Annotated in this window: 110 protein-coding genes and 4 tRNA genes (1 of these 114 running past the window's edge); 58 read left to right on the top strand and 56 right to left on the bottom strand. The window is 69.6% G+C overall.

Annotation, left to right across the window (positions count from 1 at the left end):
- Both Q0C12_RS00810 and dxs read left to right on the top strand, forming a co-directional pair.
- On the top strand, positions 1-670 hold a 670-nt coding region (locus Q0C12_RS00810; protein ID WP_290884837.1), incomplete at its 5' end, for a hypothetical protein.
- A gap of 138 nt (positions 671-808) precedes the next feature.
- Positions 809-2,713 carry a 1-deoxy-D-xylulose-5-phosphate synthase gene (gene dxs / locus Q0C12_RS00815; RefSeq protein WP_290885121.1) on the top strand — a complete coding sequence of 635 codons (1,905 nt, stop codon included), beginning with the start codon at positions 809-811 and terminating at the stop codon, positions 2,711-2,713.
- On the opposite strand, the gene prmC is transcribed toward dxs, so the two are convergent.
- From prmC to ahpC, 4 genes are all read right to left on the bottom strand, one after another.
- Positions 2,714-3,556, bottom strand: a complete 843-nt coding sequence (gene prmC, locus Q0C12_RS00820) for a peptide chain release factor N(5)-glutamine methyltransferase (RefSeq protein ID WP_290884840.1) — start codon at positions 3,554-3,556, stop codon at positions 2,714-2,716. It abuts the gene before it with no gap.
- Between the two features lies 1 nt (position 3,557).
- Positions 3,558-4,124 (bottom strand): Pycsar system effector family protein, encoded by a 567-nt coding sequence (locus tag Q0C12_RS00825; protein ID WP_290884843.1) that lies wholly within the window; start codon positions 4,122-4,124, stop codon positions 3,558-3,560.
- 65 nt (positions 4,125-4,189) lie between these two features.
- Complete coding sequence (gene ahpF, locus Q0C12_RS00830) at positions 4,190-5,779, bottom strand: alkyl hydroperoxide reductase subunit F (protein WP_290884846.1); 1,590 nt, start codon at positions 5,777-5,779, stop codon at positions 4,190-4,192.
- Between the two features lie 127 nt (positions 5,780-5,906).
- Positions 5,907-6,470, bottom strand: coding sequence for an alkyl hydroperoxide reductase subunit C (gene ahpC / locus Q0C12_RS00835; protein ID WP_290884849.1), 564 nt, complete (start codon positions 6,468-6,470; stop codon positions 5,907-5,909).
- Between the two features lie 176 nt (positions 6,471-6,646).
- On the opposite strand from ahpC, the gene oxyR reads away from it, so the two are divergent.
- The 5 genes from oxyR to Q0C12_RS00860 all read left to right on the top strand — a co-directional run bounded on the left by oxyR (position 6,647) and on the right by Q0C12_RS00860 (position 9,836).
- Entirely contained in the window at positions 6,647-7,597 is a 951-nt protein-coding gene (gene oxyR / locus Q0C12_RS00840) for a DNA-binding transcriptional regulator OxyR (protein ID WP_290884852.1), read from the top strand.
- Positions 7,598-7,692: 95 nt separating this feature from the next.
- Positions 7,693-8,115, top strand: a complete 423-nt coding sequence (rnk, locus tag Q0C12_RS00845) for a nucleoside diphosphate kinase regulator (RefSeq protein WP_290884855.1) — start codon at positions 7,693-7,695, stop codon at positions 8,113-8,115.
- Positions 8,116-8,176: 61 nt separating this feature from the next.
- Positions 8,177-8,608 carry a rubrerythrin family protein gene (locus Q0C12_RS00850; RefSeq protein WP_290884857.1) on the top strand — a complete coding sequence of 144 codons (432 nt, stop codon included), beginning with the start codon at positions 8,177-8,179 and terminating at the stop codon, positions 8,606-8,608.
- Between the two features lie 8 nt (positions 8,609-8,616).
- The gene (locus Q0C12_RS00855; RefSeq protein ID WP_290884860.1) at positions 8,617-9,198 is read left to right on the top strand and encodes a DUF3501 family protein; all 582 of its coding nucleotides are present in this window, start codon (positions 8,617-8,619) and stop codon (positions 9,196-9,198) included.
- Complete coding sequence (locus tag Q0C12_RS00860; protein ID WP_290884863.1) at positions 9,198-9,836, top strand: hypothetical protein; 639 nt, start codon at positions 9,198-9,200, stop codon at positions 9,834-9,836. Before Q0C12_RS00855 ends, Q0C12_RS00860 begins: the two co-directional genes overlap by 1 nt.
- Before the next feature lie 110 nt (positions 9,837-9,946).
- Here the strand turns inward: Q0C12_RS00860 and Q0C12_RS00865 are convergent, their stop codons facing one another.
- Both Q0C12_RS00865 and Q0C12_RS00870 read right to left on the bottom strand, forming a co-directional pair.
- Positions 9,947-10,597, bottom strand: coding sequence for a glutathione S-transferase family protein (locus Q0C12_RS00865; RefSeq protein ID WP_290884866.1), 651 nt, complete (start codon positions 10,595-10,597; stop codon positions 9,947-9,949).
- 8 nt (positions 10,598-10,605) lie between these two features.
- The gene (locus Q0C12_RS00870) at positions 10,606-12,786 is read right to left on the bottom strand and encodes a diguanylate cyclase (RefSeq protein WP_290884869.1); all 2,181 of its coding nucleotides are present in this window, start codon (positions 12,784-12,786) and stop codon (positions 10,606-10,608) included.
- A 138-nt stretch (positions 12,787-12,924) separates the two neighbouring features.
- Between Q0C12_RS00870 and Q0C12_RS00875 the strand changes: the two genes are divergently transcribed.
- From Q0C12_RS00875 to Q0C12_RS00890, 4 genes are read left to right on the top strand one after another with little or no spacing between them, the layout of a single operon-like run.
- On the top strand, positions 12,925-14,673 hold the full coding sequence (locus Q0C12_RS00875) for a glutamine--tRNA ligase/YqeY domain fusion protein (protein WP_290884873.1): 1,749 nt from the start codon (positions 12,925-12,927) through the stop codon (positions 14,671-14,673).
- 1 nt (position 14,674) lies between these two features.
- The gene (locus tag Q0C12_RS00880) at positions 14,675-15,232 is read left to right on the top strand and encodes a nucleoside deaminase (protein WP_290884876.1); all 558 of its coding nucleotides are present in this window, start codon (positions 14,675-14,677) and stop codon (positions 15,230-15,232) included.
- Positions 15,222-16,268: a 23S rRNA (cytidine(2498)-2'-O)-methyltransferase RlmM gene (gene rlmM, locus Q0C12_RS00885; protein WP_290884879.1), complete on the top strand. Its 1,047-nt coding sequence runs from the start codon at positions 15,222-15,224 to the stop codon at positions 16,266-16,268. The genes Q0C12_RS00880 and rlmM overlap by 11 nt, the downstream gene beginning before the upstream one ends.
- The gene (locus Q0C12_RS00890; protein ID WP_290884882.1) at positions 16,258-16,578 is read left to right on the top strand and encodes a calcium-dependent protein kinase 21; all 321 of its coding nucleotides are present in this window, start codon (positions 16,258-16,260) and stop codon (positions 16,576-16,578) included. The genes rlmM and Q0C12_RS00890 overlap by 11 nt, the downstream gene beginning before the upstream one ends.
- Positions 16,579-16,608: 30 nt before the next feature.
- Here the strand turns inward: Q0C12_RS00890 and Q0C12_RS00895 are convergent, their stop codons facing one another.
- The 9 genes from Q0C12_RS00895 to rsmD all read right to left on the bottom strand — a co-directional run bounded on the left by Q0C12_RS00895 (position 16,609) and on the right by rsmD (position 23,510).
- Positions 16,609-16,998 carry an MAPEG family protein gene (locus Q0C12_RS00895; protein ID WP_290884885.1) on the bottom strand — a complete coding sequence of 130 codons (390 nt, stop codon included), beginning with the start codon at positions 16,996-16,998 and terminating at the stop codon, positions 16,609-16,611.
- A 67-nt stretch (positions 16,999-17,065) separates the two neighbouring features.
- The gene (locus Q0C12_RS00900) at positions 17,066-18,466 is read right to left on the bottom strand and encodes an alkaline phosphatase PhoX (protein WP_290884888.1); all 1,401 of its coding nucleotides are present in this window, start codon (positions 18,464-18,466) and stop codon (positions 17,066-17,068) included.
- A gap of 71 nt (positions 18,467-18,537) precedes the next feature.
- Positions 18,538-18,951, bottom strand: coding sequence for a DUF4920 domain-containing protein (locus Q0C12_RS00905; protein ID WP_290884891.1), 414 nt, complete (start codon positions 18,949-18,951; stop codon positions 18,538-18,540).
- Between the two features lie 10 nt (positions 18,952-18,961).
- Positions 18,962-19,852, bottom strand: a complete 891-nt coding sequence (locus tag Q0C12_RS00910; protein ID WP_290884893.1) for an MBL fold metallo-hydrolase — start codon at positions 19,850-19,852, stop codon at positions 18,962-18,964.
- A gap of 10 nt (positions 19,853-19,862) precedes the next feature.
- Positions 19,863-21,560, bottom strand: a complete 1,698-nt coding sequence (ggt, locus tag Q0C12_RS00915; protein ID WP_290884896.1) for a gamma-glutamyltransferase — start codon at positions 21,558-21,560, stop codon at positions 19,863-19,865.
- Positions 21,557-21,814: a YfhL family 4Fe-4S dicluster ferredoxin gene (locus tag Q0C12_RS00920; protein WP_290884898.1), complete on the bottom strand. Its 258-nt coding sequence runs from the start codon at positions 21,812-21,814 to the stop codon at positions 21,557-21,559. The genes ggt and Q0C12_RS00920 overlap by 4 nt, the downstream gene beginning before the upstream one ends.
- Before the next feature lie 46 nt (positions 21,815-21,860).
- Positions 21,861-22,364 carry a hypothetical protein gene (locus Q0C12_RS00925; protein WP_290884901.1) on the bottom strand — a complete coding sequence of 168 codons (504 nt, stop codon included), beginning with the start codon at positions 22,362-22,364 and terminating at the stop codon, positions 21,861-21,863.
- Between the two features lie 25 nt (positions 22,365-22,389).
- On the bottom strand, positions 22,390-22,887 hold the full coding sequence (gene coaD, locus Q0C12_RS00930) for a pantetheine-phosphate adenylyltransferase (RefSeq protein WP_290884904.1): 498 nt from the start codon (positions 22,885-22,887) through the stop codon (positions 22,390-22,392).
- Positions 22,884-23,510, bottom strand: coding sequence for a 16S rRNA (guanine(966)-N(2))-methyltransferase RsmD (rsmD, locus tag Q0C12_RS00935; protein ID WP_290884907.1), 627 nt, complete (start codon positions 23,508-23,510; stop codon positions 22,884-22,886). The genes coaD and rsmD overlap by 4 nt, the downstream gene beginning before the upstream one ends.
- Positions 23,511-23,566: 56 nt before the next feature.
- Here rsmD and ftsY point away from each other — a divergent pair, with 56 nt between their 5' ends.
- Genes ftsY through Q0C12_RS00955 form a run of 4 tightly spaced genes read left to right on the top strand, consistent with a single transcriptional unit; the run spans position 23,567 to position 27,168 of the window.
- On the top strand, positions 23,567-24,640 hold the full coding sequence (gene ftsY, locus Q0C12_RS00940; protein ID WP_290884910.1) for a signal recognition particle-docking protein FtsY: 1,074 nt from the start codon (positions 23,567-23,569) through the stop codon (positions 24,638-24,640).
- On the top strand, positions 24,640-25,866 hold the full coding sequence (locus Q0C12_RS00945; protein ID WP_290884912.1) for a hypothetical protein: 1,227 nt from the start codon (positions 24,640-24,642) through the stop codon (positions 25,864-25,866). The genes ftsY and Q0C12_RS00945 overlap by 1 nt, the downstream gene beginning before the upstream one ends.
- On the top strand, positions 25,859-26,899 hold the full coding sequence (mutY, locus tag Q0C12_RS00950; RefSeq protein WP_290884915.1) for an A/G-specific adenine glycosylase: 1,041 nt from the start codon (positions 25,859-25,861) through the stop codon (positions 26,897-26,899). The genes Q0C12_RS00945 and mutY overlap by 8 nt, the downstream gene beginning before the upstream one ends.
- Positions 26,896-27,168 carry an oxidative damage protection protein gene (locus Q0C12_RS00955; RefSeq protein ID WP_290884918.1) on the top strand — a complete coding sequence of 91 codons (273 nt, stop codon included), beginning with the start codon at positions 26,896-26,898 and terminating at the stop codon, positions 27,166-27,168. The genes mutY and Q0C12_RS00955 overlap by 4 nt, the downstream gene beginning before the upstream one ends.
- A 58-nt stretch (positions 27,169-27,226) precedes the next feature.
- Here Q0C12_RS00955 and Q0C12_RS00960 read toward each other — a convergent pair whose 3' ends face one another.
- On the bottom strand, positions 27,227-27,682 hold the full coding sequence (locus tag Q0C12_RS00960; RefSeq protein ID WP_290884921.1) for a DUF6491 family protein: 456 nt from the start codon (positions 27,680-27,682) through the stop codon (positions 27,227-27,229).
- 194 nt (positions 27,683-27,876) lie between these two features.
- On the opposite strand from Q0C12_RS00960, the gene Q0C12_RS00965 reads away from it, so the two are divergent.
- Positions 27,877-27,952: transfer RNA gene (locus Q0C12_RS00965), tRNA-Phe, on the top strand.
- A gap of 14 nt (positions 27,953-27,966) precedes the next feature.
- Here the strand turns inward: Q0C12_RS00965 and Q0C12_RS00970 are convergent.
- A complete protein-coding gene (locus tag Q0C12_RS00970) occupies positions 27,967-28,995 on the bottom strand; it encodes a site-specific integrase (protein ID WP_290884924.1) in 1,029 nt (342 codons plus the stop codon).
- 140 nt (positions 28,996-29,135) lie between these two features.
- On the opposite strand from Q0C12_RS00970, the gene Q0C12_RS00975 reads away from it, so the two are divergent.
- Positions 29,136-30,280, top strand: a protein-coding gene (locus Q0C12_RS00975; RefSeq protein ID WP_290884927.1) for an IS3 family transposase whose coding sequence is annotated in 2 segments (ribosomal slippage) — positions 29,136-29,382 and positions 29,382-30,280 — 1,146 coding nt in all. Because the reading frame shifts where the segments join, the coding sequence is not laid out codon by codon here.
- 280 nt (positions 30,281-30,560) lie between these two features.
- Here the strand turns inward: Q0C12_RS00975 and Q0C12_RS00980 are convergent.
- The gene (locus tag Q0C12_RS00980; RefSeq protein WP_290884930.1) at positions 30,561-30,944 is read right to left on the bottom strand and encodes a hypothetical protein; all 384 of its coding nucleotides are present in this window, start codon (positions 30,942-30,944) and stop codon (positions 30,561-30,563) included.
- A 645-nt stretch (positions 30,945-31,589) separates the two neighbouring features.
- On the opposite strand from Q0C12_RS00980, the gene Q0C12_RS00985 reads away from it, so the two are divergent.
- Positions 31,590-32,689, top strand: a protein-coding gene (locus Q0C12_RS00985; protein ID WP_290884933.1) for an IS3 family transposase whose coding sequence is annotated in 2 segments (ribosomal slippage) — positions 31,590-31,839 and positions 31,839-32,689 — 1,101 coding nt in all. Because the reading frame shifts where the segments join, the coding sequence is not laid out codon by codon here.
- Positions 32,690-32,776: 87 nt separating this feature from the next.
- Here the strand turns inward: Q0C12_RS00985 and Q0C12_RS00990 are convergent.
- Positions 32,777-35,284, bottom strand: coding sequence for a S8 family serine peptidase (locus Q0C12_RS00990; protein ID WP_290884936.1), 2,508 nt, complete (start codon positions 35,282-35,284; stop codon positions 32,777-32,779).
- Positions 35,285-35,504: 220 nt separating this feature from the next.
- Here Q0C12_RS00990 and Q0C12_RS00995 point away from each other — a divergent pair, with 220 nt between their 5' ends.
- The 9 genes from Q0C12_RS00995 (at position 35,505) to Q0C12_RS01035 (ending at position 45,204) form a co-directional block, all read left to right on the top strand.
- Positions 35,505-36,335 carry a DUF6689 family protein gene (locus Q0C12_RS00995; RefSeq protein WP_290884938.1) on the top strand — a complete coding sequence of 277 codons (831 nt, stop codon included), beginning with the start codon at positions 35,505-35,507 and terminating at the stop codon, positions 36,333-36,335.
- Between the two features lie 62 nt (positions 36,336-36,397).
- Positions 36,398-37,258 (top strand): GAF domain-containing protein, encoded by an 861-nt coding sequence (locus tag Q0C12_RS01000; RefSeq protein WP_290884940.1) that lies wholly within the window; start codon positions 36,398-36,400, stop codon positions 37,256-37,258.
- On the top strand, positions 37,255-40,401 hold the full coding sequence (locus Q0C12_RS01005; protein WP_290884943.1) for a serine/threonine-protein kinase: 3,147 nt from the start codon (positions 37,255-37,257) through the stop codon (positions 40,399-40,401). The genes Q0C12_RS01000 and Q0C12_RS01005 overlap by 4 nt, the downstream gene beginning before the upstream one ends.
- A complete protein-coding gene (locus tag Q0C12_RS01010) occupies positions 40,398-41,159 on the top strand; it encodes a sensor histidine kinase (protein WP_290884946.1) in 762 nt (253 codons plus the stop codon). Before Q0C12_RS01005 ends, Q0C12_RS01010 begins: the two co-directional genes overlap by 4 nt.
- Positions 41,156-41,815, top strand: a complete 660-nt coding sequence (locus Q0C12_RS01015; protein ID WP_290884949.1) for a response regulator transcription factor — start codon at positions 41,156-41,158, stop codon at positions 41,813-41,815. The genes Q0C12_RS01010 and Q0C12_RS01015 overlap by 4 nt, the downstream gene beginning before the upstream one ends.
- An 86-nt stretch (positions 41,816-41,901) precedes the next feature.
- Positions 41,902-42,258: a hypothetical protein gene (locus Q0C12_RS01020; RefSeq protein ID WP_343212417.1), complete on the top strand. Its 357-nt coding sequence runs from the start codon at positions 41,902-41,904 to the stop codon at positions 42,256-42,258.
- Positions 42,259-42,326: 68 nt separating this feature from the next.
- Positions 42,327-42,872, top strand: a complete 546-nt coding sequence (locus Q0C12_RS01025) for a lipocalin family protein (RefSeq protein WP_290884952.1) — start codon at positions 42,327-42,329, stop codon at positions 42,870-42,872.
- A 57-nt stretch (positions 42,873-42,929) separates the two neighbouring features.
- Positions 42,930-43,394 carry a hypothetical protein gene (locus Q0C12_RS01030; RefSeq protein WP_290884955.1) on the top strand — a complete coding sequence of 155 codons (465 nt, stop codon included), beginning with the start codon at positions 42,930-42,932 and terminating at the stop codon, positions 43,392-43,394.
- A gap of 19 nt (positions 43,395-43,413) precedes the next feature.
- The gene (locus Q0C12_RS01035) at positions 43,414-45,204 is read left to right on the top strand and encodes an acyl-CoA dehydrogenase C-terminal domain-containing protein (RefSeq protein ID WP_290884958.1); all 1,791 of its coding nucleotides are present in this window, start codon (positions 43,414-43,416) and stop codon (positions 45,202-45,204) included.
- Positions 45,205-45,296: 92 nt separating this feature from the next.
- Here Q0C12_RS01035 and Q0C12_RS01040 read toward each other — a convergent pair.
- The 13 genes from Q0C12_RS01040 to Q0C12_RS01100 form a co-directional block, all read right to left on the bottom strand.
- Positions 45,297-45,373, bottom strand: a tRNA-Pro gene (locus Q0C12_RS01040).
- 55 nt (positions 45,374-45,428) lie between these two features.
- Positions 45,429-45,785, bottom strand: coding sequence for a MerR family transcriptional regulator (locus Q0C12_RS01045; protein WP_290884961.1), 357 nt, complete (start codon positions 45,783-45,785; stop codon positions 45,429-45,431).
- Positions 45,766-46,065, bottom strand: a complete 300-nt coding sequence (locus Q0C12_RS01050; protein WP_034210352.1) for an integration host factor subunit alpha — start codon at positions 46,063-46,065, stop codon at positions 45,766-45,768. The genes Q0C12_RS01045 and Q0C12_RS01050 overlap by 20 nt, the downstream gene beginning before the upstream one ends.
- A gap of 34 nt (positions 46,066-46,099) precedes the next feature.
- Entirely contained in the window at positions 46,100-48,469 is a 2,370-nt protein-coding gene (gene pheT / locus Q0C12_RS01055) for a phenylalanine--tRNA ligase subunit beta (RefSeq protein ID WP_290884966.1), read from the bottom strand.
- On the bottom strand, positions 48,466-49,461 hold the full coding sequence (gene pheS, locus Q0C12_RS01060; RefSeq protein ID WP_290884969.1) for a phenylalanine--tRNA ligase subunit alpha: 996 nt from the start codon (positions 49,459-49,461) through the stop codon (positions 48,466-48,468). Before pheS ends, pheT begins: the two co-directional genes overlap by 4 nt.
- A 103-nt stretch (positions 49,462-49,564) precedes the next feature.
- Positions 49,565-49,924: a 50S ribosomal protein L20 gene (rplT, locus tag Q0C12_RS01065; protein WP_034210348.1), complete on the bottom strand. Its 360-nt coding sequence runs from the start codon at positions 49,922-49,924 to the stop codon at positions 49,565-49,567.
- 13 nt (positions 49,925-49,937) lie between these two features.
- Entirely contained in the window at positions 49,938-50,141 is a 204-nt protein-coding gene (gene rpmI / locus Q0C12_RS01070) for a 50S ribosomal protein L35 (protein WP_034210347.1), read from the bottom strand.
- Positions 50,142-50,425: 284 nt separating this feature from the next.
- Positions 50,426-50,953 (bottom strand): translation initiation factor IF-3, encoded by a 528-nt coding sequence (gene infC / locus Q0C12_RS01075; protein ID WP_084590568.1) that lies wholly within the window; start codon positions 50,951-50,953, stop codon positions 50,426-50,428.
- Positions 50,954-50,995: 42 nt separating this feature from the next.
- Positions 50,996-52,903 carry a threonine--tRNA ligase gene (gene thrS, locus Q0C12_RS01080; RefSeq protein WP_290884974.1) on the bottom strand — a complete coding sequence of 636 codons (1,908 nt, stop codon included), beginning with the start codon at positions 52,901-52,903 and terminating at the stop codon, positions 50,996-50,998.
- A gap of 280 nt (positions 52,904-53,183) precedes the next feature.
- A tRNA-Val gene (locus Q0C12_RS01085) sits at positions 53,184-53,258 on the bottom strand.
- Positions 53,259-53,315: 57 nt separating this feature from the next.
- Positions 53,316-53,555: a hypothetical protein gene (locus Q0C12_RS01090; protein ID WP_290884977.1), complete on the bottom strand. Its 240-nt coding sequence runs from the start codon at positions 53,553-53,555 to the stop codon at positions 53,316-53,318.
- 125 nt (positions 53,556-53,680) lie between these two features.
- Entirely contained in the window at positions 53,681-55,699 is a 2,019-nt protein-coding gene (gene uvrB / locus Q0C12_RS01095) for an excinuclease ABC subunit UvrB (RefSeq protein ID WP_290884980.1), read from the bottom strand.
- 50 nt (positions 55,700-55,749) lie between these two features.
- Positions 55,750-56,784 carry a histidine kinase gene (locus Q0C12_RS01100; protein ID WP_290884983.1) on the bottom strand — a complete coding sequence of 345 codons (1,035 nt, stop codon included), beginning with the start codon at positions 56,782-56,784 and terminating at the stop codon, positions 55,750-55,752.
- 163 nt (positions 56,785-56,947) lie between these two features.
- On the opposite strand from Q0C12_RS01100, the gene Q0C12_RS01105 reads away from it, so the two are divergent.
- Positions 56,948-57,478 carry a GspH/FimT family pseudopilin gene (locus Q0C12_RS01105; RefSeq protein ID WP_290884986.1) on the top strand — a complete coding sequence of 177 codons (531 nt, stop codon included), beginning with the start codon at positions 56,948-56,950 and terminating at the stop codon, positions 57,476-57,478.
- Between the two features lie 58 nt (positions 57,479-57,536).
- Positions 57,537-57,613 (top strand) — tRNA-Asn (locus tag Q0C12_RS01110).
- 57 nt (positions 57,614-57,670) lie between these two features.
- Here the strand turns inward: Q0C12_RS01110 and Q0C12_RS01115 are convergent.
- From Q0C12_RS01115 to grxD, 10 genes are all read right to left on the bottom strand, one after another.
- Positions 57,671-58,075, bottom strand: coding sequence for a type IV pilin protein (locus Q0C12_RS01115; protein WP_290884989.1), 405 nt, complete (start codon positions 58,073-58,075; stop codon positions 57,671-57,673).
- Between the two features lie 26 nt (positions 58,076-58,101).
- Positions 58,102-62,049, bottom strand: coding sequence for a PilC/PilY family type IV pilus protein (locus Q0C12_RS01120; RefSeq protein WP_290884992.1), 3,948 nt, complete (start codon positions 62,047-62,049; stop codon positions 58,102-58,104).
- Between the two features lie 11 nt (positions 62,050-62,060).
- Positions 62,061-62,564 carry a PilX N-terminal domain-containing pilus assembly protein gene (locus Q0C12_RS01125; RefSeq protein WP_290884995.1) on the bottom strand — a complete coding sequence of 168 codons (504 nt, stop codon included), beginning with the start codon at positions 62,562-62,564 and terminating at the stop codon, positions 62,061-62,063.
- A 3-nt stretch (positions 62,565-62,567) separates the two neighbouring features.
- Complete coding sequence (locus Q0C12_RS01130; RefSeq protein ID WP_290884997.1) at positions 62,568-63,752, bottom strand: PilW family protein; 1,185 nt, start codon at positions 63,750-63,752, stop codon at positions 62,568-62,570.
- On the bottom strand, positions 63,749-64,219 hold the full coding sequence (gene pilV / locus Q0C12_RS01135; RefSeq protein ID WP_290885000.1) for a type IV pilus modification protein PilV: 471 nt from the start codon (positions 64,217-64,219) through the stop codon (positions 63,749-63,751). Before pilV ends, Q0C12_RS01130 begins: the two co-directional genes overlap by 4 nt.
- 20 nt (positions 64,220-64,239) lie before the next feature.
- Positions 64,240-64,767: a GspH/FimT family pseudopilin gene (locus Q0C12_RS01140; RefSeq protein WP_290885003.1), complete on the bottom strand. Its 528-nt coding sequence runs from the start codon at positions 64,765-64,767 to the stop codon at positions 64,240-64,242.
- Positions 64,768-64,904: 137 nt separating this feature from the next.
- A complete protein-coding gene (gene ppnN, locus Q0C12_RS01145) occupies positions 64,905-66,290 on the bottom strand; it encodes a nucleotide 5'-monophosphate nucleosidase PpnN (protein ID WP_290885006.1) in 1,386 nt (461 codons plus the stop codon).
- Between the two features lie 118 nt (positions 66,291-66,408).
- A complete protein-coding gene (locus Q0C12_RS01150; RefSeq protein WP_290885009.1) occupies positions 66,409-69,885 on the bottom strand; it encodes a TonB-dependent receptor in 3,477 nt (1,158 codons plus the stop codon).
- Between the two features lie 238 nt (positions 69,886-70,123).
- On the bottom strand, positions 70,124-70,882 hold the full coding sequence (locus Q0C12_RS01155; RefSeq protein WP_290885012.1) for an SDR family NAD(P)-dependent oxidoreductase: 759 nt from the start codon (positions 70,880-70,882) through the stop codon (positions 70,124-70,126).
- Positions 70,879-71,202: a Grx4 family monothiol glutaredoxin gene (gene grxD / locus Q0C12_RS01160; protein ID WP_290885015.1), complete on the bottom strand. Its 324-nt coding sequence runs from the start codon at positions 71,200-71,202 to the stop codon at positions 70,879-70,881. The genes Q0C12_RS01155 and grxD overlap by 4 nt, the downstream gene beginning before the upstream one ends.
- 110 nt (positions 71,203-71,312) lie before the next feature.
- Here grxD and sodB point away from each other — a divergent pair, with 110 nt between their 5' ends.
- Together sodB and Q0C12_RS01170 are read left to right on the top strand one after the other, a co-directional pair.
- Positions 71,313-71,891 carry a superoxide dismutase [Fe] gene (sodB, locus tag Q0C12_RS01165; protein WP_290885017.1) on the top strand — a complete coding sequence of 193 codons (579 nt, stop codon included), beginning with the start codon at positions 71,313-71,315 and terminating at the stop codon, positions 71,889-71,891.
- Positions 71,891-72,934 carry an ABC transporter ATP-binding protein gene (locus Q0C12_RS01170; RefSeq protein ID WP_290885020.1) on the top strand — a complete coding sequence of 348 codons (1,044 nt, stop codon included), beginning with the start codon at positions 71,891-71,893 and terminating at the stop codon, positions 72,932-72,934. The genes sodB and Q0C12_RS01170 overlap by 1 nt, the downstream gene beginning before the upstream one ends.
- A 78-nt stretch (positions 72,935-73,012) precedes the next feature.
- On the opposite strand, the gene Q0C12_RS01175 is transcribed toward Q0C12_RS01170, so the two are convergent.
- On the bottom strand, positions 73,013-74,152 hold the full coding sequence (locus Q0C12_RS01175; protein ID WP_290885023.1) for a 5-(carboxyamino)imidazole ribonucleotide synthase: 1,140 nt from the start codon (positions 74,150-74,152) through the stop codon (positions 73,013-73,015).
- Entirely contained in the window at positions 74,149-74,655 is a 507-nt protein-coding gene (gene purE / locus Q0C12_RS01180; protein ID WP_290885026.1) for a 5-(carboxyamino)imidazole ribonucleotide mutase, read from the bottom strand. The genes Q0C12_RS01175 and purE overlap by 4 nt, the downstream gene beginning before the upstream one ends.
- 61 nt (positions 74,656-74,716) lie before the next feature.
- On the opposite strand from purE, the gene Q0C12_RS01185 reads away from it, so the two are divergent.
- Positions 74,717-74,983: a Trm112 family protein gene (locus Q0C12_RS01185; protein WP_290885029.1), complete on the top strand. Its 267-nt coding sequence runs from the start codon at positions 74,717-74,719 to the stop codon at positions 74,981-74,983.
- On the top strand, positions 74,983-75,837 hold the full coding sequence (gene nadC, locus Q0C12_RS01190; protein ID WP_290885032.1) for a carboxylating nicotinate-nucleotide diphosphorylase: 855 nt from the start codon (positions 74,983-74,985) through the stop codon (positions 75,835-75,837). The genes Q0C12_RS01185 and nadC overlap by 1 nt, the downstream gene beginning before the upstream one ends.
- A 15-nt stretch (positions 75,838-75,852) precedes the next feature.
- On the opposite strand, the gene Q0C12_RS01195 is transcribed toward nadC, so the two are convergent.
- Positions 75,853-76,650, bottom strand: a complete 798-nt coding sequence (locus Q0C12_RS01195) for an FHA domain-containing protein (RefSeq protein WP_290885034.1) — start codon at positions 76,648-76,650, stop codon at positions 75,853-75,855.
- A 125-nt stretch (positions 76,651-76,775) separates the two neighbouring features.
- Here Q0C12_RS01195 and Q0C12_RS01200 point away from each other — a divergent pair, with 125 nt between their 5' ends.
- On the top strand, positions 76,776-77,096 hold the full coding sequence (locus tag Q0C12_RS01200; RefSeq protein ID WP_290885037.1) for a DUF3301 domain-containing protein: 321 nt from the start codon (positions 76,776-76,778) through the stop codon (positions 77,094-77,096).
- A gap of 7 nt (positions 77,097-77,103) precedes the next feature.
- On the opposite strand, the gene Q0C12_RS01205 is transcribed toward Q0C12_RS01200, so the two are convergent.
- From Q0C12_RS01205 to Q0C12_RS01230, 6 genes are all read right to left on the bottom strand, one after another.
- Complete coding sequence (locus Q0C12_RS01205) at positions 77,104-77,526, bottom strand: ClpXP protease specificity-enhancing factor (protein WP_290885040.1); 423 nt, start codon at positions 77,524-77,526, stop codon at positions 77,104-77,106.
- Positions 77,523-78,158, bottom strand: coding sequence for a glutathione S-transferase N-terminal domain-containing protein (locus tag Q0C12_RS01210; RefSeq protein ID WP_290885042.1), 636 nt, complete (start codon positions 78,156-78,158; stop codon positions 77,523-77,525). Before Q0C12_RS01210 ends, Q0C12_RS01205 begins: the two co-directional genes overlap by 4 nt.
- Before the next feature lie 156 nt (positions 78,159-78,314).
- Positions 78,315-79,049, bottom strand: coding sequence for a cytochrome c1 (locus Q0C12_RS01215; protein WP_290885044.1), 735 nt, complete (start codon positions 79,047-79,049; stop codon positions 78,315-78,317).
- Positions 79,042-80,289: a cytochrome bc complex cytochrome b subunit gene (locus tag Q0C12_RS01220; protein WP_290885046.1), complete on the bottom strand. Its 1,248-nt coding sequence runs from the start codon at positions 80,287-80,289 to the stop codon at positions 79,042-79,044. Before Q0C12_RS01220 ends, Q0C12_RS01215 begins: the two co-directional genes overlap by 8 nt.
- Positions 80,289-80,894: a ubiquinol-cytochrome c reductase iron-sulfur subunit gene (petA, locus tag Q0C12_RS01225; protein ID WP_290885048.1), complete on the bottom strand. Its 606-nt coding sequence runs from the start codon at positions 80,892-80,894 to the stop codon at positions 80,289-80,291. The genes Q0C12_RS01220 and petA overlap by 1 nt, the downstream gene beginning before the upstream one ends.
- A gap of 121 nt (positions 80,895-81,015) precedes the next feature.
- On the bottom strand, positions 81,016-81,942 hold the full coding sequence (locus tag Q0C12_RS01230; protein WP_290885050.1) for a lytic transglycosylase domain-containing protein: 927 nt from the start codon (positions 81,940-81,942) through the stop codon (positions 81,016-81,018).
- 96 nt (positions 81,943-82,038) lie between these two features.
- Between Q0C12_RS01230 and miaB the strand changes: the two genes are divergently transcribed.
- From miaB to ybeY, 3 genes are read left to right on the top strand one after another with little or no spacing between them, the layout of a single operon-like run.
- The gene (gene miaB, locus Q0C12_RS01235; protein WP_290885052.1) at positions 82,039-83,385 is read left to right on the top strand and encodes a tRNA (N6-isopentenyl adenosine(37)-C2)-methylthiotransferase MiaB; all 1,347 of its coding nucleotides are present in this window, start codon (positions 82,039-82,041) and stop codon (positions 83,383-83,385) included.
- Positions 83,382-84,362, top strand: a complete 981-nt coding sequence (locus Q0C12_RS01240) for a PhoH family protein (protein ID WP_290885055.1) — start codon at positions 83,382-83,384, stop codon at positions 84,360-84,362. The genes miaB and Q0C12_RS01240 overlap by 4 nt, the downstream gene beginning before the upstream one ends.
- Positions 84,359-84,820 carry an rRNA maturation RNase YbeY gene (ybeY, locus tag Q0C12_RS01245; protein WP_034210288.1) on the top strand — a complete coding sequence of 154 codons (462 nt, stop codon included), beginning with the start codon at positions 84,359-84,361 and terminating at the stop codon, positions 84,818-84,820. The genes Q0C12_RS01240 and ybeY overlap by 4 nt, the downstream gene beginning before the upstream one ends.
- 41 nt (positions 84,821-84,861) lie before the next feature.
- Here the strand turns inward: ybeY and Q0C12_RS01250 are convergent, their stop codons facing one another.
- Complete coding sequence (locus Q0C12_RS01250) at positions 84,862-85,839, bottom strand: NAD(P)H-binding protein (RefSeq protein ID WP_290885057.1); 978 nt, start codon at positions 85,837-85,839, stop codon at positions 84,862-84,864.
- A 100-nt stretch (positions 85,840-85,939) separates the two neighbouring features.
- On the opposite strand from Q0C12_RS01250, the gene Q0C12_RS01255 reads away from it, so the two are divergent.
- The 5 genes from Q0C12_RS01255 (at position 85,940) to Q0C12_RS01275 (ending at position 90,164) form a co-directional block, all read left to right on the top strand.
- Complete coding sequence (locus Q0C12_RS01255) at positions 85,940-86,503, top strand: hypothetical protein (RefSeq protein ID WP_290885059.1); 564 nt, start codon at positions 85,940-85,942, stop codon at positions 86,501-86,503.
- Positions 86,500-86,961, top strand: a complete 462-nt coding sequence (locus Q0C12_RS01260) for a DUF393 domain-containing protein (RefSeq protein WP_290885060.1) — start codon at positions 86,500-86,502, stop codon at positions 86,959-86,961. The genes Q0C12_RS01255 and Q0C12_RS01260 overlap by 4 nt, the downstream gene beginning before the upstream one ends.
- 70 nt (positions 86,962-87,031) lie before the next feature.
- Positions 87,032-87,880, top strand: coding sequence for a transporter associated domain-containing protein (locus tag Q0C12_RS01265; protein ID WP_290885062.1), 849 nt, complete (start codon positions 87,032-87,034; stop codon positions 87,878-87,880).
- Entirely contained in the window at positions 87,867-89,126 is a 1,260-nt protein-coding gene (locus Q0C12_RS01270; protein ID WP_290885064.1) for a DUF4105 domain-containing protein, read from the top strand. The genes Q0C12_RS01265 and Q0C12_RS01270 overlap by 14 nt, the downstream gene beginning before the upstream one ends.
- A gap of 39 nt (positions 89,127-89,165) precedes the next feature.
- Positions 89,166-90,164, top strand: coding sequence for a magnesium and cobalt transport protein CorA (locus Q0C12_RS01275; RefSeq protein ID WP_290885066.1), 999 nt, complete (start codon positions 89,166-89,168; stop codon positions 90,162-90,164).
- Positions 90,165-90,186: 22 nt separating this feature from the next.
- Here the strand turns inward: Q0C12_RS01275 and Q0C12_RS01280 are convergent, their stop codons facing one another.
- Positions 90,187-90,381 (bottom strand): hypothetical protein, encoded by a 195-nt coding sequence (locus Q0C12_RS01280; RefSeq protein ID WP_290885068.1) that lies wholly within the window; start codon positions 90,379-90,381, stop codon positions 90,187-90,189.
- Between the two features lie 121 nt (positions 90,382-90,502).
- Between Q0C12_RS01280 and hemN the strand changes: the two genes are divergently transcribed.
- The 5 genes from hemN (at position 90,503) to Q0C12_RS01305 (ending at position 96,820) form a co-directional block, all read left to right on the top strand.
- Positions 90,503-91,897 carry an oxygen-independent coproporphyrinogen III oxidase gene (hemN, locus tag Q0C12_RS01285; protein ID WP_290885070.1) on the top strand — a complete coding sequence of 465 codons (1,395 nt, stop codon included), beginning with the start codon at positions 90,503-90,505 and terminating at the stop codon, positions 91,895-91,897.
- 34 nt (positions 91,898-91,931) lie between these two features.
- Positions 91,932-92,678, top strand: coding sequence for a helix-turn-helix domain-containing protein (locus Q0C12_RS01290; RefSeq protein ID WP_290885125.1), 747 nt, complete (start codon positions 91,932-91,934; stop codon positions 92,676-92,678).
- 96 nt (positions 92,679-92,774) lie between these two features.
- Positions 92,775-95,054 carry a nitric-oxide reductase large subunit gene (locus Q0C12_RS01295; protein WP_290885072.1) on the top strand — a complete coding sequence of 760 codons (2,280 nt, stop codon included), beginning with the start codon at positions 92,775-92,777 and terminating at the stop codon, positions 95,052-95,054.
- A 142-nt stretch (positions 95,055-95,196) separates the two neighbouring features.
- Positions 95,197-96,408: an NnrS family protein gene (locus Q0C12_RS01300; protein WP_290885075.1), complete on the top strand. Its 1,212-nt coding sequence runs from the start codon at positions 95,197-95,199 to the stop codon at positions 96,406-96,408.
- A gap of 10 nt (positions 96,409-96,418) precedes the next feature.
- Positions 96,419-96,820 carry a SirB2 family protein gene (locus tag Q0C12_RS01305; RefSeq protein WP_290885077.1) on the top strand — a complete coding sequence of 134 codons (402 nt, stop codon included), beginning with the start codon at positions 96,419-96,421 and terminating at the stop codon, positions 96,818-96,820.
- A gap of 12 nt (positions 96,821-96,832) precedes the next feature.
- Here the strand turns inward: Q0C12_RS01305 and fabB are convergent, their stop codons facing one another.
- The 3 genes from fabB to Q0C12_RS01320 all read right to left on the bottom strand — a co-directional run bounded on the left by fabB (position 96,833) and on the right by Q0C12_RS01320 (position 99,879).
- Positions 96,833-98,041, bottom strand: coding sequence for a beta-ketoacyl-ACP synthase I (gene fabB, locus Q0C12_RS01310; RefSeq protein WP_290885080.1), 1,209 nt, complete (start codon positions 98,039-98,041; stop codon positions 96,833-96,835).
- Positions 98,042-98,043: 2 nt separating this feature from the next.
- Positions 98,044-98,559: a 3-hydroxyacyl-[acyl-carrier-protein] dehydratase FabA gene (gene fabA, locus Q0C12_RS01315; protein ID WP_290885083.1), complete on the bottom strand. Its 516-nt coding sequence runs from the start codon at positions 98,557-98,559 to the stop codon at positions 98,044-98,046.
- Positions 98,560-98,682: 123 nt separating this feature from the next.
- A complete protein-coding gene (locus Q0C12_RS01320) occupies positions 98,683-99,879 on the bottom strand; it encodes an alginate export family protein (RefSeq protein WP_290885086.1) in 1,197 nt (398 codons plus the stop codon).
- 241 nt (positions 99,880-100,120) lie between these two features.
- Between Q0C12_RS01320 and nirK the strand changes: the two genes are divergently transcribed.
- The 11 genes from nirK to Q0C12_RS01375 form a co-directional block, all read left to right on the top strand.
- Positions 100,121-101,644 carry a copper-containing nitrite reductase gene (nirK, locus tag Q0C12_RS01325; protein WP_290885090.1) on the top strand — a complete coding sequence of 508 codons (1,524 nt, stop codon included), beginning with the start codon at positions 100,121-100,123 and terminating at the stop codon, positions 101,642-101,644.
- A gap of 1 nt (position 101,645) precedes the next feature.
- Positions 101,646-102,443: a formylglycine-generating enzyme family protein gene (locus Q0C12_RS01330; RefSeq protein ID WP_290885093.1), complete on the top strand. Its 798-nt coding sequence runs from the start codon at positions 101,646-101,648 to the stop codon at positions 102,441-102,443.
- Positions 102,440-103,027 carry an SCO family protein gene (locus Q0C12_RS01335; RefSeq protein WP_290885095.1) on the top strand — a complete coding sequence of 196 codons (588 nt, stop codon included), beginning with the start codon at positions 102,440-102,442 and terminating at the stop codon, positions 103,025-103,027. Before Q0C12_RS01330 ends, Q0C12_RS01335 begins: the two co-directional genes overlap by 4 nt.
- A 103-nt stretch (positions 103,028-103,130) precedes the next feature.
- Positions 103,131-104,576, top strand: coding sequence for a cytochrome-c oxidase, cbb3-type subunit I (gene ccoN, locus Q0C12_RS01340; protein WP_290885098.1), 1,446 nt, complete (start codon positions 103,131-103,133; stop codon positions 104,574-104,576).
- A gap of 10 nt (positions 104,577-104,586) precedes the next feature.
- Positions 104,587-105,192 carry a cytochrome-c oxidase, cbb3-type subunit II gene (gene ccoO / locus Q0C12_RS01345; RefSeq protein ID WP_290885101.1) on the top strand — a complete coding sequence of 202 codons (606 nt, stop codon included), beginning with the start codon at positions 104,587-104,589 and terminating at the stop codon, positions 105,190-105,192.
- A 5-nt stretch (positions 105,193-105,197) separates the two neighbouring features.
- Positions 105,198-105,341, top strand: a complete 144-nt coding sequence (locus Q0C12_RS01350; RefSeq protein WP_290885104.1) for a CcoQ/FixQ family Cbb3-type cytochrome c oxidase assembly chaperone — start codon at positions 105,198-105,200, stop codon at positions 105,339-105,341.
- Positions 105,338-106,270, top strand: a complete 933-nt coding sequence (gene ccoP, locus Q0C12_RS01355) for a cytochrome-c oxidase, cbb3-type subunit III (protein ID WP_290885107.1) — start codon at positions 105,338-105,340, stop codon at positions 106,268-106,270. The genes Q0C12_RS01350 and ccoP overlap by 4 nt, the downstream gene beginning before the upstream one ends.
- Positions 106,267-106,563: a hypothetical protein gene (locus Q0C12_RS01360; protein WP_290885110.1), complete on the top strand. Its 297-nt coding sequence runs from the start codon at positions 106,267-106,269 to the stop codon at positions 106,561-106,563. Before ccoP ends, Q0C12_RS01360 begins: the two co-directional genes overlap by 4 nt.
- 3 nt (positions 106,564-106,566) lie before the next feature.
- A complete protein-coding gene (locus Q0C12_RS01365) occupies positions 106,567-108,123 on the top strand; it encodes a 4Fe-4S dicluster domain-containing protein (RefSeq protein WP_290885113.1) in 1,557 nt (518 codons plus the stop codon).
- Complete coding sequence (locus Q0C12_RS01370) at positions 108,120-108,617, top strand: FixH family protein (RefSeq protein ID WP_290885116.1); 498 nt, start codon at positions 108,120-108,122, stop codon at positions 108,615-108,617. Before Q0C12_RS01365 ends, Q0C12_RS01370 begins: the two co-directional genes overlap by 4 nt.
- Positions 108,614-108,935: part of a heavy metal translocating P-type ATPase metal-binding domain-containing protein coding region (locus Q0C12_RS01375; RefSeq protein WP_290885119.1), annotated on the top strand (this coding region is incomplete at its 3' end). 622 nt of the annotated region lie beyond the right edge of the window; the window shows 322 of its 944 annotated nt. The genes Q0C12_RS01370 and Q0C12_RS01375, both read left to right, overlap by 4 nt.

Here is a 108,935-nt window from a genome sequence, read left to right on the forward strand (position 1 = left end):
ACCGGCCGCGACGCCGGCCCCCGCGTCGCCCGCGCCGAAGCCCGCCGCCAGTGAAGCCACCCCGCCCGCCGCACGGGTGACGTCCGAGCAGCCCGCCTTCGTCCCGCCGCCGGCCGATCCGCGCCTCGTGGACTACCTTCGGCCGGGCGCCCTGTCCGGGCCGGTGCGGCTCCAGCTCACGGGTGCGCCGGACCTGGTGCTCGATCCCGGCACCCAGACCTACCTGTCGGGTTCGGCGCTCAAGCCGCTGCTGCCCTACTGCAGCGCCGTGATCCGCGAAGCCGACCTGGTGCCGGTGCCCGCCGCCGACCTGCCGGCGCTGGCCACCGCCCTCGGCGGCAGCCAGCCCTGGTCGCGCCTGGCCTGGCTGTGCGCGCTCAGCGGCGGCAACGGCGCGCTCGCCCCGGGCTTCGGCCCGAACGAGAAGTACAAGCTGCTGCGCTGGCCGCAGACCGAACGCGAGTTCCCCAAGCACTTCCGCATCGCCACGGTGATGATGAAGGGCCCCGCCCTGCTCACCGACATCGCCGAGCAAAGCGGCGTGACGCTGGCCGAGGTCATCGACTACGTCAACGCCTGCCTCGCCACCGGCGTGGCGGAGCCGGAAAGCGGCCCGCCGCCGGCCACCGATGCCGCGAAGGGCGGCCTGCTGGGCCGTTTCCGCCGCTGATGCCCCGGGGCCGGTCGCGAGACCGGCCCTCGCTCTCCATACCCTCGAAAGCCGCCAGCCTGAACGCGGGCCGCGCCTTCGCCTTGCTCCCCCGGGGCGGGTGCCGGACAATTTGCGCCTGACTCCCACGCCCGAGCCCTGATGGACTCCCAGCGCTACCCGCGCCTTTCGAAGATCACGCACCCGGCCGACCTGCGCCAGTTCCCCGAAGCCGAACTGCCCGCGATCGCCGACGAGCTGCGCGCCTACCTGATCGAGACCGTGTCCCAGTCGGGCGGCCATTTCGGCGCCGGCCTCGGCGTGATCGAGCTGACCGTCGCCCTGCACTACCTGTTCGACACGCCGGTGGACCGCCTGGTCTGGGACGTCGGCCACCAGTGCTACCCGCACAAGATCCTCACCGGCCGCCGCGACAGCATCCACACCGTGAAGCAGAAGGACGGCGTGGCACCGTTCCCGCGCCGCGAGGAAAGCGAATACGACACCTTCGGCGTCGGCCACAGCTCCACCTCCGTTTCCGCCGCGCTCGGCATGGCGATCGCGCTGCAGGCCCGCGGCGACGAGCGCAAGGTGGTCGCCGTGATCGGCGACGGTGCGATGACCGCCGGCATGGCCTTCGAGGCGCTCAACCACGGCGGCGGCATGGACCCGGAGCCGAACCTGCTGGTGGTGCTCAACGACAACCGCATGTCGATCTCCGAGAACGTGGGTGGCCTGACCCGCATGCTTGGACGCCTCTCGGGCAGCCGCACGCTGAATGCGATCCGCGAGAGCGGCAAGAAGCTGCTCGGCGACAAGCGCCGCCCGGCCGCGCGCTTCATGCGCCGCTGGGAAGAGCACTGGAAGGGCATGTTCGTGCCCTCGACGCTGTTCGAGGAAATGGGCTTCCACTACACCGGCCCGATCGATGGCCACGACATCCCGGCGATGGTGTCCGCGCTCAAGACGCTCAAGGGCCTCAAGGGGCCGCAGCTGATCCACGTCATCACCACGAAGGGCAAGGGCTACGAACTCGCCGAAGGCGACCAGATCGAATACCACGCGGTCGGCCCCTTCGACCCGACCGTTGGCATCGTCAAGAAGGCGGCGCCGGCCAAGCCCACCTACACCCAGGTGTTCGGCGACTGGCTTTGCGACATGGCCGCGGCGGATGAGTCGCTGATGGGCATCACCCCGGCGATGCGCGAAGGCTCGGGCCTGGTGCGCTTCAGCAAGGAATACCCGGCGCGCTACTTTGACGTCGCCATCGCCGAGCAGCACGCGGTGACGCTGGCCGCGGGCATGGCCTGCGAAGGCGCCAAGCCCGTGGTGGCGATCTATTCCACCTTCCTGCAGCGCGGATACGACCAGCTGGTGCACGACGTGGCGCTGCAGGGCCTGGACGTGCTGTTCGCGATCGATCGCGGCGGCGTGGTCGGACCGGACGGCGCCACCCATGCCGGCAGCTTCGACCTCAGCTTCCTGCGCTGCATCCCCAACATGGTCTTGATGGCACCGGCGGACGAGAACGAGTGCCGGCAGATGCTCAGCACCGGCTACCGCCACCCCGGCCCGGCCGCGGTGCGCTACCCGCGCGGCACCGGCCCGGGCGTGGCCGTTCAGCCCACGCTCGATGGGCTGCCGATCGGCAAGGCCGAACTGCGCCAGCGCGGCGGCCGCATCGCGCTGCTCGCCTTCGGCGCGCTGGTCGCCCCGGCCGAGAAAGTCGGCAAGGAACTGGGCCTCACCGTCGCCAACATGCGCTTCGTCAAGCCGCTCGACCGCACCCTGGTGCTCGAACTCGCGCGCAGCCACGAAGCCATCGTGACGCTCGAGGACAACGCCATCATGGGCGGCGCCGGCAGCGGCGTGGCCGAGCTGCTGGCCAACGAGGGCATCACTTTGCCCGTTCTGCACCTGGGCCTGCCGGACCGCTACCAGGAGCACGCCAGCCGCGAACAGCTGCTGGCCGAGGCCGGCCTGGACGCCGAGGGCATCCGCGCCACGCTGCTCGCGCGCTGGCCCGCCCTCGCCGCGGCGGCGCCGCGGGTACAGGCCGGCTGATCAACCGGCGTCGCGCGGCCTGCGGCCGAGCGTGACGCGGTCGCGGTGCTCGAGGTCGCGCTCGGTCGCCACCTGCTCCAGCCCCGCCGCACGGAACAAGGCGCGCACGGCCGCGCCCTGTTCGAACCCGTGTTCGACCAGCAGCCACCCGCCCGGCGCCAGGTGCGCGGGCGTGCCGGCGCAGATCGCGCGGATGGCGTCCAGGCCGTCGGCACCCGAGGCCAGCGCGGCGCGCGGCTCGAAGCGCAGGTCGCCCTGCTGCAGGTGCGGGTCGTCGTCGGCGATGTAGGGCGGGTTGCTCAGCACCAGGTCGAACTGCTCGCGCGGCACGGCGGCGAACCAGTCGCCCGGCAGCAGGCGCACCGGCAGCCCGGCATCGCGCGCATTGCCCGCGGCCACGGCCAGCGCGTCGGCGCTGGCATCGGTGGCGGTGACGTCGGCCAGCGGGCGCTCGCTGGCGATGGCCAGCGCGATCGCGCCGGTGCCGGTGCCCAGGTCGAGCACGCGCATCGGCTCCGAGCGCGGCATCCGGTCCAGGGCCAGCTCGACCAGCAGCTCGGTTTCCGGGCGCGGGATCAGGGTGTCGGCGGTGACGGTGAGTTCGAGCGACCAGAAGCCGCGCTGGCCGGTGATCTGCGCCACCGGTTCGCCGTGCAGGCGGCGTTTCACCAGCGCCTCGAACGCCTCCGCATCGGCCGCATCCAGCACGTCGCTGGCGTGCGCGTAGAACCAACTGCGCGGGCGCTGCATCGCGTGCGCCAGCAGCAGCTCGGCTTCGAGCCGCGCGGCGTCGCCGGGCAGTCGCGACGCGGCGTCGCGGATGGCGTTGGCGAGCGTCGTCACCTCAGCCCGCCAGCAGGCTGGCGACCTGGACCACGCAGGCCAGCAGGAACCCGGCGAGGAAGAAAATGTAGGAAAGCCGCAAGTACCGATACTTGTGGTGCGCCAGGTACCAACCCAGCGCGTAGGTATCGCGCGCCATGGTCTCGTACACCGAGCCGTCCGACTTCAGCGCGCCGGCGATCTCGGCCAGGAAGCGCTCGCGCGGCAGCTCGGCGAAGTGGCCGAAGAACAGCAGGTTGAACTGCGGCGGGATCTTGTCGTCCACCAGCCTCAGCGGCCGGTACTTGGGCAGCACCGCCAGCACGGCCAGCAGCAGCGCCAGCAGGGTGAAGGCGGCCAGCGTCAACGAGGCGGTGCGCAGCACCGGATCGCTCAGGCGACCCAGCACCAGCGTGAGCACGATCGAGGACATGGTGATGATGATGTTGGCCTTGGTGTCGGCCATGGCCGACAGCTGCACGTGGTGCATCTGCATCGTGCGCAGCAGGGTGTCGCCGGTGTTGCGCTCGGGCACGGCCGCGAACAGCTTCTCGACCTCGGCTGGCGTGGGTGTTTGGGCGGGGGGCATGGGCGCGATCCTCTCGGGACCGCGCCATCATAGCGCCGGCCACGGGGCCGGCACGAATGCGGGGCTCAGGCCGCGGCGGACAGCGTGCCGCCGACGGCCTTCAGCGGCGCGCGGATCAGGTGGTCGAAGGCGCCGAGCGCGGCGGTGGAGCCGGCGCCCATCGCGACCACGATCTGCTTGTACGGCACCGTGGTGGCATCGCCGGCCGCGAACACGCCGGGCATCGAGGTCTGGCCGCGCTCGTCGATGACGATCTCGCCGCGGGCGCTGAGTTCGACCGTGCCCTTGAGCCACTCGGTGTTCGGCAGCAGGCCGATCTGCACGAAGATGCCCTCGAGCTCGAGGCGGTGCTCGCTGCCCAGCAGGCGGTCGCGCCAGGCCAGGCCGTTGACCTTGCCGCCGTCGCCCAGCACCTCGGTGGTCTGCGCGTTCACCAGCACGGTGACGTTGGCCAGGCTGCGCAGCTTGCGCTGCAGCACCTCGTCGGCGCGCAGCTTCGAGTCGAACTCGACCAGGGTGACGTGGGCCACGATGCCGGCCAGGTCGATCGCCGCCTCGACGCCGGAGTTGCCGCCGCCGATCACCGCAACGCGCTTGCCCTTGAACAGCGGGCCGTCGCAGTGCGGGCAGTAGGCCACGCCCTTGTTCCGGTACTGGTCCTCGCCGGGCACGCCCATCTGGCGCCAGCGGGCGCCGGTACCCAGCACCACGGTGCGCGACCTGAGCACGGCGCCGCTAGCGAGCTCGACGCGGATCAAGCCGTCGTCGCCCGCAGGCAGCAGCTTCGCCGCGCGCTGCCCGTTCATCACGTCGACGTCGTTGGCGCGCACGTTCTGCTCCAGCGCGGCGGCGAGCTTCGGGCCCTCGGTCTCGGCGACCGAGATCAGGTTCTCGATGCCCATCGTGTCCAGCACCTGGCCGCCGAAGCGCTCGGCCGCGACGCCAGTGCGGATGCCCTTGCGCGCGGCGTAGATGGCCGCGGCGGCGCCGGCAGGGCCGCCACCGACCACCAGGACGTCGAACGGCGCCTTCTCGTCGAGAATGCGCGCCTCGCGGGCGGCGGCGCCGGTGTCGAGCTTGCCGACGATCTCGGCCAGGCCCATGCGGCCGGCGCCGAACACCTCGCCGTTGAGGTAGACCGAGGGCACGGCCATCACCTGGCGCGCCTCGACCTCGTCCTGGAACAGCGAGCCGTCGATCGCGACGTGGGTGATGCCCGGGTTCAGCACCGCCATCAGGTTGAGCGCCTGCACCACGTCGGGGCAGTTCTGGCAGGACTGCGAGAAATAGCTCTCGAAACGGTACTCGCCCTCGAGCGCGGCGATCTGCGCCAGCAGGTCCTGCGATTCGCGCGAGGGATGGCCGCCGACCTGCAGCAGGGCCAGCACCAGCGACGTGAACTCATGGCCCATCGGGATGCCGGCGAAGCGCACCGCGGTGTTGGTGCCGGTGCGCGCGATCTCGAACGACGGACGGCGGGCGTCGTCGTCGGTGCGCGCAAAGCGGATCTTGTCGGAAAGCGAAGCAATTTCCTCGAGCAGCGCCTGCAGCTCGCGCGAAGCGTCGCCGTCGTCGAGCGAGGCGCGCAGTTCGATCGGCAGCTGCAGCTTCTCGAGGTAGGCGGAAAGCTGCGTCTTCAGGGTGGCGTCGAGCATGGCATGACTCCGGGAAGTGGGGGCTTTCGCGCGCCGCCAGGCCGCGCCGGGCAGTGCGCGAAAGCAACCTCGGGGGAAACGGCCCCCGGGATCTCCCGGGGGCCGCGGAACAACGCGTCGGCTTCGCTCAGATCTTGCCGACCAGGTCCAGCGACGGGGCGAGCGTCTTCTGGCCTTCCTTCCACTTCGCCGGGCAGACCTGGCCGGGGTTGGCGGCGATGAACTGCGCGGCCTTGAGCTTGCGCAGGGTCTCGGTGACGTCGCGGGCGATGGCGTTGTCGTGGACCTCGGCGGTCTTGATCACGCCCTCCGGGTTGATGATGAAGGTGCCGCGCAGGGCCAGGCCCTCCTCCTCGATGTGCACGTCGAAGGCGCGGGTGAGCTGGTGGGTCGGGTCGCCGACCAGCGGGAACTTCGCCTTGCCCACGGCCGGCGAGGTCTCGTGCCAGACCTTGTGCGAGAAATGGGTGTCGGTGGTGACGATGTAGACCTCGGCGCCCGAGGCCTGGAACTCGCCGTAGTTCTCGGCCGCGTCCTCGACCTCGGTCGGGCAGTTGAAGGTGAAGGCGGCCGGCATGAAGATCAGCACGGACCACTTGCCCTTCAGGCTGGCCTGGGTCACTTCGACGAACTTGCCGTTGTGGAAGGCCTGGGCCTTGAACGGCTTCACTTCGGTATTGATCAGGGACATGGGGGTTCCTTGGTTTGGGAGACTGAATCGAAACTTGCGTGAATGGTAGACAAAACCTATCAATGTGCAAACTAGATTGATTCTATCGCTTTGATAGCCATAGTCTATTTGCGGCTCGACAAACCGATTTCCAAGGCGCATTACTGGCCCAGCATCCATAGGCAGCGGCAATCCCGATGAACCTTCGCGACCTGCGGTACCTGGTAGCCCTGGCGGAACTGCGGCATTTCGGGCGCGCGGCCGATGCCTGCCACGTCAGCCAGCCCACCCTGTCCACCCAGATCAAGAAGCTCGAGGACGAGCTGGGCGTGTCCCTGGTCGAACGCGCCCCCCGCCACGTGATGCTGACGCCGGCCGGGCACGACATCGCCGCCCGCGCCCGCCGCGTGCTGGCGGAAGTCGAGCAGATGCGCGAAACCGCGCGCCGCACCAGCGACCCGGAAGCCGGCAGCGTGCGCATCGGCTTCTTCCCCACGCTCGGGCCCTACCTGCTGCCGCACGTGGTGCCGCGCATCCGCGCTCGCTTCCCGCGCCTGGAGCTGCTGCTGGTCGAGGAAAAGACCGAAGTCGTGCTGCACCTGCTGCGCGACGGCAAGCTTGACGCCGCCGTGCTGGCGCTGCCGCTGCACGACGACTGGCTGGAGACCGAGTTCCTGTTCGAAGAGCCCTTCATGCTGGCGGTACCGGAGGGCCACCCGCTCGCCGGCCAGCGCAACCTGCGCCTGGCCGAACTCAGCGACCAGCACCTGTTGCTGCTCGAGGAGGGCCACTGCCTGCGCGACCAGGCGCTGGCCGTATGCAGCCTGGCAGGCGCCGGCGAGAAGGAAGGCTTCCGCGCCACCAGCCTCGAGACCCTGCGCCAGATGGTCGCCGCCGGCGTCGGCGTGACGCTGCTGCCGATGCTCGCGGTGAAGCCGCCGGTGTCCCCGTCGGAAAACATCCGCCTGCTCGAATTCGGCAATCCGCCGCCGACCCGCCGGCTCGCGCTGGCATGGCGCAAGAGTTCGGCGATGGGCGGCTTCCTGCACCAGCTGGCCGACGTGTTGCGCGACCTGCCGCCAGGCCTGCTCGACCCACCGAAGCAAACCAGCGCCGCCGCGCGCGGCAAGCGCCGCGCCGGGGCTTGAACCCCACCGCCGCGCGGGCTACGGTAGCTCCACAATTCGTGAATCCCCGGGCGGTGCGCCAAGCGCGCCGCCCGTTTCCTTTTTTGGAGGACACCATGCAACCGCAGCCCATCCTGCCCCCGATCACGCTCGGAAGCCGTGACCTTGCCCGCCTCGAGCAGCTGTTGGATTCGCCGGCCCTGCGCCGCCTGCCCGCGGCGCAGTCGCTGGGCGCCGAACTCGAGCGCGCCAAGGTGCTGCCGGCCGAGCAGGTGCCGGGCGACGTGGTGACCATGAACGCCAGCGTCACCTGCGTGGACGAAGTCAGCGGCGAACGCCACCACTTCACCCTGGTCTACCCGCAGGACGCCGACGTGACCACCGGCCGCGTTTCGGTGCTGGCACCGGTGGGCAGCGCCCTGCTCGGGCTGTCGGTGGGCCAGGTGATCGACTGGCAGGCGCCGGGTGGCCGGGCGCTGCGGTTGCGGGTGACCGAAGTGGCTGCCGCGCCGGAATCGGCCAGCGTCTTGCATCGCTGACCCGGCACGGCAATAGTCGGGGCCTCCGGGCCCCGCCGCGGCCCCGCGAACAGGTGACACGATGACGCCCAAGGGTTCCCGCACCGAGGAAAACCTCAAGCTGGCCTTCACCCGCGAGGCCGAGGCCAACCGCCGATACCTCTACTTCGCGCAGAAGGCCGACGTCGAAGGGTTCACCGACGTGGCGTCGGTGTTCCGCTCCACCGCCGAGGGCGAGACCGGCCACGCCCACGGCCACCTCGAATACCTCGAGTCCTGCAGCGACCCCGCCACCGGCCTGCCCTTCGGCGGCACGCTCGACAACCTGCGCTCTGCGATCGCGGGCGAAACCCACGAATACGCCGACATGTACCCGGGCATGGCCCGTACCGCGCGCGAGGAGGGCTTCGACGAGATCGCCGACTGGTTCGAGACCCTGGCCAAGGCCGAACGCTCGCACGCCAACCGCTTCCAGAAAGCGCTCGACGAGCTGGCGGCGCAGGCCACGCCCTGAGCCTCCCGATGCAGAAGCTCACGCGCGCCGGCCTGCTGTCGCCCGAGGCGTATGCGGCGGTGCGCCCGGGGCTGCGCGCACGCCTGGCCGCGCACAAGCAGCGGCGCCGCGTCGCACTGGGCGAGCACGCCACGCTGCTGTTCGAAGACCGGCTGACGGTGCTCTACCAGGTGCAGGAGATGCTGCGGGTCGAACGGCTGTCCGACGCCGGCGACATCGACGCGGAGCTCGCCGCCTACAACCCGCTGGTGCCCGACGGCGGCAACCTCAAGGCGACGCTGATGTTCGCCTTCGCCGATACCGTTGCGCGCCGGGAGGCGCTGGGCGCGCTGGGCGGCGTCGAGCACCGCGTCTACGCCCGGGTCGGCGCGCGGGCGCCGGTGTTCGCGGTCGCCGACGAGGACCTGCCGCGCAGCGACGGCGGCAAGACCTCGGCCGTGCACTTCTTGCGCTTCGAGTTCACGCCGGCCGCGATCGCCGCGATCCGGGCCGGCGATGCCCTCGCCTTCGGCATCGCCGACGACCGCCTGCCGGTCGAAACCACGCTGGACGCGATCACGCGCGAAGCCCTGGCCGAGGATTTCGACTGATGCCGCGCTGGCTCTGGATCCTGCTCGCCTCGTCGCTGGCGGCGCTGCTGTGGGCCACCACGCGCGACGATTACGCGCCACCGGCCATGCGCGAAGGCGCCGCGGTGCGCTGCGTGCCGCCGGAGGGCAACGTGGACATCCGCGTGCCGCTGCAGACGCCCGCCTCGCCGGCGATGCCGCCGTTCAGGCTGGCCGACCACGAGGTCACCCCGCTCGCCGGCTTCGCGATCGAAGCCAGGGTGCTGGCCCGCGAGGATTATCGCTTCGACCGCAACGCCGCCATCTCGCCCACCGACCTGGCGCTCGGCTGGGGCCGGATGGCGCGCGAGGAGTTCTACGAGCCGCTGCGGATCTCGCAGTCGGGACGCTGGTACTTCTACCGCTGGGGCAGCGAAGGCCCGCCGCTGCCGCTGGACGAGATCATCGCCAGCAGCGCCAACATGCACATGATCCCCGCGGATGCCGGCGTCGCCGAAGCGCTGTCGCGGGTGCGGCCGGGCCAGACCGTGCGGCTGCGCGGCTGGCTGGTGGAAGTGCGCGGCGCCGATGGCTGGACCTGGCGCAGCTCGCTCAGCCGCGAGGACAGCGGCAATGGCGGCTGCGAAGTGGTTTACGTGTGCGCTCTGGCGTCGTACTGACTCAGTAGCGCAGCGTGGCCACCCGCAGCGGGCTGATGTCCTTGAAGCGGATGCCCGGCTTGGGGAAATCGGCGATCTCCCGGACCAGCGACGCGAACGGCGCCACCGGCTCAGGCCTCGTCCGCGCCCACGCGTTCGGTCTCGGCCAGGCCCGCGGCTTCCCACTCGCGCATCGCCGGCAGCGCGAAGACGGCGTCCATGAACGCGCGCGCGGTGTCGTCCACCTCGACGCCGTAGCCGCGGAAGCGGACGCAGACCGGCGCGAACATCGCATCGACGATGCCGAACCGACCGCACAGGAACGGCCCGCCCGCGCCGAACCGGCTGCGCAGCTCGCGCCACAGCCCCTGCACGCGGGCGATGTCGCGATCGGCGTCGGCGTCCCAGTGCTTGCCGCGCGGCTGGCGGCGCAGGTTCATCGGCAGCTGGGCGCGCAGCGCGCCGAAGCCCGAATGCATTTCCGCCGCGGCGCTGCGCGCGACGGCCCGCGCCGCGACCCCGGCCGGCCAGCCTTCGCCGGCCAGCCAGCGCTCGTTGGCGTATTCGCAGATCGCCAGCGAATCCCAGACCGCCAGGTCGCCGTCGTGCAGCACCGGCACCCGCCGGGTGGGCGACCAGCGCCCGACCTGGTCGCGGAACTCGGGCGTATCCAGCGGCAGCCGCACCTCGTCGAAGGACACGCCGGCGTGGCGCAGCAGCAGCCAGGGCCGCAGCGACCAGGACGAGTAGTTCTTGTTGCCGATCACGAGCGTGGTGGACATCGATGGCCTCAGCTGAAGATCTGGTTGCCGCCGTTCTTGTTGGCGATCTGGGCGGCGCGGGCCGCGCGCTCGACGATGCCGGCGGGGTCGCGCTCGTCGGGACCGGCCTGGGCGACGCCGACGCTGACGCTGAGGCTGGGTGCGATGCGTGGGTCGATGCGCACCCGGCTGATGGCGGCCCGCAGGCGCTCGGCGTACTCGCGCGCCTGCAGCAGGCGGCGGCCGGGCGCCAGCACCAGGAAACCCTCGGGGCCGGAGCGACCGATCACGTCGCCGTATTCGATCTCTTCCAGCAGCAGCTCGGCCACCGGGCGCAGGCCGGCGGTAGCGCCCGCTTCGCCGCTGCCTTCGCGCAGCGCCGCGGCCTGGTCGAGCTGGATGCAGAGCAGGCTCAGCGGCACCTGCGTCAGGCGCGCGGTTTCCATGTGCTTGTCCAGGCGCTGGCGCAGGGCCTCGACCCGGAGCACGCCGGTGGCGGGGTCGGTATCGGCCGACTTTTGCGCCTTCACGGCGCCGGCGGCCTCTTCGCCGGCCATGATCGCCATCGCCGCGAACTCCGCGCACAGCGCCAGTTCGGCGTCGCTGTAGGTGACGTCGGCCTGGCGCTCGATCAGCAGCGCGCCCCAGCCGGGTTTCGGAATCGGGAGCGGGATCACCGCCAGCTGCACCTGTTCGAGCGGACCGGCCGGCCCGTCGAAATCGATGCCCAGCTGCTGCGGCGCGCGCAGGCGGCTGAGGTTCTTGAGCAGGGTCGTGCGCTGGGCCAGCAGCTCGCGGTAGCGGCCCTCGGCCTCGGGCGGCTCGACCTGGATCATGTCCTCGCCGTGGAAGTGCATCGCCACCACCGCCGCCGACGTCTGGGTCAGCACCGGCTTGAGGCCATCGAGCAGGCGCCGGAACGCGATCCACTTCAGGTCGCCGTCGGCCGCCGACTTCAGGCCGGCCTGCAGGCTTTCCACCAGGCGTTCGCGGGCCTGCTGGATTTTCTCGGCGGCCGTCGGCTCCGGCACCTCGGCCCGCTTTCGCATCGACCAGCGCTTCAGCCCGGCGCGTATCCAGGGCAAGGCCAGGTAGAGCGCGACGGTGACGGCCAGCATGGGCTGCCAGCCGTAGAGGTTGAACAAGGTGGGCGGCAGCACCTGGGCATCCGCCAGCACGCGCAGCACCACCGCGACCGCCGCGGCCAGCAGCGTCAGCAGCGGTGCCCAACGGTAGCTGCGCGAATCGAGCAGCAGCATCAGCAGGCAGGCCGCCAGCGCCACGCCGCTGCCGATCCAGGCCAGCCACTGCGTCATCAGCGGCGTCAGCACCCCGCCCAGCATGGCCCAGAGCGCCAGCAGCACCAGGCTCCAACCGAGTCCGCGCGCCCAGGGCACCAGGCCGGGCGCGGCCTTGGCCAGGCCACTGTAGTAGCGCGTCGCCAGCACCATCGGACCCGCGCAAAGCAGCAGCAGGCCCTGCGGCACCGTCGCGCCGCGATCCGCCAGCAGCGACAGCTCCGGCAGCGAGTACAGGTGGCCGTTGATGCCCAGGCAGGCCAGCCAGATGCCCAGCGCCGCGCCGCCGACCGCCGGCGCGCCGGACCGGCTGTCTTCCACGTGGCGCACCAGCGAAAGCACCGCCACCAGCAGCAGCAGGCCGTAGGTGAGGCGGAAGAAGCGGCGCGCCTCGTCTTCGGCGGCGCGGGCGGTGGCGGGGTCCTGCAGGCGCAGGTGCAGGCCGCCATTCACCTTGCCCTGCAGGTGCAGGTAGAACTCGCTCTTGCCGGCCAGCTCGGCGGGAAGCGGCAGCAGGAAGTTGGCCGGCCAGGGATTGTCCTCCCCGGCGGGCCGGAAGAAGCTGTCCTCGGCCACCACCCGGGCGTCCGGCAGCAGCTTGAGCTGCAGGCGGTCCAGTGGCGCGCGGACGATGGCGAGCTGCCAGTTGGGGCCGCCGTCCCCGGGAAGTTCGGTGCGGATGCGGACCCAGATGTCGCGGCCTGGCCGGGCCTGGAACGAGAACCCGGGCGTGAGCACCGGCGTGAAGCCCGGCTGGGCCCGACCGGTGAGGATGTCGTCGAGGGTGGTGCCGACCGGCGTTTCCATCACGGCCAGGTCAAGCGCAGGCGCCGGGCCGGCGGCACGCACGGGCGCCGCCGACAGCGACAGGGCCATCAGGCTCGCGATCAGGAACGCCGGCAGATAACGCAAGCTGGAACTCCCCATGTGGTCATGCCGCCCCCCGGCCCGCCCGATTCTATACTCGGCCCGGCCCCCGCGTTCAGCCCGGGAACGCCGGGGCGCCCGAGCCGGTAAACTGGGCGACCCCAGCCAGCCCTCCCCGGACGCATGACCGCCACGCCTGCCCCCACCGACGCCAACGCGCCGGAAAAGAACGACTTCATCCGCCAGATCATCCGCGAGGACCTGGCCTCGGGTAAGCATGCCGCCGTCCGCACCCGCTTCCCGCCCGAGCCCAACGGCTACCTCCACATCGGCCACGCCAAGTCGATCTGCCTGAACTTCGGCATCGGCCGCGAGTTCGGCGGACCGGTGAACCTGCGCTTCGACGACACCAACCCGGCCAAGGAAGACCCCGAGTACGTCGAGGCCATCAAGGAAGACGTGCGCTGGCTGGGCTTCGAGTGGGCCGAGCTGCGCCACGCCTCCGACTACTTCGAGGTGTTCTACCGCAGCGCGCTCAAGCTGATCGAGGACGGCAAGGCCTACGTCTGCGACCTCGATGCCGAGCAGGTGCGCGCCTACCGCGGCACGCTGACCGAGCCGGGCCGCAATTCGCCCTTCCGCGAGCGCAGCGTCGCCGACAACCTCGACCTGTTCACGCGCATGCGCGCCGGCGAGTTCCCCGACGGCGCGCGCACCCTGCGCGCCAAGATCGACATGGCCAGCGGAAACATCAACCTGCGCGACCCGGCGATCTACCGCATCAAGCACGTCGAGCACCAGAACACCGGCAACGCCTGGCCGATCTACCCGATGTACGACTACGCGCACTGCCTGAGCGACGCGCTGGAAGGCATCACGCACTCGCTGTGCACGCTCGAGTTCGAAGACCACCGCCCGCTGTACGACTGGTGCGTGGACCACGTCGACCTGGTGCGCAACCCGCACCTGTACCAGCCGCTGGTGGACGCCGGCTTCGACGTGCCGGCCGCCAAGCCGCGCCAGATCGAGTTCTCTCGCCTGAACATCAACTTCACCGTGATGAGCAAGCGCAAGCTGCTGGCGCTGGTGAACGAAGGCCTGGTCTCGGGCTGGGACGATCCGCGCATGCCGACCCTGCAGGGCCTGCGCCGCCGCGGCTGCCCGCCGGCCGCGCTGCGCCTGCTGGCCGACCGCGTGGGCATCAGCAAGCAGAACTCGCTGATCGACTTCTCGGTGCTCGAGGGCTGCATCCGCGAGGTGATGGACGCCGCGGCGCCGCGCCGCATGGCCGTGATCGACCCGGTGAAGCTGGTGATCACCAACCTGCCGGCAGCGCACGCCGAATCGCTGCGCTTCTCCAACCATCCCAAGGACCCGGCCTTCGGCGAGCGCGACGTGCCGTTCTCGCGCGAAGTGTGGATCGAGCGCGAGGACTTCATGGAGGTCCCGCCCAAGGGCTTCCACCGCCTGGTGCCCGGCGGCGAAGTGCGCCTGCGCGGCGTCGGCATCGTCCGCTGCGACGAAGTGGTGAAGGACGGCGACGCCGTGGTCGAACTGCGCTGCACACTGGACCCGGAATCGCGCGCCGGCATGGAAGGCGCCAACCGCAAGGTCAAGGGCACCATCCACTGGGTCGCCGCCGCCACCGCCGTCGCCGCCGAGGTGCGCCTGTACGACCGCCTGTTCAGCGTGCCCGACCCGGACAAGGACGAGGCCGGCAAGACCTACCGCGATTACCTGAATCCCGAGTCGGTGCGCGTCGTGCGCGGCTGGCTCGAGCCGTCCGCCGCGGCGCTGGCGCCCGAGGCGCCGGTGCAGTTCGAGCGCCTGGGCTTCTTCACCGCCGACCGCCGCGACCACGCGCCGGGCGCCCCCGTGTTCAACCGCACCGTCACCCTGCGCGACACCTGGGCCACGAAGGGCGGCGGCTGACATGCTGTACGCCCAGCTGCACCTCACCCTGCCGGCCTGGATCCACGAGGAAGTGGACACCCAGCGCCGCTACCCCGACGCCGACAGCCGCATCGCGCTCGCGATCCAGCTCTCGCGCCGCAACGTCGACCACCGCAGCGGCGGCCCCTTCGGCGCCGCGGTGTTCAACGAGGAGGGCCGGCTGGTCGGCGTCGGCGTGAACCGGGTGGTGCCGCACAACTGCTCGGCCGCGCACGCCGAAGTGATGGCGCTTGCCACCAGCCAGCAGCGCATGCAGAGCTTCCGCCTGAACCAGGCCGGCGGCCGCATCACCCTGGCCACCTCGGCCCAGCCCTGCAGCATGTGCTATGGCGCGCTGGTATGGGCCGGCATCGACGAACTGCTCATCGGGGCGCGGGCCGACGACGTGCAAACGCTCGCCGGCTTCGACGAAGGCCCGCTGCCGGCCGACTGGAAGGGCGAGCTGGAGAAGCGCGGCATCGCCGTGCACACCGACCTGATGCGCGACCACGCGCGCGACGTGCTGCGCGACTACGGGGAATCCGGACTTGTCTACTGACGGCCTGCTGGCCTACTGCCGCCCGGGCTTCGAGCCCGAGCTCGCCGCCGAACTCAGCGAACGCGCCGCGATCGCCGGCTTCCCGGGCTATGCCCGCACCGAGCGCAACGCCGGCTACGTGGAGTTCCTGGGCGTCGAGGACGGCGCTGGATTGGCCAAGGCACTGCCCTGGTCGACGCTGATCTTCGCCCGCCAGAAGCTGCGGCTCCTGGCCGACCTGCCCGGCATGGACCCGAAGGACCGCATCGCGCCGATCATGGAGGCGCTCGGTGGCCGCGGCCGGCACGGCGACGTCTGGGTAGAGCATCCCGACTCCGACGAGGGCAAGCAGCTCGCCGGCCTCGCCCGCGCGCTCGGCAATGCGCTGCGCCCTGCGCTTCGCCAGCGCGGCCTGATCACCGAGAAGGAAGACCGGCGCCTGCCGCGCCTGCACGTGCTGATGCTCGCCGGCGACCACGCGATGCTCGGCAGCGCCGACCCGAAGGACGCCTCGCCCTGGCCGCTGGGCGTGCCGCGCCTGCGCGCGCACGCCGATGCGCCCAGCCGCTCGGCGCTCAAGCTCGAGGAAGCGCTGATGATGCTGCTGACCGACAAGGAGCGCGCCGAGTTCATCAAGCCCGGCATGTTCGCCGCCGACCTTGGCGCGGCCCCCGGCGGCTGGAGCTGGGTGCTGGCGCGCCAGCACGTGCGGGTGTTCTCGGTCGACAACGGTCCGATGGCGCAGAGTGCGCTGGACATGCCGGTGATCGAGCACATCCGCGCCGACGGCTTCCGCTGGCAGCCGCCCAAGCCGCTGGACTGGATGGTCTGCGACATGGTCGAGTCGCCGCGCAAGGTGGCCGACCGCATGGCCACCTGGTTCCGCGAAGGCTGGTGCAAGCACGCCATCTTCAACCTCAAGCTGCCGATGAAGAAGCGATGGGACGAAACCCGCGACTGCCTGCAGCACTTCGTCGACCACGCCGGCCGCCCGCTGACGCTGCGCGCGAAGCAGCTCTACCACGACCGCGAGGAGATCACGGTGTATGCGGGCTAGCCTCGCCCTGCTTGCGCTGCTGCTGGCCGCGCCTGTCGCAGCCGCCGACGACTATTTTTCGCAGGTCGACACCGACGGCGATGGCCGGGTTTCGCTGCCCGAGTTCCTGGAACGAATGAGTTTCGCGTTCCGGCAGATGGACACGAACCTCAACGACATCCTCGAACCCGGCGAGCAGCACATCCCGGACGCGCCCACGATCACGCTCGCCGAGCACCACGAGCGCTTCACGGCACAGTTCCACCGCCAGGACGCCGACGGCGACGGCCACCTCTCCCCCGCCGAACTCCTCGCCCCACCCCGCCGCTGAACGCCACGTGCGCCTTGCGCACGCCGGGGGTCAGGGAAGTTGGGTGATGAAGCCGGCGATGGCGAAGAGGGCCATCGCGATCATCAGCAGCAGCGTGAGCAGCGTGCCGAGGAAGCGGCCGGGACTGACGCCCCCGCTGCGGCTCAGGCCCCACGCGTGCAGGATGCGCGAGACCAGCAGCGTCGCGCCGAAGCCATGGATGACCGCGTCCGAGTAGCCGTTCAGCTCCATGCCGCCGAGCAGGATCAAGGCCAGCGGCAGGTACTCGACGGCATTGGCGTGCACGCGCACCCGCCGGTTGAGTTCGCCGTGGCCACCGTCGCCCAGCCCGACCCGATGCTTGACCCGATAGGCCATCACCCGGCCGGCGAGGAAGAGGACAAGCAGGGTGCAAAGCGCGGCATACAGCAGGGTGATCATCGGCGGTCCATCCCGTGGGCGTGGCCGCCATGATCCGCCGGGTCGCTGGCGGATCGCAATGCCGCGGTCAGATCAGGCCGTTTCGCCAAGGGCCGGTGATCGCCACGGTGAAGCCGGGCGCGTAGACGTTCGCAAACAGCCAGCGGCCATCGGGAGAGAAACAGGCACCGGCCCACTCGGCGTCGCGGAAGTCGCCGGCGAATCCCATCTGGCCCTCCAGGCGGACGTGGTTGCGGCAGAATTCGAACAGGCCGCCGTCGCGGGTCAGCCCGTAGAGGCGCTGCACCGGCTGGTCGGAGTCCTCGCAGATCACCAGGCCGCCGCGCGGGCTCAGCACCACGTTGTCGGGGTAGTCGAGTTCGAGTGGATCCGGTGACTCGTAGGCCAGCTCCAGCACCTCGGCACCGGGGTGGTAGGCCCAGACCTGGCCGCAGGCAGCGTCGCCGCCATTGGTGGCGGTGAAGTAAACGCGGCCATCGCCGACGATCACGCCCTCGAGCCGCGTGAAGCGCGAGCCGCCGGCCGCAAGGCCCTGGCGCAGCACGCCCAGGCCCTCGCCGTAGGTATCGGCGCCCGCCAGCGGATCCGGGATGTCCACCCACTGCACGCGCAGCCGCTCGCCCACGCGGCGGCCGCTGCGCAGGTCGGGCGCGCCGACCGCGCGCAGCATCTGCAGGCGCCCGCCGCGCACCGGCTGGCCGGGCACCTTCGGGATCATCCGGTAGAAGCCGGCCTCGGGATCGGTGTCCTCGGTGAGGTAGAAGATGCCGGTCGCGGGATCCACCGACACCGCCTCGTGCTTGAACTGGCCCATCGCCAGCAGCGGCTCGGCGCGCGAGACGCCGTCGGCCGGCACTTCGAACACGAAGCCGTGGTCGCGCGCGAGCACGTGGTCGGCATTGGACAGCGTGACCGGCCCGGCCGCGCTGACGAACTCCTCGCAGCTCAGCCAGGTGCCCCAGGGCGTGGTGCCGCCGCCGCAGTTGTTGACGGTGCCGCCCAGCGAGGGCCGCGACTCGAGCAGCTTGCCGCTGGCGGTGTCGAAGCGAAGGGTCGCGGTGCCGCCACTGCAGCGCGCGTCGTAGGTCGCGCCGGCCGGCGCGAAGCTGCCCCACGCGGCCTTCACCTCGTGGTTGCGCACCAGCGTCACCACGCCGCCCTCGGCGCGCACCACGCCCATGCCGTCGTGCGAATCGGGCGTGCGCTCGCCATCGGACATCGGCTCGTTGGCCCAGCCGAAGGTGGTGTAGCTGAAGCCCGCCGGCAGCTGCAGCAGCGGCAGCCCGGTATTGAGGTCGCGCACCGGCCGCAGCGGGCCGTAGCCGGCATGGGCGGCGCCCGGCGCACCGGCCTGCGCCAGCAGTTGCCCGATCGGGCTCAGCCCCAGCGCGACCGCGCCAAGGCCCAGGCCGCCGGCCTTGAGCAGGCGGCGGCGCGACAGCAGCGAATCATCCTTGAGGGAATCCATGCGAAAGAGGCCCTTGCAACCAGGCCGTCATTGCACCAGCGCCAGGTATCAGCGATGTGACAGCACTGGCTTCAGTCGAGGATCTCGATCGCGGTGGCGACGATGCGCAGCTCGCGCTCGGCCGGCGGCGCGGCGCCGTCCTCCTCGACCAGGTGGCGGGCGTGCTCTTCGCTGATCGGCTCGATCTGCAGCTGGCCATAGGCGACCGCGCGGCCGCTGGCGCCCTTGGGCACCTCGAAGCCGTGGTCCTTGGCCATCACGCGGGCGCTGCTGCCGGCGTCCTCGAGCACGACCCAGCAGCCCTTCTTCTGGCAGACCTGGGTGATGCGGCCGCTGAACTTGGCGGGCGCATCGGCATGAACGGCCGGATCGGCGGCGGCGGCCGAGATCGCCACCGGCTCGCCGGCGGGCATGGGCTCGCCGTAGTTGGCGGCCATCGCGGCCGGGGCGGCGCACAGCATCAACAGGCCAAGCAGCTTCTTCATCGTGGTGTCCTCAGGCGGCAAGTGGACGCGCCGACAACTCGGCGACTTCGTGGGTGGTGCCGAAACGGCCCTTCTCGTCCTTCGTGACCTGCGCCAGCGCGCACTCGTGGTCGTGGGTGAAGTAGAGATGCACGTTGCGGGCGAGCTTGTCCTCGAGGAAGGCGCGCTTCTCGTCGATGACCATCTCGGGGAAGCGGTCGTAGCCCATCGTGATCGGCACGTGCACCCAGTGCCGGCCCGGGATCAGGTCGGCGCAGAACACCAGGCCGCCGTGCGGGCGGCCGCTGGCATCGGGCGCGCCGACGATCTCGGCCAGCAGCAGGCCCGGCGTGTGGCCCTGGCTGGCATGGAAGCGCACGCTGTCGCCCAGCGCGCGGCAGTGCGGCCCGTCGACAAGCTCCAGCCGGCCGCTGGCCTCGAGCAGCGGCGCGAGCTCGGGGATGAAGCTGGCGCGATCGCGCGAATGCGGGTCCACCGCGCGCTGCCAGTGTTCGGCACCGACCACGAAGGTGGCGTTGGGGAACAGCAGCGACGGCGCCTCGCCTTCCTTCCATGGCGCCAGCAGGCCGCCGGCGTGGTCGAAGTGAAGGTGGCTGAGCACCACCACGTCGATGTCCTGGTGCGAAAAGCCGGCCTTGGCCAGCGACTCGAGCAGCACGTGCTGCGGCTCGACCACGCCGTAGCGCTCGCGCATCTTCGGCTCGAAGAAGGCGCCGATGCCGGTCTCGAACAGCACGGTCTTGCCGTTGAGCGGGCTGGCCAGCAGCGCGCGGCAGGCCAGCGGGATCCGGTTCTGTTCGTCCGGCTGCACCCACTTGGCCCACATCGCCCGCGGCGCATTGCCGAACATCGCGCCGCCGTCGAGGCGCTGCGAATTGCCCATGATCGACCAAAGCTTCATGGCCTTGCTCCTAGCGGTAAATGGCGGACTCGTCGGACGACGTGCCCTTGCCCACGCCCTTCCAGCGCGGGTCGGTGCCGGCTTCGACTTCGCCGGTGTCGCGCCGCCACAGCACCACCTGCATGTTGCCCCAGCTGCGGTCGCCGACCTGCACCGCGTGGCCACGCGCCTTCAGCGCCTCGATCTCGGCCGCGGTGAACGCTTCCGGCTCGGCCGAGAGCTGGTCGGGCAGGTACTGGTGGTGGAAGCGGGGCGCATCGGCCGTGGCCTGCGCGCCCTCGCCGTCCAGCAGTTCGAACAGGCCCAGCAGCACCATGGTGACGATGCGGCTGCCGCCCGGCGTGCCCAGCACCGCGACGCGGTCCTGGCCAATCAGGAAGGTCGGCGTCATCGACGACAGCGGGCGCTTGCCGGGCGCGATCGCGTTGGCGTCCTCGCCGACCAGGCCAAAGGCATTGGGCACGCCCGGCTTCACCGAGAAGTCGTCCATCTCGTTGTTGAGCAGGAAGCCGGTGCCGGGCACCACCACCGCGTTGCCGTAAGGCAGGTTCACGGTCTGGGTGACGGCGGCAAGGTTGCCTTCCGCGTCAATGACCGAGAAATGCGTGGTGTCGGGACGCGCGGGCGAGAGCGTGACGCCCGGCAGCATGTCGCTGGGCGTGGCGCGGTCGGGGTTGATGCCGGCGCGCAGGCCCGCGGCGTAGTCCTTGCCCGTCAGCAGCGGCACCGGCACCGGCACGAAGTCCGGGTCGCCGAGGTAGATGGCGCGGTCGCGGTAGGCGCGTCGCATCGCCTCCACCACCAGGTGGGTGCGCGGCACCTTGCCCATCGCGGGGTAGTCGTAGCCGTCGAGGATGTTGAAGATGGTCGCCAGCGCCACGCCGCCCGAGGACGGCGGCGGCGCGGTGACGATCTCGACGCCGCGGTGGCGGATGCGGATCGGCTCGCGCTCGACCACGCGGTATTCCTCGAGGTCGCGCGCGGTCCAGATGCCGCCGGCCTTGCGCACGCCCGCCACCAGGCGGCGGCCGTTGGCGCCGCGGTAGAAGCCGTCGGCGCCTTCGCGCGCGATCGCCTCCAGCGTGCGCGCGTAGTCCTCGTTGCGCATCAGCGTGCCCTGCGCGGGCACCTGGCCATCGCGCAGGAACAGCCTGGCCGCACCGGCGTTCGCGGCCAGCGCGTCGCGGCGGTAGCCCATCATCGCGGCGTTCTTGGGACCGAACTTCCAGCCCTCGCGCGCGAGGCGGATGGCCGGCGCCAGGGACTCGGACAGCGGCAGCTTGCCGTAGCGCTTCGCCAGGTGCTCGAGACCGGCAGGCAGGCCGGGGATGCCCGCGGCCAGTGCGCCGTCCACCGACAGCCGGCGGTTGGCGTTGCCTTCGGCGTCCAGGAACATGTCGCGGGTGGCGGCGAACGGTGCACGCTCGCGCGCATCCACGAACACGTCGCGCTGGTCCCGGGCCACGTGCAGCAGCATGAAGCCGCCGCCGCCCAGGCCCGAGCTTTCCGGCTCGACCAGTCCCAGCGTGGCGCTGACCGCCACCGCGGCGTCGAAGGCATTGCCGCCTTTCGCCAGCACTTCCATGCCGGCGTCGGTGGCGTAGGCGTTGGCGCTGGCGATGGCGGCCTGGCGCGGCTTGGCGGCGGGCGCATCCGCCAGCGCCAGCAGCGGCAGGAACAGCAGGCCAAGGACGAGGGCTCGGTTCACGCGGCGGACTCCTGCTGCAGGTTCAGCAATTTGGCGAGCAGTTGCTCGTGGGTTTCGGGATGGGCCGGGTCGGGGTCGATGCACTCGACCGGGCAAACGACGACGCACTGGGGCTCGTCGTGGTGGCCGACGCACTCGGTGCAGCGGCGCGGGTCGATCACGTAGATCGTTTCACCTTGGCTGATCGCATCGTTCGGGCAGGCCGGCGCGCAGACGTCGCAATTGATGCAAAGCTGGTTGATCAGCAGGGACATTGGCAGTCACGCGCGCCCCGGCCGGAGCCGGGACGCGCGTCGTTTCTCACTTGGCTTCGACGAAGACGTAGGTCGCGCCCGAGGCCTCGACCACCGGCTTCACGCGCTCGCTGTCGGCCGGGGTACCGATGAACAGCACGATCGAGCCCTTCAGCGCAGTCGGCTCGGCGCCGGTGAACGCGGTGACGATCAGGTCGGCCATCTTGGCGCTGTCGGGCGAACCGAAGGCCAGCATGTTGCCCGGCAGCACGGTGCGCAGCACGACGGCGCTGACGTTCTCGAGCTGGCGCGCGTACTGGGTGCGGCCGTCGGCATCGCCCTCGGTCAGCGTGTCGCTGTTGGCCGGCAGGTAGTACGGGAAGATGCGGTCGGTGACGCCGGCCTGGTTCTGGGCCACGACCTTGCCCAGGTATTCCTTCCAGGCCATGTCGTCGCCGTCGGCCGGGGCGACCAGCGCGGCCGGGGCCGGCGCGGCCTCTTCTTCCTTCTGGCAGCCGGCGAGCAGGGTGAGCGAGAGCAGCAGGGCAAGCGGAGCAAGGATGCGGTTCATGGTGTTGCCTCTCTTGTAATGGGTATCAGGGACGCTTCCAACGGGCCGACAGGGCCTTGGCCACGGCCGGGTGCACGAACCCGGACACGTCGCCGCCCAGGCGCGCGACTTCACGCACCAGGCTGGAGGAGATGAAGCTGTGTTGCTCGGCCGGCGTCAGGAACAGGGTCTCGACGTCGGGGATGAGGTGGCGGTTCATGCTGGCGAGCTGGAACTCGTACTCAAAGTCCGAGACCGCGCGCAGCCCGCGCAGCAGCACCCCGGCGCCGATCTCGTGCACGAAGTGGGCCAGCAGCGAGTTGAAGCCGGCGACCTCGACGTTGCCGAACTCGGCCAGGGCCAGGCGCGCCAGCTCCACGCGCTCGGCCAGCGGCAGGGCCGGACCCTTGCCGGGGCTTTCGGCCACGCCGACGATGACCCGGTCGAACAGCGACGAGGCCCGGGCGACCAGGTCGATGTGGCCGTTGGTGATCGGGTCGAAGGTGCCGGGGTAGAGCGCGACACGGTTTCGGGCCAGGGTCATTCCGGGGTTTCGCCCTGCTCAGTGGAGTCGCCGGCAAGTGTAGCAGCGGATGATTCGCCCCGGCCGTCCCCGGCCTGGAACAGCGCGAAGCGTACCTCGCGGGTCTGGCCCTCCCGGTGCAGGCGCCAGCCTTCGGGCACCGAAGGCGACGTTTTCGCCGGGCTTTCGACGTAGATCCAGGCACCGGGCGCCAGCCAGGGGCCGAGCCGGGCCAGGGCCGCGTCCCAGAGGCCGGCATCGAAGGGCGGGTCCAGGAAGACGAGGTCGAAGGCCTCGCCGGGCGCGCGCTGCAGCCAGGCCAGGGCATCGGCGACCTCGACCCGGGCGGAAGCGACCTTCAGGCGGGAGGCGTTCGCGCGCAGGGCCTCAGCCAGGGCCGGGTCGCGCTCGATCATCAGCACGCCCGCGGCCCCGCGCGAGGCGGCCTCGAAGCCCAGGGCCCCGGTGCCCGCGAACAGATCCAGCACCCGGGCGCCGGGCGTGCCAGCCTGCAGCCAGTTGAAAAGGGTCTCGCGCACGCGGTCGCTGGTCGGGCGCAGGCCCGGGCGGTCGGGCACCGCGAGCTTCGAGCCGCGCAGGTGGCCGGCGATGATGCGGACGGATCCGGGCGGGCGCGGGTTCATCGGGGAGCGAGGGGGCCGGGTGGTAACATCCGCGCATTGTCCGCGAAAGCAGCGCGATGTTCGATTTCCTGAAGAAGAAACCCGAGAAACCCGAGCCGGCCAAGCCCGCCGAGGCGCCCACGCGCGCGGGTTTCAGCCCCGAGGACCTGGCGCGCGCGTTCACCGTGCACCAGGAGGAGAAGCAGGCCCGGCTGGAGGCCGAGCGCGCCGAGGGCCGCGAGGCCATGCGCGGCACCTTGGGCGGCACGCTGTTCGCGCGCAGCCTGGGCGGTCTGTTCGCGCGCAACCCGAAGCTGGACGAGGACCTGCTCGACGAGATCGAGACCGCGCTGATCACGGCCGACGTCGGCGTCACCGCCACCCGCGAGATCGTCGAGCGCATGCGCAAGCGCATGAAGGCGCGCGACTTCGCCGACGCCCAGGCCCTGCTGACCGCCCTTCGCAACGACCTGCTGGCGATGCTCAAGCCGGTGGCCAAGCCGCTCGGGATCGACGCCGAAGCCAAGCCCTTCGTCATCCTCACCGTCGGCGTGAACGGCGTCGGCAAGACCACCACCATCGGCAAGCTGGCGCGCCGCTTCCAGCTCGACGGCCATACGCTGATGCTCGCCGCGGGCGACACCTTCCGCGCCGCCGCGGTCGAGCAGCTCAAGATCTGGGGCGAGCGCAACAACGTCGCCGTGATCGCCCAGGGCCAGGACGCCGATCCGGCGTCGGTCGCCTTCGACGGCCTGCAGGCGGCGAAGGCGCGCGGCGTGGACGTGCTGATCGCCGACACCGCCGGCCGGCTGCACACCCAGCAGGGCCTGATGGCCGAGCTGGGCAAGATCCGCCGCGTGCTGGGCAAGGTGGATGCGCGCGCGCCGCACGAGGTGCTGCTGGTGATCGACGGCACCACCGGCCAGAACGCACTCAACCAGTTGCGCCAGTTCCACGCCGCGGTGAACGTGACCGGCCTGGTCGTCACCAAGCTCGACGGCACCGCCAAGGGCGGCGTGCTGTTCGCGCTGGCGCGTGAGTTCGGCATCCCGATCCGCTTCATCGGCCTGGGCGAAAAGCCCGAGGACCTGCGCGTGTTCGATCCCGAGGGCTTCGTGGACGCGCTGCTGCCCGGCACGCTCGGGGCCTGATGGCGGACGCGCCGCGCAAACGCCGCTGGCCCTGGATCCTGGCGGCCCTCGTCGCCCTGGCCGGGCTGGCTGCTGTCTGGGTCAATCGGCAGCTCGAACCCAACCGGCTCACGGCCACGGTGCTCGCGCGCGCCGGCGAGGCGATGGGGCTCGAGTTGACGATCGAAGGCACGCCCGAGTACGCGCTGCGGCCCGAGCCGCGGTTGGTGTTGCCGGGACTGAAGGTGCGGCAGCCCGGTGCCGCCGCGCCCTGGATACTTCGCGCCGAGCGCGCCGAGGTTTCGCTGCCCTGGGACACGCTGACCGGCGGCGACTCGCGGGTGATCACGCGCCTGGAGCTGCAGCGGCCCGAGCTGGACCTGGACGCGTTCGAAACCTGGCAGGCATCGCGGCCGCCTTCCGCCGCGCCCTTCGAGTTACCTACGTTCACCGATGGGCTGTTGCTGCGCGACGGGCGAATCCTTGGCACGGACTGGGCGATCGAAGCCTTCGCGCTCGAACTGCCCGAACTGGTGCCGGACGCGCCGGCGAGCGCCGAACTCTCCGGCCGCTTCGTGCAGCCGACGACAGAGATCGTGTTCGCCGGCCGGCTGGATGCCGATCGCGCCGGTCTCGCGACCCCGCTTGCGCTGGATGCGAACGGACGCCTGCGCAGCGGCGACACCGACGTGCCCTGGACCCTGGCGATGGCCGGCCAGCTCGACGCGACCGGCGAGCCGCTGTCGATCTCTTTCGACAAGCTGCAGTGGCGCTCGGAGTCCCCGCTGCCCGACCTGGACGGCGCTGGCCGCGTGGACTACGGCGAGGCGCTGTCGCTGCAGCTCAAGGGCGAACTGCCGCGCTGGCCCGCCGGCTGGCCGGCCCTGCCCGAGCCGCTGGCTTCGTCGACGGCGGCCTTCGGATTCGCGCTGCAATACGACGGCCCGCCCGACGCCAGCGGGCCGTTTGCGCTGCTGCTGCGCCGGGACGAGACGGTGCTGGAAACCACGCTGGTCGTTCCCGGACTGATGGCCTGGCTCGACGCCGACGCCGCCAACCCGCTGCCGCCGCTGTCGGGCACGCTGCAAGCGCCGCGCCTCGACGTCGGCGGCGCAACATTAGAGGGCGTGCGCATTACCCTCGATGACGAGGCAACCGACACCGCCCCTGCAGGAGGGACTTCAGTCCCGAACGCCGCGGCGATCGGGACTGAAGTCCCTCCCACAAAAGGCGACGGCGATGAGTGATTTCGCCCAGCGCCTGCTGCAGTGGTTCGACCGCGACGGCCGCCACGACCTGCCCTGGCAGCACCCGCGCACGCCCTACCGCGTCTGGCTGTCGGAAATCATGCTGCAGCAGACCCAGGTGCAGACCGTCATTCCGTACTACCTGCGGTTCCTGGACGAGCTGCCCACCCTGCCCGACCTCGCCGCCGCCGACACCGACCGCGTGCTGGCGCTGTGGGCGGGCCTGGGCTACTACGCCCGCGCGCGCAACCTGCACAAGGCCGCGCGCGTTTGCGTGGCGGAACACGGCGGCGAGCTGCCCCGCGATTTCGAGGCGATGGCCGCCCTGCCCGGCATCGGCCGCAGCACCGCCGGCGCAATCCTGGCGCAGGCGCACGGCGACCGGTTCCCCATCCTCGACGGCAACGTGAAGCGCACGCTGGCGCGCTACCACGGCATCGGCGGCTGGCCCGGCAGCAGCGCGGTGGAAAAGCAGATGTGGGCGCTGGCCGAACAGCACTTGCCCGACAAGCGCCTGGCCGACTACACGCAGGCGATCATGGATTTCGGCGCAACCCTGTGCACGCGCCACGACCCCGCCTGCGTGCTGTGCCCGCTGCAGGACGAATGCGTCGCGCGGCGCGAGGGCCGGGTCGAGCAGCTGCCCGAGGCCAAGCCCGGCAAGCCGCTGCCCGAGCGCCGCACGCTGATGCTGCTGGTGCGCGACGCGCGCGGCCAGGTGCTGCTGGCGCGCCGCCCGGAGACCGGGGTTTGGTCGGGGATGTGGTCGCTGCCCGAGGCCGCCAGCCACGACGAAGCGCGCGATTTCCTGCGCCCGCACGCGCTCGACTTTGATGCCGCCGAGCCGCTGCCGCTGATCGAGCACACCTTCAGCCACTACCGCCTGCGCATCGAACCGATGGGCTGGCGCGTGGCCGAGCCCGCCGCCACGATCGGCGTGGATGCCGGATTGCGCTGGCAGCCCCTCGACCGCCTGCACGAGGTCGGCCTGCCCGCCCCCGTCAAGAAACTACTGGGAAGCCTGACGCCATGAGCCGCACCGTCTTCTGCGAAAAACTCCAGCGCGACAGCGAAGGCCTGGCCTTCGTGCCCTGGCCCGGCGCGCTGGGCAAGCGCGTGTTCGAACACATCGGCCGCGAGGCCTGGCAGCAGTGGCTGGCGCACCAGACCATGCTGATCAACGAAAACCGCCTCTCGCCCATGGACCCCAAGCACCGGGCCTTCCTGGAGGCCGAGATGGAGAAATTCCTGTTCGCAGGCGGCGCCGAGAAACCCGCGGGCTACGTGCCGCCCGAGGCCTGAAGACACGAAGCCCGCGCAACTGGCGCGGGCTTCGCGGTGAAGCACGGACGACCGGGGATCAGCTGGCGCTGGAGGCCACGGCGTTTTCCCGGGCGGCACGCATCGCGGCCACGTCCACCTTGCGCAAACCTTCGATCTTGCAGCGCTCGCCCTGGCTGCCGACGATGTAGCCGTTCGAGGTGTTCATGGTCTGCATCTCGTTGACCATGTCGATGCGGATCGACAGCGAGTTGGACATGCGGCGGCAGCCGGCGTCCTGCTTGAGGTCGACCAGCCAGGCGGTGCGCTGGTTCTGCCACACGAGCAGGTGGTGGTTGCCCAGCACTTCGTACTTGTAGGGCTCGTTGAGGAAGCGGACCTTCTCGACCGGCTCGCCGGCGTGGGCGCGGGCCAGTTCGAGGTTCTCGGCGTAGCGGGCCTCGCGCTCTTCCTTCGATTCCCGGGCCATGGCCGGGGAGGACAGGGAAACCACGAGGGCGGCGGTGATTGCGGCAAGCACGGGGCGGACGGACATTGCACAGCTCCTGGTTCGGACCCCAAGCGGGCCACGTCCCTACCCTAACCTCGACCACGGCCGACGCGTCCCCACCCCCGGCCAGGCGTTCATAAGGAATTTAGGGCCCTGAACCGGCTTGCCCCGGCCAGCCGGGTTCCGCTATGATTCGCCGCTCGCCCGGGCCCGCCCGGTGCGCATGCCAGCCAAATCCTGGCCGAGTAGCTCAGTTGGTAGAGCAGGGGATTGAAAATCCCCGTGTCGGCGGTTCAATTCCGTCCTCGGCCACCATATTCGTCAAGCACTTACGAAAGCCGCACTAGTTGCGGCTTTTGTTTGTGTGTCAAAAACGTGCCATCGATGCGGCTGGCCGCGCCCCGCAGGTGATCGGCCGCCAGATGCGCGTACCGAAGCACCATCTCGTAGCTCGCCCAGCCTCCCAGCTCCATCAGCTCCTGCAGCGGCGTGCCGTTCTGGACGTGCCAGGACGCCCAGGTGTGCCGCAGGTCGTGCCAACGAAAGCCGGGCTCGATGCCCGCCCTTTCCACCGCTTGCTTCCATGCCCTGGTCGAACACCGGGCGACGGGCTGGCCTTGGTAGGCGAACACGTATTCCCGATGCCCTCCCAGACGCCGACGCAACACGTCGAACGCGTCCTCGTTCAATGGAACGCCAATGGCCCTGCCGGCCTTGGCCTCGTCCGGATGGATCCACGCGACGCGACGGCTCATGTCCACCTGGTCCCATCGCAGGTAAGACACGTTGCGCTGCCGGAGCCCCGTCGTAAGCGCCAGCTGCGCCATATCCCGTAGGTGGAGCGGCAACTCGGTCAGGAGCCGCCGCGCCTCGTTCGGGGAAAGGAAGCAAATACGCTTCTTCGGTTCCCGGAAGAGCCGGACCTTGGGAATGTGATCCACCCACTCCCAATCGTCCTTTGCCCGTCGCAAGATCGACCGCACCAAGGCCAAGGTGCGATTGGCGGTGGAAGGGCTCGACTGAGCGGACTTCTTCTCGCCAATCTTCTCGACCACCTCCCGCGTCACCTGACTCAACATCAGGTGGCCCAGGAAGGGATGCAGCCAACGCAGGTTGGCCACATCCTTGTCGTGCGATCGCTTGTGGCTGGTTTCCTTCACCCACCTCACAGCGGCGTCCTGCCAGCTGCGATCAGGCTTCACGCCTAACCGCTGTTCTTCCCAGTACCTGACCTTCAATCGGTCGAGGAATTCCTGGGCTGCGGTTTGGTCGGGAGTCCCAGCAGAGCGGCGTATTCTTTCGCCGTTCGGCGTGGTGAAGGCGACCCACCAGACGTCACCCCGTTTTGATAGCCCCATGAAGATTTCTCCTCGTTGGAGCCACTTAACGGCGCTTGCCTGTGGGCAGCGTAAAGCTGACCGAGATACGTAGCAAGTGAATCGCCCCGGGTTCTCTAGACATCTCCAGGCCGTACATTACGGCAATTACGGAGGTGGGTATGGGTACCAAGCAGTACACGGACGAGTTCAAGGCCGAGGCGGCCCGGCAAGTGATCGAGCACGGCCGTTCAGTGCGTGAAGTCTCGACCCGGCTGGGAGTCAGCATCGATTCGATGTACGCCTGGGTCCGGCAGCACCGCAAGGCGCCGGTGGAACGGCAGGCCGATGCCGGGCTTGCCGCCGAGAATCGGCGGCTGCAGGCCGAGGTGAAGCGCCTGACCGAGGAGCGCGACATCCTAAAAAAGGCCGCAGCGTACTTTGCCAAGGGGTAAGGGCGAAGTACGCGTTCATGAAGGCGCATCAGCAGGAGTTCCGCGTGACCACGATGTGCCGAGTGCTGGGCGTCCAGCGCGCCGGCTTCTACGCGTGGCTGGCGGCGCCTGTCAGCGACCGGGCGAAGGAAGATCGCCGGCTCTCGGGACTGGTCAAGCAGGCCTGGCTCGAAAGCGGCACGGTCTACGGATATCGCAAGGTGGCCGGTGATCTTCGGGACTTGGGAGAAACCTGCGGCAAGCATCGGATCTATCGTCTGATGCGGGCGGAAGGGCTCAAGGCGCAGGTCGGCTATGGTCGCCGACCGAGGCCGCGAGGCGGCCTGCCGTCGACGGTGGCGCCGAACCGGCTCGACCGGCAGTTCACGGTGCCGGCTGCGAACACGCACTGGGTTACCGACATCACCTATATCCGAACCCACGAAGGTTGGATTTACCTGGCTGTCGTCTTGGATCTGTTTTCGCGCCAGATCGTCGGTTGGGCCACGCAGGGCCACATGCAGGCCGACCTGGTGCTGCAGGCGCTGACGTCGGCCGTATGGCGTCGCAAACCGGAGTCGGGGCTGATGCTTCACTCGGACCAGGGCAGCCAGTTCACCGGAGGCGACTGGCAGGCCTTCCTCAAAGCCCATGGCATCGTTTGCAGCATGAGCCGACGCGGTAATTGCCACGACAACGCGGTCGCTGAGAGCTTCTTCCAGCTGCTGAAGCGGGAGCGGATCCGTCGCAAGATCTACCTGACCCGGGCAGCGGCCCGGAGTGATCTGTTCGACTACATCGAGATGTTCTACAACCCCCGCCGCCGCCACGGCTCCAACGGAGGCTTGTCTCCGGTAGAGTTTGAAAGGCGGTCGGGACATTCAGGCCAGTAGATGTCTACGAAACCCGGGGCGATTCAAACAGACTAGCCTGCGCGATACAGCTGAATCAGGTGAGATTGGACTCCAAATAGCACCGCTATTGAAATTGGGGGACTCGGTGGAGCCCCGTCTCGGCGCCGTAGTACTACCCCGGGTAGCTCAGGGTCGTTAACCAGCCGAGCCAGGCGGCCAGGCACGAGGCTCCCAACGAATCAACGGTACCTGCTGCCCCCCTCCAGCGCTTAATCGTGAGGCATGGGAGAGCTGCGGCGTATCGATAACGTGCGCGTGTCTATTCGGACCTGTACTCAGCGCAACTCTCTATCCGCTCATTCACCGGCTGATCGACTTCGAAGTCGGGATCGGAATCTTCTCCAATGAACTGAAACGTCTTAACAAGGCAACTTTCGATTTCTCCGTCCGTAACACTGACCTCGATAACCCGTTGAATGACGTTGTGGGTGGACGCCTCCGGAAGACCGCAGCCGCTCAAAGTGGCTGTTCGTCGGGAAACTGCAACCCAAGTGAACTTCGCATTCACTCCCTGGCGCTCTGCATCAGAAGGAGGCCCTAAGGCCTCTAAACCCGCGGCGTTCGAACCCAACCGTTGGAACTCGGAAAAACCGTCCTTGAGCTCTTGCCCGACGACCACTTCCGGCATGCCTTCGATGACCACAGGTTTGCAGTCTACATTGGTGTCTTGGCAACCAAGGAGCAAGAGGACTAAAAAAGTAGTAATCCTCATCTCATCACCATCCTAAGTTATTGCAGTTGAAGCATTCAAATTCGTAGTTGTAAATCTGACTGTGAGTAAATGTCCCATGCCCCACCTCATGGGCGAGCAGAGACGCCAGTGAACAGGGGAACTTAGAAAACGCAATTGGATAGATCGCTACGCGGCCACTTCCCAGGTACTGGCCGTACATCGCAGGGATCGGCTTGCCAGCTGCGTCCCGAAGGAGCTTACCCTTTGCGTCTCCTTTGTACGTCTGTGGATGGTACTCAAACTGAGCGTTCTGGAGGTCCGTAATCAAGTCCTGCTTCTCAAACGGATCAATACAATAGTTCTTCTTTCGATCGCCTTCACCACAGTCCATGCACTTTGTGCAAGTCTTCATCGTAGCGACAGCATCGTCCAGAGCGCGCCTCATCAGCATTTCTTGGTTTTTATCAAACCCGATGAACGTAGCAAGCCCGAAGACATCGATGTTCCGCGTTGGACTTCCCTTCCCGTAAAGATAAGTAGCCGTGCTGACCTGAGACGGATCGTGTAGCCAGTTGGCTGGTGAGTTCTCTACCCTTAACAGGCAAGGAGAGCTCCATGAAGAAGCGATTCACCGACGAGCAGATCATCGGCATCCTGCGCGAGGCCGAGGTCGGCGCCATGTCGATCAAGGCCCTGTGCAAGAAGCACAACCTGACCGAGCAGACCTTTTTCCGCTGGCGCAACAAGTTCGGCGGCCTGGACGTGCCCGACGCCCGGCGGCTCAAGGACCTCGAGTCCGAGAACGCCCGGCTCAAGCGGCTGGTGGCCGAGCAGATGCTGGTCATCGACGGGATGAAGGAGATCGTCCGAAAAAAATGATGACCCCGTCGGAACGACGCGACACGGTCCAGGTGCTGGTCCGTCGGGGACTCTCGCAGCGAAAGGCCCTTCATTACCTGGGCCTGAGCCGCCGCATCGCCAGCTACGCCCCGCGCCAGGCCGCCAAGGACCAGGCGGTGGCCGAGCGACTGCTCGCCGCGTCGCCGAAGGTGCCGCGCTTCGGGTATCGCCGGATGGCGGCGTGGCTGGATCTGGGCGAGGCCCGGGTGCGGCGTCTGTGGCGCCAGCTGGGGTTGAACATTCCCCGCCGCCGGCCGCGTCGCCGCCGTTCCGGCAACGACATTCGCCTGCCGGGCGCGGTTCGCCCGAATGCGGTTTGGAGCTACGACTTCGTCCACGACCAGATGGTCGACGGGCGCGCCCTGAAGATGCTGTGCGTGATCGACGAATACACCCGCGAATGCCTGGCCATCGAGGTCGGGGCCAGCCTGCGGGCGCAGGACGTGATCCTGACCTTGTCGCGGCTGATGCGGATCTACGGCAAGCCGGCTTTTGTCCGCTCCGACAACGGCGCCGAGTTCACCGCGGCTAAGGTGATGCGCTGGCTGCGCGACGCGGCGATCGGTCCGGCCTTCATCGCGCCGGGCAGCCCTTGGCAGAACGGGTTCGTCGAGAGCTTCAACGGCAAGCTTCGGGACGAGTTGCTGAACCGGGAATGGTTCCGCAGCCGCGCCGAGGCAAAGGTGCTGATCGAACGCTGGCGGCAGTTCTACAACGAGCAGCGACCGCACAGCGCCCATGGCTACAAGCCCCCGGCGACCATTCGCCGGAACTGGTCGGAACCCGATACCATCCACCCCGGACTCACTGGCTGATTGGCTACAAGTTCCATACTCAGGTCACCCGCCCTCAAGAAAAAGGCCCGGCCAAAACGGCCGGGCCTTGGGGTCACGCAGGTACGGTCAGTCTTCGGCCGACTGGTACTGCACCTGGAACCGGCTGGCGGCCACGGCGTAGGCGGCGCGCGTCACCGCCTGGCCCGGATCGAAGTAGGCCTTGATGGTCGGCTGCAGGTCGAACGGCCCCTGCACCAGCGCGAACCGTGCGTTGATCACGCCCGTATCCAGCGCGTACTGCACGTAGCCGCGCTGGCTGGCCGGGATCGCGCCGGCGTCCTCGAGGGCGATGCGCTGGCCGTTGAACAGCACGGTGAGCGGACCATTGAACGACGTGGCGAGATCCTGCAGGCCCTGGGCCTGCACCAGCGCATAGGCCAGGTCGAGGCGGCTCACGTTGGCACCGGGCTTGAACTGCCCGTTCACCAGGCGCATCACGCCGGCGTCGTCCTGGCCCAGGTCGCGCAGCGGCGCACCCTTGGCGATGGCCGCTTCGGCGTAGGCGTACTCCCGGGTGCTGGGCGACACGTCGCCAAAGCTCGGCACGCCCGACAGCGGCAGCGACTGGCGGATGCTGGCGCCCATCAACAGGTACTGTGCCAGCTCGGCCCGCTTGAGCTGCTGGTCGGGGCGGAACTTCCTGTCCGAGTAGCCGTCCACGAGGCGATTGGCGACGGCGAACTCGATCGCAGTGCGCGCCGGATGCGAGTGCACGTCGTCAAGGCCCGTGTAGCCGCCGCTGTTGATGAAGCTGATCTCGCCCTCGATGATGCCTGGCGCGGCGACGCCATTGGTGCTGCGGGTCGGATCCACCGCCACGCCGGACACAGAACCGATGCCGCTCACCGAGATCTTCCAGGTGCCGGCCTTGCCGGGCGCGCCGGTGGTGATGGTGCTCCCGAGCACCGGCAGCGCGATCGACGAACCGTAGCGAACGCCATCCGGATCGGTCAGCACGATCGCCACCGTGTTGGTGTCGGTGGTGGCGCGGGCCGAGACGAAGGCCACTTCCGGGCCAACTTCGAACGCAACTTCCTCCGGCTCGCCGACCGGCGAGAACAGGATTGAGAACGGCAGCGGCTCGCCGCCCGGGGCCAGCAGCGCATTGCTGTTGAACTCGCGCAGGACGTTCACGGTACGGCCGTAATCGGTGCGCAGCCCCTGCGCCGCCGCGACCGCGGCATACGCGTTGACGTGGCCGGCACCGGCCTCCCAGGCCAGGCGGCCGGTCATGTTGGCGGCGGTTTCCTCGAGGATGGACTTCGCCTCCATGGGCGTGAGGTTCGGGTTGGCCTCGAACATCAGGGCGAGGATGCCCGACACGTGCGGAGTCGCCATCGAGGTGCCGCTGGAGTGGGTGTAGAACGGCAGGTGCGCCGGCGCCATCGCCGCCGCGTCCTGCTCCGCCGACAGCGCGCCCAGTGCGCTGGTGCTGGCGCGGGTGGAGATGATGTCCACGCCGGTGGCGACGACGGTGGGCTCGTTGAAGTAAGTCCACGACTTGCCGTCCGGCATCGTGAAGGTGCCGCTCTCGCCGCGGTTGCCGCGCGAGGAGAACGACGTGAGCACGCCATCCTTCTCGCCCGCGCCGACCGAGATCACCCAGGGCGCCTGCGCGTACGGGTTGTGGGTGTCTTCGCCCGGGCCGTCATTGCCGGCGGCGAAGACGCTGACGATACCGCGCTTGTAGAGCTCGTACGTCGCGATGCTCACCGGGTGCATCGGATCGAACTTTCCCGAGGTGCCCCAGGAGTTGCTGGTGACGCGGATCGGGTGGTCGAAGCTGAACTGGTGCGTCGCCGCATAGTCCAGGCCGCCGACCGCGTCCAGGATGAAGAGTGCGCCGCCCGAGCCGTAGCCCACCAGCTTCGCGCCGGGCGCCACGCCGCGGTACAGGCCGCCCGAACGCTCGCCGGTGCCGCCGACGGTGCCGGCGACATGGGTGCCGTGGCCCGAGCCACCGAGGTCGGTGTTGAGCTGGTCCTCGACATACAGCATCGGCGAGATGCCCGGGCCCGCGAGGTCGTTGGCCAGGCTGGCGAGGATGTTCTGCGCGGCCTGGACGTTCTGCACGACGTTCTCGCCGAACTTCAGGTCCTCGTGGGTCGCGTCGATGCCGGAGTCGTTCACCACCACGGTCACGCCGCGGCCGCTGTAGGGAATCGCGCGGCTGAAGTCGGCCGGGTTCTCGACCACCCGCGCGGCGCCGCTGATCTCGCGCTGCTCCTTGTTGAAGAAGCGCAGCGGGGCGTTGAAATAGATCGAAGCAACGTCGTCGCGCGCGGCCAGAGCGCGGATCTCGGCGGGGGTCGCCAGCGCGCCGGCGATCGGCAGGGTGTGCATGTGCACGCCGCGGTCGATGCCCAGGTCGCGCAGCGCGGCGATCTGGGCGGCGGTGACCGGTCCGGACTGCTCGTAGCTGATGACGATCTGCAGGTCCTCGGTGGCCGGGGTGCTGGCGAGCAGGCGGGTGAGTTCAGGGTCGATCCGGGCCTCGGCGACCGCGAGGCCGCTGGCGAGCATGCCGACCGACAGGGCCGACAGGCGGGCAATACGTGAAATGGTGACAGGCATCACACTCTCTCCGTTCTGGGTTAGCCGCTTTCGGGTTTGTGCGGCTCGCCAAGCAGCTTCTGCCCGCCCCCCGCCGCCACCAATCCGGCAGAGCCCCCAACCGGCGTGGGGGAAAACCCCTAGAGACTTGCGGCCGGCTGCTGGCCTAAGATGCAGCGGTCGCCCGGCACAGGCGCGACGAAATGACGCATCGGACGCGCACCCACCCACGGAGTTCCCGATGACTGCCGTCGCTCGAAAGCTGTTCGCCCTCTTGCTCGCGCTGTCGCCGTTGCCGGCGCTGGCGCAGCCCGTCCCCGTCACCGTCGAGGTTTCCGGGAACTCCGCCATGGTGCGGATCGGCGGAAGCGTCGCGCCGCTGGCCGACCTGCGCCTCGATTTCGACGACGCCAGCGGTCTCAGCGCCGCCTCGCTGGGCGTCAGCGCGGAGTTGGTGAACCCGGGTGCCGCCTCGGTGCTGTCGCGCTTGCCCGTGGGCGGCGGCGCGCTCGTGCCGGCGGAGCTTCCGCTGATGATCACCATCGAACCTGCCTCGCTCGGCGGCCTGTCGTTCCGCCGCCTGGTGCACGTCGAGCTGCACACCCACGCCCTGGTCTACACCGCGGGCTCGCGGTACCGCTTGCTCAAGGCACCGCTGGGCGGCGGCTTCCGGGACATCACCGGCTCCGTCAGCCCCGGCAGCGTGCGCACGCGCGGCACCACCGGCGGCTTCTCGCAGTTCCTGGTGGTGCTCGACGCGCGCCCCACGCTCGACGTCGTCTCGGCCAAGCTGGCCCGGCTGCGGGCCGAGGCGGCCAAGCTGCCGGCGCTGGAGGCGGCGCCACTGCAGGCGCAGCTGGATGCGATCGAGTCGGGCCTGGGCGACGAACGCTACGCGGACGCCATCGGCGCGGCCGAGGCGATGCGGCAGCGGGTGTCGGCGCGGGCGGGCCTGGCCATCCCCCAGGAGTGGCGTGCGCTGCGTGACCGCGACAACGTCGCGGGCGAGCTCCTGGCCGGCCTCGACACCCTCGTCTTCAGCATCGGCTACCTTCGCGACCACGGCGACTGACGCCCCATGGACCGCGCCCCAGCGCTGGCGCCGCCGGCCACCGGCGGCGCTAAGATGGGGCCATGCCCGCGCGCCTGACCGCCTACCTACCCGAGTGCGCCGCCGAACGGTTCGTGCTGTCCGGGGACGGCCCCCATCCGATCGGGCGCGCCGACGGTTGCGCGGTGCAACTGGCCCACGCGTCGGTGTCGCGCCGGCACGCCACGCTGGCGTTCGCCGGGGATAACTGGATCCTCGCGGACGCGGGCAGCAAGAACGGCAGCTTCATCGATGGCGTCGCGTCCGACGGCCTTCCGCGGCGCGGCGGCGCCTGGCTTCGATTCGGTGACGTCGCCTGCGAGCTGGAAATCATCGACGACGCGACCCTGGCGCGCACTCGCCTCGAATCGGGCCAACGCCGGGACGCCGCCACCGCACTCACCCTCGCCCTCGCGCGCGAACCCGCGCGCGTCGGACTGCTGGAGGCAACGCTGGACGCGATCATCGACCTGGCCGGCGCCGAGCGCGGCATGCTGCTGCTGCCCGGGAAGGATGGCTTCACTCCGCAGGCGTGGCGGGGATTCGCCGCGGGCACCGACGCGGCGAAATTCGCCGGCAGCACCACGGCCCTCGCCCAGGCCCTCCGCACGCGCCGGCCGGTCGTCGCCCACGACCTGTCGCTCGAGTCGGCGCTGGCGGGCCAGGCATCGGTCGTCTCGGCCGGACTTCGCGCGCTGGCCTGCCTGCCGCTGGTGCTGGGCGAGGACGTCCTGGGCCTGGCCTACGTCGACAGCCGCCGCCCGGGCGCCGCGATCACGCGGATCGACCTGGAGCTGCTGGAGGCCTTCGCGGAGCGCGCAACGCTCTGGCTGGCCGCGCGGCGCAACCAGGCAGCGCTCGCGCCCGGCGCGGCCGCGTTGCCGCCGGGCGGAGGCGCGGCGTGAGCGATGCTCTTCTTCCAGGCGACGACCCAACGCTGACCGGCTCCGGCGCGGTCGTGGACCTCGCGCCCGGCACGCGGCTCGCGGATCGCTTCACCATCGAACGGCGCATCGGCACCGGCGGCATGGGGGTGGTCTACCGCGCCCGCGACGAGGATTTGGGCATAACGGTCGCGCTGAAGCTGCTGCGCAGCGAGCTGGCCGCGCGTCCCGAGGCGTTCGAGCGCTTCCGGCAGGAACTGCTGCTCGCGCGACAGGTATCGAGTCCGCGCGTGGTCCGCATCCACGACATCGCGCGGGACGGAGATCGCTGGTTCATCAGCATGGATTTCGTGGACGGCCAGTCGCTGGACCAGTGGCTCGACCACCGCGGCCCGGTGGACGTCGAACAGGCCCTGGCCATCGCACGGCAGATCGCCGAGGGACTGCGGGCCGCGCACGCGAGCGGCATCGTCCATCGGGACCTCAAGCCCGCCAACGTCCTGATCGACGCTGAGGGCAACGCGCTCATCAGCGACTTCGGCGTGGCGCGCTCGCTCGGCGCCACCGGCATCACGCACACCGGCGCCATCGTCGGCACACCCGACTACCTGGCCCCGGAACAAGCCCGCGGCGGTACCGTGGATGCCCGGGCCGACCTCTACGCGTTGGGCCTGATCCTCTACGAAATGCTGGCGGGCGAGCCCGCGTTTGCAGGTGCGACCGCCGCCGAGTCCATGGCGCGGCGGATGGTCTCCGGCCCGCCCCCCATCGAGTCCCGGCGCGCCGCGCTGCCCCGTTGGGTAGCCCGCCTGGTGGCGCGCATGCTTCGCCCCACTCCGGCCCATCGCTTGCGCGATGCCGAAGCCGTGATCCAAGCCATCGACGCACGCCAGGTCCCGGCGGCGCTGCCGCGCGCGGCGTGGCCGCTGCTGGGCCTTGCCGCGGCAGGCGCCCTCGCCGCGCTGGCGCTGCTGGCGCCCTGGCGGGATCCGGTCCCGGCCATTCCCCCGGCGCCACCACGGATCGTACTGATGGCGGAAGCCGGTGCCGACGATCCGGTGCTGGGCGGTGCCGCCGAGGCACTGCGGCTGGGCCTGGAAGGCCAACCGGGCGTCGCCGTCGCCGATGGCGAGCGGATCCAGTTGGCCCTGGCCCAATCCGGGCTGGCCGGCAAGGGCGCCGCGGACGACGTGGCGCTGCGAAGGGCGCTGCCTGCGGATCGCATCGTGCGCCTGCGGTCAGTGCGATCCGGCGACGGCCTGGCGTTCGAAGCGGTGATCAGTGGCGACGGCCGGGCGCCACAGGTGGTGGCCGGCCCGTCGCGCAGCTCTCCGGCGGCGGCCGCGAGGGACCTGCTGCCGCTGCTTGCGGTCGAACTCTCGGTTCCGGCCGCTGGCCCGGTGCTGGCGGGCGACGAGGACCTCGAGGCCTACGGGCAGGCACTCGCCCTGCTGCGCGCCGGCCGCGCCGAGGCCGCCGCCGATGCCCTCGAAGAGATCGCCGAGGCCAATCGCGACCATGCCCCCGCACTCGCCGCGCTGGTGGAGGCGGCACGCATCTCGGGTCGCCGCGCGCTGGCGCTCGACACCGCCCGCCTCGCCGACCAGCTTCCTGGCCAGCCGCTGGGCGAGCCGCTGGCGGCCTGGCGCGCCGCGCTGGAGGGCGACACCGAGCGGGCCATCGCGTTGGCCACCGCGGCGACGCCGGGCCTTGAAGGTGATCCTGGCCACCAGCTGCGGATCGCCGAGATCGCCCTGGATGGCGGCAGCCTCGAGGTCGCCGAAGCGAGCCTCGCGATCGCCGCAGCGAACGACCAGCAGGATCCGCGCGCCTGGTTCCTGCGGGGAAAGACCGCGATTCTCAGGGGTGAGCACCGGGTTGCGGTCGAGGATCACCTCGTGCGCGCGCTGGTGCTGTTCAAACGCTCGCGCGACCTGCGCGGCGAGGCCGAGACGGTGAACGCCCTCGGCGTCGGCTACGCCCGCCTGGGCCAGACCGGTGACGCGCAGGAGAACTACGAAAAAGCCCTGGCGCTGCGCCGCGATCTGGGGGATCGGCGCGGCATCGCCAGCAGCCTGCGAAACCTCGCCCAGATCGACGTTTTCAGCGGGCGTCTCGACCAGGCCGCCACGCGACTGGCGGAAGCACGCGGCCTGTTCACGGACCTGGGCGACAACCCGGGCATCGCCGCCGTCGAAAACGAACTCGGCCTGCTGGAAGAGGAGCGCGGCAACTACCCGGCGGCGCTGGCGGCCTATCGCCGGGGCCTGCGCAGCCGCGAGCGCAGCGGCGATCCCCTCGGCATGGCCGAGAGTCTGAACAACGTCGGCTTCGCGCATTTCCAGCTCGGCGACTATGACAACGCGCGCGCGCTCTGGCGGCAGGCGCGCGATGCCTTCGCCGGCCTCGACGACGCCAATGGCGTGGTGCGGGCCGAGCAGAACCTGGGCTTGCTGGAGACCGCGCGCGGTGACTGGAAACGGTCCCGCCTGCTGCTTGAGGAGTCGCTGCAAACGGCCGAGCAGCGGCAGATGCTGGAGGAAGCCGCAGTGAGCCTGCGCAACCTGGTGGAGCTGGAAATCCTCGAAGGCAACCTGGACACCGCCGAACAACAGCTCGATCGGGCCAGCCGCCTGTTCGAGTCGCGGCAGGACCAGCGCGGGCGCACCGATGCCGCCCTGCTCGCGGCGAGGATCGCCCTGGCCCGCGGAAACCCCGCGGATGCGCTGGCCTTGATCGACACGCTGCCCGACGGCGCCGGGACCGGAACGCCGGAGCAGGCCACGCTCGCGCAACTGCTGCGCGCGCGCGCGCTGGCGGGCACGGATCGCGATGACGACGAACGGCAGGCGCTCGACGACGCCGCGGCGCTGGCAGACCGCGCCGGCATCCGCGTGCTGCAGCTCGAGGCACGCGTGCTGTCTTCACGGGCGCCGGACGCCGCGCTCGACGACGCGGTGCGCCAGTTGGGCCATCTCCCGCTGCAATTGGCCTGGCTCGAGCGCCGCGCCGGGCTGGCGCTCGCCGCCGGCGACCTGGCCGGCGCAGGCGCCGCGCTGGACGAAGCACGGGAGCTTTTGGCCGACGGCCGCGCCTACTATCGCCGGACGCACCTTGAAGCGCTGGCGCGGCAGGCCGGCGCCGACGGCTGGCAGTCGCCATGACCACGCCGGATGCCGACGCTGAACTGGCGCGGCTGGGCCGCGAGTACGCCGACCTGGTGGCGCGCCTGGAGTCGAACCAGGCTAGGTTCCAGCGCCTGGCCCGCGCCATGTACCGGGTACAGGAGGACGAGCGCCGGCGCCTGGCACGCGACCTCCACGACGGGCTTGGCCAGAACCTGACCGCGCTCAAGCACCAGCTGATGCTGCTCCAGGGCAGTCTGGGCCAGACGGAGCCTGCGGGCGCACGGCTATCCGACGCCATCACCCTGTGCGAACAGACCCTGGCCGACACCCGGCTGCTGTCGCGCCTGCTCCGCCCGCAGGTGCTCGACGACCTGGGATTGGTGCCGGCACTGCGCTGGCTGGGCCGCACGCTCGCGCAACCTGCGGGGGTTTCCGTGGAGATCGAGGCGGGCGAGGTTCCGGAACCGGACGAGGACACCCGGACGCTGGTGTTCCGGGTCGCGCAGGAGGCCCTGACAAATTCGATCCGGCACGCCGCGGCCGAGCACGCCGGTTTCCGCCTCAGCGTCGAACGCGGGCGCCTTCGATTCGAAGCCTGGGACGATGGCCGGGGCTTCGACGCCGAACAGGCGCGCCAGGCCGGGCATTCCGGCGAGGGCAGCGGCCTGGGCGCCATGCGCGAGCGCGCGGCGCTGCATGGCGGGACGCTGCAGCTGGTGACGCATCCAGGCGCCGGGACACGGCTCAGGCTCGAGGTGCCGCTGGCCGGCGATGCTGGCAGACTCGCGCCATGAGCGACGCCGCCGCGCCCAGCATTCGCGTCCTGATCGCCGATGACCACCGGATGGTCCGGGAAAGCCTGGTCGCGGTGCTCGAGTCTGCCGGCTGCTGCCGCATCATCGGCCAGGCCGCCGATGGCCAGGAGGCCATCACGCTGTGCATGGAGCTGGCCCCGGACGTCGCCGTCATCGACCTGTCGATGCCCGGCCTCAATGGCCTGGAGGTGGTGCGCCGCCTGCGCGAGAAGTGCCCCGCCACCCGAACCCTGGTCCTGACGATGCACGAGGACGAGGAATACCTGCTGCAGTCCGTTCGCGCCGGTGCATCCGGTTTCCTGCTCAAGGACAGCCCCGCGAGTGAACTGATCGAGGCCATCCGCGGCATCGCGCGGGGCCGCGGCCATTTCAGTGCGGACGCCAGCCGCCTGCTGGCCGCACACCTGCAGCAGCCCGAGCGCGGACTCGAGGATCCCTACCGCGACCTCACGCCACGCGAACGCGAGGTCTTCCACCTGATCGCCGACGGTCTGACCACGAAGGAGATTGCCCGGCGCCTGGACATCAGCACCAAGACCGCGGAGAACCACCGCGCCCGCGTTCTTCACAAGCTGGGCGCGCGCAATACGGCGGAAGTGGTGCGCTACGCGATCAGGCGCGGCCTAGCGCGCTGACGCGCCGACGGCGGCGCGCAACTGGGCTACCCTGTGCACGGCGCCGAGGCGCCCTGACCCACCCCACCGCGCGAACCGGAAGCACCATGCCCAAGCCCACCCGCCCGCCTGCCGGGCGCGCCACCATCCCGCCGGAAAACCTCGGCGAACCCCACGCCCAACTGCGCGATGCCGCGGGCAAGCTGCTCGGCGGCATCGTCCGCAAGGACGGCGAGTGGGTGCTGGGGCTGGACGGCAGGATCGCCGGCACCTCGCACAGCGCCGCGCACGTGCTGGCCATCCTCAAGCGCGCGGCGGCGCTGCTGCGGGCCGAAGGCAAGCAGGTCGACCTGGTGTTCTCGGCGCCGCTGCGCGAGGCCGCGCACGCAGAAGCCGCCGCCGAGGGCCTGGATTTCGAGGCCTTCCAGGAAAAACTGGCGCGGGACATGGCCAGCGGCCGCTGAGCCGGTTCACGGTCCATCCATCCCCGGCGGCGTTACCCTGTGCCTCCCGGTTGGATGGAGCCCGCGCCATGAAAACCTTCCCCTCCCTAGCGCTGCTGCTCGCGCTCGCCGCCCCCGCGGCCGCCGACGAGCCGGCGCCGCTGCAGGCCGTGCCCGAGCTCGACCTCCAGCGCTATTCCGGCACCTGGCACGAAATCGCCCGGCTGCCGATGTACTTCGAGCGCCGCTGCGTCGGCGACATCACGGCCACCTATGTTCCGCTCGAAAGCGGCCGCGTGCAGGTCACCAACGCCTGCCTGCGCGACGACGGCGTGCGCATGAAGTCGGTGGGCATGGCCCGCCGCCCCGGCGACGCGCCGGCCAAGCTCGAGGTGCGCTTCGCCCCGGGCTGGCTGTCCTTCCTGCCGATGGTCTGGGCGGACTACTGGGTGATCGCGCTGGACGAGGACTACCGGTGGGCCCTGGTCGGGGAGCCCGACCGGGAGTACCTCTGGTTCCTGTCGCGCGAGCCGTCCATGGATGCCGAAACCTTCGAACGGCTGAAGGCCCGGGCGCGCGAGCTGGGCTATTCGCTCGACGAGTTGATCGTGGTCGTCCCGCCCCGGGCCGACTGACCCCGCAACGTACGGGCTGGTATGCTCAGCCGGTTCCCCACGCTTCCGGTGACCTTGATGCGAAACGTGAAAATCCTGGCCCTGCTGCTGCTCGCCGCCCTGCTCGCCGCCTGCGCCGGCGGCCCGCCCAAGCGCATCTTCCCGCCCCAGGCCAGCCTGCAGGAATTGCGCGTGCAGCCCGATGGCCAGTGGGCCGCCAGCATCCGCATCCAGAACTTCAGCACGGTGCCGATGCGCTTCTCCAGCCTCGACGCGACGCTGCTGGTCAACGGTGGCGAAGCCGCGCGCTTCACCCTCGACCCCGGCCTGAGCGTCGGCCCGGGCTCGAACGAGCTGGTGACCCACGTCTTCCGTCCCTCCGACGCCGCGCGCGCGGCCGTCGACGCGGCGCTGGCCAGCCGCGGCAGCGTCCGCTACGCGCTGTCGGGCCGCATCGCCGCCAGCGAACCCAAGACCGACCACCCCTTCGACTACCAGAGCGGCCTGAACCCGGTCCCGGGCCTGGCCGGCGTGCTGCGCTGACCCCACAGGAATTGAACGAATGAATCGCTACACCGCCCCCGTGCGCGACATGAAGTTCGCGCTCTACGACGTCATCGGCGCCGACAAGCTGTACGCAAAGCTGGGCATCGAACACGCCCAGCGCGACCTGCTCGATGCCGTGATGGAGGAAGCCGCGAAGTTCACCCAGTCCGTCCTGGCCCCGCTCAACGGCGTCGGCGACGAGCACGGCTGCGTGCACGACAAGGACACCGGTGCCGTCACCACGCCGCCAGGCTTCAAGGAGGCCTACGCGCAGTTCGTCGACGGCGGCTGGGCCGGCATCACTGCGCCCGAGGCCATGGGCGGCCAGGACCTGCCGGAAAGCTTCGGCGCCGCGCTCAAGGAAATGATCGACGCGGCGAACCTGAGCTGGGGCAACTACCCGCTGCTCTCGCACGGCGCCACCGAGGCGCTCAAGCACCACGGCGAGGACTGGCAGAAGGAGGTCTTCCTCAAGAAGATCATCGCCGGCGAATGGACCGGCACCATGTGCCTGACCGAGCCGCACTGCGGCTCCGACCTGGGCCTGCTCAAGACCAAGGCCGAGCCGCAGGCCGACGGCAGCTACAAGGTCAGCGGCACCAAGATCTTCATCACCGGCGGCGAGCACGACTTCACCGACAACATCATCCACCTGGTGCTGGCGCGCCTGCCGGACGCGCCCGCGGGCGTGAAGGGCATCTCGCTGTTCATCGTGCCCAAGGTGCAGGTGGCGCGCGACGGCACCGTCGGCGCGCGCAACGCGGTGCGCTGCGGCTCGATCGAACACAAGATGGGCATCCACGGCTCGGTCACCTGCGTGATGAACTTCGACGGCGCCCAGGGCTACCTGATCGGCCAGCCGAACAAGGGCCTCAATGCGATGTTCACCATGATGAACACCGCGCGACTCGCCGTCGGCCTGCAGGGCCTGGCGCTCATCGACCGCGCCTTCCAGAACGCGCTCGACTACTCGCGCGACCGCCTGCAGGGCCGCGCGCTGTCGGGGGCGAAGAACCCGGACAAGCCGGCCGATCCGCTGATCGTGCACCCCGACATCCGCCGCATGCTGCTCACCTGCAAGGCGCTGGCCGAGGGCGGCCGCATGCTGGCCCTGCACGCCGCCACGCTGGTGGACGTGCTCGAGCGCTCGAAGGACGAGGACGAGCGCAAGGAAGCCGACGTGCTGCTGGGCTTCCTCACCCCGATCGTCAAGGGCCTGCTGACCGAGTGGGGCAACGAGTGCACCTACCACGCGCTGCAGTGCTTCGGCGGCCACGGCTACGTGCGCGAATGGGGCATGGAGCAGCTGGCTCGCGACGCCCGCATCACCACCATCTACGAGGGCACCACCGGCATCCAGGCGCTCGACCTGCTGGGCCGCAAGACCATGCAGCTCCAGGGCGCGGGCCTGCAGCAGTTCCTGAAGATGATCCAGGGCTTCTGCACCGAGCACGCCACCGATGCCTCCATGACCGAGTTCGTGCTGCCGCTGGCCGAGATCGCCAAGCAGTGGGGCGAGCTGACCATGGAAGTCGGCAAGAAGGCGATGGCGAACGCCGACGAAGTGGGCGCGGCCTCGGTCGACTACCTCTTCTACTCCGGCTACGTCGCGCTGGCGTTCTGGTGGGCCAAGGCAGTCGCCGCGGCCGAGGCGGGCTCGCATCCGGCGGAGTTCAAGACTGCCAAGCGCGAGACCGCGCGCTTCTACTTCGCCCGCATCCTGCCGCGCACGCAGACGCATGCCGCCGCGATGCGCAGCGGCAGCGGCAACCTGCTGGCGCTCGACGCCGCGCTGTTCGACAGCTGATCGGCGGCACTACCCCGGAAACGACGAAGCCCGCCGATTGGCGGGCTTCTTCTTTGCGCCGGGCCCCGGGGTCCGGGCCGGGCTGACACGATTGGTCGGGACGGTGAGATTCGAACTCACGACCCCTAGCACCCCATGCTAGTGCGCTACCAGGCTGCGCTACGCCCCGATCGTTGGTGTTTCCCGGCCGGAGCCGGGCTCACGATTATACGGAATTATTTGGCTCAGCGGCGCAGCAGCTGGAGGACTTCTTCCAGCTCCATGCGGACCTGCTTGACGATCTGGGCCGACATGCTGGTCTCGACCCGGCCGACCTCGCCTTCCAGACGCTGGCGGGCGCCGGAGATGGTGTAGCCCTGTTCGTACAGCAGGCCGCGGATCTGGCGGATCATCAGCACGTCGTGGCGCTGGTAGTAGCGGCGGTTGCCGCGGCGCTTCACCGGCTTGAGGCTGGTGAACTCGGTTTCCCAGTAGCGCAGCACGTGCGGCTTGACGTCGCAGAGCTCGCTGACCTCACCAATGGTGAAGTAGCGCTTCGCCGGGATCGGCGGAAGTTCCCGATTACTGCCCGGATCCAGCATACGCCTCCACTCGCTCCTTCAGCTTCTGTCCTGGACGGAAGGTGACGACGGTGCGGGCGGAGATGGGGATCTCCTCGCCGGTCTTGGGGTTGCGGCCGGGCCGCTGGTTCTTCTGGCGCAGGTCGAAATTCCCGAAGCCCGACAGCTTTACCTGCTGCCCACGCTCCAGCGCTTCCCTCAACGCATCGAAGAAGGAGTCGACGAATTCCTTGGCCTCGCGCTTGTTCAAGCCAACCTGCTCGAACAGCCGCTCCGCCATCTCGGCCTTTGTCAGTGCCATAACATCCCCTGTACCCCGCCGTTGCCGGCGGCCATCATGACCTCAGCCGCGCACCGCAGTCCTTGGCCAGCGCCTCGAGGGCGGTGGCGACGGCCTGGTCGGCGTCGCGGTCAGTTAGGGTGCGTGAAACGTCCTGCAGAATCAAGCCCATAGCCAGACTCTTTGAGCCCGACTCTAGGCCCGGGCCGACATAGCGGTCAAACAGCCGGACCTCGCGCAGCAGGCTGCCCAGCGCGGCCCGAAGGCTGGCCTCCAGGGCCGCCCAGGGGGTCGATTCCGGGACGACGAGCGCGATGTCCCGGCGGACGGACGGGAACCGGGACAGCTCGCCGGCGCGGGGCACGGCCCGGGCCGCCACGGCCGCCAGGTCCAGCTCGAAGCCGACCACTTCTCCGTCCAGGTCCAGGGCCTTGGCCAGGCCCGGGTGCAGGTGGCCGACCCAGCCGATCACCGCGCCCTCGCGCCAGACCGAGGCGCTACGGCCCGGGTGACCGAGGGGTCGGTCGTCGGCGCGGAACTCGGCCCGGGCACCGGCCAGGGCCAGCAGGCCCTCGACCTGGGCCTTGAGGTCGAAGAAGTCGACGTCGCGGTCATCGGCCGACCACTGCTCGGCCTGGGCCGGGCCGCAGGCGACGGCGGCGATGCGCGGGGTCTCGCGCGGCGCGCCCTCGGCGAGGTGGAACACGCGGCCCAGTTCGAACAGGCGCACGCGCGACTGCTGGCGGGCGCGGTTGCGCGCCAGCGCCGAGACCAGGCCCGGCAGCAAGGAGGTGCGCATCACGCCCAGCTCCGCGGTGAGCGGGTTGGCCAGCGCCACGGCCCCGTCCTGCAGCCGCCAGGCCGCGAGGCTGTCGGCATCCAGGAAGGCGTAGTTGATGGCCTCGACGAAGTCGTGCGCGACCAGCTGGCGGCGCAGCACGGCATCGGCGACGCGGGCTTCCGACGGCGCGACCAGGCGGACTTCGCCGGTGGGCGTGGTGGTCGGGATGGCGTCGTAGCCGTGGATGCGGGCGACTTCCTCGACCAGGTCCTCCTCGATCGCGATGTCGAAGCGGCGGGTCGGCGGCAGCACGCTCCAGCCGTCGGCGGTGGCGGCGACCTGCATGCCCAGCGCGCGCAGGATGCGCTCCACCTCGGCATCGGGCACCGACAGGCCGAGCACCCGGGCCAGGCGCGCGCGGCGCAGCGCCACCGGCGAAGGCTGCGGCAGGTGGGCGGGCAGCGTGGCCTCGGTGATGGCACCGGCGCGGCCGCCCATCACCTGCTGCACCAGGGCGGTGGCGCGCTCGAGCGCGTAGCGCGGCAGCTGCGGATCCACGCCGCGCTCGAAACGGTGCGAGGCGTCGGTGTGCAGGCCGATGCGGCGGGCACGGCCGATGATCACGGACGGCGCGAAATGGGCGCTCTCGAGGAACACGCGGGTGGTGGCGTCGGTGACGCGGGTGTCCCAGCCGCCCATCACGCCGGCCAGCGCGACCGGGCGGTCGGCGTCGGTGATGACCAGGAATCCGTCGTCCAGCGCCGCCTCGCGCTCGTCGAGCAGCTTCAGCGTTTCACCGGCACGCGCGCGGCGCACGCCGACCGGGCCGGCGAGTTTGTCGGCGTCGAAGGCGTGCATGGGCTGGCCCAGCTCGAGCATCACGTAGTTGGTGATGTCCACCAGCGGGCTGATCGGGCGCAGGCCGGCGCGGCGCAGGCGCTCGGCCAGCCACAGCGGCGTGCGCGCGGCCGGATCCAGGCCTTCGATGACGCGGCCGCAGTAGCGCGGGCAATCGGCACCGGCCTGCAGTTCGACCGGCAGGGCGGCTTCGGAGGCCACGATGGCTTCCGGGATCTGCAGCGCGGTGACCTGCGCGCCCAGCGCCGCCGCCACGTCGAAGGCGACGCCGCGGACGCTGAAACAGTCGGCGCGGTTGGGCGTGAGCTTGAGTTCGAAGCAGGCGTCGGGCAGGCCGAGGTACTGGGCGATGCCCTGCCCCACCGGCGCGTCGCCCGGCAGTTCGAGCAGCCCGGAGGCGTCGGCGTCCACGCCCAGCTCCTTGGCCGAGCACAGCATGCCCTGCGACTCCACCCCGCGCAGCTTGGCGGCCTTGATGGCGATGCCGCCGGGCAGGTTCGCGCCGACCGTGGCCAGCGGCGCCTTCAGGCCCGGGCGCGCGTTCGGGGCGCCGCAGACGATCTGCACGGTGCCGGCGCCGGTGGCGACCTGGCAGACCTGCAGGCGGTCGGCTTCGGGGTGCCTCTCGCACGCCAGGATCTCGGCGACGACGACGCCGTCGAGATCCTCGCCCAGCACCTGCGCATCCTCGACCTCGAGGCCGATCGCGGTCAGGCGCGCCGACAGCTCGTCGCGCGTGGCGGCGACGGTGACGTGTTCCCTCAGCCAGCTTTCCGGGAATTTCATGCGAACTGCCTCAGGAAACGGGTGTCGTTCTCGAAGAAGCTGCGCAGGTCATTGACCCCGTAGCGCAGCATGGCGAAGCGCTCGACGCCGAGGCCGAAGGCGAATCCGGTGTACTTCTCGGGATCGATGCCGCAGGCGCGCAGCACGTTCGGGTGGACCATGCCGCAGCCCAGCACTTCCAGCCAGCGGGTGCTGCCGTCGGGCTGCTGCCAGGCGATGTCCACTTCGGCCGAAGGCTCGGTGAAGGGGAAATAGCTGGGGCGGAAGCGCATCTCGAAATCGCGCTCGAAGAAGGCGCGCACGAACTCGGCCAGCGTGCCCTTGAGGTCGGCGAAGCTGGAGGTCTCGTCCACCAGCAGGCCTTCGACCTGGTGGAACATCGGCGTGTGGGTCTGGTCGGAATCGCTGCGGTAGACCTTGCCGGCCGCGATCATGCGCAGCGGCGGCGGGTTCTTGCCCATGAAGCGGACCTGCACGCCGCTGGTGTGCGTTCGCAGCAGGCGACCGTCGGGGAAATAGAAGGTGTCGTGCATCGCGCGCGCCGGATGGTGCGGCGGGAAATTCAGCGCTTCGAAATTGTGGTGGTCGTCCTCGATCTCCGGGCCGTCGGCCAGCTGGTAGCCCAGGCGCGCGAAGATGTCGGTGATGCGCTCGAGCGTGCGCGACACCGGATGCAGGTTGCCGGCCTGGCCGCCGCGGCCCGGCAGGGTCACGTCGATGCGCTCGGAGGCCAGCCGCTTCGCCAGCGCTTCGGCGTCCAGCGTCGCCTTGCGGGCGGCAATGGCGTCGGACAGCACGTCCTTGGCGCGGTTCACGGCTTCGCCGGCGAGCTTGCGCTGCTCGGGCGCCAGTGCGCCGAGCTGCTTGAGCTGGCCAGTGATGCTGCCGGACTTGCCGAGCAGGGAGACGCGCAGGGCGTCAAGCGCCTCGAGCTGCGTGGCGGCTTCGATCTCGGCCAGGGCCGAGCGGGTCAGGGTTTCGATGTCGGACATTCTCGGCTCGGTTTCTCGGGTCCCGAAAGCAGAAAGGGGAAGGACTCTCGCCCTCCCCCTTCCCGTACAGCCCGGTTGCGATCGCTCGCTTCGGACTTTGGCCTTACGCCGCGAGAGCGCGCTTGGCCTGCTCGGCGATCGCGCCAAACGCGGCGGGATCGTGGATGGCGATGTCGGCCAGGGCCTTGCGGTCCAGGGTGACGTTCGCCTTCAGCAGGCCATTCATGAAGCGGCTGTAGCTCAGGCCGTGCAGGCGGGCCGCCGCGTTGATGCGGACGATCCACAGGCTGCGGAACTGGCGCTTCTTCTGCTTGCGGCCGATGTACGCGTACTGCTGGGCCTTGGTGACGGCCTGCTTGGCGACGCGGAAGACCTTGCGACGGGCGTTGTAGTAACCCTTCGCGAGCTTGATGATTTTCTTGTGGCGGCGGCGCGCCGTAACACCACGCTTGACTCGTGCCATGGTTCAGTCCTCCTCAGAGATAGGGCAGCTGGCGCATCAGGCGACCGGAATCCTCGGCGCGGACGTGGTTCGTCTGGCGGAGGTTACGCTTACGCTTGGTGGCCTTCTTGGTGAGGATGTGGCTACGGTTGGCGTGGCCAGCCTTGAACTTGCCGGAAGCAGTTTTCCGGAAGCGCTTGGCGGCCGCCCGATTGGTCTTGATCTTGGTCTTGGCCATGGGAGATCCCTTCTTGGGTTCGTTGTTTACTGACCTGGGCGGTGGCTTGCGCCACGCTTTCCTTCCTGCCCTTGTCGGCTTATAAGTCTATGATTTCCCTACGGAAACCATGACAGGTCCATGACGGCTTCGCCCGATGAACCGGGCCCGGATGCCGCACCGGGTGCCCGCCGGAAGCCGGCGAGCCGCGAATTATGCAACAAAATGAGCGACTTGTGTAGGAGGGACTTTAGTCCCGAAGCTCTCTGCGGGAGACTTCGGGACTGAAGTCCCTCCTACAGGGGTCATTTCTTCTTCGGGGCGACCATCATGATCATCTGGCGGCCCTCGAGGCGGGGGCGCTGCTCGATGACCACTTCATCGGCCAGGTCGGCCTCGATGCGCTTGGCCATTTCCATGCCCAGCTCCTGGTGGGCCATCTCGCGGCCCTTGAAGCGGATGTTGACCTTGACCTTGTCGCCTTCCTCGAGGAAGCGACGCAGGTTGCGCAGCTTGATGTTGTAGTCGCCGTCGTCGGTGGTCGGGCGGAACTTGAGTTCCTTGATCTCGACGATCTTCTGCTTCTTCTTGGCCGCGTTGGCCTTCTTCTGCAGGTCGAACTTGTACTTGCCGTAATCCATGATCCGGCACACCGGCGGATCGGCGGTGGGCTGGATTTCCACCAGGTCCACGCCCGATTCCTCGGCCAGCGCGATCGCTTCGTCGCGCGTCAGCACACCGACCATCTCGCCGTCCAGGCCGATCACGCGCACGCGCGGGACCCGGATCTCGAGGTTCTTGCGGTTGCCCTTGTCTGTAGATGAAGTATTGATTCGATTGATCCTATTGAGTGAAACCCGAACCGGACGCCTGCATCAGGCGACCGGGCCATTCTCCGCGCGCAGCTTGTCGAGGAAGCCCTGCAGCGACATCGTCCCCAGGTCCTCCCCGGACCGCGTGCGCACCGCGATCATCCCATTTTCCTTCTCGCGGTCGCCAACGACCAGCAGGTAGGGGACTTTCTGCAGCGTGTGCTCGCGGATCTTATAGCCGATCTTCTCGTTCCGCAAATCGGCCTGGACCCGGAAGCCTTGATTCACAAGGGTTTTCCGGACCTCCTCGACCCAGTCGGCCTGGGCGTCGGTGATGTTCATCACCACCGCCTGCACCGGGGCCAGCCAGGCCGGGAAGGCGCCCGAGTGGTTCTCGATCAGGATGCCGATGAAGCGCTCCATGGAGCCCACGATGGCGCGGTGCAGCATCACCGGGTGCCGCTTGGTGGAGCTTTCGTCCACGTACTCGGCGCCCAGGCGGGCCGGCATCATGAAGTCGACCTGCATGGTGCCCAGCTGCCAGGTGCGGCCGATGGCGTCCTTGAGGTGGTACTCGATCTTGGGGCCGTAGAAGGCGCCCTCGCCCGGCAGCTCCTCCCAGGCCACGCCGCAGGCCGACAGGGCGGCGCGCAGGGCGGCCTCGGCCTTGTCCCAGGTGGCGTCGTCGCCCAGGCGGTTCTCGGGGCGCAGGGCGATCTTGATCTGCACGTCCTGGAAGCCGAAGTCCTCGTAGACCTTCAGGGCCTGGCGGTGGAAGGCGGTGACCTCGGCCTCGACCTGGTCCGGGGTGCAGAACACATGGCCGTCGTCCTGGGTGAAGCCGCGCACGCGCAGGATGCCGTGCAGCGCGCCCGAGGGCTCGTTGCGGTGGCAGGCGCCGAACTCGCCGTAGCGGATCGGCAGGTCGCGGTAGCTGTGCAGGCCCTGGTTGAACACCTGCACGTGGCCCGGGCAGTTCATCGGCTTGAGCGCATAGGTGCGCTTCTCGGACTCGGTGAAGAACATGTTCTCCTTGTAGTTGTCCCAGTGGCCGGACTTCTTCCACAGGGAAACGTCGAGGATCTGCGGGCAGCGCACTTCCTGGTAGCCCGACGCGCGATACACGCGGCGCATGTACTGCTCGACCACCTGCCAGAGCTGCCAGCCCTTGGGATGCCAGAACACCAGGCCCGGGGCCTCCTCCTGGATGTGGAAGAGCTCGAGCTGCTTCGCGATCTTCCGGTGGTCGCGCTTCTCGGCTTCCTCGAGCTGGGTCAGGTAGGCCTTGAGGTCCTTGTCGTTGAGCCAGGCGGTGCCATAGATGCGGCTGAGCATCTGGTTGTTGTGGTCGCCGCGCCAGTAGGCGCCCGCTACCTTCATCAGCTTGAACGCGCGCAGCTTGTCGGTGCCCGGCACGTGCGGGCCGCGGCAGAGGTCGGTGAACTCGCCCTGCGAGTAAAGCGACAGGTCCTCGGTGGCCGGGATGGATTCGATGATCTCGGCCTTGTAGTGCTCGCCCAGGCCCTTGAAGAAGGCCACGGCCTCGTCGCGCGACTTCACGCTGCGGGTGACCGGCAGGGCTTCCTTGACGATCTTCTGCATCTCCGCCTCGATGGCGGGCAGGTCTTCGGGCGTGAACGGGCGCTCATAGGCGAAGTCGTAGTAGAAGCCGTTGTCGATGACCGGGCCGATGGTGACCTGGGTGCCCGGGAACAGGCGCTGCACGGCCTGGGCCAGCAGGTGCGCGGTGGAATGGCGCAGCACGTCCAGCGCGTCGGGGTGCTTCTCGGTCACGATCTCGAGCGAGGCGTCGCTCTCGATGCGGAAGCTGGCGTCCACCAGCCTGCCGTCGACCTTGCCGCCGAGCGCGGCCTTGGCCAGGCCGGCGCCGATGGAGGCGGCGACTTCGGCGACGGTGACCGGGTGTTCGAACGGACGCTGGCTGCCGTCGGGTAGCGTGATCTTGATCATGGGTCTCTCATGCGGTCGCGCCCCGGGGGCGGACATGAAAAAAGGGCGCCGGGCGCCCTTCGCGGATGGCGAGGCGCGGCGGGTCGGTCAGTGGGCGGCGGTAGTGCTCATGTCGCACGCTCGGCGCCGGTTTCCCGGGGCCACCTTGCGGTTTCGTTGACGTGGCAAAGGTAGGCTCCGGCGCCCGCCAAGTCAATGAATCCGCGGCTTCCGGGGCTGCAAGCAAAACGGCCAGGCGGGTGCCTGGCCGTTGCGTCCGTCGTGCACCTTCCGGGGAAGGTGGTGGGCGATACAGGGTTCGAACCTGTGACCCCTACCATGTCAAGGTAATGCTCTACCGCTGAGCTAATCGCCCACGAGGCCGCGCAGTATAACAAGGGGCCCCGGGCGGGCCAAGCCCCCGGGCTGGCCTTCAGCGGCACTCGCGCTCGCGGTCGGCGGCGGTGCGCAGGTCGCTGCGGGTGGCCGCGACGCTGATCTGGCAAGCCCGGTGCATCACGCGCTTGAACAGCCCCTCCCCCGGCCCGCCAGAGGTCGCTTCCACCCCGGCCGGCGCCGCCTCGCCCCCAGGCAGCGACGCCATCCCGGTCAGCAGGCCGCTGGACGCGATCAGGGCGACGGCCAATACGCCCCGCATTTCAATGGTTCCCATGGCACTCCCCGGCATGGGCGCCTGGCGGGGGCAACGAAGCCCGGGCCGATGGCGCTGGAACGGCGGGTCCCCACCCGCCTGGGTCCTGTTTTAGACCCCTGCCGGAAGTAATGCAAGCGCCCCGCTCAGGCCATCAGGCCCTGGGTACGCAAGCGGTGGATCTCGTCGCGGACCCGGGCCGCTTCCTCGAACTCCAGGTCCTGGGCGTGCTTGTGCATCCGGGCCTCGAGCTGCTTGAGGCGGGCCGCCAGCTGCGCCGGATCCAGCAGGGCGTAGTCGGTGCCGGCCTCGGCCACCTTGCGGCCCTTGCCCCGGCCCTTGGCCTCCTCGGGTTCGCTGCGGGCGCCCTCCATCACGTCCATGACGGCGCGCTGGATGCTGGTCGGGGTGATGCCGTGCTCGAGGTTGTACTCCTCCTGGCGCTGGCGCCGGCGGTCGGTCTCGTCGATCGCGGCCTTCATGGAATTGGTGATGCGGTCGGCGTAGAGGATGGCCTTGCCGCGCACGTTGCGGGCGGCACGGCCGATGGTCTGGATCAGCGAGCCGGTGGAGCGCAGGAAGCCCTCCTTGTCGGCGTCCAGGATCGCCACCAGCGAGACCTCGGGCATGTCCAGGCCCTCGCGCAGCAGATTGATGCCGACCAGCACGTCGAACACGCCCAGGCGCAGGTCGCGGATGATCTCGACGCGCTCCACCGTGTCCACGTCGCTGTGCAGGTAGCGTACCTTGACGTCGTGCTCGGCCAGGTAGTCGGTGAGGTTCTCGGCCATCTTCTTGGTGAGCGTGGTGATCAGCACGCGGTCGCCCTGCTTCACCCGCGCGTGGATCTCGGACAGCACGTCGTCCACCTGGGTGGCCACCGGCCTGATCTCGACCTCGGGGTCGACCAGGCCGGTCGGGCGCACCAGCAATTCGACGATCTGGTCGCCGGATTTTTCCAGCTCGTATTTGCCGGGCGTGGCGGAGACGTAGATGCTGCGCGGCGCGCGGCGCTCCCACTCCTCGAATTTCAGCGGCCGGTTGTCCAGCGCCGACGGCAGCCGGAACCCGAACTCCACCAGGGTTTCCTTGCGCGAGCGGTCGCCCTTGTACATGGCGCCCAGCTGCGGGATGGTCACGTGCGATTCGTCGACCACCAGCAGCGCGTCCGGCGGCAGGTAGTCGAACAGGCAGGGGGGCGGCTCGCCCGGCATCTGGCCGGTGAGGTGGCGGCTGTAGTTCTCGATGCCCGAGCAGAAGCCGACCTCGGCCATCATCTCGATGTCGTACATGGTCCGCTGCTGCAGGCGCTGGGCCTCGAGCAGCTTGTTGGCCTTGTACAGCTCCTCCATGCGGGCGCTGAACTCGACCTTGATGGTCTCGATCGCGTCCAGCACCGTGCGGCGCGTGGTGACGTAGTGCGACTTCGGGTAAAGCGTGTAGCGCTGGAGCTTGCGGGTGACGTGGCCGGTCAGCGGGTCGAACAGCGACACGCCTTCGATCTCGCCGTCGAAGAGCTGGATGCGCAGCGCCTCGATCTCGGATTCGGCCGGGTGCACGTCGATGGTTTCGCCGCGCACGCGGAAGGCGCCGCGCACCAGCTCGGTCTCGTTGCGGCTGTACTGCATCTCGGTGAGGCGCCGGATCAGCTCGCGCTGGTCGATGCGGTCGCCCTTGACCAGGTGCAACACCATCCGGAAGTACTCGTTCGGGTCGCCCAGGCCGTAGATGGCCGAGACGCTGGCCACCACCACCGCGTCGCGCCGCTCGAGCAAGGCCTTGGTCGCGGACAGGCGCATCTGTTCGATGTGCTCGTTGATGTTGCTGTCCTTCTCGATGAAGGTGTCGGTGCTGGGGATGTAGGCCTCGGGCTGGTAGTAGTCGTAGTAGCTGACGAAGTACTCGACCGCGTTGTGCGGGAAGAAGGACTTGAACTCGCCGTAGAGCTGGGCGGCGAGGGTCTTGTTGGGCGCCAGCACCAGCGTGGGCTTCTGCACGGCCTGGATGACGTTGGCGATGGTGTAGGTCTTGCCCGAGCCGGTGACGCCGAGCAGGGTCTGCTGCGCCAGGCCGGCCTCGAAGCCCTCGACCAGGCGCGCGATGGCCTGCGGCTGCTCGCCGGCGGGCTGGTAGGGCGCAGTCAACTGGAAACGATCGTCGGACATGCTCAGGGGGGCCTGCGGGGATCGGGGGGATTGTCGTCGAGGCGACGGGTTCAACGGCCGCCGGACAGCGGAAGGCCCAGGACACAGGTGTAGTGGGTGCCCGTGGCCAGGCTTTCAAGCCGCGCGCCCGGCCCGAAGTAATACGCCAGGCGCTGTGAAATCGAGCGCAGCGCGTGCCCGTTGCTCGGCGCATCGCGCCGCGGCAGGGTCGGGTTGCCGATGCTGATCTCGATCGAATCACGCTCGACGCGCGCGTCCACGGTGATGCGGCCGCCCGCCGGCAGGCGGGCGATGCCGTGGTTCACGGCATTTTCCAGCAGCGGCTGGACCAGCAGCGAAGGCATGCGGTAGTCCAAAGGCAGGGCCGGGTCGAGTTGCCAGTCCACCTGCATCCGCTCGCCCAGGCGCAGGGCTTCGATGGCCAGGTAGCGGCGCGACAGCTCCAGTTCCTCGCCCAGCGTGGTGTCGCGGTCGCCGGCGGCCAGCGCCGCGCGGAACAGGTCGGACAGGTTCTCCACCGCGCGCTCTGCGCGCACCGGGTCGATGCGCACCAGGCTGGCGATGGAGTTGAGCGAGTTGAACAGGAAATGCGGGCGGATGCGGGCCTGCAGGGCATCGAGCGAGGCGCGGGCACTGGCCTCCACCTGCGCGCTCCATTGCTCGAGCACGTAGAAATAGCGAAGGACGCAGGCGCCGAGGATGCCCGCCAGCAGCGTGATGCTGGGGATGCCTGCCGGGCCCTGCCCCGCCGAGAACGCCGGCAGCAGGCTGCCCGACGCGAGCTCGCGCACGGCCCACGCGAAGCCCGCGGTGACGGCCATTGGCAACGCCACGGCGGCAGGCACACCCAGCGCCCGCGGCCAGTTCGACAGCGGGCGGCGCAGTTGGCACAGCAGCACGCAGCTGACCAGGGTGGTCCAGAGCGCGAAGGCGCTGGCCGCCAGGAAACGGTCGGCATCGAATCCGGCGGGGGCGGTCGAGGCCAGCGCCACGGCCACGACGATCAGTTCGGTGGCGAACAGCACCGTCAGCAGCCGCGGTAACCGGCAAAGGTCGGGAAGCCAGGGCTCGGCGGAGGGACGCATGGCCCGATTATGCCCGGTCGGCCCGGCGAATCGACTGACGCCGGGTCGGCCACGTGCGTGGCCCTGCCGCGGAAAACCCGTGCCCGTGCGCGCGGCACCTGCCGATGCCGCGCCAGCGCCGCCCGGCCAAGACTGGCGGCCTCCGCACCCTGTCGAGGACGCCATGCCCACCGACCCAAGGGGCTTCAGCCTGCTTGAACTGATGACGGCGCTGGTCGTGTCGGCCGTGCTGATGGCGGCGGCGGCTCCGCCGCTGGCCGCGCTGGCCGAACAGCAGCGCGCCAGCGCCATGGCCAACCAGGTGCTGGGGCTGCTTCATGCCGGCCGGCTGCAGGCGATCACCCGAGGGCAGACGGTGTCCGTGTGCCCCAGCCGGGACGGCCGCCACTGCGGGGCAATGGATCTGTGGTCGGATGGGATGCTGGTGCAGGTCGAGCCCCGCGGCGCCCGCGCATCGCCGCAGGTGGTCCGCAGCCTGGGGGCGGCCGAATTGCGCGGCCTGCGACTGGTGGCCTCGCGGGGCCGCACGGCAGTTGCGTTCCGGCGGGACGGGCGCGCCGCGGGCACCAACCAGACCCTGAGCCTGTGCAGCCGCGATGGCCGGCTGCTGCGCGAGATCATCGTCAGCAACACCGGCCGCGGCCGGGTGGGCACGCCTGCGCCAGGCACGCGCTGCCCGGGCCCGCCCACCTGAGAGCGCGTCGCGGCGTTTTCCTTGACCCCGGGCGCTGGCCGGGTAAAATGCGCATCCCGCCCGAATAGCTCAGCCGGTTAGAGCACTTGACTGTTAATCAGGGGGTCGTTGGTTCGAGTCCAACTTCGGGCGCCACATGCGAAAAGGCCTGCCAGTCGGCAGGCCTTTTCTTTTGCGCCGGGCGTGGCCCGGTTACCAGCATTCGCCCACCGAAGCCGCGCTCACGCCCTTGGTGCCGGCCTGGTTGAGCGTGAAGTTGCCGCAACGGTCACCCGTCTGGTTGTTCACCGGGGTGGCGGTCAACGTGAAGGTGTTCTGCGCCCGCACCGCCGCGATGTTGTAGAAGGCCGCGCCTTGTTGGGGCGAGCGGGTCAGCCTGGCGGGGATCACGTAGGTGGTGTAGTTGGCGTTGATGGTGTGCCAGCGCTCGAGGTTTTGCGCCAGCTCCGCCAGATCGGCGGTAGCCTGCGCCCGCCGCGCCTTGCGCACGCTCTCGACGTAACTGGGATAGGCGATGGCGGCCAGCACGCCGATCACGATGATCACGATCATCAACTCGATGAGGGTGAATCCGCCTTGGGGCCTAAGCTTGTTCATTCGTCGCTCCTCTCAAGTCAGGCAAGTCAGCGGATCTGGCGCCAGGACTGCCGGCCGCAGGCGCGCGGCAGGTAGTAGGTGGGCGCACCGGGCACGCTGACCACCAGGTCGCAGGTGCGGCCCAGGGCTTCGCCAATCTCGGCAACGGTGGCCGCCGCACCCGGCGGCGCCGGCGGCGGGGCCAGCAGCACCGCCACGTTGCGCACGGGAATGTCGCCACCGGTATCGAGCGCCTGGCCAACGGTACCCGCCGGAGCGGCCGTGCCCGTGGGCGAGTCGATGCGCAGGCCGCTCAGGCCGGCCGCACCGCTGACCGCGTTGAAAGCGTACAGCCAGTTGGTGCCGCCAGTCGCGCAGGGGTCGGTAGCGGCGCCGCCCGGCTCGAAGGTCGGGAACAGCACCAGGCCGCTCTGCAGGCGCGGGTTGCCGACGAAGCGCTCGCCACGCAGCACCTGGGTGGGGCCGGTGCCCGTGGCCAGGTCCATGTACCAGCCGCTCTGCGTCACGTAGTTGATCTGCGAATTCGACAGCACGCGGGTGCCGCCGGCGCCGGCCGCCAGGGTCTGGGCACCAAGATTGCTGCGCGTGACCGTGGCCGGGGTGGCCGGCGAGCGATCCAGCACGGCGTACAGCGTCTGCAGGCTGCCATCCGAGGTGTCGTCCTCGAAGGCATAGCTGCCGGTGCCGAAGTAGATCATCACGCCGCCGCCGGGACCGGCCGCGACCTCGAGACCGCCGGTGATCGGCTGGCGTACGCCGCCGACGATGGCCGAGAAGATGGGCTGGCCACCGTTGGCCACGGTGTTGTTGCGCAGGTCGAACTTCCAGATGTTGCCCAGCTGGTCGGCGGCGTAGGCGGTGTCGGCGTAGCCGTCACGGCCGACTTCGTTGGTGTTGCTGATCCAGCGATCGATAAGGGCCACGCTGGAGAGGCCGTTGGGCAGCGCCGGCAGCGAGGCGTGGGTAGCTTCGATGGTGGTGACGGCCCGGGTGTTCATGTTGACCACGTAGAGCGCGGCACGGCCATCGGCGCTGCCGAAGCCATTGCCGAACACGGCCTTCCACACCGGCGCAGAGGTTCCCTCGCGGGTCGGCACGACGATGGGCTTGCCCAGCACGTTGCCCATGCGCGAGCCGGTGGTGCCGGCGTTGTGGCGGCTGACCTCCCAGAGCACGTCGCCGGAGGTGAAGGCACCCGGGTTGGAGACGTTGAGCGCGAACACGCTCTTGCCGCCGGCGCCGCTCGAACCGACCAGCACCGTACGCCAAGTGCCGTTGATGCGGGCATCGGACACGGTGATCGGGCCGTCCACGAAGTAGCGGTGCTGGAACTTCTGGTCGTTGCCCAGCAGCGGGTTGTACGGGAACAGCAGGTTGCCCATGTGGCCCAGGGCCGTGCTCGGGATGTAACCGAACAGCTCGGTGCCGTTCTCGCCGTCGAAGGCGTGCAGCATGCCGTCGTTGGCGCCCGCGTACACCACCGGCCGGCGGGTGGACTTGGCGGTCAGGTAGGCCTGGTAGCCCCAGGGATCGCTCTCGGCCAGGGTGGCGCCGCGCAGCGTGCGGTAGCCGTAGTTGTCCTTCGGCGAAGAGATCTCCGGGTTGGAGTTGATGATGTCGCCCAGCACGCTGGTACGGGTGCGCAGGCGGGTTCCCTCGAGCGTGCGTTCGCCGCGCAGGTAGTTCACGGCCTGGGTCGTGGTCACGTTCAGGCCCAGCGCACCGGTGATCTCGGTGGCGGTGCAGCGCGAGAGTTCGCTGTTGCACAGCGAGGCGGCATTGGTGACGTTGGCGGGCGTGAACAGGTTCACCGCCGGGTTCACCAGGCTGTTCGGCTGCGCGTACAGGATGCGGCGTGCGGCAGGGGCCGGGATCTGGGTACTGGCCTCCCACAGGTTGTTGAAGGACAGCACGCCGGCGGTGCTCACGGTGACCCGCTCGGCGCGCAGCTGGCCGTACCAGTCGGTGCCGCGGTTCTCGGCCGCGTAACCCGGCACGACCGTGAACGATGTGTCACCCACGCGGGCGCCGGTCAGCGCAATGCTGCCCGAGGGACCCGCGCCCTGGCCGACCGCGGCCAGGATCTCGCGCATGGCGGTGGTGATGGCGGCCGGCGACTGCGCGTTGATGAACTTGCCGCGACCGTTGAGGGCGGCGTGCCAGATCTCGTCGACGGTGCTGGGCGCGTCGTCCTGACGGGGGCCCCAGGCCGGCGGGTTGGCATACGGGTCGGCGGTCGCGGCCGTATCAACGCCGTAGATGTCACCCCGTGCGCCGAGCGTGACCCCATAGAAGTTCATGTGCAGGTTGGGATTGCAGTCCACGCGCGGATCGGTGCTCGGGCAGGTCGCAGGCACCGGCACGCGGCCCGCCGGAAGGTCCGGGCGCAGGTTCTTGGTGTAGAACTCCGCGGCCAGGTCGGCGAGCGTGTTGCTGTGGGCATCGGCCAGCGGCGACGGGAAACCGCCGTCGGCGTTCTGTGGATCCGCGTTGGGACCACCACCGTTGCTGTAGCCGTCGGTGAAGAGCATGCCGGCGTTGCGCTGGCAGGCCAGCCGGACCGGCGCGCCTGCACCGGTGCGCTGGAACTGGGTGCCGATGTGGTCCACGGCGAAGCGGTTCGGCGTGCCACCCGCGGCCGGCAGCGCCAGCAGGTTGTCGTAGAGCTGGCTCTTCTCGGCGGCCGCCGCCATGTTGCGCATGTTGACCGCGACGCGATTGTTGATGGTGAAGAAGCCGACGTACATGTTGGTCACGTCCACCAGCGACCGCGTCATGCCGGCGATCATCGCGCGGTTGCGGTTGCCGTAGTAGGTGAACCAGTTGGCGAAGCTCTGGATGGCGGCGTCGTAATCCGCCGAGTTGGCATAGTTGCCCGGCTTGATCTCGTACTTGTACATGTCCACGCCGTTGCCGCCGGCGTTGGGCGACAGGATGCGGTTGGCCACGTTGAAACCCGCCGGCGCCGGGGTGTTGATGCCCAGGTAGAAGGACGCCGGGAAGTACTCGATGCCGACGTTGTCGCAGTTGGCGGTCGTGGTGAGGTCAGTGGTCTGGTAGGTCCAGTTGTTGAGCCGGAACGCCGTGGTGCCGAGGCCGCCGCAGCTCGCCCCGATGTAGTACCAGGTGCCCGCCGGCACCAACGTGCCGATCGGCAGGCGGAAGCGTTCGTCGTTCTCCGGGGTATCGCGCCGCGCACGACGCACGACCACGGTGGCGCAGGCACCGGAGATTTGCCGGTCGGCGGTCAGGGTGGCGAATGCGTTGCCGCTGGAGGGGAACGTCAAGTTGCCCGCCGTGGTGGCGCATGTCTGGTTGGTGTTCTCCACGTTGCGGATCTGCCAGCCCGCCTGGAGGTAGTCGCCCGCCGCCAGGGCGCCGCTGTAGTCCGTCACCGCATCGCCGTCGTCAACGCGGTCGCGATGGTTGGCCGTCATGTTGAAGGCGGGCGAGCCCGCGTTCCGGGGGTCGGCACGCGTGGCGGTGATGCTGGCCTGGGGGAACTCCGCACCGTTGCGGTCGATCCACGGCGGATACTCCGTGGCCGGATTGAAGTAGGACGCGTTGAACTCGGGGGATCGCGCGAAACCGTACATGGGCAGCGGCGGGATCGAGTAGCGATTGGTGCCGATCCGGTGCCCCGGATACGGCATGACGTGGTGGAAGTTGCAGACGCCGTTGGCGCCGGCGTTGGTGCGAAGCTCGTTGCTCGCATCGAAGAACGGGTTCGTGGTGCCGGTGCCGGTGCAGCCGTAGCCATCGCGACCCGGGAACAGCGTCTCGAAAGTCATCGAGCCGGAGTCGTCCACGGCCATGATGAAGGCGGGCGGCACCTGCTGGCCAAGCTGCAGCGGCGCCTGGGCCAGGGTGCCCTGCCCCTGTGCGGCGACTACGGCGCCGGGCGTGGAGAGGCCGGCGACCAGGGTCAGTACGGCGACGGAAAGGGGCAGCAGCGGAGTGCGATTCATTGTCATGTCAGGTCCCCTCAGGGGATGAAGATCGTGTCGATGACCGCTTCGGCGGTACGCTCGTCACCCACGTTGGCGACGTCGGTCGCGAACGCGGTGACCTGGAACTGCAGGTTGGTGTTCTCGCTTTCGGGGCGGACGCCAAGCGCCAGGCCGCCACCGGGCAGGCACTGGTCGATGCGCTGGACGAACGTGCCGTCGATCTCGCCGTTGTCGAGTTCATCCTCGGCCCACTCGGCGGCGTCGAAGCCGGCGCAACGCTCGTCGTCCGGATTGGCGGCCGCCGGCGCATTGGCGATGGCCATCTCGCGCTCGCGGTTGGCCGACTCGGAGTTCTGGAAGGCGATGTTGCTGGCGCGCCAGGCCGAGGCCATGCGCTCCTGCATGGAGGCCACCTGGACGCCGGCCACGCCCAGCAGGGTGAGCAGCAGCAGGAGGATCAGGGCCACGTACAGGACCACGCCGCGCTGGTGGCGCGGATGGCCGGACAGGCGGGGTTGCCGGATCGGATGCGAGGTCATGGCTTAGTTCCCGAACAGCCGGTTGCGGAGGGCGACGGTGTTTTCATAGGCCGCGCGCACGCGGCGGTCGTTGGGCGGCGTCACGGCCACGCCCAGCGAGCTGAAGGGATTGGCGCGGGCTTCGGCCTGTGCCTGGTTCGGGCTGCGCACCACGAAGCCGACCTGGGTAACGCCGACCAGGCGCCAGTTCGCGCGGGCCGCGGCATTGGCCACCGGGTCGCCGATGACGGCCGCGGTGCGCACGTCCTGGATGTAGCCGGTGGGACGGCCGTTGGCGACGCGGCTGACGCCGTACACCAGCTGCATGTTCTCGACGCCCTCCACCAGCTCTTCCTGCACGCAGCCGGCCGCAGTGGTGGTGGCGCGGCAGCGCATCAGGGCGGGCTCGCCGCTGGCACCGATGCCGATGTAATAGGCCACGCTCTCGGCGCGATGCAGGGTGGCGCGGCCCGGCTCGTAGATCTCGCGGAAGCCGATGGCGGCACCGGCATTGGTGGCCACGACCTGGTTGCCGGGCACCAGTGCGCGGTTGCCGGGGAAGATGGTGACGTTGGAGCAATCGGTGACGGCGAACAGGCCGGGCGCAGCGACGCCACTGGCCAGGATGGGCCAGCGCGCCGCGTCGAAGGTGATGGTCGGGGCCAGGCCCACGGTGATCGCGTCGATGGTGACGCTCTCGGGAACGATGTAGCGCAGCACCACCACGTCGCTGCCGGGTACCGCACGGGCGGCCAGGTCGGCCGGCAGCGCCGGGGTCCAGTTGCCGCCGGCGGCGGCGCCGGCGACGGCGGGAATGGCCGGCAGCGCGACCGCACCGCCCGGCGCGGTGCCGTTGGCCTCGTAGCCCTGCAGCGAGATGTGGAACCGCAGTGGCCAGGCCTGGGTGTCATAGGCGGCCTCGGTGCCGGCATTGGCATAGCTCAGGGTGAACTGGTTCGCGTTCTCCAGCAGGCGGGCCTGGTCATTGACGCAGCCGAAGTGGCCGGCCAGGCGCAGGTCGCGCTGCAGGACGTCCATGGCGAAGCGGCCGTTCTCCTGCGTGCGCGACAGGCCTTCCGCGGTGGCATAGGCGCTGCGGGAGGCGCCGAAAATCTGCACCAGGCCTGCCAGCAGGATGGTGCCGATGACCAGCGCGATCATCAGCTCGACCAGGGAGAATCCCCGGTGGGCGGCAGTGTGGCGGCTCATAGCGTGGTCACCAGTTCGAATACGGCCTGTTGGTCGGCGGCATTGGCTTCCCAGCGGGCATCCGTCCAGCGGATGCGCACGGTGGCCACGTCTCCGTTGACGCTGATCTGGGATTCGCCACCGGGCAGCTGCTGGCTGACCTGGCAGTGCCAGCGGGCGATGTTCGGGCCCGGATCGAAGGTGGCGGCGATGGCGCAGGCATTGGGGGTGCCGCCGCTGACGTAGCCGGCCTCGGCGTAGGTTCGCTTCAGCAAGCGGTTGGCGCGCACCAGGTCGAGCACCTCGTAGCTGAGGTTGGTGGCCACGGTGCGGTGGTTGGCACTCTGGGTGAAACGCAGGTTCATCGTCTGCAGCAGGGCCAGGCCCAGCAGGCCGAAGGCCAGGACGACGACGGCGATGAGCACCTCGAGCAGGGACACGCCGCGCTGGCGATTACGGGGCACGGGGCGATGGGTCGCGCGAATCATGGGGGTCTCCATCGGGGAGGTCACGGGCAGGTGCCGCCGGCCACGCGGACCTGGCCCGAGGCGTTGATGTTCAGGGTGCGCAGGTAGGGCTGGCCGGTAGTGCAGGCGGTCGATCGCACGGTCATGGCGGCGGGACCCACGGCGCGGCGGCCGCGGTTGTCGAAGACAATCTCGGTGCCGGCGGCGGCGATGTCGACGCCAACGGGCTCCTGCACGTGCCGGATGACGATATCCACGGTGTCATCGACGCGCTGGGCCACGATCCAGCCCTGGTTCCAGCCGCCCGAGCAGGTCAGGCCGTCGGTGCTGGGGCACAGCACCACGTCGCGGTTTCCCAGGGGCGAGACGTTGCGGCGGATGGCCTCGGTACGGGCCAGGGACAGGCTGGCCACCATCTCGTTGGTCTGGGTGGCCACCCGGTTCGAGCGGATAAGCTGCTGGAAGTTGGGCAGCGCCACCAGCGAGACGATGGCGACGATCGCGATCACGACCATCAGCTCGATGAGGGTGAAGCCCCGTGCGAGCGGTTTTGCGGTGGCGCCGGCCATACGGTTTGTCCCCAACCTAGGATGGCCGGAGCATAGCAGCGGCCACCGGCCACCGGCGGGACGGGCCGACGACCGGCCCACCGGGGCGGATGAACGCGGTCCGGGGCCTCGGCAGGGCCGCCGCCCTCCCCCGGGCCTCAGCCGCCCAGGACCTGGTAGCAGGGCTTGTAGCTGCCGCTGATCTTCATGCGGCGCTGGGCAACGAAGGCCTTCAGCAGGCCGTCCAGCGCCCGCATGATCTCCTTGTCGCCGTCGATGATGTACGGGCCGTGGCGCTCGATCTCGCGCATGCCCTCTTCCTTGACGTTGCCGGCGACGATGCCCGAGAAGGCGCGGCGCAGGTCGGCGGCCAGCAGGTGCGGCGGCTGTTCGCGGTGCAGCTTGAGGCCGGCCATTGCGGCATGCGTCGGCGGGAACGGGCGCTGGAATTCCTCGGGCAGGTGCAGCGACCAGTTGAAGAAGAACGCGTCCTGCTCCTTCAGGCGGTGCTCGCGCACCTTGCGGATGCCCTCGCGCATCACCTTGGCCACTTCGGCGGCGTTGTCGACGATGATGCGGTAGCGCGAGGTGGCGGCCTCGCCCAGGGTCAGGCGCAGGAACTGGTCGATCTGCTCGAAGTACGCGGCGGACTCTGCCGGGCCGGTGAAGATCAGCGGGAACGGCAGGTCCGCATTCGCCGGATGCAGCAGCACGCCCAGCAGGTACAGGATTTCCTCCGCCGTGCCGACGCCGCCGGGGAACACGATGATGCCGTGGCCGAGGCGCACGAAGGCTTCGAGGCGCTTCTCGATGTCCGGCATGATCACCAGGTGGTTCACGATCGGGTTCGGCGACTCGGCGGCGATGATGCCGGGCTCGGTGATGCCGATGTAACGCGGACGGCTCTGGCGCTGCTTAGCGTGGGCGATGGTGGCGCCCTTCATCGGGCCCTTCATCGCGCCCGGGCCGCAGCCGGTGCAGATGTCGAGGCCGCGCAGGCCGAGCTGGTAGCCGACCTTCTTGGTGTACAGGTATTCGTCGCGGCCGATCGAGTGGCCGCCCCAGCACACGACCAGGCTCGGGTTCTGGTACGAGCGCATCACGCGGGCGTTGCGCAGGATCTCGAACACGGCGCTGGTCATGCCGGGGCCGGTGTCGAGGTCGAACTTGGTGCTGCCGCTCACCTCGATCGCGTTGTAGGCGATGTCGCGCACCACGGCGAACAGGTTCTCGGCGATGCCGCGGATGATCTCGCCGTCCACGAAGGCGGTGGCCGGCGCGGCCTTGAGCTCGATCTTGATGCCGCGGTCCTGCTGCTGCACCTCGATGTCGAAGTCGGGGTAGCGCAGCGAGGCGGCGCGCGGGTCGTCGGAGTCGCTGTCGGTGGTCAGCACCGCCAGCGCGCAGCGGCGCAGCAGTTCGCGTAGTCCTCCGGTAGAAGCGTCGGCGAGGCGGGCGACTTCGTCGCGGGAAAGGATGTCCAGGCCACCGCGCGGGGAAATGCGGGTGTTGACGGTGGCGGGAAGGTCTTGCTGCTCGGTCATGGGGCTGGCTTTGGTCTGTCGTCGTCTTTGGACCGCCGACTCTACCACCGGCCGGCGGCACAAAAGGAAACGGCCGGCGGTTTCCCGCCGGCCGTTCCCGGTTACCTTGCCGCCGCTATCAGAACTCGTAGCGGACGGTGAACTGCGCGGCCCACTGCGACTCGCCGCGGTTCTGGCGGACGGTGAAGTCGTCGAGGGCGCCCTGGTTCACGCCATAGACGTAGCGGCCGTCCTCGGTCAGGCCCAGGCTCTCGACGAAGGCGCGCGACAGGCCACCCTGCGACTGGAAGCCGATTTCCTCGATGCGGCCCCAGTCCTTGTTCAGGAGGTTGCCGAAGTTGAGGATGTCGAGCGCGATGACCGTCTTGTTGCCCTTGAAGAAGCCCGGGAGCTCCTGGCTGATGCGGACGTCGAAGGTGTTGGTCCAGTCGGCGAACGAGGAGTTGCGCTCGACCACGCCACCGGCGAAGCGGTTCAGGCCATTGGCATTGACGATGTCCCAGAACAGGCGCTCTTCGTCGATGCTGCTGCCGCTGCCGTTGACGTCGCGGAACACCACGTCACCCGAACCGAACGCAGTCGGGATGTACATCAGGTCGTTGATGTTGCCGTCGCCATTGAGGTCGTTGTCGAAGTTCCAGCTGTACGGGCGGCCGCTGCGGCCTTCGTAGAAGACGCCGACGCGGGTCTTGTAGTCGCCGAAGAAGGCGCGGCTCCAGTTGACCTGGCCCAGGAAGCGGTCCTTCACGAGGTAGGTCGAGTTGGCCTCGACTTCCTCGTTGGTCTGGAAGACCGAGACCGAGTTCCAGTTCGAGTTCGACACCGACGAGGTCAGCGGGCTGACTTCGGTGGCCTCGGTGTACGAGTAGCCGAAGCTCCAGCTGATCTCGTCGTTGAACGCGCCGCTGACGGTCAGCGACAGGTTCTCGCCGCCGCCCTTGCCGGTCTTCTCCGCCACCAGGACGTTGTTGAAGCCCGGGTTGTTCAGGGCGCGCGAACGGAAGCCGGCGCAGGAAGTGGCGCCGTCGATGCCGGTGCCGCTGGTGATCGAGCCGCCGTTGTTGTTCCAGCAGGCGGTGCGCAGGCCCTGCGGGGTGTAGAACAGGTTGCGGCCGTCGGTGCCGACCGCGGTCGGGTTGCCGATGTTCAGGTGGCGGTAGTAGATGCCGCTCTCGACTTCCGTGCGGATGTACTCAGCCGACACCACCCAGCCCCACGGCAGTTCGTGGTCGAAGGCCAGGTTCATCTTCCAGACCGACGGCTGCTCCAGGTCCGGCGACAGGAAGTCGACGTTCGGGGCCGGGGTGGCGCCCGCGAAGCCGGTCGGCTGCGCGTTCGGGTCCGGGTTGAACAGGCCGTCGGTGGTGGGGCAGGCCGCGAAGCCGGAGATGCCGCAGCCGATGACCGCCGTGGTCAGGCCGGTGTTCGAATACGGGTTGGACAGCCAGACGTTGGCCGCCGCGCCCTCGAACAGGCCGTAACCGCCGCGCAGCTGGGTCGGGCGATCGGCGTCGAAGGTGTAGTTGAAGCCGACGCGCGGCTGGAACAGCTCGTTGCCGTCCAGGGTCTGGCTGTTGCGCAGGCCGAAGCCGCCGCTGGCGCGAGTGGTGGTGCCAACCCACGGGGTGGTGTTGCCGGCGATGCTGCCGTTGACCACGGCCGCGGCGGCCGCGGTGTTGAGGATCGGGCTGGTGCCCATGGACTTGCGGTCGACGCGGACGCCGGCCATCAGGGTCAGGTTGTAGTTGACCGCCCAGGTGTCCTGCAGGAACAGGCCGAGGTTCTGGTAGTCCCACTGGGCGACGCCGTCGTTGAGGTCGAAGCCCGGCAGGCCGACCTGCACCGAGTAGCTGGTCGGCCGGCCGCGGCGGAAGTTCTCGAGCACGGCGGCTTCGTTCTGCGCGCGGGTGATCGTGTTGCAGTTGACGGCGCCGGCGATCAGCGGGTCGGTGTAGAAGCCGGCGGGGCCGTTGATGCAGGCGAAGGTGTAGTTGCCGTTCACGTCCTGCAGGAAGGCGTTGTAGACGTCGTTGTCGTCGTAGTCGAAGCCGAACTTGACCTCGTGGTCACCCAGGAACCAGTTCGCCGCGGCGTAGTAGTTCCAGGTCTCGGTGGCCAGATCGTTGAAGTGGCGGCTGCGCTCGGTGCCGAACACCAGGCCCGAGTTGACGTTGGCGACCGACGGCGAGCCGGCCGGCAGCGGACGCGCGAAGTTCAGGCGGATCTGCGGCAGGAACGAGTTGTTGGCCGGGGCGCTGGCGTAGTCGCGGTAGGACACCTTCAGCTCGGTCGAGAAGTTCTCGGTCCAGTCGGAGAACACTTCGCCGACGTAGGTCTCGATGACCTTGTTCTGGTCGTACCAGTGCGAGCTCAGCGAGATGGCGTTGTCGAAGTTGGTCGGGAACAGCGGCTCGCTCTGCTCGGTCTTGCTCCAGCGCAGGCTGGCGCGGTGGTTCTCCGAGAGGTTGGCGTCGATCTTGATCAGGCTGTCCTCGACGGCCAGCAGCGACTCGGTGGCGTCCACTTCACCCGCGTCGAAGCCCCAGGTGCCCGAGGCGATGCCCTGGGCGCCGGTGATGGCGCTCGGGGTGATGGCGACGTTGGTGCGGCCGCTGCCGAGCGGGCCGAAGTTGAGCGCGTTGCGCGAGCTCTCCAGCTCCTCGTAGGAGGCGAAGAAGAACAGGCGGTCCTTGATCAGCGGGCCACCGAAGGTGAAGCCCTTGGTGTCCTCATCGAACGCCGGCGGGTCGAAGTAGCTGTCGGTGGTGCGGTTGTAGCGGTCGCCGGCCAGGCTGTCGTCGCGGTAGACGTAGTACACCGAGCCCTTGAACTCGTTGGTGCCCGACTTGGTCACGGCGTTGATGTTGGCGCCGGTGTAGCCCTTCTGGGTCACGTCGTAGTTGGCGATGTTGACCTGCACGGACTCGATCGCGTCGATCGAAATCGGCTGCTTCAGGGTCGGCAGGTTGTTGGCCTCGAGGCCGAAGGTGTCGTTGGTGGTGACGCCGTCGATGGTGATCGAGTTGAAGCGGACGTTCTGGCCGCCGGCCGAGATCTCACCGCGCTCCTTGTCGGTCTGCGACAGGCGCGGGTCGAGGCGGGCGTAGTCCTGCAGGTTGCGCTGGATCGAGGCCAGGCCGGTGAGCTGGTCGCTGCTGACCGAGGTGCCGGCGCCCATGGCGGTCGAGCTGAAGATCTCGGAGGTCACGGCGGTGCCGGTGACTTCGACGACGCCGAGGGTGGTCGGGTCCTGGCCCAGGGTGGCATCGAACGAGGTGGTGTCGGCGAGCTGCAGGTAGACGCCCTCGCGCACTTCGGTGACGCCGTCCTTGACGATGGTGATCGTGTACGGACCGCCGACGCGCAGGCCGCGCGAGCCGTAGCGGCCCTCGCTGTTGGTGACGGCCGTGCTGGTGGTGCCCGAGGGCACGTGCAGGATGGTCACCTGGGCGCCAGCCACCGGCTGGGATTCGGCGTTGACGATGCGGCCGCCGATGTTGGCCGTGGTGTTCTGGGCGAACGACGGCGCCGCGGCGAGCGCGATGGCCAGGCCGAGGGAGAGCTTCGACAGCCGAACCCGGTTGCGATTGGTCATGGTTTTTAACCCTGAGTTTATGAGTGACTAAGAGGGAGTTGCGGCATCCCGCCGCGGCGCCTGACGGGCCAGGCGCCTGTATTCCTTGAAATCGCTTGCCAGGTTGGGTGTCCCCTGCGGACCCGGGCAATAACAAGAGTTTAACACGGTACCCCGGTCACATGTCATTCAGGTGACAGAATCGCTTAGCGGGTGAGCGGGCCCGCCAGACGCGAGGCCCAGCCCCGGGGCGACGCCGTCAGCCGGCGGCGCGGGGCGCGAAGACCTGGCCCCGCCAGGCGGCGCCAGCCGGGGACAGCAGGTGGACGCAGGCCGGGGCGTAGGCCGCCGGGGCGGGCACCCTCAGCTGGGCCTCGTCGGCGTAGGCCCGGGCCCGCAAGTCGGTTCGCATCGGGCCGGGCTCGAGGGCGCTGACCCGGACCGGGGTGGCGTCGGTCTCGGCGCTGAGCTGGCGGACCAGGGCCACCAGGGCCTGCTTGGCCAGGCCGTACGGACCCCAGTAGGCCTTGCCGACCCGGGCCGGGTCGTCGGTGACGAACACCACCGCGCTGTCCCCGGCCTTGCGCAGCCAGGGCAGGCAGGCCTGGGTCAGCAGCCAGGGTGCGGTCAGGTTCACGTGCAGGCTGCGGACGAAATCCTCGGGCGGGGTGGCCTCGAGCGGGGCCAGGCCCTTGAACTCGGCCGCGCAGTGCAGCAGGCCGTGCAGGCCGCCCAGCTCGCCGGCGATGCGGGCGGCGAGTTCGGCGTAATCGGAAGGATCGGCACCGGCCAGGTCGACCGGGTACAGCGCCGGCTCCGGACCCAGCGCCTTCACGGCATCGTAGACCCGGTTGAGCTTCGGCACCTTGCGGCCGAGCAGCACCACCGTGGCGCCGGCGCGGGCACAGGCCTTCGCGGCCTCGGCGCCCAGTCCGCCGTGGGCGCCGGTCACCAGCACCGTGCGGCCGGCCAGGGCCTGGTCGGCCAAGGCCGGGATCGGCGGCGCAGCCGGACTCATGCCGGCTTCTGGGCCTCGGAGACCATGCGCGCGAGCTCGCCGCTGTCGAGCAGCTCGACGGTGATGTCGCAGCCGCCGATCAGCTCGCCGTTGATGAAGAGCTGGGGGAAGGTCGGCCAGTCGGAGTAGCGCGGCAGGTTGGCGCGGATCTCCGGGTCCTCGAGCACGTTGATGCTGTGGAAGCGCGCGGCGCCGGCGTTCTTCAGCGCCTGCACCGAGCGGCTGGAAAAGCCGCACATCGGGAACTGCGGCGTGCCCTTCATGAAGAGCACGATCGGGTGGCCTTCGACCTCGGCCTTGATACGGTCCATGACGCTCATGTGAAGCTCCGTTCCATCGGCGGGCCCGGGACGGGCGCGCGAAGGGCTAGAATTATACGGCCAACGCGCCGCCCGCCGGCGCCCCGCCCACACGAACGGAGAATTCCCCCATGGCCATCGAACTGCCCGCCCTGCCCTACGACCGCACCGCCCTCGAGCCGCACATCTCGGGCGAGACGATCGACTTCCACTACGGCAAGCACCACCAGGCCTACGTGACCAACCTCAACAACCAGATCAAGGGCACCGAGTTCGAGGGCATGGACCTGGAAGCCATCGTGCGCAAGGCGCAGGGCGGCATGTTCAACAACGCCGCCCAGGTCTGGAACCACACCTTCTACTGGAACTGCCTCAAGCCCAACGGCGGCGGCGAGCCGACCGGCAAGCTGGCCGAAGCCATCAACAAGGCCTTCGGTTCGTTCGCGGCGTTCAAGGAGCAGTTCACCCAGACCGCGCTGACCACCTTCGGCTCCGGCTGGGCCTGGCTGGTGCAGCGTCCGGATGGTTCGCTGGCCCTGGTCAGCACGCCGAACGCGGCCACCCCGCTTACCGGCACCGACACCGCCCTGCTCACCTGCGACGTCTGGGAGCACGCGTACTACGTCGACTACCGCAACGCCCGCCCGAAGTACGTCGAGGCCTTCTGGAACCTGGTGAACTGGGACTTCGTCGCCGGCAACATGGCCTGATGCCCGGGATGCCCCTGCTCGCCATCGCCAACCTGACCTGCAGCCATGCGGGTCAGCCGGCGGTGCGCGGGCTGGGGCTGTCGCTGCAGCCCGGTGAACTCGGCTGCCTGCTGGGGCCCAGCGGCTGCGGCAAGACCACGCTGCTGCGCACCATCTCCGGCTTCCACGCGCCGGACGCGGGCACGCTGTCGCTTCGTGGCAAGGATGCGCGGGCGCTGCCGCCCGAGAAGCGGGGCCTGGGCTTCGTGTTCCAGGACCTCGCACTGTTTCCCCACCTCACGGTCGCCGACAACGTCGGGTTCGGGCTGCACGGCCTGGCGCGCGAACTTCGCCAGCCGCGGGTCATCGAAACGCTGTCACTGATCGGCCTGGATGGCCTCGCGGATCGCTATCCGCACGAGCTTTCCGGCGGCCAGCAGCAGCGCGTGGCGCTGGCCCGCTCGCTGGCGCCGCGGCCCGACCTGCTGCTGCTCGACGAGCCCTTCTCCAGCCTCGACGCCGACCTGCGCGGTCGCCTGCGCGACGACCTGCGCGCCGTGCTCAAGCGCCTCGGCATCGCCGCGCTGCTGGTCACGCACGACCAGGAGGAGGCCTTCGCCTTCGCCGACACCGTGGGCGTGATGCAGGCAGGCGTGCTGCTGCAGTGGGCGCCGGGCTTCGAGCTCTACCACCGGCCGGCCACGCCCTTCGTCGCGTCGTTCGTGGGCGAGGGGCGTTTCCTCGAGGCGCGGGTGCTGGAAGGCAACCGCGTGGCCACCGCGCTTGGGGACCTGCCGGTCGCGACCCCCCTGCCCTACGCGGTCGGCAGCGGCGTGCGGGTGCTGCTGCGTCCCGACGACCTGATGCCCAGCGACGAAGAAGGCATTGAATGCGTGGTGCGCTCGGTCGCGTTCCGCGGCGCCGAATCGCTGCACACCCTGGTGCTGGCCGACGGAACCGCGCTCACCGCACTGTTTCCCAGCCACCAGCAGCGCGAGCCCGGCCAGCGCGTACGCGTGAAGCCCGACCTCGCCCACGTCGTCGTCTTTCCCGCCGCCGATTGACCTGCTTCTGTAGGAGGGACTTCAGTCCCGAAGTTTCTCGAAGGGCTTCGGGACTGAAGTCCCTCCTACAAGCGTCGGTCAGCGCAGGCGCGCGAGCACCGGGGCGACCTGCGCCTCGCGGCCGAGGGCGCGGCCTACGCGCTCCAGCGATTCCGCCAGCTCCGCCGTCGTGTCGGCGCGCAGCGTGGCGTGGCCGACCTTGCGGCCCTGGCGCGGGGACTTGCCGTAGTCGTGCCAATGGCCGCCGGCTTCCGACAACACGGGCAGCGCGGCCGGCATCGCGCCGATCCAGTTCAGCATGACGCTGTGGCCGACGGCGCGGGTGCTGCCCAGCGGCAGGCCCAGCACGGCGCGCAGGTGGTTCTCGAACTGCGAGGTCTCGGCGCCCTCGATGGTCCAGTGGCCGGAGTTGTGCACGCGCGGCGCCATCTCGTTGGCCAGCAGCACGCCGTCGCGCAAGAACAGCTCGAGCGCGAACACGCCGACGTAATCCAGCGCCTCGGCGACCTTGCGCGCCGCGGCCAGTGCCTGCGCCTGCAGCGCCTGGTCGACCTGCGCCGGCGCCAGGCTGGCGGAGAGGATGCCGGACTCGTGCCAGTTCTCGGTCAGCGGCCAGGCGCGCAGCTCGCCGTCGCGACCGCGCGCGGCCACCACCGACAGCTCGCGCTGGAAGGCGACGAAGCCCTCGAGGATCAGGCCGACGGTGGCGGCCTGCGCGCCCAGCGCCTCCCAGGCGGCATCGGCATCGGCCGGCGACTTGATGCGGAACTGGCCCTTGCCGTCGTAGCCAAGGCGGCGGGTCTTGAGGATGCAGGGCGTGCCGACCCGTGCCAGCGCGGCCTCGAGGCCTTCACGCGAATCCACCGCGGCGAACTCTGGCACCGGGATGCCCAGCTCACGGAACAGTGACTTCTCCGCCATCCGGTCCTGGGCCACGGCGAGCGCGCGCGGGCTGGGGAACACCGGGACGCGCGTGGCCAGCCACTCGGCGCTCTCGGCGGGCACGTTCTCGAAATCGAAGGTCGCGACATCGACCTGGTCGGCGAAGGACGCCAGCGCGGCCTGGTCGCGGTAGTCGGCCTGCAGCATCGGCGCGAACTGGGCGGCGCAGGCGTCGGGGGCGGAGTCGAGCACCAGGAAGCGCAGGCCCAGCGGCGCGCCCGACAGGGCCAGCATGCGGGCCAGCTGCCCGCCGCCGAGGATGCCGACGGTGGTCACGGCTGCCGCGGGTCCGGGTGGTCGAGCACGTCGCCGGTCTGCTTCGCGCGGAAGGCGTCGAGCGCCGCACGCACGTCGGCGTGGTCCGGGGCCAGCATCGCCGCGGCGAACAGGCCGGCATTGGCGGCGCCCGCGGCACCGATGGCGAAGGTGGCCACGGGCACGCCGGCCGGCATCTGCACGATGGACAGCAGCGAATCGAGGCCGTTGAGCGCCTTGCTCTGCACCGGCACGCCCAGCACCGGCACCGGCGTCATGGCCGCCAGCATGCCCGGCAGGTGGGCCGCGCCGCCGGCGCCGGCGATGATCGCGCGCAGGCCGCGGGCCGACGCCGACTTCGCGTACTCGACCAGCAGGTCCGGGGTGCGGTGCGCCGAAACCACGCGCACCTCGTGCGGCACGCCCAGCTGCTCGAGCCGCGCGACCGCGTGCTGCATCGTGTCCCAGTCGGACCGGGAACCCATGACGACCCCGACGCGCGGGGCAACGTTGGCTTGGTTCATGGCAGGCCGCTTCGGCAAAACGCTATTCTAGACCCAAGCCTCCGCCGGACACAGCCGCCCCATGGACCGCAAGCTCCTCGACATCCTCTGCTGCCCGACCAGCAAGCAACCGCTGGCCCTGCTGGGCAGCGCCGAACTGGCCGCCCTCAACGCCGCCATCGCCGCCGGTGCCGTCACCCGCGCCGACGGCAGCCCGCAGGCCGAGCCATTGGCCGAGGGCCTGGTCACCCGCGACCGCAAGCAGGTCTACCGGGTCGAGGACGGCATCCCGGTGCTGCTGGCCGACGAAGCGCTGGCCACTGCCCAGGTCGCCGACTTCCCGCGCTGATGGCCGCCCTGCCGACGCCGCCCCCGGCCGATGCGATCGCGGCCGACGTGGCCCGCGCCCTGGCCGAGGACATCGGCCCGGGCGACGCCACCGCCGAGCTGCTGCCCGACGTCCCGGCCCGCGCCTTCGTGATGGCGAAAGAGGCCGGCGTGATCGCCGGCCGGCCCTGGTTCGACGCCTGCTTCCGCGCACTCGACCCGGCCGCGGTGCTCGACTGGCGCGTCGCCGAGGGCGACCCGGTCGCCGCCGGCACCGTGGTCGTCGTGATCCACGCGCGCACCCGCGCCCTGGTCAGCGCCGAGCGACCCGCCCTGAATTTCCTGCAGACGCTCAGCGCCACGGCCACCGCCACCGCGCGCTACGTGGCCGAAGTGGCCGGCACCCGCACCCGCATCCTCGACACCCGCAAGACCCTGCCCGGCCTGCGCCTGGCGCAGAAGTACGCGGTGCGCGCCGGCGGCGGCATGAACCACCGCATCGGCCTGTTCGACGCGGTGATGCTCAAGGAAAACCATATCCACGCGGCCGGCTCGATCGCCGCCGCGGCCGCCGCCGCGCGCGCCAGGCACCCGACGCTGCCGCTGATCATCGAAGTGGAAACCCTGGACGAACTCGACCAGGCCCTGGCCACCGGCTGCGACCGCATCCTGGTGGACGACTTCAGCGAGGCCGACCTGCGCGAGGCGGTGGCCCGCGCCGCGGGCCGCACGCCGCTGGAGGTCTCGGGTGGCGTGACCGGCGAGCGCCTGCGGGCGATCGCCGCCACCGGCGTGGACTTCGTCTCGGTGGGCGCGCTGACCAAGCACGTGCAGGCGCTGGATCTCTCCCTGCGCCTGGGCGACCCGCCGGCCTGAGGCCGGCGCCGCGACTCAACCGCGGCCGAGCACCAGGGCCACGATCACCAGCACCGCCGCGGCGGTGAGCATGATCGGCACCCACTTGCTGACCGCGGCGGGCTGCGGCGGCGGCACCGGGTCGGTCTGCTGCATGCGGCTGGTTTGCTGCGCCATTTCCATGCCGGGCGCGACCACGATGAAGCGCACGGCGTCCAGGCGCAGTTCGTCGCCCGGGCTCAGGAAGCCCTGCTGCACGCGGCGGTTGTTGATATAGGTGCCGTTGGACGACCCCAGGTCCTCGACCGACAGGCCATCGCCGGCGGGCTTGACCAGCGCATGCCGGCGCGAGATTTCTTCGGCGGCCACGGAGATGTCGGCCTCGGGGGCACGGCCGATGACGACCGGCCCGGCCACCGGGAATACCTTGCCGAACACCGCGCCGGACACGCCGCGCAGCACGTACTTGGGCACCGCCATGCGCACGCGGGTGGCGCCGGTGTCTTCTTCCGACCCCGGCACGACGCCCGGCGCGGGCGCGCTGCGCGCCGGCTCCACCACCGCGAACTTGGCCACGATGCCGCCGATGCCGATCTGGTCGCCGCCGCGCAGCGCCATGATGTCGGCGACCGGCTTGCCGTTGACCGAAACCGGGCCACCGCCCTGGGGCACCTGCAGGTTCGCGCCCGTGCCGGTGACGTGGATTTCACAGTGCAGCGCGCGGATGCCTTCTTCGGCCAGGACCACCGCGCCTTCCGGTGCCGAACCGATCTTGTTCACGCCGGCGCTGAGCAGCACCTGGCCATGTTCGCCATTGGGAAACACCAGCTTCATCTTCGCTCTCCTGCGAATCGGCGATGGCCCGGGCGGGCGGCGTCCGGGCCTATCTTAGCCATGCCCGGCCAAACAAGGCAGGGGGTGCGCTTGCGGCCGGGCATCGCCGTCCCCACACTGCTGCCATGCTCGGCACACTGATACTGATGCTTCTCGCGATAGCGGCACTTGCGTTCTGGTTCGCCGGGCGCGCCGCCGCTGAAACCGCCACCCATTACGGCCGCCAGGCCTGCAGCCGGGCGGGCGTGGTCTGGCTCGACCAGAGCGTGCACCTGCTGTCCATGCGGCCGCGCCGCGGCGGCGACGGCTGGATCGGGATGGAGCGCCAGTACGGCTTCGAATACTCGATCAACGGCGACGACCGCCACGCCGGTCGCATCGTGCTGCACGGCCGGCGACTGAGATCCCTGATGGGGCCGATGCCGCCGCACGACGCCCTGCCCTGAAGCGGCCTTACTTGACCACGCGCAGGTGGCTGCGCCGCGGCGAATCGCCGCCCGCGTCGGGACCCGACGGTGGTTCCGGCGAATCTTCCGGCAGCATCGCGCCATCCTCGGGCAGCATCATCCCCTGCCCGGTTTCCTGCGCGTAGATCGCCAGCACCGCGCCCACCGGCACCAGCACCGACTGGCTGACGCCGCCGAAGCGCGCCATGAAGCGCACTTCGCGGTTGTCGATCACCAGGTGCGCCACCGCGCGCGGCGCGATGTTGAGCACCACGCGGCCATCCTTCACCACCGAGGCCGGCACCTGCACGCCCTCGCGCGCCGCATCCACCAGCAGGTAAGGCGTCATGCCGTTGTCGCAGATCCACTCGTTCAACGCCCGAAGCAGGTAGGGGCGGTTGGAACCCATCGGCTTGGCGGCCTCGGTCATTGAGGCAGCTCGCGCAGGGATTTTTCCTCGGGGGTGAGGCTGCGCAGGTAGGCCGGGTTGCGGAAGATGCGCATGCCGTAGTCCTCGATCAGCTTGGCTTCCTTGGGCAGCACGATCCCCAGCGCCGGCAGGCGCCAGATGATGGGCGCGATGGCGCAGTCGGCCAGGCTCATCTCGGGATTGAGGAAGAACTTGGAGGCCTTGAACAGCGGCAGCGCGGCGAGCAGCAGCTCCTTGAGCCGCTTTCGGCCGGCGTCGGCCTGGGCCTTGTTGCCGTTCTGGATCGCCTGCACGTGCGGCACCCAGTCGTGCTCCAGCCGCAGCATCGCCAGGCGCAGGCGGGCGCGCGACAGCGGGTCGACCGGCATCAGCGGCGGGTGCGGGTAGCGTTCGTCCAGGTACTCCGACACCACCGAGGCGGCGTAGAGCACCAGGTCGCGGTCCACGAGAGTCGGGACGGAATGGTAGGGATTGAGGTCCACCAGGTCTTCGGGCGGATTGCCCGGGTCGACCGGCACCAGTTCGTAGGTGACGCCCTTGGCCGCCAGCACCAGCCGGACGCGGTGGCAAACCACGCAGTCACGGGCTGAAAACAGCGTCAGGGCGTTGCGGATGCGCGGGCTGGCAGCCATCGGGTTCCCCTCTCGCGGTGCCGCCGGCCCCTCTGCCAACGGTCATCGGAAGCCCTAACCCTGCCCGAAACGGCCCGCCCGCCGCAAGACTTTGCCCCCCTGGGACGGCAAAAGGCCGCCCGGAGGCGGCCTTTCGGGGGACAGCCTGGCCGGGGGTCAGTGCACGTCGCGCCAGTACTCGACCTTCAGCAGGTAGGCGATGAAGGTGAAGAAGGCCAGGAACAGCACCACCCACACGCCCACCGACTCGCGCTTGAGCGCGGCCGGCTCGGCCACGTACTGCAGGAAGGCGCTGATGTCGCGCGCCACCTGGTCGTAGGCCTTGGCATCGAGGCGGCCGGGCTGCACCAGCTCGAGGCGGGCGACGTGCGGCTGGCCGTCGGCGCCCTGCTCGTAGACCGGGCGCTGGATGCCCTGCATCTCCCAGAGCACGTGCGGCATCGAGGCGTTGGGGAACACGGTGTTGTTCCAGCCCATCGGGCGGGCTTCGTCGATATAGAAGCCCTTGAGGTAGCTGTAGATCCAGTCCGGGCCGCCGAGGCGGGCGCGGGCGGTGAGGCTGAGGTCCGGCGGTGCCTTGCCGAACCAGGCGTTGCCGTCGCCAGCGTTGATGCCGGTGTTGATGTTCTCGCCGATCTTGGCGTTGGCCGGCATCAGGTGCTGTTCCACCAGCTCCGGGCTCAGGCCCAGGTCTTCCGCGATCCGCGAGTAGCGGTGCAGCGACAGGGCGTGGCAGCCGGCGCAGTAGTTCATGTACAGGCCGGCGCCGCGCTGCAGGGAGGCGCGGTCGCTGAGGTCGGTGCCCGAGGACTCCAGCGGGCCGGCGCTGGCCGCCAGGCCAAGCGCGGGCGCGAAGGCCAGCAGGAGGGCGAAGAGACGCAGCTTAGTCATGCTCGGGCACCCGCTCGGGAACGGCCTTGGTCTGGCCCATCGCGGACCAGATCGGCATCAGGAGGAAGAAGGCGAAGTAGTAGGCGGTCAGGACCTGGGCCACCAGCTTCTGGGTGTCGGAACCGGTCTGCGCGCCCAGCCAGCCCAGGATCACGAAGGCCACCACGAACAGGGTGATCAGGATCTTGTGCAGCATCGGGCGGTAGCGGATGGACTTGACCTTGCAGCGGTCGAGCCACGGCAGCGCGAACAGGATCAGGGTGGCGCCGCCCATCACGATCACGCCGAACAGCTTGTCGGGGATCGCGCGCAGCATCGCGTAGAAGGGCGTGAAGTACCACACCGGCTTGATGTGCGCCGGGGTCACCAGCGGGTCGGCCTCGATGAAGTTGTCCCACTCGAGGAACCAGCCGCCCATGGTGGGCGCGAAGAACACGATGAAGGCGAACAGGATCAGGAAGAAGCCGGCGCCGAACAGGTCCTTCACCGTGTAGTACGGGTGGAAGGGGATGCCGTCCTTGGGGATGCCGGTTTCCTTGTCCTTGACCTTCTTGATGTCCACGCCTTCCGGGTTGTTGGAACCCACCTCGTGCAGCGCACCCAGGTGCAGCACCACCAGCAGCAGCAGGACCAGCGGCAGCGCGATCACGTGCAGGGCGAAGAAGCGGTTCAGCGTGGCGTCGGCGACCAGGTAATCGCCGCGGATCCACTCGGTGAGGCCGTTGCCGACCACCGGGATGGCGCCGAACAGGTTGATGATCACCTGCGCGCCCCAGTAGGACATCTGGCCCCAGGGCAGCACGTAGCCCATGAAGGCCTCGGCCATCAGGACCAGGAAGATCATCACGCCCAGCACCCAGACCAGCTCGCGCGGCTTCTGGTACGAGCCGTACACCAGGCCGCGGAACATGTGCAGGTACACCACCACGAAGAACAGGGAGGCGCCGGTGCTGTGCATGTAGCGGATCAGCCAGCCCCACTCGACGTCGCGCATGATGTACTCGACCGAGGCGAAGGCCTCGGCCGCGGACGGCTTGTAGTGCATCGTCAGGAAGATGCCGGTGACGATCTGGTTGACCAGCACCAGGATGGCCAGCGAGCCGAAGTAGTACCAGAGGTTGAAGTTCTTCGGAGCGTAGTACTCCGACATGTGCTTCTTGTAAGCCGGGATGAGGCCCGGCGTGCGGTCGTTGAACCAGCCCGTGACCGATGCGACCGTGCGGTTGATGACGTTGGCCATTACGCGGCTCCTTCCGGCGGAACACCAACGATGACGCGGGTGTCGTCAACGAAGTGGTAAGGCGGCACCTCGAGGTTCGACGGGGCCGGCACGCCCTGGTAGACGCGGCCCGCGAGGTCGAAGCGCGAGTTGTGGCACGGGCAGTAGAAGCCGCCCTGCCACTCGCTGTCGAAGGCCTGCGGCTGCAGCTCGGGCACGTAGGTCGGCGAGCAGCCCAGGTGGGTGCAGATGCCGACGATGACGGCGAGCTCGGGTTTGATCGAGCGGCCCTCGTTCTTGGCGAACGCGGGGGTCTGCTCGACGTTGTCGGAATTCGGGTCGCGCAGGCGGTCGTTGATGGACGGCAGCGCCGCCAGCTGCTCCGGCGTGCGCTTGAAGATCCAGACCGGCTTGCCGCGCCACTGCACGATCATGCGCATGCCCGGCTCGAGGTCGATCTTGCTGATGTCGACCTCTACCGGCGCACCGGCGACCTGGGCGCGCGCGCTCGGCTTCCAGGAACTGATGAACGGCACCGCGACCGCTGCCGCACCCACCGCGCCGACGACGGCGGTGGTGGCGGTCAGGAAACGGCGACGGCCTGAATTGACCCCTTCGTTAGCCATCCGGCTCTCCGAAAATCTTGCTAAGTGGCTGAAAACAGAGATGCGGGGCGGACCAGCCCCCGCAAAGACGCGCAATTGTAGCGGACGGGGCGCGGCAGCGACAACGCCGCCGGCAACGGGGTTACCGGCTGGCCAGGACGCCCCGGTAGCGCTCGGCCAGGGTGCCCACGCGCTGGACGTAGCGCTGGGTCTCGGCGTACGGCGGCACGCCGCCGTGGCGGTCCACGGCGCCTTCACCGGCGTTGTAGCCGGCCGCGGCCAGGGTCAGGTTGCCCTCGTAGCGCTTGAGCAGCCAGGCCAGGTACTGCACGCCGCCGCGGATGTTCTGGTTCGGGTCGAACACGTCGGAGACACCGAAACGGCTGGCCGTGGCCGGAATCAGCTGCATCAGGCCCTGGGCGCCGGCATGGGAGACGGCATTGGGGCGGAAGGCCGACTCGGCGTGGATGATGGCCCGCACCACGGCCTCTTCCACCCCGAACTCGGCGGCGGCGGCGCGCACCTCCGCGGCATAGGCCTCGGTGTTGAGGCGCACGGTGCCGAAATCCACGCCGGGCAGCGCCCCGCAGGCGTAGCAGGTCTCGACGTAGCTGAACAACAGGCGGGCACCGGCGTCGCCGCCCGGGCGGACGTTGGTGTAGTGGGTGACGCCGTCGCGCTCGTACTTGTACATGGCGCCGCGGGTGACCCGGGCACCGCCCTTGGCCGGGGCGGCCGCCAGCGACTGGCCCGGGGCCGCGGTCCGGAAATCGACCCGCGAGGCCGGGGTGGCCCGGGGCTGGCCAGACGAACCGGCACCACCGGCGGCCTTCGCCGCGGTCGCGGCAGGCGCGGGGACCGGCGGTGCAGCGGCCGGCGCGGGCGCCGGACCGCGCGGGCGGGCGTCGGCCGCGGTGTAGGTCGAGACCACCTTGCAGCTGGCGCCGTCGACCTTCTTGCCGGTGTAGTTGGGGACGCCGTCGGCGCCGGTGCACTTGTAAAGCGTGCCCGCCCAGGCCGGAGGGCTCAGGAGCAGGCAGGCCAGCGCGAGCGGACGCAGCGGGGTCATGGCGCGTGTTTACTCCAACCCCGCCCCGCTGCCAAGCCCGCCCCCCTGTGGGAGGGGTAGAATGTGCGCCCCCCACGGATCGGATTAACCGCCGCCATGCCCGTGAACTCGCCCGCCCGGGGCAAGCTCCACATCAAGACCCACGGCTGCCAGATGAACGAGTACGACTCGGCCAAGATGGCCGACGTGCTCGCCGACCGGCACGGCCTGGAACTCACCGACGACGAGGCCGAGGCCGACGTCATCCTGGTCAACACCTGCTCGATTCGCGAAAAGGCCGAGGACAAGGTGTTCTCGCTGGTGGGCAAGTGGAAGCACCTCAAGAAGGACAAGCCGGTCATCATCGGTGTCGGCGGCTGCGTCGCCAGCCAGGAAGGCGAGGCGATCCTGCGCCGCGCGCCGCACGTGGACCTTGTGTTCGGCCCGCAAACGCTGCACCGCCTGCCGGAGATGATCGAGGCGCGCCGCGCCACCGGCCGGCCGCAGGTGGACATCAGCTTCCCCGAGGTCGAGAAGTTCGACCGCCTGCCCGAGCCGCGGGCCGAGGGTCCCAGCGCCTACGTTTCGATCATCGAGGGCTGCAGCAAGTACTGCTCGTTCTGCGTGGTGCCCTACACCCGCGGCGAGGAAGTGTCCCGGCCCTTCGACGACGTGCTGCTCGAGTGCGCGCAGCTGGCGGCGCAGGGCGTGCGCGAGATCCATCTGCTGGGCCAGAACGTCAACGCCTACCGCGGGCCGATCGGCGACGAGGACGACACCGCCGACCTGGCCACGCTCATCCGCGCCATCGCCACGCTCGAGGGCATCGGCCGCATCCGCTACACCACCTCGCACCCGGTCGAGTTTTCCGACGCGCTGATCGAGGCGCACCGCGACGTGCCGCAGCTGGCCAGCTACCTGCACCTGCCGGTGCAGTCGGGCTCGGACCGCATCCTGGCGGCGATGAAGCGCGGCCACACGGTGCTCGAGTACAAGGCGCGCATCCGGCGCCTGCGCGAGGCCAAGCCGGGCATCGTGGTGGCCTCCGACTTCATCGTCGGCTTCCCGGGCGAGACCGAGCGCGACTTCGAGGCCACGTTGAAGCTGGTGGACGAGATCGGCTTCGACCAGAGCTATTCGTTCGCCTACTCCCGGCGCCCCGGCACGCCCGCGGCCAACCTGCACGACGAAGTGCCGGCCGACGTGGCCAGCGCGCGCCTGCACCGGCTGCAGGCGGCGATCAACGCCAATGCGCGGCGCATTTCGGAAGCCATGGTCGGTACCGTGCAGCGCGTGCTGGTCGAGGGCCCGAGCGCGCGCGACCCGGAGGAGCTGACCGGCAAGACCGAGAACATGCGCAACGTGAACTTCCCCGGCCACCCGCGCCTGGTCGGCCAGTTCGTCGACCTGCGCATCACCGAGGCCCGCACCAACTCCCTGCGCGGCGAAGTGGTGGTGGCATGAACAAGCACCCCGCGCATCGTGATTTCGTGCTGGAGCCGGAGGACAACGAAAGGCTGGCGAACCTGGCCGGGCCCTTCGACGAGCACCTGCGGCAGATGGAGCTGCGACTGGGCGTGGAGATCGCCAACCGCGGCCACGTGTTCCGGGTCAGCGGCGAGGCGAAGGCGGCGGCGGCGGCGGAGAAGCTGCTGCGCAAGCTCTACGAGGACGCCGCCTCCGAAGTGCTCGACCCGCACCGCATCCACACCCACCTGGGCAGCGCGCACCTCGAGCGGATCACCGGCGAGGATGGCTTCGAGCCGCAGGAGGTGGCGATCAAGGTCAAGCGCGGCACCGTGCGCGGGCGCGGCGCCAACCAGGCCAAGTACCTGCACGCCATCAGCACCCACGACATCAACTTCGGCATCGGGCCGGCCGGCACCGGCAAGACCTTCCTGGCGGTGGCCAGCGCGGTCGAGGCGCTGAATGAGTCGCGCGTGCAGCGCCTGCTGCTGGTGCGCCCCGCGGTGGAGGCCGGCGAGAAGCTCGGCTTCCTTCCGGGCGACCTGAGCCAGAAGGTCGACCCCTACCTGCGGCCGCTCTACGACGCGCTGTACGAGATGCTGGGCGTGGAGAAAGTGGCCAAGCTGCTCGAGCGCAACGTGATCGAGATCGCGCCGCTGGCGTACATGCGCGGACGCACGCTCAACGACGCTTACGTGATCCTGGACGAGGCGCAGAACACTTCGATCGAGCAGATGAAGATGTTCCTGACCCGCATCGGCTTCGGCAGCACCGCGGTGATCACCGGCGACCTTAGCCAGATCGACCTGCCCAAGCACCAGAAGTCCGGGCTGCGCGACGCCATCGACGTGCTGCGCGGGGTCGAGGGCATCAGCTTCACCTTCTTCACCGCCCACGACGTGGTGCGGCATCCGCTGGTGGCGCGCATCGTCCGGGCCTACGATGCCCGCGACGGCAAGGAGTCGCAGGAATGACCAAGGGCCCCGTCCAACTCGACGTCAGCGTGACCTACGGCCTGCCACGCGCCGGCCTGCCCGCTGCCACCAGCTTCCGCCGCTGGGCCGCCGCCGCCGCGCAAGGCCGCATCAAGCGCGCCGACCTTGCCATCCGCCTGGTGGATGCGAAGGAGGGCCGCGCCCTGAACCGCCACTACCGCGGCAAGGACTACGCCACCAACGTGCTGAGTTTCCCGGTCGAACTGCCCGAGGGCGTCACCTTGCCCCTGCTCGGCGACCTGGTGATCTGCGCCCCCGTGGTGGCCAAGGAAGCCCTCGAACAGGGCAAGCCCCTCAACGCCCACTACGCCCACCTCACCATCCATGGCGTGCTGCACCTGCTCGGCCTCGACCACGAGGACGAGCGCGAAGCCGAGGCCATGGAACAAATCGAACGCGACATCCTCGCCACCCTCGGCCTCCCCGACCCCTACTGAACCAAATGAACCTGGTTCATTTGATTTGACGGTTTTTTGGATTACGCGTCGGCGGGGACGGCGCGGGGCGGCTGGTAGGGCTCGTGGCCCGGCGGGGGGACCACCGGACGGGGGGCGCGACCGAGCAGTTCCGGAAGGGCGTTGCGGGACGGCAGGTTGTCGCGCCTCAGCAGCTCCCAGTGGCCGAAAGAGAACGGCGTGAGGTGCAGGAGGTCACAGGCGTGGCTGGCGATGCGGGCCAGCAGGCCCGGCACGGGGATGCGCAGGGCGGATCCGCCGATCAGCTGGCGGCGCATCGCGGCCAGGTAGTCGCCGAGCGCGAGCGCGGTTTCGCCGCCCAGCTCGTATTCGCCCGGGCCCTCATCCCCGCCCAGGCGGGGGCGCCTGGCGAGCACGGCCAGGGCCACGCCCAGGTCGCGGACATCCAGCGCGGCGATCCGGCCGGTGGCATCGGCCGGGACGGCGTGTACCGGCCAGCGCGCGACGCGGCGGATCCAAGCCGCGCCGTAGCCGCCCGCCTCGGCGTCGAGAAGTGACGGCCGGACGATGCAGCAGTTCGCGCCGCTGCGTCGCAGCGCGGCCTCGCCGTCGGCCTTGGAGCGAAGGAAGCCGCTGCGCATCGGCGCCTGCAGTCCCAGCGCCGAGACGTGGACCAGGCGCTTGCCGCTGCGTCGGCAGGCTTCGGCCAGCGCGGCCGGGGCCAGGTGGTGCACGCGCTGGTAGGTCTCGCGACCGCGCGGCCGCAGGATGCCGACGCAATTCATCACCACATCGATGCCGTCGAGCACCGGCTGCCAGGCCTCGGCGGACAACAGATCCTCGAAGTGAACGCGGCGGCGCAGGCAGCGGCGGGCTTCCCCCGGAAGTCGCCGATCCAGGCGCCCGGGATGCCGGCTGCCTACTTCCACCGCGAAGCCCTCGGTGAGCAACGCCGCCACGGCGTGGCGGCCAATGAAACCGCCGCCGCCGAGGACCAGCACGCGCAGGGCGGGAGGATCGGGATTCCGGCAGGCGTCCATGCAGCACCTCTTTTTCGACAGTCTTTTCTGTCTTGACAGAAATATATGCCCGGACTAGCCTGCCCGCAAGCCTCCCCCGCCTGCACCGAAGCACCCCGCCATGACCGAAGACACCGCCGACTACGCCGTGGACCCCCTGAGCCCGATCAGCCGCCGCTTCGTGCTGCACTGGGGCGAAATGGGCTCGCGCTGGGGCGTGAACCGGACCGTGGCCCAGGTGCACGCCCTGCTGTTCCTGGCCGGGCGGCCCATGGACGCCGAAACCATCGCCTCGATACTCAAGGTGGCCCGCTCGAACGTGAGCAACAGCCTGCGCGAGCTGATGAACTTCAAGCTGGTCCGGGTCTCGCACCTGGTCGGCGAACGCCGCGACCACTTCGAGACTTCACGCGACGTCTGGGAGCTGTTCCGTACCGTGGTGCGTGAACGCAAGGCACGCGAGTTCGACCCCACCGTCAGCCTGCTGCAGGAGCTCACCCGCGACCCGGCCTTCCCCGGCGAGGACGCCGAAGCCCGCAAGCGCATGCAGGAAACCCTGGCCCTGATGACGGCGCTGTCGTCCTGGGGCGAGGAGATGCTGCGGCTGGAGCCCGCGACCCTGATGAAGGTGATGAAGCTCGGCAGCCGCATCCAGAAACTGATCCGCGACGGAAGCAACCCATGAACGCCACCTGGCCTTTGGTCATCTACTACGACGCCTCCTGCCCCCTGTGCCGGGAGGAGATGCATGCCCTGAAGGACCACGACACCGAGGCCCGCCTCCGCCTGGTGGACGCCTCCCCCGCCGGCTTCGCCGACGACCATCTGGCGGCCGCCGGCATTGCCCGGGCCGACCTGATGCGCCTGATCCACGCCCGGGACGCCGCCGGGCGCTGGTTCATCGGGGTCGAGGTGTTCGAACTGGCCTACGCCGCCGCCGGCCTGCACGGCATGGCCCGCCTTTGGGCCAACCCCCGCCTGCGCCCGGTCTGGAACCGCCTTTACCCCTGGGTTGCCCGCCTGCGCCAGCCGCTGTCCTGGCTGCGGCTCAACCGTGCCTACGGCTGGCTGGTCCGCCGCGCCGCCACCCGCGCCCAGGCCCGCGCCGCCGCCTGCGCCACCGGCCGCTGCGACCTGCCGTAAAGGCGTACCGGGACCCGGGACCGCTTTTGCTACACTCGCCCGACCGCCTCCGGGCGCCCATTCCACGGAAATGTCCGAAGATTCCCCTAGTAGCCCGCCGGAACGCCGCTCCTGGCTTGAACGCCTGAGCCTGGCCTTTTCCGGCGAACCCCAGACCCTCGACGACGTGGTCGAGATCCTGCGCGATGCCCAGGCCAACGGCCTGCTGGGCGCCGACACCCTGAAGATGCTCGAGGGCGCCCTTTCGGTGTCCGAGCTGCAGGTCGGCGACATCATGGTGCCGCGCTCGCAGATGGTCTCCCTGCCGCTCGAGGCCAAGTTCCTGGACCTGATGAAGATGGTGGTCGAGTCCGGCCACTCCCGCTTCCCGGTCCACGGCGAGGACCGCGACGAGATCCTCGGCATCCTGCTGGCCAAGGACCTGCTGCGCGGCATGGTCGCCGACGGCGGCCCCGGCAGCGTCCGCGAACTGCTGCGCCCGGCGGTGCTGATCCCCGAATCCAAGCGCCTGAACGTCCTGCTCAAGGAGTTCCGGCTCTCGCGAAACCACATGGCCATCGTGGTCGACGAGCACGGCGGCGTCGCCGGCCTGGTCACCATCGAGGACGTGCTCGAGCAGATCGTCGGCGAAATCGACGACGAGCACGACGACGCCGACGAGGCCAAGCTGATCGCCGCCCAGGCCGACGGCCAGTTCCTGGTCGACGCCCTGACCCCGATCGCCGACTTCAACGAGCAGTTCGGCGCCGACTTCGACGACGACGAGTACGACACCATCGGCGGCCTGGTCACCTCGGCCATCGGCCACCTGCCCGAGGCCGGCGAGGAACTGTCGCTGGGCCGCTTCCACTTCCGGGTCGGGCGCGCCGACCAGCGCCGCGTCCACACCTTCGTGCTGAGCGTGCATGGCCCGGAGTAACTGGCGTTTCGCCGTAGCGCTGGGGCTGTGGCTGCTGACGGCGCCGCTGGCGCCGGCCCTGGCGCAGGCGGACTTGGCCGCGTCCCCATCGGAGGTGCCGGCGTCGCAGGCCACGCCCGCGCCGCCGGCGCCCAGCGAAGCCGACGCCCCCCGCATCGGCGTGGTGACCATGGAGCCCGGCGAAATCTTCTTCGAACGCTTCGGCCACAACGCCATCGTCGTCGACGACCCCGCCAGCGGTCGCCGCATCTCCTACAACTTTGGCTACTTCGACCTCGACGAGCCGAACTTCTTCGCCAACTTCATCCACGGCCAGATGCGCTACTGGCTGGTCGCGCTGCCGCTGGAACAGGACATGGCGCGCTACCGCCAGCTTGGCCGCGGCGCCAGCCTGCAGTGGCTGGACCTGACGGCGGACCAGGCGCGCGCACTGGCCGACTCGCTGGAGGCCCGCGCCAGCGGCGAAGGCGCCCGCTACCGCTACGACTACTTCACCAGCAACTGCTCCACCCAAGTCCGCGACGCGCTGGACGAGGCCCTGGGCGGCACCCTCAAGACCCAGCTCACCGGTCGCTCGCAGGGCAATACCTACCGCAGCGAATCGGTCCGCCTGGCCGCGCCCGCCGCCTGGATGGCGATCGGCTTCCACGTCGGCCTGGCCGACTACGCCGACAAGCCGCTCTCGCGCTGGGAGGAATCCTTCATCCCGATGCGCCTGCGCGATGCCCTGCGCGAAGTGCGCCTGGCCGATGGCCGGCCGCTGGTGGTGGCCGAGGAAATCCTGCACGAGCACCGCATCGGCCAGCCCCCGGCCGAAGCACCGCGGCTGCGGGTGCCGGCGCTGTTCACCGGCATCGCGCTGGCGCTGGCCGCGCTGTGGCTGGGCCGCCGCGCACCGCGTGCGTTGGCCGGCCTGGCGCTGGGCTTCTGGACCGTGGCCGGCCTGGCGGGGCTGACGATGCTCTTCATCTGGTTCGGCAGCGCCCACGTCGCCGGCCACGGCAACGAGAACCTGCTGCTGCTCAGCCCGCTGTGCCTGTTCCTGCTGCCCGGCGGCTGGGCCCGGCTGCGCGGCCGCGAGCCCTCGGTGCGCTTCCGCTGGCTTCTGCGGATCGTGGTGGCGGGCGCGGCGGTGGCCGGCTTCCTGAAGTTCCTGCCGTTCCGCCCACAGGAGAACGTCGAGTGGGTGCTCCTGCTGCTGCCCCTGCACTGGGCCCTGCTGCGCCGGCTCGACCCCCGCGCCTGAGCGCTTGCCGGCCCCGGCCCCGCGGCCGATGATGCCGGCATGGAAACCACGCTCCCCGCCACGCCCGCCTGCGTCGTCAACTGCGTCCGCTATGGCCGCGACGGCAGCCGCCGCGACCTCCGGCTCGACGAGATCAGCGACGTGCTGGCCGTGGATGACGGCAGCTTCGTCTGGGTCGGCCTGTACGAGCCGGAAGAAGCGCTGCTCGACAAGCTGCAGGAGGAGTTCGACCTGCACGACCTGGCGGTGGAGGATGCGCACCACGCGCACCAGCGCCCGAAGATCGAGGCCTACGGCAATTCGTTGTTCATCGCCGTGCACACCGCGCAGGCGCTGGACGGCAAGGTTTCCTTCGGCGAGACGCACCTGTTCGTGGGCGCGCGCTACCTGGTCACGGTGAGGCACGGCACCTCGCTGTCCTACAGCACGGTGCGCGCCCGCTGCGAGCGCGAGCCGGAGCTGCTGGCGCTGGGCCCCACCTATGGCCTCTACGCGGTGCTCGACTATATCGTCGACAACTACATGCCGATCGTCGACGAGTTCCGGGAGCAGCTCAACGACCTGGAGCAGGACATCTTCGCCGAGAACTTCAGCCGGCAGACCGTCCGCAAGCTCTACGAGCTCAAGCGCGAGCTGACCCGCCTGCGGCTGGCGGTCGCGCCGATGCAGGACATCACCGGCCAGCTCACCCGCGTGCACACGCAGATGGTGGGCGAGGAGATGCGGCTCTACTTCCGCGACGTCTTCGACCACACGCTGCGCGTGAACGACGCCACCGACACCCTGCGCGAGATGCTGACCGCGGCCATGTCGGTGAACCTGGCCCTGGTCACCGTGGCCCAGGGCGAAGTGGTGAAGCGCCTGGCCGGCTGGGCCGGCCTGCTGGCCGCGCCGACCCTGATCGCCAGCTGGTACGGCATGAACTTCGAGCACATGCCCGAGGTCGGCGGACGCTACAGCTACTGGATCCTGATCGGCGCCACGGCGGCCATCGTCGGAGGCCTGTTCATCCTGCTGCGGCGAGCGCGCTGGATCTGAGCTCGCACCGGCCCGCCCGGGCTCACGGGCCGCGGGCGCGCATCATCGCATCGGCGAACTCGAAGGCCTGGCGGGCCAGCGCATCGCGCTCGAGCCTCGGCACGCCCGCCTGCTTGGGCGCCTGGATGAGCGCCGCGGCGACGTGGGCGGCGAACAAGTCGCGCGGGCTGGGTGCGGACTCCGGCGCGGCCGGGGGTTTCGGGGGGGTCGGGCTCATGGTCGCTCCAAGCGTGGAAGAAGGCGCAGAGCGTGCCCCCCGGCGGGGAACGCCGGCGTGACGGGAGCTTGCTTGACGCGGGTCAAGGCGGGCTGGGCGGGGCTTGCCTAACCTGCGGGCCATGACCGCCATTCCTCCCTTCGACGCCGAGCTGCTGCGCCGCTACGACCGGCCAGGGCCGCGCTACACCTCCTACCCGACCGCGCCGCAGTTCAAGACCGGCTTCGGCGAGGCCGAATTCCGCCGCGCCGCGCAGGGGAGCAACGAGGACCCGATCCCGCGCCGGCTGTCGCTGTACGTCCACGTGCCGTTCTGCTTCAGCCCCTGCTTCTACTGCGGCTGCAACCGCATCATCACCCGCGACTTCAGCCGGGCCGGGCCCTACCTCGACCGCCTGGTCCGCGAAGCGGCGATGCTGGGCCCGATGTTCGACCGTGACCGCGACGTGATGCAGCTGCACCTGGGCGGCGGCACACCGAACTTCCTCACCCCGCACCAGATCGGCGAACTGCTCGACACCCTGGGCCGGCACTTCCACTTCAGCCAAAGCCCGGCCCGCGATTTCTCGATCGAAATCGACCCGCGCGTGATCAAGCCCGGCGATATCGAGGCCCTGGCCGAGCTGGGCTTCAACCGCGCCAGCCTCGGCGTGCAGGACTTCGACCCGGCCGTGCAGGCCGCGGTGAACCGCATCCAGTCGGTGGAGGAAACCAATGCGGTGATCCGCAACTGCCGCCGCAGCGGCTTCCGCTCGGTAAACGTGGACCTGATCTACGGCCTGCCGCTGCAGACCCGCGAGGGCTTCGAGCGCACGCTCGACACCGTGATCGCCGCACGGCCCGACCGCCTGGCCGTGTACAGCTACGCGCACATGCCGCAGCTGTTCCGCCCGCAGCAGCGCATCGACGAAAGCCAGCTGCCCAGCGCCGAGGAGAAACTGGGCCTGCTGCAGCTGTCGATCCAGAGGCTCTCGGCCGCCGGCTACCGCTACATCGGCATGGACCACTTCGCCCTGCCCAGCGACGACCTCAGCCAGGCCCAGGCGCAGGGCAAGCTGCACCGCAACTTCATGGGCTACACCACCCACGCCGATTGCGACCTGATTGGCCTGGGCGTGAGCGCCATCAGCCACGTCGGCGACACCTACAGCCAGAACCCGCGCGACCTGCCCAGCTGGGAGATCGCCATCGACGAGGGCCGGCTGCCGACCTGGCGGGGCATGGCCCTGGACGCCGACGACGCGCTGCGGGCCGACGTGATCCAGCAGCTGATGTGCCACGGCTCGGTCGAGTTCGCGCCGCTGGAGCTGCGCCACGCGATCGACTTCCGCGAGTACTTCGCCGAGGACCTGGGCCGGCTGGCGCCCCTGGTCGCCGACGGCCTGGTCGTGGTCAAGTCCGACCGGGTCCGGGCCACCGAGCGCGGCCGCCTGCTCGTGCGTATCATCGCCGCATGCTTCGACCGCTACCTGCACCAAGCCCAGGCCGCACCCGTCCGCTTCTCGAAAGCGATCTGACCGCCCCCGCCGCCTGGAGCCGCCCGTGAGCCCAATCGCCCGCCGGCGCGCCGTGCCTTCGCCCGCCGCCGCCGACGACGGCGACGAGCTGCGCTTCTGCAGCACCTGCGCCTTCTCCGACGCCTGCCAGTCCCAAGGCTACGGGAAGTCCGACCTGATGGACCTGCACGTGCTGGTCGAGCACATCGGACCGTTCCACGAGGGCGACCACATCTTCCGGGAGGGCGACGACTTCAACGCCATCGCCGCGGTCCGCGCCGGCACGGTCAAGACCTACGTGCTCGACGCTTCGGGCCACGAGCAGGTGCTGGGCTTCCATCTGCCCGGCGAGATCATTGGCCTGAGCGCGATCAGCCAGTCGCGCTACCCCTGCAACGCGGTGGCGCTGGACACGGTGATGCTGTGCCGCTTCTCCTTCCCGAAGATGGCGGTGCTGGCCACGCGGATGCCCGGCCTGCAGGCCCAGCTGTTCAAGCTGCTCAGCGAGGACATCGGCAAAGCCTCGCTGCTGGCCGGCGACTTCACCGCCGACGAGCGCATGGCCGCTTTCCTGGTGGCGCTGTCGCGCCGCTACGCACGCCGGGGTTTCTCGGCCACGCGACTGCACCTGACGATGACGCGCACCGACATCGCCAACTACCTGCGCCTGGCCCCGGAAACGGTGAGCCGGGTGCTCAAGCGCCTGCAGGAAGACAAGCTGGTCCACGTCGACCGCCGGGAACTCGAGATCCTCGACCCGGCCCGCCTCGAAGCCCTCGCCCTCCACGTCCTCCGCCACTGACGTGACGTGCGCCTTGCGTACGCCGGCTTGACTTGGGTCAGGGACGGGGCGGGACGGCGGGCCGACCATGGCGGCGACTTGAACCGGAGAGCCGTCATGAGCAGTACCCGCAAGCTATGGATCGCACTCGCGACCCTGCTCGCCGTCTCGTTTTCCGTCCTGCTATGGGTCGGCGGCGAGATCCACCGCGAGATGCCACCCGTGCCCGAACAAGTGGTCACGGCCAGTGGCCAGGTCGTCTTCACCCGCGCCGACATCGAGACCGGCCGCCAGGTCTGGCAGACCACCGGCGGCCAGCAGCTCGGTTCCGTGTGGGGCCACGGCAGCTACGTCGCCCCCGACTGGACGGCCGACTGGCTGCACCGCGAATCGGTCGACATCCTCGACCAGTGGGCCCGCCGGGACTATTCCGTCGCGGGCTTCGACGCGCTTGGCAAGGGCGAACAGGCGGCGCTGACCGCCCGCCTCACCGAAATGATGCGCGCGAACACCTACGACGCGGGCTCGAAGTCTGTGGTGATCAGCAACGACCGCGCGCTGGCCATCAGCAACGTTTCCGCCCATTACCAAAGCCTGTTCGGCAACGACCCGGCCACCGCGGTGCTGCGCGAGAACTACGCGATGAAGAACAACACCGTCGCCGACGCCGGGCACCGGCGCGCGATGACGGCGTTCTACTGGTGGACGGCCTGGTCGGCCGTCACCCAGCGCCCGGGCAAGGAAATCACCTATACCAACAACTGGCCGCACGAGCCGCTGGTGGGCAACGTGCCGCCGTCGAACCTGTTCCTGTGGACGGTGTTCAGCGTGCTCTTCCTGCTGGCCGGCGTCGCGCTGCTGGGCTGGCACTACGCGGTGAACCACAGCCGCGAAGAGCCACCGCTGCAGCTCCCGGCCACCGATCCGCTGGCCAAGGTGGTGGTGACGCCGTCGATGAAGGCCACGGCCAAGTACTTCTGGGTCGTGATCGCGCTGTTCCTGGTGCAGATCCTGCTGGGCGCGATCACCGCGCACTACCAGGTCGAGGGCCAGGAGGCCTACGGCTTCGCGCTGGCCGAATACCTGCCCTACTCGCTCACGCGCACCTGGCACACGCAGCTGGCGGTGCTGTGGATCGCGACCGCCTGGCTGGGCATGGGCCTGTACATCGGGCCGGCGATCTCCGGGCATGAGCCGAAATTCCAGGCCCTCGGCGTCCACATCCTGTGGGTCTGCCTGATCATCATCGTCGTCGGTTCGTTCGCGGGCCAGTGGTTCGCGGTGATGCAGAAGCTGGGCCTGGCCCACAACTTCTGGTTCGGCCACCAGGGCTGGGAATACGTGGACATCGGCAGGTTCTGGCAGTGGTTCCTGTTCATCGGCCTGGGCCTGTGGCTGACGCTGGTGGGCCGCTGCCTGGTGCCCGCCATCCGCCAGGGCGGCGAGTCGAAGTCCATCACCACCCTGCTCTTCCTGTCCACCGTCGCGATCGGCCTGTTCTACGGCGCCGGACTGATGTGGGGCGAGCACACGCACCTGTCGATGGTCGAGTACTGGCGCTGGTGGGTCGTGCACCTGTGGGTCGAGGGCTTCTTCGAAGTGTTCGCCACCGCGGTCATCGCCTTCCTGTTCACCAAGCTGGGCCTGATCAAGAACAGCACGGCCACGGTGGCGGTGCTGTTCGCGACCATCGTGTTCATGGCCGGCGGCGTGCTGGGCACCCTGCACCACCTTTACTTCACCGGCACGCCGGTGGCGGTGATCGCACTGGGCGCCTCGTTCTCCGCGCTCGAGGTGGTGCCGCTGGCCTACGTCGGCTTCGAGGCCTACCACACCTTCAAGCTTGGCCACGCCACGCCGTGGATGCAGCGCTACAAGTGGCCGATCCTGTTCTTCGTCGCGGTCGCGTTCTGGAACCTGGTGGGCGCCGGCCTGTTCGGCTTCCTGATCAACCCGCCGCTGCCGCTGTACTACATGCAGGGCCTGAACCTGACCCCGCTGCACGGCCACACGGCGCTGTTCGGCGTGTACGGCATGCTCGGCATCGGCCTGATGCTGTTCTGCCTGCGCGGCATGAAGCCGGATGCGATCTGGCCCGAGGCGCCACTGCGCACCGGGTTCTGGGCGCTCAACATCGGCCTGGTCGGGATGGCGCTCTTCACCCTGCTGCCGATAGGCGTGCTGCAGCTGGTCGCGGCCATCGACCACGGCTACTGGTTCGCGCGTTCGGCGGACTTCATGCAGCAGCCCATCATCGAGATGCTGGTGTGGATGCGGGTGCCGGGCGACACGATCTTCAGCGTGGGCGCCGTGTCCATCGCCTGGTTCGTGGCGCGGCTCTGGATCTCGCCGACGAAGGCTCCGGCCATCGAGGTGGCGACTGACGCCGCGCGCTGAACGCAGGTAGTGAAACCACCGGGCGGGGCCGACGAATCGGCTCCGCCCCTTTCTTTCCGCGGGATCGATTCGGGCCACCCTGCTCCCTGTGGGAGTGACTTGGGTCAAGGCGCGCCGGGCGGTGGCTTGGCAGCATGGCGGCATGGATACGAAACGCACGCATTCGCCAGGTTTGTCGGCGCTGGCCGCGGCGCCGCACCGGCTTCTTTTCTTCGTCGGCGCGGCCAACGTGCTGGCGGCGATGGGCTGGTGGACAGGCTGGCTGGGCGGCTGGCTGCCGACGCCCAGCGTGCCGGCCGGCTGGATGCACGCCTTCGTGATGCAGTACCAGGTGCTGCCGACCTTCATTTTCGGGTTCCTGCTGACGGTGTTCCCGCGCTGGATGGCGCAGGCCGAGGCGAGCCGGTGGCATTACCTGCCGGTCGGGCTGGGCCTGGTCGCAGGACAGGGGCTGGTGCTCGCGGGACTGACGACCGGCTCGGCGATGCTGGTGCACGTGGGCGTGATCAACACGATCGCGGGCTGGGTGGCGGCGATGGTGGTGCTGGCCGGGTGGCTGGCCAGCGACCGCAGCGGCAACTGGCATGCGATCTCCTGCTTCGGCGGCCTGCTGATGGGCCTGGCGGGCCTGCTGGCCTTCGCCGCCTACCTGCATATGCCAGGCGAGCCGCGGCTGGCGTTCGCGATGCTGAAGATCGGCACCTTCGGGCTGCTGGTGCCGGTGTACGCCACGGTGGCGCACCGGATGTTCCCCTTCTTCGCCGGCAACGTCGTCGCCGGCTATGTTTCGTGGCGGCCGATGTGGCTGCTCGCGGTGGCCTGGCCGCTTTGGCTGGGGCACCTGGCGCTCGAGCTGGCGCATCTCCACCCGTGGCTGTGGCTGGTGGACCTGCCGCTGCTGGCGCTGGCGGGTCTCACGATGTGGCGCTGGTGGCCGCGGGGCAAGTCGCCGCCGCTGCTGATGGTGCTGTTCATCGGCTACGCCTGGCTGCCGATCGCGCTGGCGCTTTATGCGGCGCAGAGCCTGTGGTTCCTGGGCACCGGCGAGTTCACGCTGGGACGGGCGCCGGTGCACGCGATTTCGGTCGGCTTCTTCGGCAGCCTGCTGGTGGCGATGGTCACGCGCGTGACCCAGGGCCACTCCGGGCGGCCGCTGGTGCTGGGCAGTGTCCCCGCGCTCGCCTTCGCCGGCATGCAGGTCGTGTCGGTGGTTCGCATCGGCGCCGAACTGACGGCGAATCCAGCGCCCTGGTTCCTCGCCGCCAGCGTCGGCTGGCTGGGGGTCTTCCTGCCCTGGGTGCTGCGCTCGCTGTGGATCTACGCCACGCCGCGCGTCGACGGCCGGCCCGGCTGAGGCGCTCGCGATGATCGCCTTCTACCTGCAGATCAAGCTCGTGCACGTCGCCGCGGTGCTCGCCAGCGGCGGACTGTTCGTGGTGCGCGGCGCACTGGGGCTGGCCGGCGTTCGCTGGGCGATGGCGGCGCCGCTGCGCTACCTGAGCTACACCATCGACACCGTGCTGCTGACGGCGGCGCTGATGCTGCTGACCGCGCTCAAGCTCAATCCCCTCGTGGTGCCCTGGCTGTCGGTGAAGCTGGTGCTGCTGGTGGTCTACGTGGTGCTGGGCAGCCTGGCGCTCAAGCGCGCCCGCACCCGGCGGGCGCGGGCGCTTTGCTACGCCGCGGCGCTGGCCACCTTCGCGTTCATGTACTTCGTGGCGCGCACGCATCATCCGCTCGGCCTCCTGCAGGGCCTCGCGGGCTGACACCGGCCGGTGTCAAGCGCGGCCGAACACCAGGGTCGCGTTGGTGCCACCGAATCCGAAGCTGTTGGACATCACCGTGTGCAGTTCCGCAGCACGGGATTCGCGCAGGATCGGGAAGCCCTCCACCCGGGGATCCAGGCGATCGATGTTGACCGAGCCGGCCATGAATCCCTCGCGCATCATCTGCAGGCAGTAGATCGCCTCGTGCACGCTGGCCGCGCCAAGGGAGTGGCCCGAGAGGCCCTTGGTCGAAGACAGCGGCGGCACCGCGTCGCCGAACACGGCGCGCACGGCCTCGAGCTCGACCACGTCGCCCAGCGGCGTCGAGGTGCCGTGGGTGTTGAGGTAGTCGATCGGCGCCTCGACGCCCTCCATCGCCATCCGCATGCAGCGCACCGCGCCCTCGCCCGAGGGCGCCACCATGTCGGCGCCGTCGGAGGTGATGCCGTAGCCCAGCAGTTCGGCATGGATGCGGGCGCCGCGGGCGCGCGCGTGCTCGTACTCCTCGAGCACCAGCATGCCGGCGCCACCGGCGATGACGAAGCCGTCGCGGTCGGCGTCATACGGGCGCGAGGCCTGCGCCGGCCGGTCGTTGAACCCGGTGGACAGCGCGCCCATCGCGTCGAACTGCAGCGTGAGGCCCCAGTGCAGCTCCTCGCCGCCGCCGGCGAACATGATGTCCTGGCGGCCGCTGCGGATCATGTCGGCGGCCAGTCCGATGCAGTGCGCCGAGGTCGCGCAGGCCGCGCCGATCGAGTAGCTCATGCCGCGGATGCCGAAGCCGGTGGCGAGGTTGGCCGACACCGTGGAGGTCATCGTCTTGGGCACCATGTACGGACCCACCTTGCGCACGCCGCGGTTGCGCAGCAGGTCGGCCGCCTCGACCTGCCACTGCGCCGAGCCGGCGCCCGAACCCGCGACCAGGCCGGTTCGCGGGCTGCGTACCTGTTCGTCGTCCAGGCCGGCATCGGCGATCGCGGACTGCATCGCCACGTACGCGTAGGCCGCCGCATCGCCCATGAAGCGGCGCAGCTTGCGGTCGATGGCGGCTTCGGCGTCGAACACCGGCCGGCCGCCCACGTGGCTGCGCAGGCCCATCGCCACCGCGTCCTCGAGCAGACCGATCCCAGGCCTCCCCTCGCGGAGCGCGGCGCCAACCGTGGCGAGGTCATTGCCCAGGCAGGACACGATGCCCATGCCGGTGATCGCGATGCGGCGCATGCTCAGAACCCCTCCGTCGAAGTGAACAGGCCAACGCGGAGATCCTTCGCGGTGTAGATCTCGCGACCGTCCACGCGCATCGCGCCGTCGGCGATCACCAGCGAAAGCTTGCCGCGCACGACGCGCCGGATGTCGATCTCGTAGGAAACGAGCCTGGCGGTCGGCAACACCTGGCCGGTGAACTTCACTTGCCCCACGCCGAGCGCACGACCGCGGCCGGGCTCGCCCTGCCAGGGAAGGAAGAAGCCCGCGAGTTGCCAGAGCGCATCCAGGCCCAGGCAGCCCGGCATCACCGGATCGCCCTGGAAGTGGCAGGCGAAGAACCACAGGTCCGGGCGGATATCGAGTTCGGCACGGATGACGCCCTTGCCGTTCGCGCCACCGTCGGCGCGTATCTCGGTGATGCGGTCGAACATCAGCATCGGGTCGGCCGGCAGGCGTGCGTTGCCCGGTCCGAACATTTCGCCGCGCGCACAGGCGAGCAGCTGGTCGCGGTCGTAGGAAGCGGCTTGGATCATGGATTCATTCGCACTGCAAAAAAATGCATTCTGCAATGCGATGCTCACCGTTCGCGCCAGTATTGTTGTCCCATCCTCCGTACGCCTGCGTAGTGTTGAGGTGCGGATGACGCGCGATGTCGCCTAGGGCCAGGCCCACTCGACCTGCAGCCAGAGCTTGCGCGTGTCGCGTGCGAAACCATGGCTTCGATAGTCGGCAAATTTCGCCAGTCCGGTCAGGCGCGCCGTCAAGGGAATGGACAGCGAGGCGTCCCACTCGTGGCCGTAGTCGATGCTGCCCCGGTCGGACCGGTAGTCGTGCCAGGCGACCGTCCATGCCAGCGTGTCCGCCAGCCGCCCGGCACCGAATTTTCCAGACACGCTGGCATAGCGGTCATCAAGTCCGTTGGCCGGCGTGACGAGGAACTTGTCGGCCCAGCCGTTGAACGCATGCAGCGTGGCCAACGGCGTCTGGAAGGCCGTGGCGCCATTGCCGCCCAGCTGCTCCCATCCCAGCTTCCAGGTCAGCCCGCCCGCGACCAGGGAAGGCTCGACCAGGAAATAGTCGGCGTCGGTGGTGCTCGGGTTGCCGGCATGGTCTTGCTGGTTGGCGACTTCCAGCGTCCAGCCGAAGCCGGCCTTGCCGAAGGTTCGCTGGCTGTTCCAGCGCAGGCCCAGCGTTCGGGTGGAGGCCGCCGCCACGTCCCGGTCCTCGTGCCAGTAACCGTAGCCGGTGAGGCTGCCGCCGCCGAACTGCCAGCCAAGATTCACAAGGTGCGTGTCGAGCCGGCGTTCGCGCGCCAGCGGGTCGCGCGCCTGGTCGCCGAACACGCGGTGGACGCGGTCGAGCCACGCATAGCGCAGCACCAGGCCTTCACGCAGGGTTGCGTCGGCGGCTAGGCCGTCGAACGTCTGTTCGTTCTGGCGCCAGCCGACATTGCCGACGAAGCGGTGGTTGTCGAAGCCGAGGCGCTGCCGACCCAGCGTGCCGCCGCCGCGCTCGCCACGCCAGCGCAGCCAGGCCTGGTTGATCTCCAGCGCGCGGGCATCGGGCACCGCGGGGTAGGCGGTCTTGCCGTTGGCGCCGGAGTTGAAGCGGTCGCTTAGCTCCGCGACGCCTTCGCCCTCGAAGCCGGTGCTGAAGCCGTGCGCCAGTGCGCGGCTCCAGCCCAGGCGCAAGCGCAGCGTGTCGGCGGCGGCGCTGCGTGCCAAGGCATGGTCGTCCACCGCTTCGTGGCGGAAACGAAGGTTCGCCGTCCAGCCATCCGCGGCGGTGGCGGGGAGGGCGGCTTGCAGCGCGAGCAGCCCCAGGGAAAGTGGCAGGCATGGCTTCAGGGTCATGGCGCGGTCCGTCGTGGGCCCGGTTCGGGCCACCACGATGCTGGCAGGCGTGCACGCGCCTTCCCCTGAGCCAGGTCAAGCGGCACGCACTCCGTCGCGGGATTTCGCGGACCACATCGCCGCCCCGGGGGCAAAAACTCGGCCGGCGCCCTCGACTTGACCTATGTCAGGGAGATGGCCCCAGCGTTTGCCGACACTCTCTCCCAGGTTGAACGCATCAACACTTGCCCGGAGACGCACGATGAAACGCCAGCTGCTCGCCCTCTCGATCGCCGCCCTGCTCGCGCTGCCGGGCTGCCGCGACAACCCCAACGCCAACCTCGACTCCCGCGGCCAGGCCACGGCCAGCGCCGACGCCGGCGACACCGGCGGCTCGCGCAAGGGCGATTTCGGCCCGCCGCAGGGCGAGCCGGTCGAGGCCGTGCTGACCAGCCCGCCGCTGGTGCCGCCGGCCACCGGCCGCGACTACCCGGCCAAGGTGGTGGTGAACCTCGAAGTCCGCGAAGTCGACATGGAGATCTCCGAAGGCGTCACCTACACCTTCTGGACCTTCGGCGGCACCGTGCCCGGCAGCTTCATCCGCGTGCGCCAGGGCGACACGGTGGAGTTCCACCTCAACAACCACCCCGACTCGAAGATGCCGCACAACATCGACCTGCACGGCGTGACCGGGCCGGGCGGCGGCGCCGCGTCCACGTTCACGGCTCCGGGCCACAGCTCGCAGTTCACCTTCAAGGCGCTCAACGCCGGCCTCTACGTCTACCACTGCGCCACCGCGCCGGTGGGCATGCACGTGGCCAACGGCATGTACGGCCTGATCCTGGTCGAGCCGCCCGAAGGCCTGCCGCCGGTGGACAAGGAGTTCTACGTGATGCAGGGCGACTTCTACACCACCACCAAGTACCGCGAGAAAGGCTACGCGCCGTTCGACATGCAGAAGGCGATCGACGAGAACGCCACATACGTGCTGTTCAACGGTGCCGAGAACTCCATGACCGGCGACAACGCGCTCAAGGCCAACGTCGGCGAGAGCGTGCGCATGTACGTCGGCAACGGCGGCCCGAACCTGATCTCGAGCTTCCACGTGATCGGCGAAATCTTCGACAAGGTCTGGTTCGAGGGCGGCACGAAGTACCAGGAGAACGTCCAGACCACCCTGATTCCGGCCGGCGGCGCCGCGATGGCCGACTTCCACCTGGAGGTGCCGGGCAGCTACGTGCTGGTCGACCACTCCCTGTTCCGCGCCTTCAACAAGGGCGCGCTGGCGATCCTGAAGGTGGACGGCGCCGAGAACCCGGCCATCTACTCGGGCAAGGAAGTCGACGAGGTCTACCTCGGCGACAAGGCCGGCAGCATGGCGCCGGTGGCGGCCGCGGCCGCGGCCAACGCGGCCGGCACGCTCACGCTGGAGGACCAGGTCGCGGCCGGCCAGGCGCTGTTTGCCGGCACCTGCTCGACCTGCCACCAGCCGGACGGCAAGGGCCTCGCGGGCGTCTTCCCGCCGCTGGCCCAGTCCGACTGGATGACGCGCTCGCACGCCGAGCTGGCCGGCATCGTGCTCAACGGCCTCACCGGCCCGATCAAGGTCAACGGCCAGGACTACAACTCGGTGATGCCGCCGATGAGCCAGCTCACCGACGACGAGGTCGCCAACATCCTCACCTACACGCTCAACAGCTGGGGCAACCCGGGGGGCCGCGTGAGCAAGGAGGACGTGGCCAAGGTGCGCGCCAGCACCGAGCGCGGCGAAGGCGCGGCGCACTGACATGCGCGCCGGCCTCCTAGCGATGTCCCTGCTCGGCATCGGCGCCTGTGCCGGTGCCGTCGCGGCCGGTGCCGACAATGCCTGGCGCACGCTGCCGGGTGGCGAGTTCGCCTCGGTGCTGCGCTACGAGGACACCGGCGGCAAGGTGACGCTGCCGGGCTTCGCGCTGCAGCAGCGGCCGGTCACGAACGCCGACTACCTGGCCTTCGTGCGCAAGCACCCGCGCTGGCAGCGCGGCAAGGCGCCGGTGGTGTTCGCCGAGTCGCGCTACCTCGAGCACTGGGCCGGTCCCACGGAACTCGGTGCTAACGCACTTCCGGAGCAACCGGTCGTGATGGTCAGCTGGTTCGCCGCCCAGGCCTACTGCGAGTCCATCGATGCCCGCCTGCCGACCTGGTCGGAGTGGGAGTACGCCGCGGCCGCCGACGAAACCCGCGCCGACGCCCGCAGCGACCCGGCCTGGCGCGAGCGCATCCTGGCCTGGTACTCGGTGCCCTCGGGCCGGCCGCTGCCTCCGGTGGGCCAGTCCGCGCCCGACGTGCACGGCATCCAGGACCTGCACGGCCTGGTCTGGGAATGGGTCGAGGACCACTCGGCCATGCTGGTCTCGGGCGACAACCGCGAGCAGGGCGACCCCGACGCGCTGCGCTTCTGTGGCGCAGGAGCACTGAGCATGGACGACCGCGAGAACTACGCCGTGCTGATGCGGGTGGCCATGCTGTCCGCGCTGGAGGGCGACGACACCACGAAGAACCTGGGCTTCCGCTGCGCCCGCGACCTGCCCGGAGCCGCCCCATGACCCGCCTGCTGCGCACCCTCGCCCTGGCCTGCCTGCTGCTGCCCGGCCTCTCCACCGCCGCGCCGGCCGCCTTGCCCGACGATTCGATCTACCTGCTCGACGATGCCTTCAGCGACCAGGCCGGCAAGCCCTTCGTGCTGGCCGACCGCCGCGGCAAGCCGCAGCTGGTGGCGATGTTCTACACCTCCTGCCGCTACATCTGCCCGCTGATCGTGGACAGCGCCAAGGGCGTCGAGCACCAGCTCACGCCGGAGGAGCGCAGCCGCCTGGGCATCCTGCTGGTCAGCCTGGACCCGGCCCGGGACGACACCGCAGCCCTGGCCTCGGTGGCCGGCAAGCGCAAGCTTGACCCGGCCCGCTGGACCCTGGCCCGCACCGAGGCCGCCGGCGTGCGCCGGGTGGCCGCCCTGCTGGGCATCCGCTACCGCGCCCTGGCCGATGGCGAGTTCAACCACTCCAGCGCCCTCGTGCTGCTGGACGCCGAGGGCCGGGTGCTGGCCCGCACGGAAAAGCTGGGCGCGGTGCCGGATCCCGCCTTCCTTGCCGCCGTCAAGGCCGCGCTCGCGCACCCGACCGACGGCTGAGCCCGGCCCGGCCCGAGCGCCACCCTCCGTGTGAATTGACCTCGGTCAAGCCGGGGTCCAAACGTGCTGCGGATAATCACGCAACGAAACCGGGGATGATCCGATGGCGCTGGACAACAAGGTGGAAACCTACAACGACAAGGTCGTCATGCAGTTCGCGGTGATGACGGTCGTCTGGGGGCTGGTGGGCATGACGGTCGGCGTGCTGATCGCCGCCCAGCTCTACTGGCCCTCGCTGAACTTCGACACCGCCTGGCTGAGCTTCGGCCGGCTGCGGCCCCTGCACACCAATGCCGTGATCTTCGCCTTCGGCGGCTGCGCCCTGATGTCCACCAGCCTGTACGTGGTCCAGCGCACCTGCCACGTGCGGCTGATCTCGGACAAGCTGGCCGCCTTCGTGTTCTGGGGCTGGCAGGCGGTGATCCTTGCCGCGGCCATCTCGCTGCCGCTGGGCTACACCCAGGGCAAGGAGTACGCCGAGCTGGCCTGGCCGATCGACGTGCTGATCACACTGGTCTGGGTGGCCTACGGCATCGTCTTCTTCGGCACCATCGCCAAGCGCCGGGTCCGGCACATCTTCGTCGCCAACTGGTTCTACGGCTCCTTCATCATCGCCGTGGCCCTGCTGCACATCGTCAACTCGCTGGCCATCCCCGCCGGCCTGATGCACAGCTACCCCCTCTACTCGGGTGCCGTGGATGCCATGGTGCAGTGGTGGTACGGCCACAACGCGGTCGGCTTCTTCCTGACCGCCGGCTTCCTCGGGATGATGTACTACTTCGTGCCGCGCCGCGCCGGCCGGCCGATCTACAGCTACCGGCTCTCGATCGTGCACTTCTGGGCGCTGATCGCCATCTACATGTGGGCCGGCCCGCACCACCTGCACTACACCGCCCTGCCCGACTGGGTGCAGAGCGTGGGCATGGTGTTCTCGCTGATCCTGCTGGCGCCCAGCTGGGGCGGCGCGATCAACGGCGTCATGACGCTCTCGGGCGCCTGGCACAAGCTGCGCACCGACCCGATCATCAAGTTCCTGATCGTCGCCATCTCGTTCTACATGATGAGCACCTTCGAGGGCCCGATGATGTCGATCAAGACCGTCAACGCGCTCAGCCACTACACCGACTGGACCATCGGCCACGTGCACTCCGGTGCGCTGGGCTGGGTGGCCATGATCTCGATCGGCTCGATCTACATGGTGATCCCGCGCTGCCTGGGCCTGAAGGAAATGGCCTCGGTCAAGCTCATCGACCTGCATTTCTGGGTCCACACCATCGGCGTGGTGCTGTACGCGGCCTCGATGTGGATCGCTGGCATCGGCCAGGGCCTGATGGCGCGCGCCTCCAACGCCGACGGTACGCTCACCTACGCCTTCGTCGAGATCGTCAAGTTCAACTACCCCTACTACATGATCCGCTTGATCGGCGGCGTGCTGGTGGTGGCCGGCATGGTGCTGATGGTGGTGAACATGTGGCGCACGTTCCAGCAGGCCAAGGGCCTGGTGGCCGCCCCGGTGCTGCCCGCCGCCCCCGAAGCCAGCCACGCGTAAGGACACGGACATGAGCCACGAGAAACTCGAGACCAACATCGGCTGGATGGCGATCCTGATCGCCGTCGTCATCTCCTTCGGCGGCCTGGCCGAGATCGTCCCGCTGATGTACCAGGCGGAAACGGTGAAGCCGCTGCCGGGCATCAAGCCCTACCCGCCGCTGGAACTGGCCGGCCGCGACATCTACGTGCGCGAGGGCTGCTACAACTGCCACTCGCAGATGGTGCGCACGCTGCGCCACGAGACCGAACGCTACGGCCACTACTCGCTGGCCGGCGAGTCGGTGTACGACCGCCCGTTCCAGTGGGGTAGCAAGCGCACCGGCCCCGACCTGGCCCGCATCGGCGGCCGCTACTCCGATGACTGGCACCGCGTGCACCTGATCAACCCCCGCGACGTGGTGCCGGTGTCGAACATGCCCGGCTACCCGTGGCTGGCCGAGACCCCGGTGGACCCGGGCGCGGTGGCGCGCAACATGCGCGCGCTGCAGCGCATCGGCGATCCCTACACCGACGAGGAGATCGATGGCGCCGCCGCCGCGGTCGCCGGCAAGTCCGAACTCGACGCGCTCATCGCCTACCTCCAGGGCCTGGGCAAGCACGCACCAAAGGGGTGACCGACATGATTTCCGGAATCCTCACCGTCATCGCCCTCGTCGCGTTCATCGCCGGCGCCGCCTATGTGTACAGCGCCAAGCGCAAGCCCGAGTTCGACGAAGCCTCCCGCATTCCCCTTGATGAAGACCAGAGCGAGAACACCCCATGACGACCGGCTGGTCCCTCTACGTCATCTTCCTCGTGGTCCTGAACATCGTGGCCACCACCTGGCTGCTGTGGTGGACGGCGCGCAAGCGCAAGTCCGACGGCAACAAGGACGCCGAAACCACCGGCCACGTCTGGGACGGTGACCTCACCGAGTACAACAAGCCGCTGCCGAAGTGGTGGATCAACCTGTTCTACCTGACCATCATTTACTCGGTCGGCTACCTCATCTGGTACCCGGGCATGGGCAACTTCGCCGGCACCTCCGGCTGGACATCGGCCGGCGAGCACGACGCCGACAAGGCCGAGGCCGATGCGAAGCTCGCGGAGGCCTTCGGCCGCTTCGACGGCATGCCGATCGACCAGATCGCCAAGGACCCGGCCGCGGTCGCGTTCGGCGCCAGCCTGTATGCCAACCACTGCGCCATGTGCCACGGCTCGGATGCGCGCGGCGCCAAGGGCTTCCCCAACCTCACCGACGCCGACTGGCAGTGGGGCGGCTCGCCCGACGACATCCTCACCACCATCCTGCACGGCCGCCAGGCGGCGATGCCGGCCCTGGCCCCGGCCGTCGGCGGCGACGTCGGCGTGACCGAAGTCGCGGCCTACGTGCAGAGCCTGTCGGGCATCAAGGCCGACCCGGCGCTGGTGGCGGCCGGCAAGGCGAAGTTCGGCGGCGTCTGCGCCGCGTGCCACGGCATCGAGGGCAAGGGCAACCCGGCCCTGGGTGCGCCCAACCTGACCGACGACGCCTGGCTGTACGGCAGCGACTTCAACAGCATCCGCGAGGCGATCACGCTGGGCCGCAACGGCATGATGCCGGCGCACCTGCCCATCATCGGCGAGACCCGCACCCGCCTCGCGGCCGCCTATGTCTGGTCGCTGTCGCACGGCGACGCGGCCAACGCCGGCGAGCCGTCGGGAGCCCCATGAGGCTCGAAGCCGAACGCGGCTTCGACCACCCGCCCCGGCCGCTGGCGCAGCGGCTCGGGGCGATCCTGTGGCCGAGCTTCTTCGCGGCGGGCGTGGCGACGATGGTGTTCTTCGCCTTCGTCGACCCGCTGCAGCTGCGCGACCTGACCTTCCCGCACCTGGAGATCAGCCGCGGCGTGGGCTACACGATCGGGTTCTTCACCTTCTGGGCGTGCACGGCCAGCTCGAGCCTGTTCACCTGGATCCTGCTCAGGCCGGCTAGCCGCTTCAACCGCCCGCTGCCGAAGGACTGATCGATGGCAGGCAAGATTCCCGTCGAGCTGGTGGATGAGGTCGGCCTCTACGTCTCCGAGCGCAAGGTCTATCCGCGCGAGCAGGGCGGCTTCTTCCAGACGCTGCGCAAGGCCGCGGTGTTCTGGCTGCTGGGCATGTACTACGGCTTCGCCTGGCTGCAGTGGGACGACCGCCAGGCGGTGCTCTGGGACCTGCCGGCGCGCAAGTTCTACATCTTCGGCCTGAGCTTCTGGCCGCAGGACTTCTTCTACCTCGCCCTGCTGCTGATCATGGCCGGGCTCACGCTGTTCTTCTTCACCGCGCTGGCCGGCCGGCTGTGGTGCGGCTACGCCTGCCCGCAGACGGTGTGGACCGAGGTCTTCATCTGGATGGAGCGCTGGACCGAGGGCGACCGCAACAAGCGGATGAAGCTCGACGCCGCGCCCTGGAGCCGCGAAAAGCTCTTGCGCAAAGGCTCCAAGCACGTGCTGTGGCTCGTGTTCGCGCTGTGGACCGGCTTCACCTTCGTAGGCTACTTCACCCCGATCCGCGACCTCGCGGCGCGGATGGTGCCGTTCGAATGGGGCGGCTGGGAGACGTTCTGGGTGCTGTTCTACTCGCTGGCCACCTGGGGCAACGCCGGCGTGCTGCGCGAGCAGGTGTGCAAGTACATGTGCCCGTACGCGCGATTCCAGAGCGCGATGTTCGACCGAAACACCCTGATCATCGCCTACGACCCGATGCGCGGCGAGCCGCGCGGCGCCCGCAAGAAGAACGCCCTGGCCAGCGTGCTGCAGCGCGCGCGCGGCCTGCTGCCGATGGACATCGCCACCAGCGCGGTGGTGCACGCCGCCCAGCACCGCAGCGCCGCCGACCTCAAGGCCGGCGCCCGCGCCACCACCGGCCTGGTGGTCGACGCGCAGGAGGGCCTGCCGCCGCCGCCCGAGGTGAACTCGCCCGAGGACCTGGGCGACTGCATCGACTGCACGATCTGCGTGCAGGTCTGCCCGACCGGCATCGACATCCGCAACGGCCTGCAGTACGAGTGCATCGCCTGCGGCGCCTGCGTGGACGCCTGCGATTCGGTGATGGACAAGATGGGCTACCCGCGCGGCCTGATCCGCAACACCACCCAGAACGCGCTCGACGGCAAGCCCTCGCGCATCCTGCGGCCGCGCATCCTGGTGTACGGCACCCTGCTGCTCCTGCTGCTGGTGGGCTTCGGGGTCGGCATCGCCACCCGCGCGCCGCTGCTGGTGGACGTGATCCGCGACCGCAATGCGCTCTACCGCGTCGCCGCCGACGGCAGCATCGAGAACGCCTACCTGCTGCGCATCGTCAACAAGGAAGACCGCCCGCACGTGTTCACCGTTCGCATCGAGGGCGCCCCGGACATCGTGCTGGTGGAGGCCGGGGCCACCCACGCCGCCGCCGCCGGGGAAGTGCTGACGGTGCCGGTGACGCTGCGCGCCCCGGCCGGCCGCGTGAGGGGCCGCGCCGACCTTCGCTTCGTGGTCGACAGCGACGCCGAGGGCGTGCAGGCTGTCGAGGAAACCCGCTTCTTCGGCCCGATCCCATGACCGACACGCCCGCCCGCCAGTGGCACCGCAATCCGGTGGCCTGGCTGATGATCGCCATCCCCGCCGCCACCGTGGTCGCCGGTTTCTGGACGCTGTGGCTGGCCGCCAGCGAAAGCGGCGTCGACACCAACCCCGACAAGGTCCGGCGCACGGCGCAGGTGCAGGTCACTTCGCTCGCGCCCGACGAGGCCGCGGCGCGACTGGGCCTGTCGGCCGAGCTCGCGTTCGACGACGGCGGCGTGCTGGTGCAGGTGCTGCCGGGTTCCGGGCCCGTGGCGCCGCGGCTGCAGCTGGTGCATCCGATCGAATCGAGCCTGGACCGCGAACTGGTGCTGTCGCCGCACCCGCGGGGCTGGCACGCGGCGGGGGCCTTGGTCGGGAAAGAGGCCTGGCACCTCCGCCTGGTCGCCGCCGACGGCAGCTGGCGCCTGGTTGGCCGCTACCGGCCCGGTGATACCGCGCTTCGGCTGGAGCCCGCGGTCAGCGCCGAATGAACCGCCCGCCCGGCCCCGCCTGCTTCCACTGCGGCGAGCCCCTTCCCCCCGACCCGCCCCGGGTCACCGTCGCCGGCGAGGCGCGCGCCGTCTGCTGCCACGGCTGCGGTGCCGCGGCGCAGTGGATCGCCGACGCCGGGCTCGACGACTACTACCGCCTGCGGCGCGAGGATGGTGCCCGCGTGGACGAAGCCGCGCCCGACTTCGCCAGCTGGGACCGCGCCGACGTGCAGGCCGGCCACGTGGTGCGCACCGCCGAAGGCGACCAGGTCACGGTGGTGGTGGAAGGCATGCGCTGCGCCGCCTGCGCCTGGCTGA

This window comes from Arenimonas sp. (assembly GCF_022842045.1).
Taxonomy (GTDB): Bacteria; Pseudomonadota; Gammaproteobacteria; order Xanthomonadales; family Xanthomonadaceae; genus Arenimonas.

What these genes read in the sequence shown, in the direction of transcription:
- Q0C12_RS01120 (WP_290884992.1), bottom strand. Translation starts at nt 62,049, where the DNA reads ATGACAATGAATCGCACTCCGCTGCTGCCCCTTTCCGTCGCCGTACTG.
- nadC (WP_290885032.1), top strand. Translation starts at nt 74,983, where the DNA reads ATGGCCGCCCTGCCGACGCCGCCCCCGGCCGATGCGATCGCGGCCGAC.
- Q0C12_RS00900 (WP_290884888.1), bottom strand. Translation starts at nt 18,466, where the DNA reads ATGGATTCCCTCAAGGATGATTCGCTGCTGTCGCGCCGCCGCCTGCTC.
- uvrB (WP_290884980.1), bottom strand. Translation starts at nt 55,699, where the DNA reads ATGTCCGACGATCGTTTCCAGTTGACTGCGCCCTACCAGCCCGCCGGC.
- pheT (WP_290884966.1), bottom strand. Translation starts at nt 48,469, where the DNA reads ATGAAATTCCCGGAAAGCTGGCTGAGGGAACACGTCACCGTCGCCGCC.
- Q0C12_RS01255 (WP_290885059.1), top strand. Translation starts at nt 85,940, where the DNA reads ATGACCGAAGACACCGCCGACTACGCCGTGGACCCCCTGAGCCCGATC.
- Q0C12_RS01250 (WP_290885057.1), bottom strand. Translation starts at nt 85,839, where the DNA reads ATGGACGCCTGCCGGAATCCCGATCCTCCCGCCCTGCGCGTGCTGGTC.
- Q0C12_RS01155 (WP_290885012.1), bottom strand. Translation starts at nt 70,882, where the DNA reads ATGAGTCCGGCTGCGCCGCCGATCCCGGCCTTGGCCGACCAGGCCCTG.
- Q0C12_RS01330 (WP_290885093.1), top strand. Translation starts at nt 101,646, where the DNA reads ATGCGCGCCGGCCTCCTAGCGATGTCCCTGCTCGGCATCGGCGCCTGT.
- Q0C12_RS01025 (WP_290884952.1), top strand. Translation starts at nt 42,327, where the DNA reads ATGAAAACCTTCCCCTCCCTAGCGCTGCTGCTCGCGCTCGCCGCCCCC.
- Q0C12_RS00925 (WP_290884901.1), bottom strand. Translation starts at nt 22,364, where the DNA reads ATGAACCGCATCCTTGCTCCGCTTGCCCTGCTGCTCTCGCTCACCCTG.
- Q0C12_RS01210 (WP_290885042.1), bottom strand. Translation starts at nt 78,158, where the DNA reads ATGGCTGCCAGCCCGCGCATCCGCAACGCCCTGACGCTGTTTTCAGCC.
- Q0C12_RS01185 (WP_290885029.1), top strand. Translation starts at nt 74,717, where the DNA reads ATGGACCGCAAGCTCCTCGACATCCTCTGCTGCCCGACCAGCAAGCAA.
- Q0C12_RS00880 (WP_290884876.1), top strand. Translation starts at nt 14,675, where the DNA reads ATGCTGTACGCCCAGCTGCACCTCACCCTGCCGGCCTGGATCCACGAG.
- Q0C12_RS00905 (WP_290884891.1), bottom strand. Translation starts at nt 18,951, where the DNA reads ATGAAGAAGCTGCTTGGCCTGTTGATGCTGTGCGCCGCCCCGGCCGCG.
- Q0C12_RS01215 (WP_290885044.1), bottom strand. Translation starts at nt 79,049, where the DNA reads ATGACTAAGCTGCGTCTCTTCGCCCTCCTGCTGGCCTTCGCGCCCGCG.
- ybeY (WP_034210288.1), top strand. Translation starts at nt 84,359, where the DNA reads ATGACCAAGGGCCCCGTCCAACTCGACGTCAGCGTGACCTACGGCCTG.
- petA (WP_290885048.1), bottom strand. Translation starts at nt 80,894, where the DNA reads ATGGCTAACGAAGGGGTCAATTCAGGCCGTCGCCGTTTCCTGACCGCC.
- ppnN (WP_290885006.1), bottom strand. Translation starts at nt 66,290, where the DNA reads ATGACCGAGCAGCAAGACCTTCCCGCCACCGTCAACACCCGCATTTCC.
- rsmD (WP_290884907.1), bottom strand. Translation starts at nt 23,510, where the DNA reads ATGAACCCGCGCCCGCCCGGATCCGTCCGCATCATCGCCGGCCACCTG.
- Q0C12_RS00875 (WP_290884873.1), top strand. Translation starts at nt 12,925, where the DNA reads ATGACCGCCACGCCTGCCCCCACCGACGCCAACGCGCCGGAAAAGAAC.
- Q0C12_RS01150 (WP_290885009.1), bottom strand. Translation starts at nt 69,885, where the DNA reads ATGACCAATCGCAACCGGGTTCGGCTGTCGAAGCTCTCCCTCGGCCTG.
- Q0C12_RS01125 (WP_290884995.1), bottom strand. Translation starts at nt 62,564, where the DNA reads ATGACCTCGCATCCGATCCGGCAACCCCGCCTGTCCGGCCATCCGCGC.
- Q0C12_RS01140 (WP_290885003.1), bottom strand. Translation starts at nt 64,767, where the DNA reads ATGGCCGGCGCCACCGCAAAACCGCTCGCACGGGGCTTCACCCTCATC.
- Q0C12_RS00920 (WP_290884898.1), bottom strand. Translation starts at nt 21,814, where the DNA reads ATGTCCCTGCTGATCAACCAGCTTTGCATCAATTGCGACGTCTGCGCG.
- thrS (WP_290884974.1), bottom strand. Translation starts at nt 52,903, where the DNA reads ATGATCAAGATCACGCTACCCGACGGCAGCCAGCGTCCGTTCGAACAC.
- Q0C12_RS01335 (WP_290885095.1), top strand. Translation starts at nt 102,440, where the DNA reads ATGACCCGCCTGCTGCGCACCCTCGCCCTGGCCTGCCTGCTGCTGCCC.
- Q0C12_RS01240 (WP_290885055.1), top strand. Translation starts at nt 83,382, where the DNA reads ATGAACAAGCACCCCGCGCATCGTGATTTCGTGCTGGAGCCGGAGGAC.
- Q0C12_RS01045 (WP_290884961.1), bottom strand. Translation starts at nt 45,785, where the DNA reads ATGCTGGATCCGGGCAGTAATCGGGAACTTCCGCCGATCCCGGCGAAG.
- Q0C12_RS01010 (WP_290884946.1), top strand. Translation starts at nt 40,398, where the DNA reads ATGACCACGCCGGATGCCGACGCTGAACTGGCGCGGCTGGGCCGCGAG.
- Q0C12_RS00910 (WP_290884893.1), bottom strand. Translation starts at nt 19,852, where the DNA reads ATGAAGCTTTGGTCGATCATGGGCAATTCGCAGCGCCTCGACGGCGGC.
- Q0C12_RS01280 (WP_290885068.1), bottom strand. Translation starts at nt 90,381, where the DNA reads ATGAGCCCGACCCCCCCGAAACCCCCGGCCGCGCCGGAGTCCGCACCC.
- Q0C12_RS01035 (WP_290884958.1), top strand. Translation starts at nt 43,414, where the DNA reads ATGAATCGCTACACCGCCCCCGTGCGCGACATGAAGTTCGCGCTCTAC.
- Q0C12_RS00825 (WP_290884843.1), bottom strand. Translation starts at nt 4,124, where the DNA reads ATGCCCCCCGCCCAAACACCCACGCCAGCCGAGGTCGAGAAGCTGTTC.
- nirK (WP_290885090.1), top strand. Translation starts at nt 100,121, where the DNA reads ATGAAACGCCAGCTGCTCGCCCTCTCGATCGCCGCCCTGCTCGCGCTG.
- Q0C12_RS01105 (WP_290884986.1), top strand. Translation starts at nt 56,948, where the DNA reads ATGCCCACCGACCCAAGGGGCTTCAGCCTGCTTGAACTGATGACGGCG.
- Q0C12_RS01275 (WP_290885066.1), top strand. Translation starts at nt 89,166, where the DNA reads ATGGAAACCACGCTCCCCGCCACGCCCGCCTGCGTCGTCAACTGCGTC.
- Q0C12_RS00890 (WP_290884882.1), top strand. Translation starts at nt 16,258, where the DNA reads ATGCGGGCTAGCCTCGCCCTGCTTGCGCTGCTGCTGGCCGCGCCTGTC.
- purE (WP_290885026.1), bottom strand. Translation starts at nt 74,655, where the DNA reads ATGAACCAAGCCAACGTTGCCCCGCGCGTCGGGGTCGTCATGGGTTCC.
- ccoN (WP_290885098.1), top strand. Translation starts at nt 103,131, where the DNA reads ATGGCGCTGGACAACAAGGTGGAAACCTACAACGACAAGGTCGTCATG.
- Q0C12_RS01220 (WP_290885046.1), bottom strand. Translation starts at nt 80,289, where the DNA reads ATGGCCAACGTCATCAACCGCACGGTCGCATCGGTCACGGGCTGGTTC.
- Q0C12_RS01295 (WP_290885072.1), top strand. Translation starts at nt 92,775, where the DNA reads ATGAGCAGTACCCGCAAGCTATGGATCGCACTCGCGACCCTGCTCGCC.
- ahpC (WP_290884849.1), bottom strand. Translation starts at nt 6,470, where the DNA reads ATGTCCCTGATCAATACCGAAGTGAAGCCGTTCAAGGCCCAGGCCTTC.
- Q0C12_RS00855 (WP_290884860.1), top strand. Translation starts at nt 8,617, where the DNA reads ATGCAGAAGCTCACGCGCGCCGGCCTGCTGTCGCCCGAGGCGTATGCG.
- ccoO (WP_290885101.1), top strand. Translation starts at nt 104,587, where the DNA reads ATGAGCCACGAGAAACTCGAGACCAACATCGGCTGGATGGCGATCCTG.
- Q0C12_RS01015 (WP_290884949.1), top strand. Translation starts at nt 41,156, where the DNA reads ATGAGCGACGCCGCCGCGCCCAGCATTCGCGTCCTGATCGCCGATGAC.
- mutY (WP_290884915.1), top strand. Translation starts at nt 25,859, where the DNA reads ATGAGTGATTTCGCCCAGCGCCTGCTGCAGTGGTTCGACCGCGACGGC.
- Q0C12_RS01000 (WP_290884940.1), top strand. Translation starts at nt 36,398, where the DNA reads ATGCCCGCGCGCCTGACCGCCTACCTACCCGAGTGCGCCGCCGAACGG.
- ftsY (WP_290884910.1), top strand. Translation starts at nt 23,567, where the DNA reads ATGTTCGATTTCCTGAAGAAGAAACCCGAGAAACCCGAGCCGGCCAAG.
- Q0C12_RS01370 (WP_290885116.1), top strand. Translation starts at nt 108,120, where the DNA reads ATGACCGACACGCCCGCCCGCCAGTGGCACCGCAATCCGGTGGCCTGG.
- Q0C12_RS01230 (WP_290885050.1), bottom strand. Translation starts at nt 81,942, where the DNA reads ATGACCCCGCTGCGTCCGCTCGCGCTGGCCTGCCTGCTCCTGAGCCCT.
- Q0C12_RS00895 (WP_290884885.1), bottom strand. Translation starts at nt 16,998, where the DNA reads ATGATCACCCTGCTGTATGCCGCGCTTTGCACCCTGCTTGTCCTCTTC.
- Q0C12_RS01300 (WP_290885075.1), top strand. Translation starts at nt 95,197, where the DNA reads ATGGATACGAAACGCACGCATTCGCCAGGTTTGTCGGCGCTGGCCGCG.
- rnk (WP_290884855.1), top strand. Translation starts at nt 7,693, where the DNA reads ATGCAACCGCAGCCCATCCTGCCCCCGATCACGCTCGGAAGCCGTGAC.
- Q0C12_RS00970 (WP_290884924.1), bottom strand. Translation starts at nt 28,995, where the DNA reads ATGGGGCTATCAAAACGGGGTGACGTCTGGTGGGTCGCCTTCACCACG.
- Q0C12_RS01350 (WP_290885104.1), top strand. Translation starts at nt 105,198, where the DNA reads ATGATTTCCGGAATCCTCACCGTCATCGCCCTCGTCGCGTTCATCGCC.
- Q0C12_RS01090 (WP_290884977.1), bottom strand. Translation starts at nt 53,555, where the DNA reads ATGGGAACCATTGAAATGCGGGGCGTATTGGCCGTCGCCCTGATCGCG.
- Q0C12_RS01320 (WP_290885086.1), bottom strand. Translation starts at nt 99,879, where the DNA reads ATGACCCTGAAGCCATGCCTGCCACTTTCCCTGGGGCTGCTCGCGCTG.
- Q0C12_RS01050 (WP_034210352.1), bottom strand. Translation starts at nt 46,065, where the DNA reads ATGGCACTGACAAAGGCCGAGATGGCGGAGCGGCTGTTCGAGCAGGTT.
- fabB (WP_290885080.1), bottom strand. Translation starts at nt 98,041, where the DNA reads ATGCGCCGCATCGCGATCACCGGCATGGGCATCGTGTCCTGCCTGGGC.
- Q0C12_RS01100 (WP_290884983.1), bottom strand. Translation starts at nt 56,784, where the DNA reads ATGCGTCCCTCCGCCGAGCCCTGGCTTCCCGACCTTTGCCGGTTACCG.
- Q0C12_RS01030 (WP_290884955.1), top strand. Translation starts at nt 42,930, where the DNA reads ATGCGAAACGTGAAAATCCTGGCCCTGCTGCTGCTCGCCGCCCTGCTC.
- Q0C12_RS01260 (WP_290885060.1), top strand. Translation starts at nt 86,500, where the DNA reads ATGAACGCCACCTGGCCTTTGGTCATCTACTACGACGCCTCCTGCCCC.
- Q0C12_RS00860 (WP_290884863.1), top strand. Translation starts at nt 9,198, where the DNA reads ATGCCGCGCTGGCTCTGGATCCTGCTCGCCTCGTCGCTGGCGGCGCTG.
- Q0C12_RS01130 (WP_290884997.1), bottom strand. Translation starts at nt 63,752, where the DNA reads ATGAGCCGCCACACTGCCGCCCACCGGGGATTCTCCCTGGTCGAGCTG.
- Q0C12_RS00995 (WP_290884938.1), top strand. Translation starts at nt 35,505, where the DNA reads ATGACTGCCGTCGCTCGAAAGCTGTTCGCCCTCTTGCTCGCGCTGTCG.
- Q0C12_RS01205 (WP_290885040.1), bottom strand. Translation starts at nt 77,526, where the DNA reads ATGACCGAGGCCGCCAAGCCGATGGGTTCCAACCGCCCCTACCTGCTT.
- Q0C12_RS01020 (WP_343212417.1), top strand. Translation starts at nt 41,902, where the DNA reads ATGCCCAAGCCCACCCGCCCGCCTGCCGGGCGCGCCACCATCCCGCCG.
- Q0C12_RS01170 (WP_290885020.1), top strand. Translation starts at nt 71,891, where the DNA reads ATGCCCGGGATGCCCCTGCTCGCCATCGCCAACCTGACCTGCAGCCAT.
- coaD (WP_290884904.1), bottom strand. Translation starts at nt 22,887, where the DNA reads ATGACCCTGGCCCGAAACCGTGTCGCGCTCTACCCCGGCACCTTCGAC.
- hemN (WP_290885070.1), top strand. Translation starts at nt 90,503, where the DNA reads ATGACCGCCATTCCTCCCTTCGACGCCGAGCTGCTGCGCCGCTACGAC.
- Q0C12_RS01305 (WP_290885077.1), top strand. Translation starts at nt 96,419, where the DNA reads ATGATCGCCTTCTACCTGCAGATCAAGCTCGTGCACGTCGCCGCGGTG.
- rplT (WP_034210348.1), bottom strand. Translation starts at nt 49,924, where the DNA reads ATGGCACGAGTCAAGCGTGGTGTTACGGCGCGCCGCCGCCACAAGAAA.
- fabA (WP_290885083.1), bottom strand. Translation starts at nt 98,559, where the DNA reads ATGATCCAAGCCGCTTCCTACGACCGCGACCAGCTGCTCGCCTGTGCG.
- Q0C12_RS01115 (WP_290884989.1), bottom strand. Translation starts at nt 58,075, where the DNA reads ATGAACAAGCTTAGGCCCCAAGGCGGATTCACCCTCATCGAGTTGATG.
- ahpF (WP_290884846.1), bottom strand. Translation starts at nt 5,779, where the DNA reads ATGCTCGACGCCACCCTGAAGACGCAGCTTTCCGCCTACCTCGAGAAG.
- Q0C12_RS00945 (WP_290884912.1), top strand. Translation starts at nt 24,640, where the DNA reads ATGGCGGACGCGCCGCGCAAACGCCGCTGGCCCTGGATCCTGGCGGCC.
- grxD (WP_290885015.1), bottom strand. Translation starts at nt 71,202, where the DNA reads ATGAGCGTCATGGACCGTATCAAGGCCGAGGTCGAAGGCCACCCGATC.
- oxyR (WP_290884852.1), top strand. Translation starts at nt 6,647, where the DNA reads ATGAACCTTCGCGACCTGCGGTACCTGGTAGCCCTGGCGGAACTGCGG.
- sodB (WP_290885017.1), top strand. Translation starts at nt 71,313, where the DNA reads ATGGCCATCGAACTGCCCGCCCTGCCCTACGACCGCACCGCCCTCGAG.
- pheS (WP_290884969.1), bottom strand. Translation starts at nt 49,461, where the DNA reads ATGTCCGACATCGAAACCCTGACCCGCTCGGCCCTGGCCGAGATCGAA.
- Q0C12_RS00850 (WP_290884857.1), top strand. Translation starts at nt 8,177, where the DNA reads ATGACGCCCAAGGGTTCCCGCACCGAGGAAAACCTCAAGCTGGCCTTC.
- pilV (WP_290885000.1), bottom strand. Translation starts at nt 64,219, where the DNA reads ATGATTCGCGCGACCCATCGCCCCGTGCCCCGTAATCGCCAGCGCGGC.
- Q0C12_RS01360 (WP_290885110.1), top strand. Translation starts at nt 106,267, where the DNA reads ATGAGGCTCGAAGCCGAACGCGGCTTCGACCACCCGCCCCGGCCGCTG.
- Q0C12_RS00990 (WP_290884936.1), bottom strand. Translation starts at nt 35,284, where the DNA reads ATGCCTGTCACCATTTCACGTATTGCCCGCCTGTCGGCCCTGTCGGTC.
- ccoP (WP_290885107.1), top strand. Translation starts at nt 105,338, where the DNA reads ATGACGACCGGCTGGTCCCTCTACGTCATCTTCCTCGTGGTCCTGAAC.
- Q0C12_RS01270 (WP_290885064.1), top strand. Translation starts at nt 87,867, where the DNA reads ATGGCCCGGAGTAACTGGCGTTTCGCCGTAGCGCTGGGGCTGTGGCTG.
- Q0C12_RS01365 (WP_290885113.1), top strand. Translation starts at nt 106,567, where the DNA reads ATGGCAGGCAAGATTCCCGTCGAGCTGGTGGATGAGGTCGGCCTCTAC.
- Q0C12_RS01195 (WP_290885034.1), bottom strand. Translation starts at nt 76,650, where the DNA reads ATGAAGCTGGTGTTTCCCAATGGCGAACATGGCCAGGTGCTGCTCAGC.
- Q0C12_RS00960 (WP_290884921.1), bottom strand. Translation starts at nt 27,682, where the DNA reads ATGTCCGTCCGCCCCGTGCTTGCCGCAATCACCGCCGCCCTCGTGGTT.
- Q0C12_RS00865 (WP_290884866.1), bottom strand. Translation starts at nt 10,597, where the DNA reads ATGTCCACCACGCTCGTGATCGGCAACAAGAACTACTCGTCCTGGTCG.
- Q0C12_RS00955 (WP_290884918.1), top strand. Translation starts at nt 26,896, where the DNA reads ATGAGCCGCACCGTCTTCTGCGAAAAACTCCAGCGCGACAGCGAAGGC.
- Q0C12_RS01265 (WP_290885062.1), top strand. Translation starts at nt 87,032, where the DNA reads ATGTCCGAAGATTCCCCTAGTAGCCCGCCGGAACGCCGCTCCTGGCTT.
- miaB (WP_290885052.1), top strand. Translation starts at nt 82,039, where the DNA reads ATGCCCGTGAACTCGCCCGCCCGGGGCAAGCTCCACATCAAGACCCAC.
- rpmI (WP_034210347.1), bottom strand. Translation starts at nt 50,141, where the DNA reads ATGGCCAAGACCAAGATCAAGACCAATCGGGCGGCCGCCAAGCGCTTC.
- Q0C12_RS01200 (WP_290885037.1), top strand. Translation starts at nt 76,776, where the DNA reads ATGCTCGGCACACTGATACTGATGCTTCTCGCGATAGCGGCACTTGCG.